The sequence below is a fragment of the Paenibacillus sp. FSL R7-0302 genome (genome assembly GCF_038006885.1).
Lineage (GTDB): Bacteria > Bacillota > Bacilli > Paenibacillales > Paenibacillaceae > Paenibacillus_AQ.
This window is the reverse complement of the sequence record NZ_JBBOWB010000001.1, coordinates 1,441,023-1,556,365: the sequence shown is the minus strand read 5'-3', so window position 1 is coordinate 1,556,365 and position 115,343 is coordinate 1,441,023. Positions and strand designations below refer to the sequence as shown.

Genomic DNA, 115,343 nt, shown 5'->3' with positions numbered 1-115,343 from the left:
GTGCTGGTCGTGAATGTCAATTCGGATCAGCTCAGCAGCATCCTGAAGCAGGAGAGCTTCGAGACCTTTATCGTCGATGAGAACGATAATATTGTCGCCTCCAACCGTGCAGGCACCCTCGGCAAGTCGCTGCACGAAATCAACCTGAAGCCGCTGTCCACCCTTGCCGGGCACGGGCCTGCAGATATCACGATTGACGGGCAGTCCTTCAAAATGCTGATCGACGACTGGCATCCCCAGGGCAGCCTGAACAGTCTGCGGATTATCTCTATTTTCTCCGTTGAGAGCATTGTAAGTGAACCTAACCGGATTATTTCCCTGGCTTCTTCCGTCATTATCTCCTCCCTATTTCTTGCAATCATCCTAATCTACTACTTCTCACGCCTGCTAACCGGACGAATGCTCCATCTCAGCAAGCATATCTCCAAGGTCGCTTCCGGGAATCTGGAAGCCCGGCTCGTGATCGACGGCAAAGATGAGATCGGCCAGCTGGCCCGGCAGTTCAACCACATGGTCCGCAATATCAATGACCTGATGAGCGAGGTGCAGGAGTCCAACCAGCAGAAGAATGCCATCCTGCTGAAGCAGAATGAGATCAAATTCAAAATGATGGCCAGCCAGATCAATCCCCATTTCCTGTTTAATGCCCTGGAGTCGATCCGGATGAAGGCCCACACCCGGGGCCAGACCGATATTGCGCAGGTAGTCCGGCTGCTGGGCAAGATGATGCGCAAGAACTTAGAGGTCGGCGGAGGCAGAATCACCCTGCAAAGTGAGCTGGAGACCGTGAACTGCTACCTGGTCATCCAGAAATTCCGCTACAATGACCGGCTGGCCTACGAGCTGTATGTAGATCCGGCAGCGAATACGCTAAGGATTCCGCCGCTTATTATTCAGCCGCTGGTGGAGAATTGTGTCATTCACGGCCTGGAGGACCGGATGGACGGCGGAATGGTCCGGGTAGATATCCGGGTGGAGGAGGCCATACTTAAGGTTCAGGTCTCCGATAACGGAACCGGAATCTCGCCGGCCCGGCTCGCAGAGCTGCGGCAGATGCTGGACAACAACGATGACTATGAGACCCACAGTATCGGAATGCGTAACATCCATCTGCGGCTGAAGCTGACCTATGGCCCGGAATGCGGCCTGGTTCTGGCCAGCCAGAGCGGATACGGAACACAAATCAGCTTCGCCATCCCTTTAAGGAGTGATTCCTATGTATAGTGTGTTAATTGTTGATGATGAATTGTCGATCCGCGAAGGACTTGTCACTCTGCTGGACTGGGAGAGCCTCGGCTACCGGGTGGTAGATACAGCGGCCAATGCGATTGAAGCCAGGCATAAGGCTAAGCTGTATTCCCCGGATCTGATGATTGTGGATATCCGTATGCCCGGGAAGGATGGACTGGAGCTGATCGGTGAGCTGCGGGAGGATCATGAGGAGCTGCATATTCTCATTCTGAGCGGCTATGCCGACTTCAGCTATGCTAAGCGCGCGCTATCTTACAATATCGATAACTATCTGCTTAAGCCGGTCGATGAGGAGGAATTGCAGCTGTATCTTACCGGACTGTCCACCGTGCTGAACGCACGGCTGGCACACCGCAAGAATCATGAAGCCGTTAAGGTCTGGAGCCGGGAGATGCTGGTTCAATCCCTGCTGATGGAGAGCAGTCTGCATCCCGCTCCGGCACTGATGGAGTCGGCGCTGGAAGCGGGGCTGCTATGGGATTCCTACCAGATCGTGCTGATCCGGCTGCTGCTCCAGGATCATGCGGACAACGGACCCTCTAGTAGCGTCAAGTCCCGGCTGACGTCAAGCTTCGAGGACAACCGCTGGGGCATCGTTTTCGCGCTCGATTCTTATCTCGGGGTGCTGCTGCAGCCCTCTTACCAGAAGGAGCTGGTAAGCAAACGGATGGCCCTGCTGATCCGTGAGGCTGCCGCCGCAGAAGGACTGGAGTGCATCATCACTGCCGGGGATATGGTGGACAGTCTGACGGAGCTGCCGGTCTCGCATCAGTCGGCGCTGGCGCGGATGAAGGATCATTTCTTCTATGATGAGCCGGGGATGATCGGACCGGATTCGCTCAAGCTGAAGCAGGGGCTGCCTGCGAACCCCCAGGATACGGAGAGCAGGCTCGCTCCCGTGATGGACCGGCTGTATTTCGCCCTGGATACCGGCAATCTCAGCGTAATCTCTGCCCTGATCCAGGAAGCAGGGGACCTTATGGCTGCTGCGGGCTTATCCGAGATGGCGGTGAAATCCTATTATGTCCGGGCTGTCACCTCCATGTCTGGCAAGCTCTCCGTTCATTATAAGGAGCTTAGCGCTGCGCAGAGCCGGATGGAGGAGCAGATTCAGCAGATCTACAGGCATACCTCCCTCCCCCAGCTCCAGCGCTATATCACAGGTCTGCTGGAGGAATATGCTGGCGGGATTATCCGCGACGATATGGATGTCCTGATGAAGCGGATGGTCGATCTGATCCACCGGCACTATGACGAGAATCTGAAGCTGGAGACGCTGGCCGATGTGTTCACCTATAGCAGTGCCTATCTGGGTAAGCTGTTCAAGAACACCATGGGCTGCTCCTTCAACACTTATCTGGATACGATCCGCATTGAGAAGGCCAAGGAGCTGCTGGACCAGGGCTGCAAAATCCATCAGGCAGCCAGCAGCGTCGGCTTCAGCGATGTCGATTATTTCCGTGAGAAGTTCAAAAAAATCACAGGCACCTCCCCCTCCGCTTACCGGAGAAAGGAGCCGGAGAATGTTTTTTCAGAAAGCGCTTACGAAAAAGACTGATTTCCCCCTGTTTTTACACTTAAATCTTCGGGTGTTTCCCGTCCTGGCGGCAGATTATGATAAAGCTATATCGAAGGAGGGACATAAATGAAAGCGATTACCACCGCGATGAAGTCGGAGCCGAAGAAATCCTCCTCCAGCTTCTGGGGGAAATTCCGGCAGCAGAAATACCTCTATATGATGGCTGTTCCTTTTGTCCTCTGGGCCTTTGTCTTCAGCTATCTTCCGTTATGGGGGTGGATGATGGCCTTCCAGAAGTATAAGCCGGGCAAATCCTTTTTCGAGCAAAAATGGGTCGGCCTCCAGTACTTCCGGGAGCTCTTCCAGGATGAGCAATTCTTCAACGCCCTGCGCAATACGCTGGCCATGAGTATTATGGGACTGCTGGCAGGCTTTATCATTCCGATTATCTTCGCTATTCTGCTGAATGAGGTCCGGCTGCAGGTGCTGAAGCGCTTCGTTCAGACGGTGTCGTATCTGCCGCACTTTGTGTCCTGGGTGGTTGCCGCCGGGATCATTACCAAGATGCTCTCCACGGACAACGGCGCAGTCAATGACCTGCTGATGGGTCTTCATATCATCAGTGAGCCGATCCAGTTCATGGCGAAGGGCAATCTGTTCTGGGGCATTGTCACCGCCTCGGATGTCTGGAAGGAGACGGGCTGGAATACCATTATCTATCTCGCCGCCATCTCGGGCATCGGGCCGGAGCTGTACGAAGCAGCCAGGGTGGACGGAGCCAGCCGGCTCCAGCAGGTGCGTCATATTACTTTTCCGGGCATCCGGGGTACCATCGTGATCCTGCTGATTATGTCCATCGGCCATCTGATCAGCATCGGGTTCGAGAAGCAGTTCCTGCTCGGCAACAATCTGGTGCGTGACTACTCGCAGACCCTTGACCTGTATGCCCTGAATTACGGGCTGGGGATGGGACGGTTCTCCTTCGGAACGGCGATTAATATTTTCAACTCTGTGGTGAGTGTGATCCTGCTCTTTACCGCCAACGGCATCTTCAAAAAAATAACCAAGGAAAGCATCATATAGGAGGCCCTGCTCATGATTAAAAAACTGGCTGCGGCATCCTGGTCGGACCGCATCTTCGATTTGGTTGTCTATCTCGCGATTACGGTGGTTACCGTCGCTACGCTGTATCCTTTTCTGAACGTGCTGGCGATCTCCTTCAATGACTCGACGGACAGCATCAAGGGCGGGATTACGATCTACCCCCGGATGTTCACCTTCAAGAATTATGAGACGATCTTCGCCTTCTCCGGACTGATTACCGGGTTCAAAATTTCGGTGCTGCGGACGATTATCGGGACCCTGCTCGGACTGGTCAGTGCCTCCATGCTGGCCTTCACCTTAAGCCGGGTGGACTTCCAGGCCCGCAAGTTCGTCTCTACCTTCCTGGCGCTGACGATGTACGTATCGGGAGGGCTGATCCCCTTTTACATTCTGATCAAAGATTTGCATATGATGGGCACCTTCGGCGTGTATGTTCTGCCCGGTCTGGTGAGCGCCTTCAATGTGTTCGTGATCCGCTCCTTCATCGACGGTCTGCCGTACGCTCTTCAGGAATCTGCCAAGCTGGACGGAGCCAATGACTTCACCATCTACTGGCGTGTCATTCTGCCGCTGACCAAGCCTGCGCTGGCAACCATCGCCCTGTTCCTGGCTGTCGGCCAGTGGAATGCCTGGATTGATACCTATCTGTATAACGGCTCGAAGGACTCGCTGACCACCCTGCAGTTCGAGCTGATGAAGGTCATTCAGAGCACTACGACCAATGCGGATAATTTCCGCGGTCGCAACATGACTGAGGTGATGGCCCAGATCTCCCCGGAATCGGTCAAAATGGCGATCACCATTGTCGTCACCGTACCCATTCTGGTGGTCTATCCGTTCCTGCAGCGCTATTTCGTTAAAGGCATGACGCTGGGTTCGGTCAAAAGCTAAGCTGCTTAAGCGGTATCTTCAGGCTGCGGCCTGTGAATACAATATGATTCTACCAGACAAAGGGAGGGTTTCAATTCATGACAAGAAAGACGGCGAAACCGGTTGTGGCGCTGATGGTGCTGACCTTGCTGCTCAGTGTGCTGGCAGGCTGCGGCGGGGGCAATAATAACGGCAACAAGAATACGGCTGAGAATACCGGGGCCAAGGCCACGAACAGCGGCAATGCCACGGCAACAGCTGAGGCTACGGCGGCGGCTGAGGACCTAAGTCCCCTGACACTCTCCTTCTTCGCGGAAGATCCCAATCCGAACTGGAACAATATGAAGGATGAGGTCAGTACCGTCATTACACAAAAGACAGGCGTCACCCTCGATGCCGAATTCGCTGTCGGTGATCCGCAGCAGAAGATTGCCCTCATTGCAGCGGGCGGGGATTATCCCGACATTATCTCTGCTAAAGGCGACATCGGGAAGCTGGTGGATGCCGGCGCGGTCCTGGATCTCACCGATCTGATCGATAAGCATGCCCCTAACATTAAGCGCGTGCTCGGCGATAATCTGGCCCGGGCCAAGTACACGAATGAAGACCAGTCGATCTACGCTATCCCAACCTGGGCAGCCGTGGATGAGAAGAAATTCGTAGCGGGCGGCGGCTTCGAGCTGCAGCACCGGGTCGTGAAGGAAGCCGGTTACCCGGAGATCCGCACGGTGAAGGATTATGAGAACGTAATTAAAGCCTATCTGGAGAAGCATCCGACCGATGAGAACGGCAACAAAAACATCGGCGTCTCCCTGAATGCAGATGACTGGCATATGTATATTTCCGTAACCAACCCTGCGGTTGCGACAACCGGCGGCTCCGATGACGGTGAATATTTCATCGATCAGGAGACTCATGAAGCAATCTATCATTTCCGCCGGCCTGAAGAGAAGGAATACTTCCGCTGGCTGAACCACATGAACGATATCGGCCTGCTTGATAAGGAGAGCTTCGTTCAGAAATACGACCAGTACAAAGCCAAAGTAGCGACTGGACGCGTGCTTGGCCTGATTGACCAGGACTGGGATTACAACGACGCGCAGCAAGCGCTCAAAGCCGCTGGCAAATTCGATCAGACTTACGGACACTATCCGGTCACCTTGACAGAAGAATACAAGGAAACCAGCTTCTGGCCTACCGGCTTCATGGGCGGCTACGGCATCTCCATCTCCACCACCAACCCCGATCCTGTGCGGACGATCAAGTTCCTGGATTACCTGGCCTCCGATGAAGGTCAGATCCTGAACAACTGGGGTGTTGAAGGCAAGCACTATAAAGTGGAGAACGGCAAACGCGTAGTTCCTGCCGAGGTTCAAGACCGCATTAATAACGACAACACCGCCTTCACGAAGGAAACGGGCATTGGCTTCTACTGGAACATGATGGTTCACTATGGTGACGGTGCCAAGGATTCTACGGGCAACTACTACACCAAGAACTTCCCTGAGCAGCTGGTGCTGGGCTATAGCGATGTTGAGAAAGAGACGCTGGCAGCCTACAAAGCTACGACCTGGAAGGATCTGTTCCCGAAAGAGGAAGAATTCAAGGAGAAAGCCTACGGCGCAGCCTGGAACATTTCAATTCCCGGTGAGGATGAAGTCTCCATTCTGGGCAATAAAATGAAGGATATTACGTGGAAGCGCATCCCGCAAGCGATTCTGGCCAAACCGGCTGAATTCGATAAAATCTGGGATGATTACATGGCCGATCTGGAAAAAGCCGGCGTGAAGAAAATGGAAGCTGGCTATACCAAGTATGTGCAGGACCGTGTGGAGCTGTGGACTAGCAAATAAGATTCCATAAACCTTGATCAAAAAATCTTAGTAATAGGGTAGTCGCTACTGCGGAGATTTTGGACTTCCGGTCGCTGTTGTCTCCAGATTTCCTGATTTAGACCGCTGGTTGCGGTAGAAATCCGGAGACAAAGGCGGACGCTAACGCTCCTACAGTTCCAAAATCTCCTCCGTCGCTCCTTCCTATTGACTAAAGTTTGTAGTTCAACCTATATTCCATTGCAGAAGGGCACCCGTGCAGAATAGCACGGGTGTTGTTTGCTGTGCTAGGATGCTGTAGTCGCTGGAACGATCGCAACTGCATTTTATACAACAGAATGCTGGAAGAAGGGCTTCGAAATACAATCTAGCTATGCAGCTCGTGATAAGTTTTGTTAATCATATCGGTGTATATGGAAGGTGAGTAATCCCTGACCTGATCATAGGCGAATTGGGACAGGCGTAGTGCTTCCTCCTTCATCCCCCGGCGCATACAGATCTGTGCGCGGTAAGCATAAGCTGTCAACAGGTTGGCGCGGTCAAGCGGGTGGTAGACCTGATCCCCCGGCTCGGCCTTGGACAGGCTGATCAGCGCTTCATCGTCCTGGCCGAGATGAACCCGGGCGATGCCGCACATGAGCTGGACGCTGGATGCATACGGTTCATCCTCCAGCGGATACTGCTCCGCCAGCGAGAGAACCTTACTGTATTCTCCCTTAGCTACCGCGAGTCTGATCTCTCCGATCTCCACCAGCTTCAGTGAATCTTGTGATTCAGTGAATTCTGCGAATGCCCGGGCCTTCTTCATGGCTTCCTCTGCCGCCAAGGTCTCTCCTTCGGTCAGCGCCAGAATCCCAAGCACCCGGTACAGATGATCCGTCATATAGTAGATTCCCTCTTCCCGCGACACCTGAAGCGCCGACAGCGCCGCCGCACGGCTTCCCGCATAGTCCCCCAGGGCAGACAAGCTAATGCTCTCTGCATAATGAAGATCGATTTCAAAGATAAAATCATTCCCCACCTTATTATCCTCGTACTCCTTACGGACCCGGCGGATCAGCTCCAGCCCTTCCGCGTATCTGCTCTGTGCGAAATTCAGGGCATAGGAAATATACTGCACCTTCGCCCGTTCCACGAATAAGCCGAAGCGTTCATAGATCAGCGCTGCCCGCGCAAGCTCCGCTTCCCCGCCTCCGGCGCCTGTATAGAAAAGGGAGCTTACATAGAACTCCAGCAGACGCGCAGCGTCAATCGTCATCGGAAGCGTACGCTCCGTTAGCGGCTGGAGCCGCTGGATGACCTCTCTGTAATTCTTCGCCTTAAACTCCGCCTCCATCTCCCGGACAAGCGGAGCCAGCTCCGCCTCCTCCTCGCCTTCAAGGAAGTAGCCCGGATCAACGCCCAGCCGGCCGGCCAGAACCTGCAAGCTGTTCATTGAGGGCAAGGCCCGGCCATTCTCGATTTGACTCAGCATGCTCTTGGTCATATGGTCTCCGGCGAGGTCCGTCTGCGTAAGCCCCTTAGCCTTGCGCAGTTGCTTGACTTTCTCTCCGATGGTTTGTTTGGTGGTCATCTGCTTGCCAACTTTCCAGGTAGCTTTTCTTTTCAGTATAGCTTACCTATACCCTAAGAGAAAGCTGGAAATACCTTAAAGTTAAATTATATTAAACTTTTTGTTGCATTTCTGAACTTTCACTCATACAATAAGTTTAATTAAATTTAACTTTTGACCAAGGGAGTGCTAGTATGTCTCAAATAACATCCGAAACCCATGATAAGACAGCGACTAACCGTAACATATTCCTCTTCTTCGGCAGCAAACTGGTCTCTGTTCTCGGCTCCAGTATGTACACCTTCGTAGCCGGTCTGTACATTCTGAACGAGACCGGTTCCGGGAGCAGCTTCGCTGTTACACTGCTGTGCGGTCTTCTGCCCGGCATCCTGATGTCCCCCTTCGCCGGTGTGCTCGCCGACAGAGTCAGCCGCCGCAGGCTGCTGATCGGCTCGGATCTGGCGAGTGCCCTGATTATGTCCCTGGCCTTCCTGTTTGCCGCGCTGGAAGGAATGTCCGTATGGCCTATCTATCTGTCACTCATTCTATTATCTATCTGCTCTATCTTCTATAGTATCTCTGTCTCCTCCTCGATGATGATGCTTGTAGACAGCGGCTCCGTCCAGCGGGCCGGATCACTGAATCAGATTGCCGGATCGGCTGGCCACCTGCTGGCTCCGATTCTCGCCGGCCTGTTGTATGCCTTTCTCCCGCTACAGGATTTCATGCTGTTGAATGCGGCAGGCTTCACCGTTTCGACTGTGATGGGCTGCATGCTGAAGTACAAGCCGATTCCGCGGCTTCAAGCTGCCAGTGAACCCGCCGAAGCCGCAGGTCCCCGGCCGCTCTTCGAACGTCTGGGCACTGCTGTTAACGGGGTCCGCACGAATCTGCAGGAAGGCTTCGCTTATGTGATCCGCCGTCCGGTCCTCCGTTCCCTGATGGGGATTGTGTTCTGGATTAATTTCTTCGTTGTCGCCCTGAATGTTGTGCTGCCCTATGTTGCAGTACAGACGCTGGGACTCTCCTCAAGGCAATATGGGGTCCTCGAAGCGATGCTGGCAGCAGGCGTACTATTGATGTCGCTGCTGCTTGCTATACTTCCCCAGAGCAAGAGTCCGGTGAAGCCGATCCTCGGAGGCTTAAGCGCGCTGGGAGTGTTATTCCTCGCACTGGCGGTTCCGCTGCTGCTGCATTTCACCCCGAATGCCACCTTCCTTCTCTTCCTGCCGCTGCTGGTCCTTATCGGCATCATGATTATGTTCATTAACATTCCGATTCAGGTCTATCTGCAGCAGACCACCGAGGAAGAGTACCGTGGACGCGTATTCGGGCTGGTGGAGGGCATCGCCGGTTCCATCGCTCCGCTCGGAATGCTGCTCTATGGAGTCCTCCTCGACCGGATTCCCGGCTCGTTCATTCTGCTCGGCTCCGGTGCAGCTATTCTGGCGGTCACGCTGGCCGGACGGAGAGGCCTCATCCGCAGCGGTGCCGCTGATCAACAGGTTGCCCAGGGGAAGACAGAGCAGGCGGGAGCCTGAATGTCTGAATTGACCATAGCTGGCAAGCTGTCCAATTGATACGCTTAACGCAGCAGAATCTACTCAAGGAGGCGGAACGTTATATGCACGCGCACCACAGACAGACGCTGGAGAAGCTGGCGGAGAAGCTGGAGCAAGACCCTTCTTGTCTGGCGGCAATCACCAGCGGATCTGTAGCCAAGGGGACCGCCAGCGAGACCTCGGATGTGGATGTACATCTGGTCTTCACCGATGAAGCCTATGCGGAATATGAGCGGAACAACAGGCTCTCCTACGTGGACCGGGAAGTCAGCACCTATGAAGGCGGATATGCCGATATCAAGGTGATCAACCGACGGTTTCTGGAGCTTGCCGCCCGGCGGGGCAATGAGCCAACGAGGTATGCTTTTACCGGTGCAGAGGTGCTATTCTCCAGAATTCCGGAGCTGGGTGAGCTGGTGGCCCGGATTCCCGTCTACCCCGAGGAGAACCGCGAGCGTAATTTGCGGGAATTCTGCGCTCAGATCTACCTGTACGGGCTGTATTTCGCCAAGGAAGCGGGCCAAAAAAATGACGCCTACCTGCTCGCTCATACGGCGGGCCAACTGGTGTTTTTTAGCGGACGGATGATTCTGGCGTATAACCGCCTGCTTTTTCCAAGCCACAAAGGGCTGCTGGATGCTGTCGATGCTGCCGAAGCCCAGCCGAAGAATTTCCGTACGCTGGCAACAGAGCTGCTGCAATCGCCCAGTGCACATAAGAGTGTGCGCTTCGCCGCGAAGATGCTGACTTTCTATAATCATGGCTTGTCCTTCGAGCAGGCGCTCGGGATCTATGTGCTGAACAACGAGCGTGCCTGGATGGACCAGTCCCTTTCCTTACAGGACCGCTAGTGCAGCGTCAGAATTAATTTATGGATTGGATCAGTAAAGCGGAACTATATAGTGGAACAGCAAATAGCGCCCCCCACAAAGGGAGTCGCTATTTGCTGTTGCTGGAAATTGCTGCTGTCAATGGTCTCACTCTGCTGGCGCTATTACTATAGTGGAAGCATCTCAGAGACCCGGCGCCGCTGCGCTTCGGCCATGATCAGGGACTGCAGCTGCACCCGTTCCCAGGTAGCGTCAAGGTCCTCGGCCTGTTGACCGCCCATGATTGCTGCAAAAGCCTCCAGCTGGCCCACATAATAGTTCAGCGGGGCGAATTCGCATAGGGTGGTGCGGTTGTCCGGCAGATCATGCCGGATTTTGAGCTTGTAGAACCCCTTGACCGGCCGGAAGAAATCCGGGACCGTCAGCACGGTATGGTCGAAATACAGGGTATGCGAGGCCCGGAATGGCAACTCGAAGGAAGTGAGACACTCAGCCCTCAGCCCGTTCTTGAATTGCAGCGCCGCCTGAAAGGTCCAATCGCAGCCATCCGGCCCGTCAAAGGCCGACTGCGCCAATATCTCCTCCGGCTGAAGACCGGCAAGGGTCTGCACGAACTGCAGCCAGTAGCAGCCCAGATCGGCAAAAGCACCTCCGCCCTTCCCCCTGACACTCCGGTAATTGCCGGCATGCCCGTTCTTGGCAGGAACGGAGATTCGGGTACTGATTCTGCGCAGCGCACCGAATTCGCCCGAATCGACGATGCCCTTCAGCGCCTGCTGCCAGGGGTGACAGGCAATCATCAGACCCTCGGCCAGCTTCGGGGCAGCAGGGTTATTCTTCGCCAGCCTTAACTGCTCCGCTTCTTCAGGATGCAGACAAATCGGCTTTTCCACCAAGACATGCTTGCCCGCGTTCAAGGCCCGGATCGCCCACTGCGCATGAAGCTCATTGCTGAGCGCAATATACACCCCGTCCAGCTCATCAAGCTCCAGCAGCTCATCCAGACTACCCGCCACATTGGGAATCTGGTACGCTTCCGCCATGGCCTCCGCTTTCGCCAAGGTACGGTTGGCAATCGCCGTGATCTTCACCTTGTCCACGACCCGAGCCGGCTCCAGCATCGCTGGAACAGCAATATTCGAGGCGCCCAGAATGCCGAGCTTATAGCTTGGCTCCTCTACCACACTGCTCATATCTGCGCCAGCGCAGCATAGGTGTTGAGGTATAGCACATTACATTTGGAGCAGGCCGGGGACAAGCCTTCGTCCATAATCCGCCGCAGCCGGTCATATCGCGCAGAATTCCATATGTCTGTCAGCGTCAGATCCTTCACATTGCCAATAGCCAGCTCCCCAAAAAATTTACAGGCGCTCACCATGCCATTCGGGGCAATATCCACCCGGGTACTGAGCGCCAGACATTTCGACGTACTGCGGGATTTCATCGGCTTCCCGGCTACGAAGTCATCAATCTCATCAAAGTCCAGCCCCGGCTGATAGCGGATTCGGGTATTGTGCCAGGTGTTACTGTTAATCCGCCGCAGGTCATCGGTCAGTCTGGTGATATTCTCCGGCTGGATATGGTATTTGAACGCGTGCCAGCTGCTCCGGTGATCCGGTGGAAGCTCGGCCAGCCACTGGAAGTGTTCATCGTAGAAGCGGTCCATCGCAAGACTGGTGTCTTCCGAGATATACCAGGGGAAGCAGAGCAGAACCAGATCCACACCCTTTTGTTCAAAAAACTCCACCAGCTCATATAATCTCCCGATCATATTGTCGTTGATCACATTATGCACCGAGATCCGGCCGCGGAAGCGGCCCTGCTCGCGCAGCTCCAGCAAACGGTCAACGGCGTCGATGACCTTCTGGAACGAATTCTTGCCGCGCAGGAAATCATGCTCCTCCTGGAACCCCTCGATCGGGATCAGCAGCTCCAGATTGTCCGAGATGGCACACAGCTCCTCTTCGAACTTAGGGATCATATAGGCATTGGTGCAGATGGTCGTGTCCCGGGGATGCTCCTTCAGCAGCTCCAGAATCTCCTTGGCCTGCCGGTGAAACAGCGGCTCCCCTCCCCATAAATACAGGCGGGACTGCGCTTCATCCGTCTCCTCCAGCAGCCTCTGGATCATTCCCAGATCCATATCCAGATTCTGCTCAGCGGTATCCATATCATGATGGTAGCCGTCTTCATTCCATTGATAGCAATGCTTGCAGCGCAGATTACAGCGGTTGGTCAGCTTGAGGGACATAATCTCGGGCATCACCGTCTTGAAGCCGGGATCATGCTTGCGTTCCCGGTGCGGAACCACCACATTCTTGATTGTACGTTTCAATGCCTCAAAGGACTGCTCGTCCAGGCTCACTCTACTGGTAGGTTGCATTAGCTTCTCCCTCCTGCTGTGGATAATTGTCCGGCATAGCTTGCCGCATAGTCCGGGTATTGACCTCTGGCGGCTCTGAGGTTATCCGCCCGCTTGCGAAGTTCATCATAATCATATCCTGACGCGGCCCACTCCCCGTAAGTGATGCCGTAACCAAGCCCCACCCACAGATCACTGTTGATCTTCTCGTGCGGGCCGAAAGGGTCGAGCAGCACCAGCGGTGTACCCGAAGCCAGGGAATCAATCAAAGCGCCGCCGCCCGGCTTGCTAATGACTGCGGAAGCCTGCCGGATGACTCCGTACATCCCCTCCCCGTAGCTCTCGCAGGGCGGAAAATGCCCGGTCCGGTTACCCGTTACCTCTGCAAACGGCGGGAAGGTATATTGCCCGCTGCCGTCCTTCGTCCAGGTGCGCCACTGCGGATCATTCATATAATAACGTCTGCCGCGGACAGCCCCGCCAATCTCCTGAATGCTGTAAGCGGCGATATCCAACTCGTACCCCGCCGTCTCCAGCGCATCAAACTTCTCGCGGAAGGTTCCGATTCCCCAGCCGCCCCCATGAACGACCAGCCGTCCGTTCCGGGCCGCAGCAGGCAGTGCTTCCGCAGGTCCGGCATCGATGCTGCACAGAATCTCCTGCTTCCCGGGATCATACAGGCTTACTTCATGGTAGCCTTCCGCGTAACCCGGATTCAGTTTGCGGAGATTCTTCCACGATGGCGACAGGTCAGCGTCGATATACAGCAAATCGGCATATACAGTCATACCTGCCATCTCACGGTACCTGTCCATGACATGTACCCAGTGCCCGGACAAGACGATGAAGCGCTGCCGTTCCTCTTGCTTCCATTGCTCCAGCAATTGTTCAACGGCTGCAGGGTCAAGGCTGCTTCTTATATCGGACGGTATTTTCTGTGAGGTCAGGGCGACAGCAAAGCTCTGCTGGTATGCCCTGCGGCTGTTGTCTGTCTGCTCCTTTTTGTGGTCAGGCATTAAGGCCTCAAACACCTCAACCTCTGCCTGAAGGCCCATCGCTGTGAACTTCCGTTCCAGCAGCAGACCAGGGACATAGAAGCCCAAGCCAAAGCCTGAGCATAGAATCGTCACGGTGTTATTCATTGGAGGATTCCTTTCTTTATCGCAGGATAGTATAGCCTGTGCGCATGAGAGACTCGTCCAGCGTACGGATGAGGCTCTGCTTGCTGTCTTCACTCCGGTAAGTCAGGGCCGCATACAGCTTGCCCTTCGTGGAACCGGCAGCACGGGCGGGGTCCAGCGGCTGGAGCGCGCTTGAGGTCAAGGGCATCACACCTTCACCTGCCTCCAGCGAGAATAAAATCCCCGTCTCCTCCATCCGCTCCAGCAGCTCCTCATAATGAACTTTGCCCATAGCCGCCAGCGGCACCTGTATCAGACAAGTGTGCATGCCCTCCTGCTTGAACCGGCGGTCCACATGATGCTTAATCAGACTCATCGACTTGCGGGCATTGATCTCGACGAGAGGCGCCAGGCTTCCGTCACGCAGCTGCATCGAATCGACACATACTTCACCGTAATATCCGTCAGAGTACAGCTCCCGGCCTATGCTGTGCATGGTCTCCCAGTAGCCTTCCTTGTCCAGCTTGTCCAGCAGAGACGGATGCGGGGAGTGGGATTCGCCGAAGGCGAAGCCCTGGTTCACCAGCTGCTGAACCGACAGCAGATTGATCCGGCCTTCCGGATCAATCTGAAACTGGCAGGAGAAGTCTGTCTCCCGGTCCAGCAGAGGCTCAAGGACAAACCGGATTCTTTTGCCCTGATTGCGGCTCGACTCCAGATACCCGGCCATCCGGCGCAGCATACGCTCGGAATCCACCAGCTGATTTCCTTTACCGGATACCCCATACTCGTCCTTGATCAGGAAGGCCCCCTTCTCCAGCAGCGCTTGTCCCGCTTGCAGCAGCTCCTCCAGACTGTGGACCACTACCGCAATATTCGGCAGCCCGAGCCGGTCCCGCATGGCTGTAGAATAGCTCTTGGTATTCACTGCCCGTACAATCGCTTCATCAGGCAACGTGGGCAAAAGCTTGTACCGGCTAACCGCCTCCTGTGTCCCGGGAAGCACAGCGAAGGGCTCCAGCAGCGCTCCTTCCGGGATTAAGCGGTCCGGCTCCTGCCCGGCGTCCATCCGGCCCAGCAGTTCAAATACATTCAGCGCCGCCTGTGCGGGAGCAGACTCCTCTGCCTCCAGACCGAGCTTATCCATATTAGTGCTGAATGCATATCCGAGCGATTGCAGATAGTCATATTGTGCCCGGTTCATCCCCTGGCGGGTTAAGAGAACATCGCCGCTCCCGCAGAAGACAAACAGCATTTCATCCATCGCCTGTACGATAGCCAGCGCCTTCGCATCAGGAATGGCCGGCAAGGAGGCCAGATCCTCCTCCCGCCAGTACCGCTCCGACTCCAGGCTGCCGCAGTGCACAGCGTTCCTCATTGTACGGCAAGCCCGGCGACATAAGCGGAGAACCGGTCCACTGATTTCAGGTGCTCCAGATCAAAGGTGTCGAAATCTACCTCTATATTGAATTCATCCTCGACTCTCAGAATAAAATTAATGATCTGCAGGGAGTCAAGTGCGGCGTCCAGAGTCAGGTCAGAAGCTCCGCTGAGCGTCTGAAGCAAGCCTGGTTCCTCCTTGATTTCGGCGATAATCTCAATGACTTTCTGCTGCATGTGTCTACCCCTTTCAGGTTGCATAATTGGAATGAATAGGATGAATATACCAAATTTTAAGTTGTTAATATATGGTTGAATGCGCCAAAATATTGAGATATACTAGGGTGGATTCCAGTCATCCAACATAAGGAAGCAGGAAACGGAGGTTTGTTTATGGAAGCTTTTCCGCTATTTACGGGGGACTATTTATTCGACTCCTGTTCGCCCGTACAAATGCTCCTGACTCAAAAAACGGTCACTTCCGTACGTCATCAGCACGACTTCGTAGAGCTGGCCTACGTGGTTCAAGGGACAGGCATTCATCTGGCTGGCGAAGATAAAATGCAGGTAATGCAGGGGGATGTGCTCGTGATTCCGCCGGGGGTGTCCCATGTCTTTCATCCTCAGGATCTGAGCGGCGCGGAGCCGCTGCTGATCCTGAGTTGTATGCTAAGGCCCGGGCTTGGCAGGATGCTCAGCGAGCTGCCGGGGCCCTTGTCCGAAGAGGTCCGCAGGCCGCTGCTGAAGCTTCTGGAGGTGCGGCAATGGTTCGGATACAGGGAGAAGAACAAGGAAATTCTCTTCCTGCTCGGGCGGCTGCAGGGGATGCTGAATTCTGGCCTGCTCATGGATGAGCAGCGGCTATACCCGCCGCTGCTGGAGCTGGCGAAGCTGATTATGCCCGCAGCAGACGTCCCCTTCACCAGGCGCCCGGAGCCTCAGTATGACCCGCTGCATGATGTCATCCTATATATGATCAGCAACTATAGTGAGCGGATCACGCTGAATGAGATGAGCGGGCAGCTGGCGATGAGCTCCCGCCAGTTCCAGCGGCTGCTCAAGAATAAGACCGGCAGATCCTACATCCAGATCTTCCAGGAGATACGGATGAAATACAGCTGCATCCTGCTCCTGTTCACGAAGCTTGGCGTGCAGTCCGTGGCCCTTAAGGTCGGCATTTACGACATGAAATATTTCTACCGGCTCTTCCGCGAATTCAGCGGCATGACTCCCGCTTCTTATCGCAACCGGCTGCACAGCCACTCCAGCTCGGCGAAGGAGATGATAAGCAGTGTTGAACATTGCTCCTGTTAAGAGTACCCCATACCCTAAGCTGCGCAGCTGCATTGATGATTGCATCCAGTCTGTAGCGCAGTGGCAGGGCCTGGACAGCAAAGGCATGTACGGCGATGCCTGGCAGATGTTCCTGGATGAGCCGCAAGCCCCGGATCAGCCGCTGATTGAGCGGATCCGTCTGCCCCGGATCAATACCGGCTATTTGTCCGCGTACCATGGCCTTACCTTCAGTTATATAGAACGCACTGAACCGGCAATGGATAGAAGCCACATGCTTGACCTGCTGGAGAATCAGCTGTCCTCCGGCATGCCGGTTCTGGTCGGCTTCGATTCCTATGACTGTCCCTGGTGTGTAGTATACCGCAGGCTGCATACGAACCACGCCTGTCTTGCCGTGGGTCTGGACCGGGAGAAGAGCCTGATCTATCTGACGGATGCCTACTATGGCAGGGATCTTGAAGCGATAGATTTCGGCATCCTTGAAGGGGCCTGTCATTTCTATGCTTTATTCGGGCGGTGTGAAGTCTCCCGTTCCTGCTCCGACTGGCAGACCATCCTTCAGGAGGTACTTACCAGCCAAGCCCCGCTGGTTCGTCCGGATCAGGTGGGCGTCCAGCTCAGAGCGTATGCCCAGGCCTATCTGGAGACCGGGATTAAGGCTGATAACTCAGCCGAAGCCAGTTCAGCCTTCAAAATCTATGCCAACGCCCTGCCGATCAGCCGGATCCGGTTCAGCCAATTCCTGCAGCTGCTGGAGCGCGAAGGCCCGGCGCCTGCTCTCTCCCGGGCAGCTGAAGGCTACCGTCAGGCAGGCGAGAAGTGGGATCTGATCAATCAGTTCATGATTAAGGGGATGTACTCGGGCAACAAGCCCGCCGCGCGGGTGAAGCTTCACAGGAATATGTGTGAGATCATCCGCTTAGAGGAGCAGCTTCTGGAGGAGCTGGTAGATTTGACGATGACGACGCAGCCTAGCAGATAGATTATCGTGTGAACCCTTGGTGTGTGATTGGTTATACAAAGAAGCAGCGGCCCCCAACCGGGAGCCGCTGCTCTACTTGTGTCACACTATCCTGTTATTCTGCTACTTGCGTACCGAGAGGACGAACCGCTCCAGCGCGCTTATATCCGTAATGCTCTGATTGCAGCCCTGATTATCCATACATACGTACTGGCCCACGGAAGCAAAATTATCTGCCGCCGCCAGCTCCGGCTTGGTCTTGACGGTCAGGAAGGCAAGCTCCTGCTGCCGGTTGCAGAACAGGCAGTAGCCCTTCTTATGCACAGGCAGCATCCGGCCTTCCACACCAATGAACTGCCCTTCATGCGGATAGACGATGAACAGCTTGTTTGTGGCGATGTCCACCCAGGCCAGATACGTGACATAGCGGAAATCAAATGACTGCAGGTCAGGCAGCTTCATCTTTTTACTCTTGGGAAACAGCTTCTGAATCTGCTTCAGTGTAATCGGCGGAAACGGCTCCAGATAAGGCTCCAGCCCGCTGGTATACTGCTGGAAGTCCTCGGCCTTCTCGAAGGTGGAGATTGCCCGCAGCATCTGCTCCTGCCCCTCGGTCAGTGAGGCGAAAGCCCCCGTCACGTTGAGCTCGGCGCTGTATCTTACGGTCTCCAGGACACGGCGGTCCGCTACCGAACGCAGTGTTTTCAGCACAAAATCCGCTTGTTTCTTAATATAATTATATTGATGGTTTCTAATAAATGTTGGTTTCACAGCTCTTCAGCCCCTTATTATGATTGATTACAGCAATAAGGTGCAGAGCCTGCGATTAGAAACGATAATATCTGTTTGGGCGATCAAGATTGTCCTGCCGCACCCCACGCAAAGTATCGCCCCGGATCAGGCTCTGCATGAGGACTCCCTAGCTAATGAGCAATTCGTTGCCATCCGTGTAACCCCCTATCAACTAACCTGACAAAAGTATAGCAGGAAATTACGGACGGAACAATTCCAACAGTGTACACAGCAGAGTGCCTGAAGGGATGGCGGCGGCATGGCGTAGCTATTTTATAGCAGGAGTGTATTAAAAGATTCCGCATCCAGATCCAGCTTGTAATGCGTGCCGTCATTCGAGAGGGTAACCGTCCGCGATTCCTTGAACGGATTGGCAATGACGAGAACCCGTCTGCCCTCCGGCGTCTCGAAGGCGACTGCATTTCCGGTCCATTTGCCCTTGAGTCCGATTCTGCTGGAGCCGGGACCCACGAAATGGGCGAAATGCTTCATGACATAGAATTCGGGATTATGCACTGCCTGAACGCCGCCCGGGTCTACAGTAATCATAGAGTTCTGTTCCCATCCCCACGTACTGCGCCCCTTAGGCAGCAACACCATATTCCAGTAGATATACGCGTTCACGCCGTTAGTGAAATAATGCTGATACAGGTTGAATACATATTTGGCATAGAACCAGGTATTCTCCCCGTCCCCGCACTCATTCTCCGTCTGCATATAACGCAGTTCAGGATAGGACTGTACCGTACGCTGGATGCCGTATTTACCTGCCCACTGGTATCCGACTCCATTCACATACTTATAAGCTTCAGGATCACTTAATACCGTATGGGCATAGGCATCGAAGCTGCTGTCCTTCTTCTTCATCCACTCGTCCCAAGGCTCCGGCGCGTTGATTGTACCCAGCCAGATCTCCGTACCCAGTCCATGCTGTTCAAAAGCCGGCCCCAGATAATCACGGATGAATTCACGGAGTTGTTCGCCCGTCCACACGCAGGAAGGGAATTTCTGATCGGCCACCACCTCGTTCTGCACATGCACCTGATGAATAGTAATTCCCTCTTCGGCATACGCCTGGACGAACTTCACGAAGTAGAGCGCATAAGCCTCCAGAATATCCTTCTCCCAGCGCAAGGTGCCGTAATTGTAGGCGCGCGGGAATTTCATCCACGTGGGCGGACTCCAGGGGGAGGCGAATAATTTCAGCTCCGGGTTCAGCTTGAGGGCTTCGCGGATATAGGGGATCAGAAGCCTCCGGTCCCGCTCTATGGAGAAATGCTCCATGGCGTAATCGCCGTCGGTCTCATTCAGGCTGTACCATTCCAGGGCATAGTCGCTGGCCCCGATTGGCAGGCGGCAAATGCTGAACCGCTGATCCCCTTCCGGGTGAAACAGCGAATGCAGTACAGCGCTTCTGTCTTCATCCGCGAGGAGGTTCAGCGCCTCGAACCCCAGCTCATTGAAGCATCCGCCGAACCCTTCGATATTCTGATGCAATTGTCCGGTGAACGCCAGATCCACTGCTTCTGCAGTGGTGGCTTCCAGGGGATGGGATACCCAAGGCTCATTTTCTGTACTCGATATCCATACTTGTCCTGTAACGTCCACGCTTCTGCCTCCTAATGCTATTAGTTAACTAATAATCATAACGCCCCAAGCATCAAGCGTCAGTTCTTCATCCTGCGCCACCGCATTGCCGGACAACAGCTCCTGACCCGCCTCATGCGGATAATGGAAGCTGAGCGGCTGGGCTGAGTAGTTATAGTAGTAGCGGATGGTGCTTCCCTGGCGGTTCACACCGGACTTCACGATGAGCGGGAACGACAGCTGCTGGTCCGCTCCCCATAATCCGGCCGTTTGGAGCGTATCGCGCAGGATCTCCGCAAGTGCGGCAGGTCCGGTCATGCAGCCGATGTAGGTGGCTGTTCCTTCGCCGAAGGTATTTCTGGTGACCGCCGCATATTCGCCCCACTGGGGATGATCGTAGCTGGCCAGCACCTCCGCTGAACCGGGAACAATCATCTCCATCCAGGTGCGGACGGTGTGAACGCCTGCTTCGGCTCCCTCAGGGAACAGCTTGCCGGTAAGTCCCGTAACCGCATTCGGTGTGGCAAAATGACTGTAAGCAATCCCGCAGGCCTCATGAATGATCCCGGGTTGTGCGGTATGACGAACCTTCACCTGTTCATCGGTGAACCCGCTCTTGAAGGAATAGACTACATGGCCGCCGCTGCGGACGTAGTCATTCAACTGCTGCAGCGCTTCATCGGAGACGGCGTATAACGCAGGAACCACGACCAGCTCATACTCGCTTAGGCGCGGGCTGCCCGGCTGGATGAAATCGCAGGCGATGTTCATTTTATATAATTCATCGTACATCCAGCGGACCACATCGTTGTAGTTGAGACCGCCGGGAAGCTTGAACCAGTCGATCGCCGACAGCGCCTCATTGCTGACCATAACAGCCACCTTACTGGTCTTCTTCAGTCCGATCAGCTGGTCGCTTAACCGCTTGAAGTCCGCGCCGATAGTCATAGCTTCCTTATATACCGGGTTAGGCAGGAAGTCATGGCTGAGCAGCCCCTTCCAGTAGGTCTCGAAGGAGTTATGAATCGAATGCCAATGCCAGTAAGCGACCATCGAAGCCCCTGAGCCCAGATGGCTGAATGCCAGCTGCCGCAGCTGGCCGGGATACGGCGTCCACTCCGGGAACGCCTGTGCCTGCGTCTCCAGCACGAAGTAATTATCCTGCTTCAGCGAGCGGATCAGATCTCCCCCGAAGGCAATCTCGGCACCGGTCAGCTAGTCCTGGGAGGGATGATAAATATCTGTACCGGCAATGTCAAAAGGCTGCGAAGCCGCAAAATGATCTACCGAAGGCTGAACACCGAAGGAATAGCCCCGCCACTCGAAATCGAAGTTATGCGTGGTGAACTGCCCCGGCTGCTTATACTCATTCACAATTCCGACCTGCCACGCCAGGAACTCATTCACCAGCCCCCGCTGGAACCGGGCGAATTCCGCCCCCAGACTGCCGTTGATCGTCCCAACCATGGACGGGAAGTCCTCCCAGCTGTCGATCCGGTTACTCCAGTAATCCAGACCGAACTGGTGGTTGATGGCTTCGAGCGTTCCATAAGTCTCCCTCATGTATTTGACGAATCTAAGCTGGACGTTCGTCCCGGCCGTCTCATAATGCTTGGTCTCATTATCGATCTGGTAGCCGATCACCGCCGGATGCTTATGTACCACAGCCATCAGCTTGCGGATGATCCGCTCCGAGTAGAACAGATACGCCGGACTGGTGATATCCATAATCTGTCTGGCACCATATTTGCCTTCCCCGTTCACGGTGACCGCCAGCACCTCCGGGTGCTCCTTGACCATCCAGGCCGGAACCGCATAGGTAGGTGTTCCTACAATGACATGAATTCCGGCCTCATGCATCGCATCCAGCACTCTACGTACAGAGGAGAAGTCGAATACCCCGTTCTGCGGCTCATGTGTGCTCCAGGTGGATTCGGCAATCCGGACGGTATTAATGCCCGCATCCTTCATCATTTGGATGTCCTGCGCAAGACGGTCATAAGGCATGTATTCATCATAATAAGCAACGCCGTATAACAAGTGATCCATTATAGTCCTCCTGAAAGTTTTGATAGCATTTTACACGATAAGTTTAGCCTTTTACCGCGCCCGCTGTCACGCCCTTGGTAATCTGTTCGTTGAAGATGGCATAGATAACAATGGCCGGGATCGATGTCAGCACCATGACCGCAAATTGTGAGCCGTAGTCTGAGGAATACTGGCCGGCGAAGTTCATGACGGAGAAGGGCAGCGTCTTCAGCGCATCCTTGCTGAGGAAGGTCGATGCCATAATGAATTCATTCCAGCAGTTCAGGAACGTTGTAACGATAACCGTCACCAGCGCAGGCGCGGTAAGCGGCGCGATGATCTGGAAGACAATCCGGTAAATGTTCGCGCCGTCTACTACCGCGGACTCTTCCATTGCTTTTGGAATGCTCCGCATGAAGCCGGTCAGGATGAAGGTCCCCAGCGGCACAGACACTGCGGTGTATGGCAGAATCAGCCCCAGATAGGAATTCGTCAAGCCCAGCGCCTTGAAGATGGCGAAGTTAGGCAGCAGGGTCGCATGAATCGGAATCATAATCCCCAGCAGGATAATGGTGAAGAAGACAGGGCGCAGCTTCCACTGCATACGGGTGAAGGCATAGCCGAGGGTAAGGGACAGAATCACCGTTAACAGAATAGTTACTGAGGTCACGAAGGCACTGTTAATGAAGTAGCGCAGGAATTTGCCGTCCACCCAGGCATTGATATAGTTCTGCCACTGGGGATCACTCGGCCATTTCAGGACGCTGGAGGAGTAGAATTCATTGCTGCTGAGGAATGAGAAATCTACCAGCCAGATGAGCGGGAACAGCTGAACCAGGGCGACGATCAGGAAGAACACCCATAGTATGGTTTTTGTGCTTTTTGTCATGGTGAGTCCTCCTTAGAATTCCGTCGCATCACTGCGGGTCAGTTTGTTGCTGAGATAGGTGGCAAGCAGGCAGACAATGATGAACAGAATCGAGATGGCGTTGGCATAACCATATTGGCTTGCCGAGAACGCCTTGTTATAGAGATACACGGCCAGGAATTGGGTGGAATCGCCGGGACCGCCGTTAGTGGTCAGGAACACCGTTTCCATCTGTTTCAAGGCGGTAATCATAGCCAAAGTAATCTGCACCGTAATAACCGGTGACAGCAGCGGAACGGTAATCCGCCAGTGCAATCGGAAGCCGGAGGCTCCGTCCAGTGAAGCGGCTTCATACATATCATCGGGAATGCCTTTGAGTCCTGCATAATAGAACAGCAATCCCCAGCCGAAGCCGGCCCAGATCAGGATGAACAGCATGGAGATCAGCGCGGTGCTGCTATCCCCCAGCCAAGCGTGCTTAAGGAAGCCGAGTCCCAGAGAATCCAGCATTTTGTTGAAGGCCCCGAAGGTCGGGTCCAGCAGGGACAGCCACATTTTCGAGATGACGACTACAGATATTACGCATGGGATGAAGAAAATCGTTCTAAACCACTTCTCTGCCTTCCCGCCCAGACGGTCCAGCATAATGGCAAAAAAGATGGCAATCGGATGTTGGATCAGGATAAAGCCCAAACCGAGCAACACGGCATTTCTAAGCGCCAGCCAGAACCGCGAATCGTGAAACAGCAGCTCTGTATAGTTGGCGAATCCGATGAATGCCGAGGGCGTTCCCGGAGACAAAGTGTCTCTGAACGAGTAATAGGCGCTGAGTACAATCGGTACAAGAAAGGTTAGGGCGAACAGGAGAATCCCCGGAAAGACGAACAGAAAGATTGCCATTTTGTTGTTGAATACTTTTTGCATGGAACTCCAACTCCATCCTTAAGATTAGAGAGGGGCAAGAATGCTTCCCGCCCCGTCTCCTTTCACTCTCTATAGTGGTGATCTGTTATTGTGTTTCCGCAGCCTTCTGAAGATCGGCCAGCAGCTGCTGCGGCGTTGATCCGCCGGCAAAGAATTTGCCAAAGGCATTCTGTGCATCATCCTTGAACTTAGGCGTTCCGGAGTCAAGAGCAATGGAGCCCGCTGTGCTGGTTGCACCGGTCAGAACCTCGGTCAGCTGCTTCTGCAGCTCGCTCTCTTTACCGGACAGCTCATACTTCTGCGCCGGTACAGCTGCTCCGGTATCCCATACAATCTTGGCCCATTGATCGGCGGACATCATATAGTCAAAGAACTTCTTGGCTTCTTCAGGATGCTTCGAGCTGCTGACCAGTGAATATCCTCCGCCGTTCCAGGCCAAAAGATCGGTGTCCTTACCTTTGCCCCCTTCAACAACCGGGAATTTCAGCACATTCACATTGTTGCGGAAATCTTCAGGCAGCTTGTCATTGGTAGCCATTCCCGCTTCCCAGGAGCCCATGTACCACATGGCTGCACGGCCCTGAGTGAACAGGTTCTGCGATGCGCCGTAATCTGCTGTCATGAACGATTCCTGGAACAGCTTGGTGTCTCTGGCCTGGGCCAGCAGCTCAGCAGCCTTCGTGAAGTTCTCATCGCCAGTGAAATTCTTCTTCTTCGCTACCGCATCCAGCATCAGGTTCTGATCGCCGGTGAGGCGTACGACAAGATCCTGGAAGAAGGCCGCGAAGCTCCACAGGTCCTTACCGTTCATCGACATCGGCTCAATGCCTTTGGCGCGGAACTGCTTGCCCGCTTCCAGCAGCTCGGCATAGGTGGAAGGAATCTTGATACCGTTGTCATCGAACAGCTTTTTGTTATAATAGATCACTTCATAGTCACTGTTGCGGGGCAAGCCGTAGAGCTTGTCGTTAAAGGTGAATGATTTGTACACGCCCGGCAGGAATTTGTAAGTATCTCCTTCGTATTCCGCAGGGTTCAGCTCTTTCACATAGCCGGCTTGTACCAGCGTATTCAGCTCTGCTCCGCCGTGAACCATGGTCACATCCAGCGCTTCGTTGGAGGCCATGTACGCCTTCAGCTTGTTTTTGAACGGCTCCTCGGCAAGGGTTTCGATATCGATCTTGACATTGGGGTTCGCTTTGATATAGTTGTCGATTACCATTTGCTCTGCCAGACCCTGGCCCGATTTACGGTCGGGAAGGTTCGAGAACAGACGCAGCGTTACTTCCTTGTCCGCAGAGCCGGCTGTGCCGCCGTTCGTGCCGCTGCCTGCATTATTGTTCTTGTCATTGCCGCCTCCGCATGCGCTGAGCACCGAGACTGCCGCAAGGGCCGTAACCAGCAGTATATTACGTGTGGATTTTGAATTCATAGCCATGTCATTTCCCCCTAATTGTTATGGATCGTGGGTTGCCTTCTTTGTTTCTGAACACATCGTACCAGAGCACCAGAGCCAGGGTCAGTAGAGAAAAAGAGAGTAAAGTTGAAAATTGTCGACTTCAATCGTCAGCTCCCTTGTGTATACCCGGCATTACGCATAAGATAAAAAACAAAAAGGTTAGTGATCCTGTGCTGCGCTACTACTTGAATATGAACCTGCGATACAAGATAACCATACTGATCTTCCTGCTGATTACAGGGGTGGCCTGCACGCTGGGCGCTTACTCCTATAAGATCTCCAAGCAGCAGATTATCAATAAGGTGAGCAATTCCAACCAGAGTGTGCTCAAGCAGATTGACAGTAATCTCGCCCGTATGCAAAAGACGTTAGCCGACTGGGTCACCGTATTCAGCCTCGCTCCAGTCGTCCAGGACACTCTGAGGAGCAATACCCCGGATTCGGCGAAGATCGAGAACCAGCTCTATAACGGACCCACCGCGTCGATCATGAACCAGATGCTGGTGACCGGAAGCTTCGACTATCTGGCTCTGTATGGCAGCTTGTCCGAGCCGCTGTTTCAGGTCGCTACCGATGACAGCAGCGGTGCGTATAGTTTGAGCAAAATTACCTCAAATGATACTTATAAACAGACCGTTGCCTTAAACGGTGCCTCCTACTGGTTCCCGCTGACGGAAGAGAATAATGTATTCATTCAGAGCAACCGCAATGACAAGCTCGGCATGACCCGGATTATCCGCGATATTGTGAACGGGAACCGGATCGGCTTTGTATTCGTCGGCATTAATCTGGAGACCATCCGCCGAACCTATCTGACGAATCTGTATGACAAGGATCACGGCATCCTCATTCTGAGTGAACAGGGCGCACAGCTGCTGTCGGCAGGCAAAGAGACCTACAGCCCCGAAGCCGTAGACTTCGTGATGAAGCAAGCCAAGGCCGGCATTCTGTCCGGCAACACCATCGTCAGCCTGGAGGGCAAGGATACGCTGCTGAATTACAACATCAACGAGGATGGCTGGATCACTCTGTACAGTGTTCCACTGCGTTCGCTGACCCAAGAGCTTAATTCCATCAAATCGGCAGTGCTTGTGATGGTATTAGCCAGCCTGGTGCTGAGCATTCCTCTGCTGATGTTCTTCTCCTCCTTCCTGACCGCGCCGATCAAGACGCTGCTGCTGTCCATGCGGCGCTTCCAGAACGGGCAGTTCGAGGAGAAGGTGGAGATCAAATATTGGGATGAGATCGGCCAGCTGAGCCGGGGCTACAATAATATGGTCGGCAACATCAAAGCGCTTGTGGACGATGCCTATCTGCTGAAGCTGAAGGAGCAGGAGGCAGAGCTGAAGGCACTGCAATCGCAGATCAACCCCCATTTTCTCTACAACATGCTCGACACGATCTTCTGGGAAGCGGAGGCGGCAGGACAGGACAAAATCAGCGAGATGGTGATCAACCTCTCCCGGCTCTTCCGGTTAAGTCTGAATCAGGGCAAGAGCTTCACCAGCGTAGCCAAGGAAAAAGAGCTGATCGAGCTGTATCTGTCGCTCCAGAAGATGCGGTTCCAGGAATCTCTGGAGTATGTGATCGACATTCCTGAGGAGCTGTACGTCTATGTCATCCTGAAGCTCAGCCTGCAGCCGTTCATTGAGAACGCGCTGATCCACGGCATTGAACGCAAGCGCGGCGGCGGACGGGTAAGCATCAGCGGACAGCGGACCGGAGATCAGCTGAGGTTCGTGATTGAGGATAACGGGGGCGGAATGAGCAGCGAGACGCTGCAAAAGATTCTTGCCATGCCTGACGAGACAGATGTGTATACTGCCCGGGATGTCGGCGGCTATGCGGTGCAGAATGTACAGGCACGGCTGAAGCATTTTTATAAAGGTGACTATGCCTTGAACTATACCAGTGTCCCCGGAGAGGGAACTCGCGTGGAGATCGTAGTTCCGGTGATCGTAAATGACATGCAAGAATAAAAGAAGCCGGGGCGAATAAACAATACGAATACAGATCGGAGGGGATGTCCCTTGTATAATATGATTATTGTGGACGATGAGGAGCGGGCGCGGGTAGGCATAAGGACTCTGATTGACTGGCATTCGCACGGCATCCATATTGCAGGCGAAGCCAGAGACGGCCTGGAGGCACTTGAACTCCTGGATACTTATTCCGTCGATATCATGCTAACGGATATCCGGATGCCGCAAATGGACGGCCTGGAGTTAATCAAGGTTGTCTCGGAGAAATACCCCCGCGTCAAATCGGTCATTATGAGCGGATATGATGATTTCGCCTATGCCCAGCAAGCGATAAGATCCGGGGTCAGCAACTATCTGCTGAAGCCGAGCCGCCGTCAGGAGATTCTGAGTACGGTTCTGGCCATCACGGAGCAGATTCAATCCGAGAAGCTGGAGATTACCACGCTTGAGCATCTGCGGCAAGGCTTCCGGGAGAGTCTGCCCCTGCTGAAGGAGAAGACGTTAAGCCAGCTCATTCTCACTGAGAGCCCCGCGTATTCCCGGCTGCTGGCTAATCTGAAGATGAACCAGCTGGTTTTTCCCTATTTGCTGTACGGCATCATTCTGCTGCGGATCGACAATTTCCAGCTGCTGCATGAGAAGTATATGCATGAGGATACGGAGCTGCTGAAGTACGGGCTGAAGAATATTTGCGAGGAGTCGCTGCCGGAGGCTGTGCTATGCGTTGCCTTCGAGCATCAGGACGATATTGTGCTAATCCTTAATATGGACGAGCTGCCGGATCAGGAGGAATTAAGCGGTTATATCCGGATTATTCAGGAGAATATCGCCAGCTTCCTGAAATTCACCGTGTCCGCCGGGATCGGAAGTATCGACAAGAATATCGGGCATCTGCGCCATTCGTTCGTGGAGGCCTGCCAGGCCTTGAATACAACCAACTACACCGGCATCGCTAAAATCGTGGAGTACAGCGGAGAATTCGATGCCGAGTCCTCTCAATCCTCCTACCCCCTGCATGAGGAGCAGGAGGTGCTGAAGGCGGTACGCGGCGGTTCCCCCGCAGACATCGCCGATAAGCTGACGCTGTTCAACGTAGCCCTGCAGCCCGAGACGGTGTCCAGGGACCAGGTGATCAAATCGAGCTTCGCCCTGTTCTTCGCCCTGTATAAATTATGTATCGAGAACAATGTCAATGTAAATAAAGTCTTTGGGCAGAATCTGACCGAGCTGATCCATGTCCTGTCCCGCTCCAGTCTGGATAATCTGTTCCAGTCTCTGCTGGAGACGGCCCAGCGGGTGAGTGAGCATCTGACGTCCAAGAAGAACAGCAACAAGCTGCTCGAAGCGGCCAAGAGCTATATCGGCGAGCACTTCATGAAGGATATCAACCGCGAGATCGTCGCCAGGGAGATCTATATTACCCCGGGATATTTAAGCCTGCTGTTCAAGCAGCAGCTTAAGATCAGCTTCATCGATTATCTGCATAAGGTCCGCATCGAGCATGCCTGCCAGCTATTCAAAGATCCCGGAATGCGGATCGAGGATATCGCTCTGCAGTCCGGGTACAACGACACGAAATACTTCTACCAGGTATTCAAAAAGTATAAAGGGCTCACGCCCAATCAGTTCCGCAGCAATACGGAATAATGGATATTGTTCATACTGCCCGCCCTGCTCCCTGCACCGGATGCTTCATATGCGTGCAGGGGCTTGTGGCCGCACCCGGTCCAATTGTGTTCGGTTTTTAACATACATTTTGGTCCACGCGCCGCATCCAGGCCAATTGTAATCGGTTTTTCAATTACATTTGGTCCACGCGCCGCATCCAGGCCAATTGTAATCGGTTTTTCGATTACATTCGGTCCACTCGCCGCATCCAGGGCAATTGTAATCGGTTTTCCGATTACATTTGGTCCACGCGCCGCATCCAGGCCAATTGTGATCCGTTTTTCGATTACATTTGGTCCACGCGCCGCACCCGGTCCAATTGTGATCGGTTTTTAACATACATTTTGGTCCACGAGCCTCGAAAGGCCAGCAGCCTCTCCAAAGGAGAAGCTGCTGGCCTGCTTGTGTAGGTGGCACTAAAGAGCCGATGTTGAGTTATTGACCGAAATTGCTGTACTATGACCAAAATGCTGTGTTTTCGCACCATATTTCTGCTCATTGCACCGGAATGCTGAGCTCTGTCCCGCCGGAGGTGAGTACAATAATACGCTCTCCATCAAGTTTAACATTGAGCCGATCTTCAGGAGTCTGTTCCAGCATCAGGCCGAGTTCCTTTGCCCCGTCTGTCAGCGGCGCAGATGAAGGGTCGCCGTACACAGCAGAAGCCAGCCAATGAACTCCAGGCTCCAGCGATGCCGACAGGGTAGGCAGCACAGTCCGTGGATGAAGCAGGTTCGTGTTGGCATTCGGCGAGATAAGCTGAGCCTTGGTATAACCCATCAGCCCCTTGATGGCGCTTGTGCCCCATGGGGTCGCTGCCGCCGCCTCCAGTTCGTCCAGCTGCTGAGCAGGCTCCGCCTCCTGACCCAGCGCGAATCCGCCCTCGGCGGCATCCAGGGCCCGGCCCGTCTCGATCCGGTGAATCCGGATATGCCACGGCAGACCGGCTACCACCCATGTGCGTACCTCAACATCAGCCCAAGGCTTCCAGACGGACCGCAGGACGTTGTCCGTAATCTCTGATTCCAGATTCCGCCGCCGAACGCGGTACAGATTGTCCCCGCCTTCGCTGAGCGCCAACATGGAATCATAGGCTCCCTGTGCTAATCCCCATTCCGCACGCGGCACACTGAAGCCGAAGCCGGTGGAATAGACGAATTTCTCGTATTTGGCCGAGGTATGGGTATGCTCATTGGTGGACAGATGCCCGCTGTTGAAGGTGGCCACATGACCGGAAGCCGGTTCGCGGACCAGAACCAGATGCGGCGGATGCTGCACCGTCACAGCCGGAAGCTCCGGCAGCGGCAGCTCCGGTTCTCTCCAGAACGGATGCTCCGCGCCGAGGGCAAGCGGCAGGAAGGTCTTCAGCGCCCAGTAGGGCGAGCCGGGAGCATTATAATTCTCCGCCATGACCAGATTCGGATACGTGTATCCGATGGTCAGCACACCGGCTGCATCGAAGATAGGCTGGCGGAACCACCAGCGCAGGTTGCGCAGGACGATGCCTTTGACCACACCGGCAGGGAAGCCTTCCACCTCTGCATACGCCAAGGCGCTCCAGAAAGCAGACTGGGCGAACCGGTACGCCAGACTGCGGCCATAGGGAAGCGCAGCGCCGTCCGGGGCGAACCAGCCTATGAATTCAGCGGCGAACAGCCGGGCGCGTTCCTTGAACAGACGGGAACGCTCCGGGTCCTCCCGCTCCATCAGCTTGGCATACAGCAGCGAATAGTAATGGATGGCGAAGGGCCCATAATAATCGCAGTGTCCGCCAACACCGTCACTGTACCAGCCTTCACCCAGATAAAAGGCATCCATCCGCTCCAGATTCCGCTCTAGTTGAACCGCATCATAGGGGCGTCCTATCGTACGGAACCCGACATTCACCAGCACGTTGAAGAACAGCCAGTTGCAGTCATAGCAGGGACGGGAATTGATCTGGTTCAGCCAGTTGTATAGATGCTCCTGCTCCTGCTTGTCAAGCGGCAACCAGATATGCTCCGGCACTGCCGCCAGCGCGAAGCCGAAGGCGGCCATCTCGACCAGACGCTGGTCATAGTCCCTTACATCACCCCAATACTCCTCATGGGCCGGATCGGTGCCGTGCCGGATGCCTTCCAGCACAGTGGCCCATAGTTCACTGTTCCCGCCTCCGGCGAGCAGCGGAATTAGTCCCCAGAGCACCCGGGAGAAGCCCTCCATTCCGGCGGTGGCTGACGGATAGCTCGCTCCCGTAATCCCGATCTCAAGTCTTGCGCTGCCTCTGCTATAGAGCGGCTGAAGCGGCTCTGTCAGCTGCTCAAGGGCAGCCAGCAGGTCGTCCCGGGTCTTCAGCGGATTGCTCTGAATCCCCAGCTTGCCCGTCGCCGGATCGCCTGTCCCCAGATTTCCAATTCCCCGAGTCATCTTGTTGTTCGTCATTATCGTACTCCTCCTACTCCCAATAGAACGGGCCTGCTCCCTTAATCCGGGCCAGTGCCTCGACATAGAAGAAATCCCCGTAGATCAGCGGCACATCGATGTTCCGGTCCTCAGGAAAGTTACTGGTGCCGTGAAGCAGCAGGCCCTGTTCGGCGGGATTGTCCCAAGTTCCGTAATTGCGGTAGAGAGATTCCGTGATTCTCAGCGCCCCGTTCCGGTAGACAGGAGCCTCTGATTCTTCCACCAGCCCGGCCAGCAGCAGCAGACCGCTTGCCGCACAGGAACCGGCCGAAGAATCGCGAATCTCGCCAACATCGCCGGGAGCGCGGAAATCCCAATGCGGCACCTGATCCTCCGGCAGCCGGGTCAGGAAGAAATGCGCAACCTGCTTGGACGCATGCAGGTAGCTAGGCTTGCCCGTATGGTGATAGGCCAGCGCAAGCCCGTATAGTGCCCAAGCCGCGCCGCGCGACCAGGCCGATTCCGGCGCATAGCCCTGTCCGCCCAGCTTCTCTGCCACTTCGCCCGTCTCCGGGTTGAAGTTGACAATATGATAGACGGAGCCGTCCGGCCGGATGAAATGCTCCAGCACCGTATCCATATGTGCCTCCGCGATATGCCGGTAACGCGGGTCTCCAGTAACTTCGGAGGCCCAGAACAGCAGGCTGGTGTTCATGCTGCAGTCAATGATGGCGACCCCGCTGTTGTCCTCGCCTTCTCTCCAGGGATTCCAGGCCCGGATGTAGCGGCCCTTCAGGTTGAAGCGGGCGGCCAGATAGTTGGCGGCCTTCAGCCCGCGGACCCGTGATTCTTCACTGCCCGTCAGCTTGTAATTGGCAACGCTGGTCAGCAGCCACATGAAGCCCAGGTCATGGTCCAGCTTCACATAGCCATCCAGTACCTCATCCAGCCGCTCCTCGCAGCGCTCGGCTACCGCTTTCAGGCTCTCATCGCCGCTCCCTGCGTAGAGCTGCCAGAGCATGCCCGGCCAGAAGCCGGCAGTCCACCAGCTCGGCACTTCCAGGACATACTTACCGCCTTGGCTGGCATGCGGGAACTCCGCCCCGATGCTGATACTGTTCGTTCTCGTCTTCTCCAGCGCCTTACTCCAAGCCTCATCTACCCATGTCTGATCTATGGTTCTGCTCATCTGAATCCCGCCTTTATCTGAATGGTATACGCCTGCCGTCATCTACAGAAATTCAAAAGTAAACAACAATACGCCTTCCGCCCCGGGCTGGAGAACCTGAAAGTCCAGACTATGCCACACCTTGTCCTGGCCATAGTGATCCTGGTACACATGTGCGGTAATCTCCGGCCGGACGATCTGCGGATTATAGGTTACCTCAACGCCGTTCCCCTCAGCAGCTCCCGGCAGCCTTACGCTCCCCGGTTCCCGCACCTCCGGTCTGCGCCACGTTACGAACCGTTCCGTCCAGCTTGCCGGAGCTCCGTCATAGCGGTAAGTGTCCGTCAGCTCCAGACGGGGCAGCTCCAGACGGGGCAGCTCCTCCTTATGCCAGACCAGCGAACGGACCAGGGATTGCAGTCCGGCTACCGGGTATGCCCGGGCCAGCTCCAGCATCAGCTCATCCTTCGCCTCCGCTGCCGATGCATACAGCACCGTTGCCTGGAACTCCCGTCCTGCCCCCTGGTACTGGCCGTCAATAATCGGCACACTGTGGCCCTGCGACCCGTTACAGTCATAGCCGTAACGGCCGGCACCGAAATAGTCCGCCGTGTACTCACCGCTGCCCAGATCGGCCGCGAAGATCTCCCCCCGGCCGCTCAGAATGAATTGGCCCAGGTCATTATGATTATGCGGCTCGTCGTTATGGCCGCCCTTGGCCGCGAAGCCGAAGGCGCCGGCAGCGGAGATATGCCGTGCTACCAGCCAGGCTGCATCGGGCAGATAGCTGCTGCCTGCCTCCCACGACTCCTTCTCCTCTCCGGCTCTTGTCCAGATCAGATTGCGCAGAGCCGGTGCGAAGCGGCTGCAATGATCCTCTGTGAACGGGGCGCGGAGCGCAGAAGGCGGGCGCAGGACATCCGGATAGACGTCCGCCAGATAATGGGAGAGTCCCATATGCACCCGCACCCGGGGCACGGAATCGGAGAAATTAGCGACATTGCTGCCGTCTATGAAGCATTGCTGCTGGAAGCGGGCGATCTGTGCCACCTTCTCCTGCTTGAACCAGTCCAGCGTGCCTCCGCTTCTTGCACGGAGCAGATCGCTGTAATAAGTGAAATAGCCGAACCCGTAATTCCAGTAGCCCAGCCCTTCCTGGCAGGCCCCGTCTGCCCCGAAGCCCTGCAAATAATAATTCATGCTGCTCTCTGTCTTCAGCAGGATCTCCGCCAGCATGTCCTTGTCCTTCACAAGCAGCAGTGCAGCCGCCCCGACAGAGCCTGCGCAGACCGCCGCCCAATTGTGAGTCGAGGTCTCCCAGAAATAAGGGCCATGTGCAAGGAACGGCCGGAAGATTCGATTCTCCACCTCACTGCGTATCCGGGAGCGGAGCAGCAGCGGGAGTCGCTCTCCGAGCAGCAGCAGACATTCGCTTAAGGTAAAGCCTGTCTCGGAGGAGAACAGATCGATATGGCGGTTGATCTCAGCAGCCTCATGCTTCTCAGGAAGATGGGCGGGAACACACCATGTGTACTCATCGCAGATCGCCCATAGAATATCTGTAAGCTGCTCCAGAGCTGCTGCGTTCTCCGGCTCCAGCAGACTAAGGAACACATACGTATTCAGTCTTCTTCTCCGTTCAAAATAAGGCCGCTCATACTCCAGTCTCGACCCCGTCTGCCGGAAAAGGGTAAACAAACTATATGTCAGCAGCGGTATAGGCTGCCCTTCCAGCCTCCGTGCCTCTGCACGAATCTCACTGAGACTGGCTTGTAAGACTTCAGAAGATCCCGCCTCACTCCAAAAAGCGGCCGCATCCCCTTGCGGATAATATAAGCTGAGATCTGCCGGCTTCATGTTCTCTACGATTGCCTTAAGTTCCTGTATGTTCATGCCCAAGCTCCCTCTCCTGTTCGCTGTGTCTGTATCCCTTATTCCAAAGCATGGTCCCGCATCACATTCTCGCCGTCCGCGATTCTCCGGGCCGTCCATTTCATGTCTTCTCCCGACCAGAAGGGGTCAGCCGGAGGCAGCCCCAGCGGCAGGAAAACAGCAGCGCACAGATACAGACTGCCCGTATTAATGTAGCTCTCGGCCAGCTCCGGCTGATAGCCGTAGATCCCCGGCTGCAGCCAGCCGTTCTCATCCAGCGTGCCCGGGTATTGCATAATCCGGCTAATGACAGCGGTCAAAGCGCAGCGCACCTGGGCCGGGGGCAGCGAATCTTCCAGGAGATGCTGGAGCGCCGCCTGCGACAGCAGCTGAAATGCCCCGAACCGGTAAACGATCGAACGCCCAAGGAACGGATACGTTCCGTCCGGGGCGATGCTGCGCTCCAGCACGGAGGCATATCTCTGCGCCCGCTGCTGGACCAAGGGTCTAAGCCGGGCATACTCCTCATTCTCCTGTTCGAAAAGGGTAACCACATCCAACAGCATCGGCTGAATGACAAAGCTGTTGTAATAATCCCAGTGAAAATCCTTTCCGTCCCCGTAGACCCCGTCACCCTTGTACCAGTTCATGAACATGTGGACCGCATAACCCACCCGCATCCGGTCATACTCCGGGTCGCCGAGCAGGTATAGGGCTGCTTCCACCATCGCACTGAACAGCAGCCAGTTGCTGCCGCTGGGGGCGGTCCGCCGCGTCTGCTTGAGCGCCGCAATCAGATTGCTTTTGACCCGTGTGTCCAGCCGGGCTGTAACCGCTTTCGGTGCCCGCACCAGAGCATGGGCCAGAAATGCCGCATCGACCAGCGGCTGGCCCTCGGTCTTGAATTCCATATAGTCAGGCGACTGCGGATCGACCGCCGCAGCAATTGCTTCCAGCATCAGCCCGGCATAACGGGCCCTCAGCTGCTCTTCTTCACCCTCAAGCCCCTGAAGCTCCAGCCAGGGAGCCATTCCGCAAGCCAGCCTTGCAAAAGCTTCCAGATGCGCAAACTGGCTGCGCCCGCTATGAAACTCCGCAGGTAACTGTTCTTTCAGTTTCCGCGCGGAGAGCGCCTCCAGGACCGGCGTTCCAATCCGCAGCATCGTATCCAGCCAGTATTTACGCTGTTCTATCCCACTCATCCCTAGTTCCACCCTCTCAGGTATTCTTCTTCTCTAGTGTATTGTGGTATTATTGCAATGTCTTTGCGAATAGTGATGAAATATTGCGTAAATTGTGATCAACATGAAAGGGGCAGTGACAATGAAGCATGCCCGGTATTATGAAACGTTCGACGGCGATATTCTGGCCGGTATCGGCAATTCTCCGATCTCTCCGACGAGGGATTTCCATATCCATGACCACTATGAAATCTTCCTGTTCCTCGGCGGCAGCGTGAACGGCTTCGTGGACCAGTACAGCTATCCGCTGGAGCGCGGCGACGTCCTGTTATTCAATAATCATGAGATTCATAAAATCATCAACCGGTCCCCAGAGCCTTATAAACGGCTGACCATTCATTTCAAAGCCCCGCTGGTCTACCCGTTCTGTACGGCGACCACGAATCTGCTGGCCTGCTTCCAGAACCGCCAGCCCGGGGAGAATAACCTGGCGCGGATGGAGGAGCCGCTGCTCTCAGAGTATACCGACCTCTCCTCCCGGCTGATTGCAGCTCTGGAGCGCAAGCAGTACGGCAGCGAGGTGCTGGCCCTGACGTATCTGATTCAGCTTCTGGTGCTGGTCAACGAGCTGTACAGCCGCTCCCGTGCTGCCGTGCCCAGCACCATCTCTTCCCATATTCAATCTGCCATGAGCTATATCGACAACCACCTGCACATGAATCTATCGCTGGATCACATCGCCGGGGAGCTGGGCCTGGATAAATACTATCTCAGCCATCTGTTCAAGCAGCAGACCGGAGGCACCATCTACCGTTATGTCCTGCTCAAAAAGATCGCGTTATCCAAGCAGCTTCTGTCCGCCGGCAACTCCGTGTCCGATACCTGCTACCTGTCCGGCTTCAATGATTATGCCAATTTCATCCGCACCTTCAAGAACATTACGGGCATCCCGCCGGGAAAATACGGCAAATAAAGACGGCAGCGCCTATCCGCAGCGCTGCCGTAAAATGAACGATATAACTCGAAGCTTCGTCGTCACTGCGGTGAACATTTGGACTTCCGGCCGCTGCCCAATTTAGATTCCTTGATTAGAACCGCTCTTCGCGGTAGAAATCCAAATACAAAGGCGGTCGCTAGCGCTCCTTCAGTTCCAAATTTCCCCTCCGCTTCTTTTTGCTTTTTGTTAGTAACCCCGTTCCCCTCCCCTATACTCCGTAGGACTTACGCCCGTATAGTCCTTGAACACCTTGGAGAAATAATGCTGGTCGCCGAAGGACAGCAGCTCCGACAGCTCCTTCACCTTCAGCTCTGGCCTCAGCGCAATCAGCCGACAGGCTTCGGCTATCTTCAGCCGCATGCTGTAATGCACGAAGGTCTGGTGCGAATAGCGCTTGAAGATCCGGCTGACATAGGAAGGGCTCACATGGAACTTAAGCGCGGCCTCGGTAATGGAGAGCGGAGCGTAGAGCTGCTCCTGTACATATTGCTCCAGCTGCTTAAACAGCTCTTCGCTGCTCTTAGGCCGCTGCTGCCCGGCAGAGATCGCTCCCTCCGGCAAACCTATTCTGCTGCCCTCCTGCTCCTGCAGATGGGCGACCAGCCGCTGCATCACTTCGGCCAGCTGCTGCCGCTCCACCGGCTTCAGCAGATAATCGAATACCTGCAGATTCAGCGCTTTGCGCGTATACTCGAAGTCGCTGTAGCCGCTGATCAGCACCGCCTTGAGCGCCGGATTCACCTGCCTGCACTGCCCGATCAGCGCAAGCCCGTCCAGCTTGGGCATGCGGATATCGGTCAGCAGGATATCCACCGGGTTAGTCTTGATGTATTCCATGGCATCCAGCCCGTTCGAGGCGGTGGCGGATATACGGACAGGCAGCTCCATAGACTGCAAAAGAGCCTCGATATTCCGCAGAATCGGCTTGCTGTCCTCTGCAATGATAGCGGTATACATAGCGGTCCCTCCCGGTTCTAGTAGAAGTCTTTACTCATAGATGCGATAATCTGGACCGTGGCACCCTTTTCCCCGCCCAAGTGGTTGTAGATGTTGAAGAACAGCCGGTTCCTGTACATCAGCTTCAGCCGGTTCACCGTATTCACAATCCCCATATTCCCAATTCCTGAGGTATCATGCCGAAGCTCGCTAACCCCGGAATCCGAGTCCTCAATATTGTCCAGAATCTCCCTGATCCTGCCCGGCGCGAAGCCTTCTCCGTTATCCCGGATTTCGATGGCCCACAGGCCGTTATATACCTTCACCCGCACCTCAATCCTCCAAGGAGGGTCCGTATTCTTAAAAGCATGCTCGATACAATTCTCCACGAACGGCTGAATCACCAGCCGGGGCAGCTCAATCCGCTCAAGGCCCCCGTCCCCGTCAATCTCCCACTCCAGGTCGTCCTCGAAATTATGCTGAATCAGGGACAAATAATGCCGGGTATGCTTCAGCTCCTCCGTCAATGTCACATGCTGATAAGGGGAGGACACAATATACCGCAGGCTGTCCGACAGATGCTTGCACATTTCAGTCACCACGCTATTCTTCCCTTCCTGAGCGGCAATACTGATCAGATACAGCACATTATGAATAAAATGCGGGGCGATCTGGGCCTGCAAGGCGGAATTCCGCGACTTCACTTCTTCGTGGAGCGCAAGCTTTTCCCGTTCGATGGATTCCTGCAGCCGCTCCAGCAGCTCCTGAAAAGCGCTATTCAGTTGAATCAGCTCATTGTTGTGGGTACGGGGGCCTGTCTTCATATTCAGGTTGCTGTAGTTCATCCGCAGAATCTGGCTGCGCAGCTTGCGGATCGGAAGCAGCAGGTTCCGGGTCGAGAAGTAAATGAAAATGAACGAGAACAGTATCAGCGCGGTGATCAGCAGAATGGAGAGGTATTTCACCGAATTGACCGGGCCCAGCACCACATTCTTGGGGTTCACCACGTAGGTAGTCCAGCCCGTCTCAGCAGAGCGGTGGTAAGCCACATAGTTCTGGCCGCTGCTCAGATAGATTCCGTTAGCTGTTGCAGATTCAGAGGGAGACGCTGCGAATTCGGGGACCTTCTCCTCTTCCCGCAGTGCCGGAGAGCTGGAGACCAGCCGCTGGTCCTGATCCATAATATAGACTTTGCCGCCCGCCAGGCCCGCAGCAGATCTGTTCAAATACCGCTGGTCGAGCTGCACCGCCAGATAGCCGAACACCTGACCATTCTGGTTCCTGATCGCCCGCACAAAAGAGATGGCATCCGCCCCCTGCCGGTACAGCGCGTAACCGCTTGCATTCCAGGTCGGCAGGTTGCTGCTCTCTTCCAGAAACGGCCTGAGCGAAGCCGGGCTATCCGCATATCCGATATAGGATGCCACCCGCTCCCCTGTCAGATCATAGATCATCATATCCTCAATGTTCAGACTCGGCCCCAGCGCCTGGAACATGATGTCTTTCAGCCGGCGGCTCCGGGTCAGCCCTTCGAGGGTGAGCTGCGAATAATCACCTGCGGACAGCAGCGTGAACACCTCTTTGTTCGACAGAATCCGCTGGGAGAGCTGGTTCTGGTTACTGATATACAGGTTCAGCTGGTCGCTGACCTGGACAGCCGCCCGCTTCATTTCGTTCTCCGTCTTGTCCTTGAGCGGCTGGATCACCATATAATTCACGTAGACCAGGAAGCAGCCCAGCACAATCAGCAGCAGCAGCATGAAGGTGAAGAAGAACTTTGTTTGCAGACTGGCCTGAACCCTGCCTCCGCGTAATTTCTGTACAATAGTCGCCAAGCCCGAGCCCTCCCTGAACCTTAGGATGCTGCCTACTTTACAACCAATCGGGCGAAATGACAAGCCATCCCCGGAGTTCAGAATATTACACAGAAAGTGTCAAGTACAAACATGTACCTTGCGCCGTCCTCATTCTATAATGGGCAATGTAAACGGATTCAGTTCACAGAAAATACACTACGGGGGCGATCACATGAGTAAGCAAATGAAGAAAATCGCGACAGGCCTGCTCGCAGGAATCATGACCTTAACGCTGGCGGCATGCGGCTCTGACAATTCAGGTAAGGGCAATGCTGCGGCAACGGACAGCGGAGGCGGTAACAGCGGAGGCAGCAGCAGCGGCAAAAAGGTAACCATCGAGCTGGCCATCTCCAAAAGCTCGCAGGATTCAGCGTTCGTGGCCCAGGATGTGCTGGATGAATTCGAGCAGAAAACCAACATCAAAGTCAATCTCCAGTTACTTCCAGCAGAGCAGACTGCCACGGTACTCCAGACCAAGCTGGCTGTTGACGAGGTGCCTGATCTGATTCAATATAATCTCGCCAGTGCGACCACGGACCTGAATCTAGAGCGTAATTTCGAGATTCTCGATAATGAGCCTTGGGTGAGCCGGCTGCTGAATAAGGATGTGCTCTCCGCTTACGATCATGTCTACAGCTTCCATTACAGCCAGGATACAGGGATGCAGGGAGTCGTCTATAACAAGGATATCTTCAAGGACTTGGGGTTGAGCATTCCGAAGAACTACGAGGAATTCCTGGCCGTGTGCGAGAAAATCAAGGCCAGCGGCATTACGCCGGTGTTCATGCCGTTCAAGGATAACTGGGCGGCGAATATCTGGCCGGCAGCCGCTTTTGCTGACTGGGCAGCCAAGAATGAGCCATCCCTGTTCGAGGACATTAATGCCGGCCGCAAAAAGTGGTCCGATGTCCCTGAATTCGCCACCTTCCTGGACCAGCAGTATGAGGTCTACAAGAAGGGCTACACCAATACAGACATTCTCAGCGACAGCTACGATATGGCCGTGGGCAAATTCCTGAATAAGGAAACGGCGATGATGTTCATGGGCGACTGGCTGATCGTGAACGTGGCCGAGAAGGACCCGAATGTGCATCTGGGCCTGTTCGCCATCCCTTCCTCTGAAGATGCCAATCTCGGTGCAAGCCCGCTGGGCGGCCAGCTGTTCATTCCGAAGAAAGCCAAGCATATGGATGAAGCGAAGAAATTCCTGGAGTTCCTCGCCACCAAAGAGGTTGCCCAGAAAATGGTCGACAGCCAAGGCTCCGTCTCCAACTTCAGTGATGTCACAACACCGACGCTTCCCGAATACAAGCAGGAAATTGTCGATCAATATATCACGCCTAAGAAGACTACGCTTACTACCGATGCTTATATGATCGTGGACCGCAGCGAGCTGTACCGCCTGCTTCAGGATGAATTCGCCGGCGGTCTGGACGCCAAGGGCGTACTTAAGGCCTGGGATGAGAAATTCAGCCAGCTGATGAAGGACAAAGGCGCAGAAGGCTTTTAAATCAAGTATCTAATCTGATTAAGCATACAGCAGGCAGAATAGAGTCCGGCCAGGGCTTTATTCTGTCCTGGGCTATATAGGAGTGTGAAGAGATGAACGTATCCAAGAAGCTATACTCATATTATCTAATCTGGCCTGCGCTGCTGATCTATTCAATTTTTTTCGTGCTGCCCGCGCTGATCGGACTCTTCTATTCCTTCACCGACTGGCGGCTGGACAGAGAAGCGGTTAAGTTCATCGGCTGGGACAATTTCGAACGGATTTTCACAGATCGAACGCTATTGCTTGCGATGAAAAACACAGCGATCTTCGCCATCGTTACCGTACTCGGCAAAAATCTGCTCGGCATCGCGCTTGCGGTCGCTCTGAACATGAAGCTGAAATCCAAGAACCTGCTGCGGGCGATTTTCTACTCCCCGTCGATTCTTAGTGTTCTCGTAATCAGCATTGTGTTCACGCCCATGCTGCGCTCCGACGGGACGATTAACCGCATCTTCGAGGCGGTGGGTCTGCCTTCACTGAGCCAGGCCTGGCTGACCAATCCGGCTCTTGTCATCTGGACAGTTGCCTTCGTGTCCATCTGGCAGCATACCGGCTTCCAGATGGCGATCTATCTGGCCGGGCTCCAGTCGATCTCAAAGGAATATTATGAAGCCGCCACCATTGACGGCGCCGGCTCCTGGCGCAGCTTCCGCAGCATCACGATTCCGCTGCTGCTCCCTGCGATCAACATCAATCTGATGCTGACCCTGATCGGCGGCCTCAAGGTATTCTCCGAGGTATTCGTGCTCACCGGCGGGGGACCCGGCAATGCCTCCCAGGTGGTCGGTACCATCATCCTCCGCTCGTTCGGGGAAGGCAGCTGGGGGCTGGGCACAGCCGTCAATACCCTGCTGTTCGCTGCTGTAACTGTCATCGCCATTCCCCTGCTGATCTTCATGCGGCGTAAGGAGGTATCGGAGTAATGAGCTTTTCCCGTAAAATGGCCTGGCGTAACTATCTGGTGGAGGGGTTCCTGATCCTGGCCTCGCTCCTGATTATCCTGCCGCTCCTGATTATGCTGTTCGGCAGCTTCATGACCAGCTCCGAGGTACTGAAGTTCTCCCTGCGGCTCCCCGAGGAGTGGAAGTTCTCCAACTATACAACCGTCTTCAAGGAAGGCGGTCTGGGACGGGCATTCCTGAACGGGATGCTGATTACCGGCGTCTCTTCCATCCTGAACATCTTCACCTCCTCGGCGGCCTCCTTCATTCTGGTACGCCGGGAGACCAAGTGGTCGAATTTCCTGTACATGTTCTTCTTCATGGGCCTGATTGCCCCAATGTCCACGATCACCACGATCCGTGTCGTGCAGTGGATGGGCTTCTACGGCAGCATCACCAGCGTTATTCTGATCTACGCTTCGCTCAACACGGCGTTCAGTGTGTTCCTGTACAGCGGATTCATCCGTTCCATTCCGAAGGCGCTGGATGAGGTAGCTTTTCTGGAGGGGGCGAATACATTCTCTGTGTTCTTCAGAATCGTCACCCCGCTGATCGTCCCGGTCAACGCCACTGTAGCGATTATGGTCTTTATGTCCGTCTGGAACGACATCACCATTCCGCTCTACTTCCTGACCGACAGCTCGGACTGGACGATGCCGCTCTCGGTGTATAATTTCTACGGCAAATACAGCCGGGACTGGAACCTGATTTTCGCAGACCTTGTACTAACCTCCCTCCCCGTACTGATCCTGTATATATTCTGCCAAAAGTACATTGTTAGCGGACTTACGGCTGGAGCAGTAAAGGGGTAACCTCAGCCCTTTTTGTGGCTTTCTTGGACAAATGGATTATTCGGGCCGGAGCATCCGGACATACCCTACAGCAGACAACCTGATGCGGCATCCGGGAGAATCCGGCGCGCCTGCCCATCCGGTTGTCTGTCCGCCGGGCCCGGCGAGTCCATGAGCCAGAAGACATGAAAGGGGTTTTCATTCGTGAATACGGAAATAGCAAACCACAGAAGAAATCTAGCATCAAATTTTAATCCTTACGTGTTTGCGAGTTATGAACTTTCCTATTATTTTGGCTACGTCGCTGTCATTGATCCTGTATACAATAAGGTCACCAAACGGATTCCGGTAGGCCTTAACCCTGGTCCTATGTGCTTGAATCCAAGTGAGGATAAGCTCTATGTAGTAAATACGGGCAATGATTCGGTCACTATCATTGATGCATATAACTTTAACGTTATCAAAACCCTTCACATTGGCTCTTCGTCCACCTCTAGCGCTCCTGTTGCTATCTTCGCTGCTGCTAACGTGAACAAAGTCTATGTAGCCCATTCGGGTAACAGGGCCGTTACAATTATTGACTCCGTCACAGATACGGTTATTAAGCAAGTGGATTTGCCTAGCGGAAGCGGCTACCCTTTTGCCTTTGCCGGTAAGGTGAACAGTCTCTTTGTCTTTGTTGCATGTAAGTCTAAAGATAATGATAAAGGTAATGTTGTCGCCATTTCCGTTGACGATGATACCGCCCATCCAGTTGGGGATGATACTCCGCTTGAATTTGACGGGACCCACAACCCCTTGACCGTATACCCAGGCGGAGTGGAACTGGTCACACTTGGGCCGACTGGCATGTTGACTCATTTTGAACAACTTACAATGGGTCCCTCCAAAACTTCAAGTATGCTGGACAATACGGTATCCGGGATCTATCTGGATAACAAAATGTTATTTTGCACCTCGCGGGAAGATAGAGCCTATCTGAAAAAATTCAACAACCTGTTCATGGACCAGCAAGGAAACATCACCCATGATCAATTCACAGAAATCCCTAGCTACAAAGGCCAGGATAAAATCCGTGTTTCAAGTGATCAAAGTACTATTTGCATCACCATTCAACCCACCACTTTCCCGACAGGTGGTCTGCAAATTTACGATGTAAACGCTGCTAGCTCAAAGTTTGTTCCGCTCCCTTATGTCGGTGATTTAGCACTTTACGATGACATCATTGCCTATGTAGGACAACTGACTTCGATTCAACCGATTGCTTTGGGAAATCCAAGTAATCCCATTCCTGCTATTCCGATTGGCACAAGTCTCTCAGACCGCGTCAACGTGAAGAACATTATTTCCGGTTATAGCAATCAATCCTTGTAATGCACATTTAGTATAATAATCGAGCTGTCTCTTCAAGTCGAAATGGACTTAAGGACAGCTCTTTTTTTGCCAGAAATGCATTGTTAGCAGACTTATGGCGCGGGCGGTGAAGGGGTATCCTCTGCCCTTTTTGCGGCTTTGTTGGACAAATGGACTATTCGGGCCGGAGCATTCAGACATAACATATAGCAGACAACCTGATGAGGCATCCGGGAGAATCCGGCGCGCCTGCCCATCCGGTTGTCTGTCCGCCGGGCCCGGCGAGTCCATTATCCAGCAGCACATGAAAGGGGTTTTTATTCGTGAATACGAATATGGCAAAGCGTCGCAGAAATTTATCATCAGGTACTAATCCTTACGTGTTTGTGAGTTATGAACATTCCCTTTACTTTGGCTATATTGCTGTCGTTGATCCTGCACAAAATAAGATCATTGAACGGATTATGGTGGGCCCAAAGCCCGTATCTATGTGCTTGAATAACCAGGAGGATAAGCTTTATGTAGTGAGTAATGTCCAGGATTCGGTCACTATCATTGATGCGTATTCCTTTAAAGTTATCAAAACCCTTCCCATTAGCAGTTCGTCCGCTCAAATCGCTCCTGTTGCTATCTTCGCTGCTCCTCGCGTGAACAAAGTCTATGTAGCCCATTCTGGTGACAAGGCCGTTACAATTATTGACGCTGACAAGGACGAGGTTATTGCACAAGTGGAATTGCCTGACGGAAGTGGCTACCCGTTCGCCTTTGCCGGTAACATGAATAACGACTTTGTCTTTGTTGCCTGCAAGTCTAAAGATAATGATAAAGGTAATGTTGTCGGTATTGATGTTGAATATAACACCGCTCAACCTGTTGGGGATGATATTGAGCTTGAATTTGACGGGATCCACAACCCCTTGACCTTTTATCCAAACGGAGCGGGGCTGGTCACATTTGGACCGACTGGCATGGTGGTTGTTTCTTCATTTCATGCAATTTTAGAGTCCAAAGCTACAAGTCTGCTGGACAATACAGTATCTGGAGTATACCTGGACAACAATTTGTTATTTTGCACATCGCAAGAAGATAGAGCTTATCTGAAAAAATTTAAAAACCTATTTTTTAACGGGCAAGGAAACATTACCTATGATGAATTTACAGAACCCGCCAGCTTCAAGGGCCAAGATAAAATTCGTGCTACACGTAGTCAAAATTATATTGGCATCACCATAAAGCCCACCACTTCCCCGACAGGTGGTCTGCAACTCTACGATGTAAACACTTCTAGTTCAAAGTTTGTTCCGCTCCCCTATGTAGGTGATCTAGCGTTTGCCGGTGACAGCATGGCTTATGTAGGAGAGGTGAACTCGATTGTTCCGATTGATGTGGGAACGGCAACAGCGCTGCCCGCTCTTCTGATTGGCTACAATTCCACTGATCGCATCACCGTCAATAATATAATCTGCGGTTATAGCAATCAATCCTTGAATGTAGATTTAGTATAAAAAATTGAGCTGTCGCTTCAAGTCTAACTGGACTTGGCGGGCAGCTTTTTTTCTATCTTACTGGACATTAGGACTATTCGGGCCGGAGCATTCAGACATAACATATAGCAGACAACCTGATGAGGCATCCGGGAGAATCCGGCGCGCCTGCCCATCCGGTTGTCCGTCTGCCGGGCCCGGCGAGTCCATGAGCTAGAAGCACATGAAAGGGGTTTTTATTCGTGAATACGAATATGGCAAACTGCAGAAGGAATCTATCAGCAGCTCATCCTTATGTCTATGTAAGTTATGAAATAAATTCCAATTATGGATATATCGCTGTCATTGATCCTGTACAAGATACGATAGTCAAAAGGATTAGAGTGGGCAGCCGGCCTGGACCCATGTGCATGGACCCCGCAGAGGAAAAGCTTTTCGTGGTTAATACTGATAGTGATTCAGTTACCATCATCGATACGAATACCTTGAAGGTTCTGAATAGTGTTCATATTGGCAATTCGCTCTACAGGAGCTATCCTAATGCTATCTTCGCTGCTCCTAAAGGCGATAAAATCTACGTAGGCCATTCAGGTGATTCGAGCGTTACAATTATTGACTCCGTCACCAATGAGGTTATTAAACAAGTGGAAATGGTCCCACCCGGAATTGGCATCCCTTTCGCCTTTGCGGGCAATAAGAATAGCTCCTATGTCTATGTTGCACGCACGTTTGCTGATTTGGCACGAGATAGAGTGGTCGCTATTGGCATTGACGATGATATCGCTCATCCGTATGGTGAAGATATTGAGCTAAACTTTGAACCAACCAGCAACCCCTTGGCCGTTCATCCGGACGGGCACACCCAAGTCACGTTAGGATATAACGGCATGCTCACCTATTTTGACGGTGATGCAATTGGGGAATCCAGTACGTCAAGTTTGCTCGCCAACACGGTTTCCGGGGTCTACACGGACGACAAAAGACTATTCTGTACTATGCGCGAAGACAGAAATTATCTGAAAGGAATTAAAAATCTGTCCATAGATAAGTTTGGAATCATCACCTATGAGAGTTTTGTGGATTTCCCCAGTTACAAAGGGCAGGATAAAATTCGTCTTTCACGTAAGCAACTCTACATGGGCGTTACCATTCAACCCACTGATTTCCATACAGGTGGAGTGCAAATCGTTGACTTAAACGAAGGCTATCGCGATTTAGTTACACTTCCTGTTGTCGGTGATCTGGCGTTTTATTCAGATACCAAGGCTTATGTGGGAGAACTGAACACGGTTCGTCCGATTGATGTGGCAACTTTCACAGCTCTACCCGCTATCCAGATTGGGCGAGAGAACATCACTGTCAAGAATTTAATTTCTGGTTATAGCACTCAATCCTAGCAGTAATCAATTATATAGGCCATTAACCGTTAAGGCGGAGCTGTCTCTTAAGGTCGAATTTGACTTGTAGGCAGCTCTTTTTTCATCCTCATGAGTCTCTTATCTTCTTCGTTACCCCTGCCCGTTGTGTGGACGAAACTGGACGTTATAGTTGTTCTGACTTGAGAATCCATACATACCCTATAACAGACATCCAATCGCAGTTTTTTGACAATATATTACATATTTTCCCTGGTTGTCGGTTCGCCGGGTCCATCCGATTCATACACAAGAAAGGGTATTTCAACCTTATATGGTCATGTCGCTGTAATTGATCCGATACAAGACTGGTTGATCAAACGAATTCCGGTAGAAGCCAATGCTGGCCCTATGGCTATGGATCCGACAGAAAAGAGATTATACGTTGTGAATACCGGCGCAGATACTGTCACCGTCATTGGCCACAAAGCCTATGTAGCCAATTTCAATGACAGAGCCGTAACGATTATTAATACCCAAACGAATAAGGTTATAACAAAAAAGGATATGGGCCCCGGTAAGCCTTTCGCCTTTGCGAGCAATGAGAAAAGCTCCTTTGTCTATGTCGCCTGCAGGGTTGCCGATGGACGCGATTACATTGTCGCCTTTTCCATTGAGGATAACATTGGCTATCAGTATGGCAACGAATTTAATCTTACCTTTGATGAGACCCGCAACCCCTTGACTGTTTCCCCGGATGGAAACACCCAAATCACGTTGGGAACTAACGGTATCCTTTGTTTTTTTGATGATGATGTGAAAGGCCAGCCTACCACATTAAGTTTACTGGACAATACGGTATCCGCAGTCTACCTGGATAACAAATTGTTATTTTGTACCTCGCAAGAAGGAAAGAGCTATCTGAAACGAATTATTGACCTCACTGTTAGTCCGAACGGACAAATAAGCTATGATGATTTTAAAGATATTAACAGCTTCAAAGGGCAGGATAAAATTCGTTTTTCCCGCAATCAAAAGTATATAGGCATTACCGTACAGCCAACTAATTTCCCGAGGGGTGGTCTGCAAATCTACAATATAACCGCTATCCAGTCCCGGTACGTCTCGCTTGATTCAGTCGGCGATCTGGCATTCTTCTCAGACACCAAGGCCTATGTGGGAGAATTTCAAGGGATTCGTCCGATCGATCTGGATACTGCAACGGCCCTCCCCGCTATCACACTTGGTTCCTATGACACCACTCCAGTTCAAGTCAAGAATATTATCTCCGGTTATCGCAACCAATCCTAGCAACGCCCTTGAAAGGAGATGTAAACATGACCACAGACATGACCAAAACAAAGACAGCAGCCTCTGGTAGTTCTTACCTCTATGTTGACTATGTAAATTATAATGTTTCCGGGTATCTTGCCTTTATAGATCCTGAGAGCGATGAGGTGATCCGCACTATTATAGTGGGCTTCGATCCTGGCCCAATGTGCATTGATGTTGATGAAAGGATGCTTTATGTGCTGAGCAGCTTGGGCAGCTCCGTTACTGTCGTTGATACAAAAACAATGAAGGTTACGACTAGCTTTCACGTTGGCCAAGGAAATGCTTCCGACCCTGTTGCAATCTTCGCTTCTCCAGTAGGCGGAAAACTCTATATAGCCGATTCCGGTGAAAAAACAGTTGTGATTATTAATACCCTCACGAATGCTATTATAAAGGATGTGGATGTGGGCCCAGGCAAGCCCTTTGCCTTTGCGAGCAATAAGAATAGCAATTTTGTCTATGTTGCCTGTAAGGTTGCCGATGGTGAAGATTACGTTGTCGCTATTTCTCTCAAGGATGACAGCGCTTATGCGTATGGCAAGGAAATGGGGCTTACCTTTGACGGAACTCACAACCCCTTAGTGGTCCACCCGGATGGGCATACCCAAATTACGCTGGGAACTACTGGTATGCTTGTTCACACAGATGATAAAATTGGCAAGCCGGTTACGTCAAGTTTGCTGGACGATACGGTTTCCGGCGTCTACCTGGACAACAAAATGTTGCTTTGTACCATGGACGCAGGAAAAAAATATCTGAAACGATTTACAGATCTGGCTGTTGATAAAGAAGGGCACATAACTTACGATGATTTTATAGATGTCCCCAGCTTTGAAAGTCAGGATGTAATTCGTTATTCGCGTATGCAAGGCTTTATTTGCATCACCATACAGCCCACAACTACACCCTTGGCTGCAGTGCAAATCTACACTTCAACCGGTATTAATTTCCCGCTAGCAAGATTTCCTCATGTCGGCGATCTGGCGTTTTCCTCGGATACCAAGGCCTATGTGGCATTAATTAATAGTATTTGTCCGATTGATCTGAACACCGCAAGGGTCCTGCCCGAAATCCCGATGAGTCCTATAAACAAGGATACTAACCAAGTCAGAAGTATTGTTTGCGGTTATCGCAATCAATCCTAGCAATGCTCTTTTTACAAGCCAGCAGGATGTTGCCTTTGAGGCAATGAGAATAGCGATTTTGTCATCCACACATGGCTCATCGTTTTCTGAGTAAAGACAAAAATACAGCAGATCTCCAATTATTGGAGATCCGCTGCTTTGTTAGACTTTAATGTTCTGGAGCATGGACAGCGTTAATTCATTAGCAACCCGTCCAATCCGCCTGCTTACATATGCCCCAGCAGATTGGAGATGACTTGCGCGCTCTCGGCGCGGGTCATGGTCTCCTGAGGCGCGAATTGCTGGTTGCCGCGTCCGCTGATCAGCCCCGCCTGTTCAGCAGTAACAGCAGCGTTCTTCGCCCAATCCTGAATCCGGGAATAATCATTGAACGAGCTGGCTGCCGATTCACTGCTGCTCTTGCTTCCCTTCAAGTGTTCATAAGCACGGACGATCATGACCGCGATTTCCTCGCGGGTAATGCGTTCATTAGGAGCGAAGGCATCCTCACTGCGTCCGAGCACGATGCCCGCTTCATTCACAGCCGCCACGGCTTCGGCGTACCAGGACTTGGCATCCACATCCGTGAAGGCCGATGTGGACGGGCTTGCCGGCTTAAGTCCAAGCGCACGTGTAATCATCGCGGCGAATTGCGCCCTTGTAACTTCCCCTTGCGGCTGGAACTCGCTGCTGGAAATCCCTTCAATAATATGCTTCGCAGCCATGGACTTAATGACAGAGCTTGCCCAGTGGCCGCTGCTGACATCGGTGAAGCTCTTATCGTACTCCAGTACGGCGTAATGGCTGAAATGCTGCACATCAGCAGTAAACTTTCGATTACTATCTACCAGCTTACCGCCCACATATTCCACTGCTCCGCTGGCAGCGATATGGTAGACGCCAAGCAAATCGCGGTTCGCCTTAGAATCTACTGCGAAGGTCACCGTCAGCGGCTTGGCAAAAGCCGTCACCGGTACGGTGCTTCCGTCCGCAGTAACAACCTCCAGGCTGAAGCTGATGACCTCGCTCGCCGCTGTTAACCGGACAGACCCGTTGACTGCCGGATTATTCATCCGCTGTTGTAGGCTGTCAGCGTCTGTCTTCACCGCAGATAGCCTGATGGCAACTCCATCGGCTTGACCTCCACCTGCAACAACAGTATTCAGGATACTCTTCAAAGCTTCCGGGCCCAGATCAACAGCAATTGTATTCCAGGCAAGACGCAGGGTGTTCGCGCCTGTCATGCTTGTGACTCCTGCCGGAAGCAGCACGGATTCCGTAGCGTCCGTAAGCTGAATGGTTACGATTCCGTCTGCCGGAGCCGTGAAATCATCCTGATGAAGCACCTTCTCCGTCTGTGGAGACGGGGACGGGGAAGGCGTTACAGCCGGTTTCGGTGTTGGTGTTGCAGTCGGTGCCGGTATCCATACCGGCTCATTCGTTGGAGCCGATGTGGCTGACGGTTCAGGAGCTGGTGTTGGCGTCGGGGTTGGCTGCTCCACCGGCGGCAGCTCCTCTTCGCTTACCGTCACCGTTCTTGTCACTTCTACGGCTGCGTTGCCGGCTGTATCGCTGACATTATAATGGAAGATATATTCCCCTGCTTGCGCCGTATCCAGTTCGGTCAAGCTGTAGACATCACTGGTTACGGTGGTCTCAATGCGTTCTGTGATATCTCCGTCCTGATCGTCATAAGCGGTAGCTCCCGCATCGGTGTATTCCGCTCCGACCGGCAGATTGACTGTCGCCTCGCCTGTCAGGGTAATAACCGGCGGTACCGTATCCGGTTCCGGTAGCGTGATCGTTCCACTGGCCGAGCTGTCTGCTCTCGCTTCCCCCTTGCTCAGCGTTACTGTGAAGGTGAAGCTGCCGTCAGTATCCTCCGTGGCTTCCTGGAATGCAGACAAGGTAATGTCACCCATTGTAACCCCGGTGTCGCTTAAGCCCGGCAACCCGCTAATGGTCTGCGCCAGCCAGTTCCGTACAGCTTCTTCACTATTCGCTTGCGCCTTCTTGACGCTGTAAGCCGCGCCTTCAATTATACTCTTCGCTTCAAGGACAGCCTGTTCATTGGCCGCGCTGGCCAAATCCTTCGCCACAGCCAGATAGCTGATCAGCGAAGCCTGGCTGAACGTATTGTTCACCGAATATTTCACCGTACCGCTGACCGGCAGCGTGAAATCATGTTGAACCTTCACTCCGCCCAGACCAGCAACCAGTCCGGTCTTTACCGTCTCGGTCACAATCTCTCCCTCGGCATCAGGATAGCTGATTGTAATATCCATCGTCCGGTTCAGGTTGTTCCACCAGTCGAGATGGTAGGAAGTAACCGTATATTTACCTGCACTCAGAGGCAGGTTGTAGACCAGCGGCGTATTCTTCGTATTCGAGCTATACACTCCGGTCTGGGCTTTATTGGTGGTAACTACATCACCGCCCAGCCCTTTGACACTGTAGTTACCGCCCGTATTCGTATGTCCCCATACTGAATCCCCTGTGGACAGTTGGTCCGCCTTCTGATTCAGCAGACTGTCGCCTGCAAGACCCTTGACCGCTGAATAAGGCGGAGTGTCGCCATCCCCGGCAACACCCATGTCCAGGAAGTACACCAGCCCCTCAGGAACCACTTCCACATAGGTAATAGTCTTCAGGCTTCCATAGGTGCCAGTGACCGCTACCCGTTCATATGGAGTATTGAAGTTAAGCGTATCGAGATTCCACTTCACAGCTACCTGTATGGTCGTGCCGTCTGCGAGCGTGGCCTCAACTTTGGCTGGAAGCTCCGGCAGTTGCCCTGCATAGGTGGCCCTGTCTGGAATGGACGCCAGCTCTCTCACATCTCCGAGCAGCAGCAGATTCAGAGAGGAAGACAGACGTTCCGCAAGCTGCATTGCCCCTTCCTGGTCCAGCCGGTAGAGAACCGGATCATTCAGTGCTGCCTGGGCTGTATCCAGGGCATTCATGAATAACTCCCAATCCTTCTCTGGATAGCCGTCTTCCCTGCTGACCACAAGCGCAGTATCCACCGCCTGCTTAAGCTCCGCTGTATCCGCGCTGCCTGCGCCTTCCCCGCCAATGACTGCCACGGAATCCACGGCCAGGGTTCCGCTCAGCACCTTGATCTGAACGGTATGCTTACCATATTTCAGCCCGCGGAGCGTGAAGGTCTGGTATAGCTCCTTCGCAACGCCCGCAGCGCCCGAGACTACCAGAGTCTCGCCGTCTACCACAGCTTCCAGCTTGGCAGAGCCGTCATTCGGCCCCAGAATATCAAGGCCCGTACCGGTAAAAGTATACTTCAGCACCGCACCGGCCCCTTGGCTGGTAGAGAGGGAACGCTGATAGACATACATGCCTTTGCCATTCTCATGGGCCCAGCCGCCTTCATAGACCAGCTTGGTCCCTGGGACCTCAGCCAGATCCGTCATCTCCAGATTATCCAGCTGCTCGGCATAGTAAGGGGTATAACCATCTACTCTCTCAACCTTCAGATTATCGAAGCGCACATGATAGAAGCCGCTGGCGAGCTGCACGCGCCCGGAGAGCTTCGGATTCGTATCGGTGTAGGAGGCAAGCTCAACCTGATCCAAATAAGCAGTCACCGTATCACCGGCCACCTGAATGGCAAGGTTATGCCACGTGTCATGTGCCGTGTTGAAACCCGAAATCTTCACACCGCCGGAGCCGGTAGCTGCGTTGCCGCTGGCCACAACGGTCCCGCTGGACAGCAGCTGCCAGCCGCCATCGAACCAGAACTTGAGCGCATAAGGGGTGCCGTTAATCGTCTGCGGCCCGCCTTGGTATCTGGCTCCAACCGCTGCGTAATTGTTCCCTCCATACGTGCTATTCTGTTCAAAAGATACATCGGCACTCGCCTTGTAATTGGTCCAGCGGTAATCCCCGATTGCAGTAACCGGGTCGCCGCCATTCCAGGCGCCGCCTACCCCGGTGGTCGTCTGGTCCAGCTGCTGCCGCAGGACATAGTTATCCGTGCCATCGACCAGATAGCCCTCGAACGCTCCGTTGAGGTCCTGCGTATAACGCGGCATGACACTATACGGGCCGCCGCGCGAGCTGACATAGCTCTGCATGCCAGTAATCTGCCCGCCCTCTCCGATCACGGGAACACTCCGGTCGCCATAATTGAAGTCATCGGCGTACAGCGTCTGATCCTCTGTATTCTGCACGGACCCGGTAGCATCTGTATCAAGCACGGTGCGGTCGCCCTCCACCGGAAGCGGTGTGCTGAATCCTTCCTTATTGCGGTTATCCAGCGTGGTAACCGTGACAATGGAGAACGGCTTCACACGGATGGTATACACACCGCTGCCGTCTGCATGCACATCCCCAAGATCTTTCATATAATTGCTGTTAAAAGCCTGACCTGTCTCCGCCGCACGCGTCTCCCACATTTCCAGGGATGGATTGCCGGTATAGGCCATGTTGATAGCCTGAAGCTTGTAGATCTTCTCAGCCTCGCTGTCATTGATAATCACCGTCGAGAAATCCTGCTTGTCAGGTGAAGCCAGTGTCATATAGCTCGGAGTTCCGTTGCGCCCGCTTACCGGGTTCGTGCCGGTTGCTCCGGTGTAGCTCGCCTGGGGAACAGCTCGCCAGATTCCTGCCGTATTGTCTTCGTTCTCCCAGCCGGTCTTGGCGAACCCATTAAAATGCTTCAGAACCAGCAGTCCCGCATCATAATGAATGAAGCCCGACCACGGGTCACGGGCGCTGAGCAGCTCCTTGAACGAATACTGCCCGCCTTCATAGAAGGAACCAATTGCCGGCTGATAGATGAAATGCGTCCGGCGTGAATTCACAAAGCCCTTAATAATGGTATTGCCCATCTCCAGCGGTCCGCCGGTGCCGCCGATCCCCGTGCCGGGCTTAGATGGGTCCTTCATATTATTGTGGGGACGGAAGGCCGAGTTACTGAACGTGGCCTGTGCTTCACTATTCCAGATCTCCTTGTCGAATTCATCCGCCAGCCGCTTGAAATTTCCTTTGCTGTCGTCATCGGTGTTGTAATGATACCCGGCAGCGGCTACAGCTTCGCGCAGGGACAAGTCATTCACCAGCGCATCGCCGAAGGAGCCGATGCCGACTTCATCGGAAATGACCAGCTTAATACTGTGGTACAGCTCCTTTTCCTGCTCGCCTTCAAACCCGGTAGTATCCGCTTTGACCCTCTCGCCATACTGCTTCGTCCAGGCCAAATCCGGCGCATGTTCATTAATATGAGGATTCACATAATCCACCATATACCCGTATTCACGGTATGCGGCCAGAATGGTGTTTTTGTACCAGGTATAGATTTTATCATTGCTGTTCGCCCAGGCCGGAGCATTCCAGCGCAGGAAGCTGACCTTCACTGCCGGATTAATGGCCTTAGCATCAGCCGCAAGCTGGAAGCCGGGGTGCCGGGCTACATTGGCTGCTTCATCCTCCGTGCGCATCGTCGCAGGGTCGGGACCGGTAGAGTTGTTGCGGTCATTGCCCATCTCGATCTTGACATGGTCGATCAGCGGGCGGTCGCCGCCGAACAGGAGCTTCAGCATTTGCGCATACGCCTCCGGCTGCTCGGACTTATAGTCCATCAGCAGGGCGCTGGTACTGTTGCCGCTCAGTACGCCGAAGCCTTTGAAGGTCAGCCCGTTCACATTGCCGTCCTTGATGTCCTTGCCGTCCAGCTGGACTCTGATCGCAGAAGCATCAGTCTCGCTGGCAGAAGCTACAGGCAACCCTAGTGCAGGGAACATCCCAGCCACGAGTGTAGCGGACATCAGCACGGAGAATAGCCTTTTCTTCACGCGGTTCTTTCTGTTCATTCATTAATCCTCCTCTTTCTCCCTTAAGTAAGCGCATTCAACATGTCGTTAGAAGATTGATTGACTTGGACAGACCTTCGTCTAAATTCACAATGGGGATATACAAATACCTGGCAGACTGCGACAAGCTGCAACTGCCAGGCGGATACTCTACTCACCTCAACCCTCGATTGGGACTGGATAGGATATTTTTATTACCTGCAAGTGGTTTACACTGCATAAGAAGCACTAAAGAAATTAACAAAAAGCAAAAGAAGCGGAGGGGAAATTTGGAACTGTAGGAGCGGTAGCGACCGCCTGAAAGCTTTCCGCAGGAAAGCTCGCTTCGGAAGCATCAGCAGTCACCGGATTTCACCCGCGAACAGCGGTTTAAATCAAGAAATCTGGTGACAACAGCGGCCGGAAGTCCAAATGTTCACCGCAGCGACGATGCAGCTTCAAGTTCAAAACTTAAGTGCGTCTTATATAGTTAAAATCTGACTCCACTACCCCTTAATCCCCGAAGCAGCAACGCCTTGCACAAAATACTTCTGAAGAGCCAGGAATACAATCACTACCGGAATGATCGAAACCACACTCGCCGCCATAATCAGGCCATACTCCGCAGAGTACTGTGAGATGAACATCCGCAGACCGATCTGAATGGTCTTGAGCTTCGTGTCCGTCAGATAGATCATTGGCCCGAGGAAGTCATTCCAGGTGGCGACGAAGGTGAAGATGGTCAGCGTAGAGAGCGCGGGCTTGGACAGCGGAAGCATGATTCTTGCCCAAATGCCGTATTCGCTGAGTCCGTCAATCCGGGCCGCTTCACATAATTCATCCGGCACCCCCTGATAGAACTGGCGCATCATGAACACACCGAAGGCCGAGAAGGCTTGCAGCAAAATGATTGCCAGGTGGGTATTGTTCAGTCCCATATAGCGCATCAGAATGAACTGCGGCACCATATAGGCCTGCCAAGGAATCGCGATTGTCGCGATGTACCCCAGGAAGATCACATTTTTGCCTCTGAAATGCAGCTTGGAGAAGGCATATGCCGCAAAGCTGGAAGTCAGCAGCTGCAGGATCGTAACGATAATGGATAATTTCGCTGTATTGTAGATGAAGCGTCCGAGTGGAATCCGGGTCCATATATCCTGGAAATTCTCCCAGCGCGGATTCGCCGGAATCCACTGCATCGGGAAGGAGAAGACATCTTTGTTCAGCTTGAGCGATGACGACAGCATCCAGATATACGGCACCAGCATTGCCAGCACGGTCAGAATTAACAGGGCATATACAAGCACCATTAAGCTGATTTTAAGTCCTTTACTTTTACCAACCATATCTTATAGATCCCCCTATTGTCCGTATTTCTTCTCGCCGCGGAACTGGACGATGGTGATGCCGAGTACCAGCAGGAACAGTACAATCGCCATGGCACTGGCATATCCGTAATCCAGCGAGCGGAACGCCGTGTTGTAGATCTGATAGACCATGACCCGTGTAGCATTGTTGAGCTGGTTATCCGCGCCCGCGAACAGGTTGATGAAGATATCGTAGACCTTGAACGAGTTGATGACCAGAATCATCAGGACAAAGAAGGTGGTTGGTGCCAGCTGCGGCACAGTCACGTTGCGGAATCTTCTCCACGGACCTGCGCCGTCCAGCTCAGCCGCTTCATACAGCTCCGGGTTAATCCCCTGGAGACCGGCCAGATAGATGACCATGTAATAGCCCATATTTTTCCATACTGTGAAAAGCACTACCGTAAACATCGCCCACTGCTTATCCGCCGCCCAGCGGGGCAGCTCCTCCAGCGGAATGCCGGTAATCAAGTGCAGGATGTTGTTCACCGGACCCATGGTCGGGCTGAAGATGAAGTTCCATACCGCCGCAACCGCTACCAGCGAAGCCACGTAAGGGAAGAAGAAGACCGTTCTCATGAAATTACGGCCCATAATCTTCTGATTGAGCAGAATCGCCAGGGCCAGCGCTACGATCATGGTCAGCGGCACGACGCCGACGGTGTAGACAATCGTGTTCCACAAGGCTTTGTGGAAGGTAGTATCCGAGATCAGCCGGGAAAAGTTGTCCAGCCCGATGAACTTCATCGGATTGGCCCCGTCCCATTTCACAAAGGCCAGAATAAAGGCAAAAATCATCGGTACCAGGGTGAACAGGGCAAATCCGATAAAGTTCGGCGCAATAAAGCTGTACGCGACCAGGTTATCCCGGAGTCCGCGCGACAACCGGCTTTTTGGGCTCTTATTTGTACGCAATATGGTTTCGTTCTGCATTCGTTCTCCTCCAAACCTTATATAACATCCCCGTAAAGTGGGAATTACTCCGAAGCCTAATCAGCTTCTCTGCTGTCCTATATCTGTATCTGGAAGGCGGGTCTTCGCCCGCCCTTCCTTCAGGACACTAACATTACATGTTCACCTTAATTGTTCAAAAGCTGGCCTACACGGTCATTCATATCCTTCAAGCCTTCGTCAATCGTAGCGTTCTTGGTCATGATGTTGTCATGCGCTTCATTCAGAATCACCTCAATGTCCGCACTCTTCTCATGAATCGGCATTTCCAGGTAGGTCTGAACGGTATTCAGTGCAGCCTTGCTGTTCTCATCCGCCGGGAAGCCGTCGATGGAGGTGATGGAATTGATAACTTCATCATTCTTGATCGCAGGAATCGTACCGGTGGAAGCAATAACCTTGGCGCCTTCCGCACCAGTTACGAAGTTCATGAAATCAAGGGCAGCTTCCTTATGCTTCGACTTCTGGTTCACGGCCAGGGAAGTAATCGTTCCGAGTGTCGTTCCGGCTTCAACGCCTTCAGGATGAGGATACTTCACGATGCCCCACTCTGTAGACTGGGATTCCCCGCTCTTCACCTTCTCGATCTGGGTGGCAATGAACCAGCTGCCCATGTTCATCATCGCTACAGAGTTGTTATAGAATACGCCGGAGTAATGCGTACTGGAAGTCTTCAGTGTAGCGTAATCCATAACAATACCGTCTTCCTGCTCTTTCAGAATCCGCTCATAGGTAGGCTTCAGGAAGTCATAGTTGCCGCCGACCACGGTGTTCTTGCCGTCCAGAATACCGAACAGTTGCACTGCGCTGCGCCAAGTATGGTAATGGGCGCCGTATACTTTTTCCGAGCCGCTGCCGGAGGTCATCTTGCGGGCCAGCTCATCATATTGGTCGAAGGTCATATCATTGGTCGGATAATCCACGCCTGCTTTGTCGAACAAGGCTTTGTTGTAGTAGATCAGCCAGAAGTCACTGCGGAACGGAAGCGCATACACCTCGCCGTTCACTTCAATCTGCTCAACCGTACCGCCGTATACCGAAGGATCGATGGACTTGTCACCCATGTAGGTCTTCAGCGGCTCCAGGTGATTCTGCTTCACCAGGTTCGAGTAGCCCGGAATGTCCTTGATCGTCAGAACATCCAGATCCGCCCCGCCCGAGAGCTGTGTGCTCAGCATGGTCATATAGTCGGTGGAGCCCAGATCCACGTATTCAATGGTTACGTTCGGATGTGCAGCCTTGTAGGCATCGATCAGCGGTTTGTAGTAGGCAGTCGCTTCCCAGTCCCACAGCGCCCATTTCAGTGTTACCGGCTCCTGGCTCGGTTCAGAGGAAGCGGTTGCAGCGTTGCTTGAAGCAGGTGCGTTCGTGGCAGCAGCCTCTTTATTGTTGTTATTGCCGGAGCATCCGGCCAGCATGCTCACGGAGAGCGCGGTGGCAAGGGTCATGCCGTAGAATCTTTTCAAGTTCATGTAAGTATCCCCTTTATCTTCTTATGATGGTGCAGCGGCCGGCACCTGTTGATCCGGCCTTAGTTCAAATTGTAAGCCTTTTCAGACCCGATGGGGATGCAAAATCAAACACAGTTCCTTCACTATTCTGTGCTCTTCTCCGCACGGCCTGCCCGAACCTGTAATTTCTTATCCGAAACCTGTAAAATTCTCCGCTTCTCCCCCTAGCTCTATAATGAAACGCAGGAATATGCTATGGTAGTTGAAAACGCTTTAAATAGGTCCAGTTATAGATGAAGGAGTGTTCACCACGGTACGTAAATCTACTATTAAAAGCCGCATTATTCTGCTCATGACCGCCTTTGCGCTGCTGATTGCCTCGCTGCTGTCCTGGTTCAGCTACGAACTGATTACGTATTACCAGCGCAAAACGACGATCCAGGCGACGGAATTCAACCTCCAGCTCGTCTCCCATATTATCGAACAGGATCTGATTAATCTAACTACGCTGGCGATGACCAGCAGCACCAACTCGTCCACGAACACCCTGCTTACCGAATATTTCGGTTCGGCGGAGGCCAGCCCCAAGCAGGCGCTGAATGTCTTCAATGCGATGCAGGACGATGTGCGTATTAACCGTTCCTACAGCTATGTACGCCGCCTGATTGCCACAGATAACAGCGGAAAGTTCCTGCAGGTGGAGAATTTCGGCACCTCCATTCCGCTTACGATCCATAATATTGGTCAAGTGACCGGTCTGGCGAATGATGCCGAAGAGCAATGGAACCGGGTCATTAAGGACCCGCTCTCCAATTCCTACGGAATTCCCTTCGTGTTCCCGATCTATGGCCGGGGGGCTACCCGGGTGGGCACCGTCTACCTGCTCGCGAATACCTCCGTCATTACGGACAAGCTGAAGGGCTATGCCCTGCCGGAGCACTCCCGGCTGCTGCTTACGCTCGGCGATCATCATTATCAGCTTAACGGAGATCAGGTCAGAGCCATTGAAGAGCCGTACGAGCCGGTAGCCTATACCAGTGACAAGCCTGTCGGCCCCGATACCGAGCTGTCCATGGTGAAAATGCAGGATGATGGGGAAAGCCATATCGTGGTATCGTATCCGGTACGCAGCGGTGTCATGCTCTCGCAGACCTTATCCAGCGACCAGTTCGCGCCCCGGAGCAATATATGGATTCTCGTCCTGCTCGGCGTCTGTCTGCTCGTGCTTGTCTTAAGCGCGATCATTACGCTGTATTTGACCCGCACGATCAGCCTGCCGGTCGAGAAGCTGAAGAAGCGCATGGATAAGATCGCCCAGGGCAACTTCCTGCTCGACCGTAATATTGAATGGAACAGCGAGCTGGGCGATGTCGGCCGGGGCATTAACCGCCTGTCCCAGGATATCTTAGCCCTCATGGACAGCCGGCTCGCGGACGAGAAGCAGAAGCAGGAGCTGGAATACCGGATGCTCCAGAATCAGATTAATCCGCACTTCCTCTACAATACCCTGAATTCGATCAAATGGATGGCTACGATCCAGAACGCCACCGGCATTGCGGAGATGACGACCTCCCTGTCCCGGCTGCTCCGCAGCATTGCCAAGGACAACCGGCGGCTGATGCCGCTGAAGGATGAGCTGAGCCTGCTGGAGGATTATTTCCTGATTCAGAAATACCGCTATGGCAGCACGGTTACCATGGTCACAGAGATTGAAGAGGAAGCGCTGCTTGGCGGGCTTATCCCGCGCTTCACACTCCAGCCCCTGGTGGAGAATGCGATTTTCCACGGCATCGAGCCCAAGGGCCGGGGCGACATTGTTGTCCGGGTCACGAAGAGCGGATTCACGGATCTGCTCATCACGATCGAGGACAACGGGGTCGGGATGACGGCGGAGCAGATTGCCACTATTCTAACCGTTCCCGGGGACGAGGCCAAGGGCATGCTGGAGAATATCGGGCTGCGCAGTGTGAACGAACGGCTGCAGCTCGCTTTTGGCAGAGAGTACGGCTTGTCCATTGAGAGCGAGCCCGGCCGCTATACCTTAATGAAGCTGCTGCTCCCCTTCCGGCAGAGAGAATAGCTAAGAATCCCCCACAAAGTGAGGCCTTAGCTTCGATGAGTACTCAGGTACTTTGCGGGGACCCCAAAACAATAGCATACCGAGCAAGGATGTGATGAGCTTGATCAAATTATTAATCGCAGATGATGAAGCCCTGGTCTGCATCGGACTTCAGTCCATGCTGAAATGGGAGCAATATAACATTGAGATTGTCGGCATCGCCCATAACGGCGCACAGGAGGAGGAGATGATTGACACCCTCCGCCCGGACATTGTAATCAGTGATATCAAAATGCCGATCAAAAGCGGCCTGGAGGTCGCCGGCTCGGTCCGCCGCAAGTACGGGCGGCTTCCGCTGTTCATCATGCTGACCAGCTATGAGGAATTCCAGTATGCGCGCGGAGCGATCGAGGTCCAGGCTACCGACTACCTGGTGAAGCTGGAGCTGACCCCGGAGGCGCTGGCGGAATCGATCCGCAGAGCGATTTCCACACTCGAAGCCTATCAGACGATGGAGAGCTATCCGAAGCTGGTCCACCGTGGCAATCTCCAGGCCCAGCGGGATAAATTCTTCATCCGGCTGTTCAACAAACTGTTCGAGAACAAGAACCAGTATCTGCTGCAAAAGGAGGACCTGGAGGTGGGCCTCTCCGCGCCGGCTTATCTGGTATGTACCTGCCGCATTCTCGGACCGGACACCATCCCGCCGCGCGGGGATAAGCTGGTGGCCTTATGCTCAAGCACCGTGCAGATGGCAAAGGATACGCTGGCCTCCAGAAGCGCCTGCTACGTCACCAGCCTGGATCTGCGCAACTTCGCGCTGACCCTGCCTGTACCGGGTCCCGACCCGCAGCTCTGGATGCCAGACATCCAGATTTTGCTGGCAGATATGGCTTCCGTGCTGCATAATTACTTCAATGTGACCATTATCGGGGCGATTGGCTTCGCAGCGGAAGATCCTTATCTGCTGCAGGGGAGCTATCTCGCTGCCCGGAAGGCGCTGCCCGCCGCTGTGAAGGAGCGCTCCTTCGTCTTCTTCACGGAGGGCGAAGCCCCGCTGCAGGAGCAGCTGCTGTTTGATTTCTCGGAGTCGCGGCTTGAGATCCGCAGAGCTTTTGAAGAGATGGATACCCGCGCCTTGCACAGCATTATCTCCCGGATGATCGAGACCTTCGACGGACGGGATGACCTGCTCGTTCCCGCCACCGATGCCGCCTGCAACATTCTGTACATGGCGACCTCCCTGCTCGCGGACGGGGAGAACATGGTGGAGCAGATCTTCGAGCAGGAGCCGGAGGGCTACCGGGCGATCTACCAGATGCATACCATTGAAGAGATTACCGGCTGGCTCGTCCAGTTCCGTGACGGCTGTGTCCGGATGCTCGCCACCCGCAGACAGAGCTATAAGGAGCAGGTGGTGAAGAATGTCCAGGAGTATATCAAAAGAAATCTCGGCACCAAGCTCTCGCTCCATCAGGTGGCGGATGTGTTCAACTTCAGCCCCAACTATCTGAGCCACCTGTTCTCCAAGGTCGCCGGGGTGAACTATGTTGAGTATATCACAGAGACTAAAATCACCGCCGCCAAGGAAATGATGGTCCGCGGCGAAGGCCGGATCTACGAAATCTCCCAGAAGCTCGGCTATGAGAGCGCCTTCTATTTCAGCAAGGTGTTCAAGAAGGTCACCGGGCTCTCTCCCCGGGATTATATGCAGCAAATTGAAGGGAATGCGGGAGGGAATTAAACGAAGGACGAAAGGAAGAAAAGTCAAATGAACAAAGGACAAATCGTATTTCTAAACGGAGTGACCAGCTCCGGCAAAACCTCAATAGTCGATGCGATACAATCGAGATCGCCGGAGTTTTTTTATGTGGTAGCCAATGATCTGTTCGAAGAAACGATCGGGGAACGTTACCTGCGTGAAGATTACTGGAAGTATCTTAGTGAAGCGATTATCATGATGTACCATACCGCCAAATTATTCTCGGATCATGGCAAGCATGTGCTGATTGACGGCATCCTGGTGGAGCGGCCGGGCCTCACGCCTCATTACGAGAAGGTGAAGGATATCTTCCCCGGATACCCGCTATCCATTGTGGAAGTATTTTGCCCCCTGGACATTTGCCGCCAGCGCAATCTGGCCCGGGAGCACCGGAGCGAAGACCAGTCCGAAGAGCAGCACAGGCTGATGGCCCGTGACATCGGATATAGCTTCAAGGTGAATACGCATGAGAACACCTCTGAAGCGTGTGCGGATCTGATTGTGGGACATTTGTTCGGTAAGCGTACCGGAGAATGATAGGGATGAGATGACGTTATTTGCTTAAAAAAAATGGACGAGGCTGAGGCTGCCGATATAGGTAGCCTTTTTTTGCTGCGTACAAACTGGATGATGGGCTGCGGCAACCTTTCCCGAAGGAGCAAGAGCTGGGCAACCAAGCAAAGCCTGCTATGCGCGTAAGGATTCCACCCAATCGGTGGCGATTAACCTTGGTTAAAGCTCCTCTTTGGGTTGTTTTGCATTTGGCGGACTCAGAGGACGCTATTGTGTGAAAAAACGGACTTTTGCGAGTTTCGCGGACTCAGGGGCGCTTATGTTGTCTTGTAACGCTGGAAACGAGGGGAATGTGGTTCATTAGCGGCCACTGAGTCCGCTTAGCCCGGTAGGATCGCGGTATGCATACAAATAACGGCCTGTCAGTCCGCACAGTCCTCGGGGAAGCGCGATGTTGATGCGATGGCAGGCTTGGTGATGCGGTAGCAGGCTTGATGATGTGGCGGCAAGCTTGATGATGCGGCGGTAGGCTTGAACTATGCTGCAGCAGGCTTGAACAATGTGGCGGACTTGAAATGATGCAGCGGATTCCTTGTGTGTACGAAACCAATGGAACCATGCTGCCCTTCAACCCCCTTCTAAATGTAAGCGCTCAAAAAATACTCTTGAAAGAACCTTCGGCGGATGATAGGATTAAGGCGAATGTTTAGTAAATTTATTAACTAAAAAGGCGTGATCAGCTTGGCAACGATTAAAGACATCGCCCGGGAGGCAGGCGTATCAGCCGCAACCGTATCCAGAGTGCTAAATAACGACCTGTCCCTGGCTGTCAGTGAGGAGACACGCAGCCGCGTATTCGCTGTGGCCGGGCAGCTGGGCTACAAGCCCTCACGGGTGCGGCAGCTGAAGCGGGAGAATGAGCTGGGCAGCAAGACCGTCTCGCTTCTGCTCTGGTGTTCCCCCGAAGAGGAACGGGACGACCCTTATTACGGCTCCATCCGGCGCGGCGTGGAGCTGCGCTGTGAAGAGCTGGGCATCCGGCTGGGCCAGACGCTGCGCGGACACAGCACGCCAGTCCCGCTCCGGCCTGCGGGTGACGGGCTTATCGTAGTCGGCGGAAGCTTCCAGCCGGGAGAGCTTGCGAAGCTGCACCCGGACCGGGGCACCACGGTGCTTGTCGACCATTACTCGGAGCGCACGGAATATGACTCCGTGCGGACACATTTCCGGCAGGCTGTCGATCAGGCGCTGGGCCATCTGCTGGAGCTGGGCCACCGCGATATCGCCTTCATCGGAGGCGGCAGCGGGGAGGAGCGCCGCAGGCATCATTACACCCGGATTATGCAGAGCCAGGGCTGCTATGATCCGGCGCTGATCCGCACCGGAAGCTGGACCAGCGCTGACGGCTACCGGATGATGAGCGAGCTGCTGGCAGGCGTAAGGCGGCCTACGGCCTGCTTCGCCGCCAGTGATCCGCTGGCGGTCGGCGCTCTGCGCGCCCTGCATGATCACGGGATACAGGTGCCTGCCGGGATGGCTGTCGTCGGCTTCGATGATATCGAGATGGCAGCCTATGTTCAGCCTCCGCTGACAACGGTCCGCGCCTATCCCGAGCAGATGGGCAAAGCTGCGGTTCAGCTGCTCGCCGAGCGGTTCGAAGGACGCGAAGCCCCTTCGCATTCGATGATCGGCACGAAGCTGATTGTCCGCGAGACCAGCGGCGGGACCAGAGATTAGCCGTAGTAAGGTAGCACACAGCAAGTAATGATTGCTCTATTCCAATACCCAAGGAGTGTTATGATCATGAACATTTTTGCAGACGAATCGCAGGGGCTATTTCACCTTCAGTCCAAAGACACCAGCTACATCATCCAACTGGTAGAGGGTTACCCTGCCCATATCTACTGGGGCGCACGGCTCCGTCATGATAAAAGTCTGGCGGGGATACTTGAGCTGCGCGAACGCGCCTCTTTCTCACCCACCCCGCTGCCGCAGAAGCCCTCCCTCTCGCTGGATGCCCTGCCCCAGGAGTATCCGCAGTATGGTACGAGTGATTTCCGGCGGCCCGCTTATCAGGTTCAGCTTGCCGATGGCACGCGGATCTCAGAGCTGCAATATGCAAGCTATGTAATCACACCGGGCAAACCGGCACTGGATGGACTGCCTGCGGTCTATGCAGAGAGTGAGGCAGAAGCGCTCACGCTTGAACTTACCCTGAAAGATGACTACGCTGGTCTAACGGTTAGACTGCTCTACACCGTATTCGCCGATCATAACGCGATTACCCGTTCCGTCCGCTTTGAGCATAACGGTGAAGCCCCGCTCCGGCTGGAGCAGGCGCTTAGCGCATCGGTGGATTTTGCCGATTCTGCGTATGATACCCTGCATCTGAGCGGCGCATGGGCCAGAGAGCGCCATGTTCAGCGCCACCCGCTTAACCCCGGAGCCGCGCTGTCCCTGGAGAGCCGCCGCGGATCAAGCAGCCACCAGGTCAATCCCTTCCTCGCGCTTCTGCGCCCGGGTGCAGATGAAGATCAGGGTGACGTCTATGGCTTCAGCCTCGTCTACAGCGGCAGCTTCAGCGCTACTGCCGAGGTGGAGCAGTTCGGTCAGACCCGTGTAAGCATCGGAATTAACCCGTTCGACTTCTCCTGGCTGCTGGAGCCGGGCCAATCCTTCCAGACCCCCGAGGCCGTGCTCGTCTATTCCAGCGAAGGCATCGGCGGCATGTCGCGCACCTATCACCGGCTGTACCGGACCCGGCTCTGCCGCGGTGTTCACCGTGATCAGGCCCGGCCGATTCTGGTCAACAACTGGGAGGCGACTTACTTCGACTTCAATGCGGACAAAATCGCAACCATCGCCAAAGCAGCAGGCCCGCTCGGCATTGAGCTATTCGTCCTGGACGACGGCTGGTTCGGCAGACGCGACAAGGATAACAGCTCACTAGGCGACTGGTTCGAGGACCGCCGCAAGCTGCCTGAAGGTCTGGCCGATCTGGCCGGCCGGGTCAACAAGGAAGGCGTACAGTTCGGTCTATGGGTGGAGCCGGAGATGGTCTCGCCGGACAGTGAGCTGTACCGCAAGCACCCGGACTGGTGCCTGCATGCCGCAGGACGCCGCCGTACAGAAGGCCGCAACCAGCTGATCCTGGATCTCTCCCGCCCGGAGGTATGCGACTATCTGTACGAGACGTTAAGCACAGTCTTCGCAAGTGCCCCGATCCGCTATATCAAGTGGGACATGAACCGCAATATGACCGAGATTGCATCGGCGAAGGCTGCCCCAGAACGGCAAAAAGAAACCGCCCACCGCTATATGCTCGGCCTGTATAATCTGCTGGAACGCCTGACCTCGCGCTTCCCGGACATTCTGTTCGAGAGCTGCTCCGGCGGCGGCGGCCGGTTCGATCCGGGCATGCTGTTCTATATGCCGCAGACCTGGACCAGCGACAACACCGATGCGGTGGAACGCCTGGCGATTCAGTACGGCACAAGCATCGTCTACCCGGCCAGCAGCATGGGCGCACATGTATCTGACGTTCCGAACCATCAGGTAGACCGCATTACCTCCCTCGCTATGCGCGGCGATGTAGCGATGAGCGGTAACTTCGGCTATGAGCTGGACCTCACGAAATTCACCGAAGCCGAGAAGGATCTGGCCGCCCGCCAGATTACCCAGTACAAGGAGATCCGCACGCTGGTGCAGCAAGGGGACATGTACCGTCTGCTGAGTCCGTTCGAGGGCAGCGGTGAGACCGCCTGGATGTTCGTCAGCGAGGACAAGACCGAAGCCTTCGTCGCTTACTTCCGCGTACTCGCGAGACCTAATCCGCCAATCTCGCGCCTTACGCTCAAGGGACTGAACCCGGAGCTGGATTACGTGCTTGAGACGGGGGCAAAAGGCAGCAACGAGCATCTGCACGGTGGCGCAGAAGTACATGAGGCAGCAGCGGGCGACAGCTCCGCTCCGTTCCGGACCGCCTTCGGCGGGACACCGCTCGGCGGCGACCGCATGATGCGCATGGGTCTCGTAGTCTCCGACCTGCGCGGAGATTATGCAAGCTGCACTTACCGCCTGAGAGCGGTGCAGCGCTGATCTGCTGTAGCTTCGTTCTGCGGGCGGTGCAGCATTGATCCGCAGCTTCCTTTTCACTATAAGACTTATGCACGATTTAGCTTCAGGCATACCACAGGCGTCAGCCTCCTTTAGGAGATTGACGCCTGTTTTTTTGTGGAAAGATGCAGTCAGGAAGGCGGCTTGCTGGCGGTTTATTAACGACTAATGCCTACTCCTGTTCCTGCCCCTGTTCCCGGCCAAGCAGTCCGCTGAGCGCTTCTTTTACGTTCATGCCGGTAAGTGTCTTGGTCAGCTCAGGCACCTGGGCCATGATTTTGGCGATATCGCCGGTGATTTTGTTCACGCCTGAGGAAGCCCCGTCCTGGGAGATGACGGTGATCTTGTCTACCTTGGCCAGCGGGGAGGCGATTTTGTCAGCCAGCTCCGGCAGGATTTTCAGGAATTCCACGGTTAAGGCGGCTTGGGTGAACTGTTTGTACGCTTCGGCCTTCTTCTGCAGCGCTCCCGCTTCCGCCGATCCGGCCAGCTGGACGATCTCCGCATTCGCCTTGCCTTTTGCCAGCTCCGCCTCGGCTGTTGCCAGCCCGCGCTTAGTCGTCGTAGCGGCTTCGGCTTCCGCCTCCAGAATCTGCCGCTGCTTGGCAGCTTCCGCCCGCATAACCGTAGCCTGATTCTCCGCCTGGGCAGGCTTGATCACCGTTGCCTCCAGCTCCCGCTGTCTCAGCTCAACCTCGATCTCCCGGACTGTGCGGTTGGCTTCGGCCTCCATCTGTGTGATCTTGACCTGTTCCGTAACCAGTGACTGCTTGATCTTATTCTGCTGCAATTCGTACGCCAGATCCGCCTGCGCCTTCTTCACCTCGGTCTCCAGCTTGAAATCAGCCTGCTTAATATTCAACTCCTTTTCGAACAGGGATTCCTTCGCACGGGCGGCGGTTCCCGCTTCTATGGTCGCCTGATGGGCATTGGCTTTGGCAATGGAGGATTCCTTCTCCGCTTCGGCTTGCTTGATCTGAATGTCGCGTTCGGCCTCAGCCTTGGCAATACTGGCATCGCGGCGGATACGCTCAATCTCGGGCACCCCCATATTGTCGATGTACCCTTTGTCGTCGGTAATCTTCTTGATGGTGAAGCTGACCACCTCCAGCCCCATCTTGTCGAGGTCCTCCGAGCAGGTCTCCCGCATCTTGCTGTTGATCTCGTCAGGGGTCTTCAGGATAGATTCTACGGTGAGCTGGCCGATCAGGCCGCGCAGATGACCCTCCACCGAATGCAGAATAATTGTCTCTCGGTCTTCTTCCGGCCGGTCAATGAACTGCTCGCTGGCTGTGAGAATAGCGGTTGGATCGCTTTTAATCTTAATCTGGGCGACCGCCTCCAGGTTCAGCTTGATGCCCTGGCGGGAAAACATGGCCTGCGCCGGGATCACATCGAAGCTCATCAGCATCATGGAGATGGTTTTATTGTTCTGGAAGCCGGGGATGACGAATGTCCCGCCGCCCTGGACCACTCTTTTGCCGCCGAGACCGTATACGATCATGGCCTGATTGGGCGGAACCTTTTTATACGCAGTCACAATACTGGTTAACGCCAGCAGAATTACAACAACAATAGCTCCGGTTACATATAAAATTAACATTTGCTCCGACACTCCCCGTTAGTTTTGTTCCATTTCCCTCTCGAACAAAGTGACCGCTGCGATCCCCTTATCCGTCCTCACAATAATCACCCGATCGCCCCGCAATAGCGACTGGCCGGATTCGGCACGCACGCCGATGGAGCGCATGGTCCCGTGCAGCACATACTTCATCTCTCCCACGGCCCCATCCGCTGCGGCGATGCTGATATAGCCGAGCTGGCCTGCCGGATCATAATCGAGTTCACTCATACTGCTGTCATACCGGGTCATCACCCGGGCCAGCACCGTGTAGAGCAGGATGCCCGGCAGCAGGGCGATCAAGGTACAGACCAGTACCACGGCGAACAGCTGCATCCCGCTGAACTGGACAAGCAGATACCCCGTGCCGCCCCAGACGGTGACAAACACCATCAGCGGAAGAATCGGCAGAAAACCAGGCCCCCCGGCATCGCCTCCCCCGACATGCAGGTGGCCTGCCAGGCCGTGCCCATGAATACTGCCACTGAGAATAAGCAGAAGTCCAACCCAGAAGCAGACGATAAATACAGTAGCGATGGTAACCCCCTCCTTTCAATGGATTGGTGATACGGTAACTGACTAGTGTGACGATGAATAAACCGACTAATTATTGTTGTTATACGTCTTTTTTTCACTTGCACTTGTCGCTATTGCACATAATTTCCACTTTGGGCTGCCTGGTTAGGTGGGGGCAGAGGCACAACTTGGTTGAAGTGCACTTGTGCTCCTCATTTGCTCGTTTAGCCAACATTCCTGGGATTCAGGTGCACTTGTGCTCTTCATTTGCTCGTTTAGCCAACTTTTCTGGAATTCTGGAGCACTAGTGCTCTTCATTTCCACCTCCAGCCCACTTCCAGCGCAATCAGTAGGATTTATCCCTCTCATTTCCGCATCCAGCCCACTTACAGCGCAATCAGTGGGATTTATCCCTCTCATTTCCGCATCCAGCCCATTTCCAGCACAATCAGTGGGATTTATCCCTCTCATTTCCGCATCCAGCCCACTTTCGGCAGCATCTGAGGGATTTATCCCTCACCTGCACAGCAAAAAGACCACAGCAGCAGCAGGGCTCTCCGTGGTCGGTTAATCGATCATGGCGCTCATCCTCTCTCTTCGAGGCTTACGGGGTTAGCTGACGGATTCGGGCAGCGAGATTGCCCTACCTCACCAGAGCCATAGTAGCACGCTGGCAAGGATTCACCCCGGGTACTCAGCAGCCCATCCTTAAGCCGCCTGCACCAGTTGGTTCCCCCGTTCCCGTTACGGAATTCAGCCATTTCAAGAACAGTGTCATTTCATTCGGTTGTTGATTGAATCTTACGCCTGTAGCCATTTAATGTAAAACCTCACGGATGACAAAAGAAGTCAAAAATGCTGTCCCTTCGGGAATGAAGGCGCATTCTTCAGTTCGGCTCTTAACCGCCCGGCGATTTGCTCCTGCTATCGTCTGTTTACACCAACGTTACTCTTCCTCTCACTTACTTCTCTTCCTACGCCCACTCCCCTGCTCATCTGCTCACTCTACTCACTCTCTCTGCTACTCACTCTCTCTTCTACTTACTCTCTCTTCTACTTACTCTCTCTTCTACTTACTCTCTCTTCTACTCCTATACTCACTAACTTCTCACTTACTCACCTACTCACTTACTCACCTACTCACCTACTCACCTACTCACCTACTCTTCTACTCCCACTCACATCCTTCTCACTTTCCTCTATCCTACTTCTCATAAACCTTAACCCCCCACCTTTCCTCCCCATCCCACTACTCAAAATTTGAAATATTCACGTTTCCGTCACTTGATGCTCATTGTGCAATCTTTCCCTTTGAGCAATAATAGAACCTATAGATTCTATAGAGCTTATAGATCCCAGGGAAAGGAGGACCATTGAAATTTGAATTCCAAACTGAATTTGCGTGACAAAAAAAAGGAAGCCACCTTCTACGCCCTAGCCGTAGCGGCCTTCGAGCTTGCGCTTGAGCATGGCATGGACGGCTTCATTGTTGACGATGTTGTTCAGAAGGCCGGGTATTCCCGGCGGACTTTTGCCAATTACTTCTCCTGCAAGGAAGAAGCGGTGGCCGCCTATTTCATTGGCAATATTGCTGCCAAAGAGAAAGAAGAAGCGAATAACACGCTGGCCGGTCAACCGCCGGATGCTACACCGCTTGATGTCCTGTACAACCTGCTGAAGCTGCAATTCACCTCGGAGTTCCTGCATAAGCTGCGGCAGTTCGTCTCCCTGGCAAATCAATATCCGTCCCTGGAGCCTTACATTCTTAATGTCTTCCGGCATTTGCAGATCACCGCCCAGGAGACGCTGGAGCAGTTCACCCGTGGACGGTATGCCAATGGATATACCCACCTGCTGGTAGGTGCCGTCTATGGGGCCTTCGTGCCTATCTTGGACGGACGGCTGAATGTCATGCTGCCGGGCGAACAGCTGAGTGAAGGCTCCGATGCCATGCCGTTTGAACAATACCTGAATTCCATGTTTGCTTATTTACGTAACGGCTTCTAAATTCACAGATAAAGAGGAGAAACCACTACATGTCTACCTTTCTATACCGCTTAGGTAAATCGGCTTATGCCAAGCCTTGGGCCTTCATTGCAGTCTGGATCATTGTACTCGGAGTTGTAGGCACCCTGATTGGAGTCAATGGCATTCAATCCAGCTCCGAGATGAAAATTGAAGGCACAGAGTCGCAAAAAGTGCTGGATAAGCTGACAAAAGAGCTGCCCGCTGCAGCCGGAGGCCAGGCTAGTATCGCCTTCACTGCACCGGATGGCGAACGTCTGGATACGCCCGAGCGTTCAGCACTGCTGCTGAAGGCCATTAATGATGTATACAACATGGAATATGTCATCAACCCTGTAGAGCTCGCAGCACAAGCAGCGGCCGCCGCTGGTCAAGGCGCCGCCGATCCTTCCGCCGCTGGTCAATCCGCCGCCGATCCTTCCGCCGCCGCTGGTCAAACCGCTGCTGATCCTTCCGCCGCTGGTCAAGCCGCTGCTGATCCTTCCGCCGCTGCGGGCCAAGCCGCTGCTGATCCTTCCGCCGCCGCTGGCCAAGCCGCTGCCGATCCTTCCGCCGCCGCTGGTCAAGCTGCTGCTGCGCAGGCGATGCCGTTCGGTCCGCTGATTGCCGAAGGCGCTCCGGTTCCCGGCGTGATGCTGTCGGCTGACGGCAGTATTGCCCTGTTCCAGTTCCAGTTCACGGTTCAGCAGACCTCTCTGCCATCGGAGGTGCCGGATAAGATCATCGATACCGTAACCGAGGTGGAACAGTCCGGTTCAGGCATTACCGCGATTCCAAGCGACTCGCTCAAAAGCATGCCAGCCATCGGCTCCACGGAAGCTATCGGCGTAGCCGTTGCTGCCGTCGTCTTGTTCCTGACGCTGGGCTCTGTTGTCGCTGCAGGCTTGCCGCTGTTGACCGCGCTTCTCGGAGTCGGCATCAGCGTCGGAGGTGCCTTTGCCCTCGGCAGCCTGATCCAGATGAACGATATTACACCGGTTCTTGCCGTGATGATCGGTCTCGCGGTAGGGATCGACTACTCGCTGTTCATTGTGAACCGGCAGCGCCGTCTGATCCTGGATGAGAAATTAAGCGCAGCCGAAGCAGCCAGCCGGGCACTGGGCACCGCAGGCAGTGCCGTATTCTTCGCCGGTCTGACCGTTATTATCGCCTTGTGCGGCATGCTCGTCATTGGCATCGGCTTCTTATCGACAATGGCACTTGTGGCTGCGGCCAGTGTTCTGATTAACGTCCTGCTGGCCTTGTCCCTACTGCCTGCGCTGCTCGGACTGGTCGGTGAACGGATCGTAACCGCCAAAGCCCGGACGAAGAACACCACTGCCGCCGCCAAAGCGCAGCACAGCTTCTCGCACCGCTGGGCAAATGCCACGGTGAAATACCGTTGGGCCATCATTGTGCTGGTGGTGCTGGTGCTTGGCACAGCTGCCATTCCAGTGACCAAGATGGAGCTGGGTATTCCATCCGGCGCCTCGGCGAACCTGGATACTCCGGCCCGCCAGAGCTATGATGTCATCTCCAAAGGGTTCGGCGAAGGCTTCAACGGCCCGCTGTTGCTGGTCGCTGAGACGAAGAATCCGTCTGAGAAGATCTCCATGCCAATTCTGGGCAAGCTGGTTCAGGAGCTGCAAATGCACGATAATGTGACTCTGGTCTCTCCGCTCGGTGTCAGTCCCACCGGCGATCTCGCCATCATAAGCCTGATTCCGAAGACAGGGCCCACAGATACCGCAACCAGAGACCTTGTACAGGAGCTGCGCGATCCGGCGTCCAGCCTGACCACCGGCAACAATATTAATCTTGGCGTGACCGGCTTCACCGCCATCAATATTGATATGTCCTCGAAGCTGTCCGATGCCTTCCCTGTATACATCGGGATCATCGTGATCCTGTCGCTGATCATTCTGCTCCTGGTGTTCCGGTCCATTATCGTGCCAATCAAAGCGACCGTCGGCTTCGTGCTAAGTATTCTTGCCACCTTCGGCGTGACCACCGCCGTCTATCAGTGGGGCTGGCTGCATTCGCTGTTCGGCTTCGATACCGGCGGACCACTGCTCAGCTTCATGCCAATCCTGGTTACTGGTATTCTGTACGGACTTGCCATGGATTACCAGGTCTTCCTGGTCAGCTCCATGCGTGAAGCCTATGTCCACGGCCGCCATGGCAAGGACAGTGTCGTTCACGGCTACGATCTGGCCAGCCGGGTCGTACTGGCCGCAGGCGTGATCATGGTGTCCGTCTTCGCCGGCTTCATCTTCGCCCCGGATGCGATGATTAAGCAGATCGGCTTCGCACTGGCCTTCGGCATCCTGATCGATGCCTTCATTGTCCGGATGACGCTGGTTCCGGCCGTCATGGCCGTCTTCGGCGACAAAGCCTGGTGGCTGCCGAAATGGCTGGACCGCCTGCTGCCGAATCTCGATGTCGAAGGCGATAAGCTGATCGCCAAGCTGAATGCAGAGAGCGGACAGAAGCACTAAATCTCCCCCCATAAAGCAGAGACTTGGCTTCGATGATTACCAGGTACTTTGCGGGACCCCAAGACATGTATATCTCCCCGGAATAACGGATGGCACTCCCGCCGTCCTCCCGGTACAAATAGAGCCTGCGGCATCGTCCGCAGGCTCTATTTTGATATAATGGCTATAATTGAATTCAAATCCTAAGGAGGAGTACCCGTGAACATCATAGAACTGGACCTTGCTCAGAACCAGCAGGAAATCTCCAGGCTGCTGGAGGACCACAGCCGCCGCATGGACAGCAGCATTCCGCCTTATCAGCGTGAGGTAATCTCCCTGGCGGCTTACGAGAACGGCGTCTTCGTTGGCGGCATCACCGGGGATATCGTCTGGAATATCCTGAACGTGCACTTACTGGCCGTTGACCCCACGTACAGAGGCAATGGACTCGGCAAGGCCCTGCTGGAAGAGATGGAACATAGGGCCTCATTTCGCGGTTGTAAGGTTAGCGAATTGACCACAATGAGCTGGCAGGCGCCGCATTTTTATCAGAAGCAGGGGTATGAGATCTTCGGTGAAATCAAGGATTGTCCGCATGAAGGGCAGAGCAAATATTATCTCCAGAAAAACCTGAAGCCCGGTTCCCCCTCCTAAGGGGTCCCGGCGCTTCATACCATCCCGTTCAAGCCACACTGAAAATCACATGCTTCCCGGCCGCCAGTGCCTTCCCGTAGAAGTCCAGCAGGCCTGCAAATTCACTCTTCACTGCCTCGCTAAGCTGCTCTGTCACATTGCCCGGCTCCAGCTTCTCCAAGTCTACCTGCTGCATCGCCGCAATAATGTCTTCTAGTTCATCCTGCTCCGTGCAGGCGAAGAACCCGTCCTCCTCCTCCACCTCAAATACATGCACCCCGACAACAGCCTCACTTAACGGGTCCCCCTCTATAGGTTCACTGGCCGAGACACCGGTTAGCGCCACATGCAGCTCCTCCCACAGCTTGTCGATATCGTAGTATTCACTTCCGCCTTCAATGAGCTTCTCCAGCGTATCCATCAGCTCTGAACCGTCCATCTCCATCATGCGCTCCAGCGTATCCTCATCCACCATGACATATTGGCCCAGCATCCCCATTTGTCATTCCTCCCTCAATAAAATACAGCTGCCCACGCTCCACTCTCCTTACAGAATAGGCGACAGCAGCCGGGAAATCCCCTCTTTCAGCTTGATCACAAGCGAGCGCTGCGCATACCGTTCAACCGTAAGCTCCGAGCACAGTCTGACATCATTCAGGAAAATATCCTGGAGCTGTTCGGCAATCGCCCGGTCATACACAATGGCATTGACCTCGAAGTTCAGCCGGAAGCTGCGGGAATCGATGTTCATTGTTCCAACAGAGGCAACCTCCCCGTCTGCGACAATCGTTTTGGCGTGCAGGAAGCCGTTTTCGTAGAGCAGGATTTTGGCCCCGTAATTCAGCAGATCTCCGGCATACGCCCAGGTAGCCCAATACACGAACGGATGGTCAGGCTTGTTAGGGATCATGATCTGCAGATCGACTCCGGAGAGCAGGGCGATTTTGCAGGCATCCATGAAGCTGGTGTCCGGTATGAAATACGGGGTCTGGATATACACACTTTCCTTGGCTGACAAAATCAGCTTAATATACATGTTCTTCAGATGCTCGGTTGACGAGTTGGGGCCGCTCGTAATGATCTGGACCGGGCTTGTCCCTGTATGCTGCTCCATGTTGAAGACGAATTCCCCGTAATCTCCGCGCTCATGCTTCCCGGCCTGATGCCAGTCGAGGATGAATCTGCCCTGGATATGGCTGACGGCATTTCCGGTGATCCGAAGATGAGTGTCCCGCCAGTAGCCGAACCTCGGATCCTGCCCCAGATATTCATCCCCCACATTGAATCCGCCGATATAGGCGATGCTTCCGTCAATAATGCATAGCTTGCGGTGATTCCGGTTGTTGATCCTGAAGTTCAGCGGCTTGATCAGGGACGGGAAGAACACTTCAACCTCCCCACCTGCTGCACGCAATTCCCTGAAAAAATGCCGCGAAATCCGCTTGGAGCCGACTTCATCATATAACAGCCGCACCTTCACGCCTTCACGCGCCTTCAGAATCAGCTCTGCACGCAGCTTCATGCCCAGCTGGTCCGGCTGAATGATGTAGTACTGAATATTGATCTCTGCGCGGGCAGAGCGGATATCCTCGAACAATGCGGCGAACTTCTGATGGCCGTCACTGTAAATAACAATCTCATTATCGTTAGATAACAAGCCGTGCGACGAGCGGATATTCATGTTGATGAGCTGGGCATAGTTCTGCAGCAGCTGCGACCGGTCATCCGCCCCTTCTGCGAAGGCTGCCAGCTGCTTGTCCGCTTCAGCCTGGACATATTCCTGCTCTTCGATGAAGAGCTTGTAGAAATTCCTTTTTTTGAGATTGCGCCCGAAGAAGATATACAAGACAAATCCCAGAATCGGGATGAAAAACAGCACCATCAACCAGGCCCAGGTGTACCCCGCCTCCCTGCGCTCAATGAACAGAAAGCCCAGGGCCAAAATGATGTTAATGAGGGTGACGACTGTGGTTAGACTTGCAAACTCCATGCTCTTTCCCCTTTCCTCTCTGTCTCGCTCTGCTGCCTAAAAGTCCTCCAGCACCTTGGACCTGTCGCCATGAATCCTGTCCAGATGCTCCTCTCCCCAGTAGCATAACAGGTCCAGCGCGGGCTTCAGCCCCCAGCCGTAGGCCGTCAGCTCATACTCTACTCTGGGCGGAATCTCCTGGTAGATGGTCCGCGAGATTATTTCATCGTTCTCCAGGCCTCTTAATTGGGCGGTCAACACTTTCTGGGTGATGCCGGGGATGAGCCGCAGCAGCTCGGAGGTACGCTTGGGTCCGGTCATCAGATGGTAGATAATCAGCGGCTTCCACTTACCGCCCATCACTTCCAGCGCCGCCTCTACTCCGACTCTATACTTCTTAGGAACGCTATCGTCACTCTGTTCAGTCATTGCTTCTGCCTCCATTATGTAGGGAACCTCAACGTTCCTATGGAACATACACCTTCCTATAGAACAGCAAAGTGCGTACTTCCAGATTATTCGATTCCTGTTTATAATAGCATCAGCCAAGGAACAAGGCTACAAACCTGCTATTAAGAAAGGTAGTGAAGATACAATCATGAGCGTATTAATCGTCGTATCGCATCCGAGACAAGATTCCCTGACCTTCCAGGTGGCCCGCCGTTTCGCAGAGGGATTGAGCCAGGCAGGCCATGATTATGAGATATTGGATTTGCATGGGATAGGATTTGACCCTGTTCTACAAGGGCGGGAGGAACTCCATATGACCGCAGGTGAACAGGAATACCCCTATTCTCCTGAATTAGAGCGGGAAATGGAGCGGTTGAGGCAGCATGACGGCCTGGCCTTTGTTTTTCCGCTGTGGTGGTGGCATCTTCCTGCCATGCTGAAGGGATATATCGACCGGGTGCTGAACAACAGGGTCGCCTACGGCACAAGTAATCTGCATGATTATCGTGCGCTGTGGCTGGCTCTGGCAGGCGTAACAGAGGAGCAGATGAAGAAGCGCAGCTATGATGAGGCCACCACGCGTCTGCTGAACGTAGGGATTGCCGATTATTGCGGAATCACAGACTCCAGAGTAGAATTCCTCTACGATACTGCGAGTTCCGCACCCGGACACCGTGAGGCGTTGCTGGAACAGGCCTATCAGACGGGACTACATTATGGCAAGGGGGAAAACTGACAAATCGCAGGAATAAGGGAGATCACAGCATCACATCAAATTCACCCACATAAACTGCGTTTCCAGTCACTTCTATAGTGTTGCCGTTATCCGACACAGATACCCGTACTCTACCATCCTTGCCGATTTCATGTCCCTGTTCGATTACAAGCTCTAGCGCAGTGGTCTGTCTGCTGATGTACCTGGAGTAATAAGCTCCCATCACCCCAGAGGCGGTGCCAGTAACCGGATCCTCGGTGGTCCCTGAGAACGGGGAGGAGAAATGGCGGGCGTGCATACGGGCATCAGGATCATACGTCTGCTGGCAGAACGGGTGAATGGATGAGCGGGGCATCTCCTTCAGCACCTCAGGGAACCGCTGGTTGTCAGGCTGCATCCGGGTGAAGGCGGACAGGCTTTTGACGGGGACGATTAAGGTCCATGTGCCTGTACTGCCGTACATTACGGGCAGCGTCTCATCCAGATCGCCGGGTTCGAGGCCGATCGAGCGGGCCAGGTCTTCAAGCGATCCGTTAAAGGGTTGAAACTGCGGGCTGGCCTGTCTCATGGTCATATAGAGGCTGTCGTGATCTTCTGTGAAACGGACCGGGAGAATCCCTGCCTTAGTCTCGATGTTCAACTCACTGGCGTCTCCCAGCAGCCCCTTCGTCTTCATGACATACAACAACGCCATGGTCCCGTGGCCGCAGAGATTAATCTCATGCCCCGGGGTAAAATAGCGGATTCTGAGATCCGCCCGGTCAGATTTTATTGGAAACGCCGTCTCATTAAAACCAACCTTCGCTGCAATGTCCTGCATTTGCTCCTCCGAGAGTGCTCCGCCGTCCAGGACAACCCCTGCCGGGTTCCCTTTGTTTGGAATGCTGCTGAACGCATCGTAATGATAGACTTTGATGTTCTGCACACCTGCACCGCCTGTCTTTTTTGAGTAATATGATAGCATAAATGAATACAATGTGAATTTAAGATATTTAGGCATTATGATATGTTCGGTTTTTCGATTACATTTGGACCAAGCGCCCCCGCCACGCCCAATGTGGTCGGTTTTTCGATTACATTTGGACCACGCGCCTCCGCCACGCCCAATGTGGTCGGTTTTTCGATTACATTTGGACCACGCGCCTCCGTCATGCCCAATATAGTCGGTTTTTCGATTACATTTGGATCACATGCCTCCGCCACGCCTAATGTAGTCGGTTTTTCGATTACATTTGGACCACACGCCTCCGCCACGCCCAATGTAGTCGGTTTTTCGATTACATTTGGACCACATGCCTCCGCCACGCCTAATGTGGTCGGTTTTTTGATTACATACAAAAAACAGCAACGGACTCGCCCTAAAGCGGACGGTATCCGTTGCTGCAATCATAAAGAATATACAATTTGTCTACTCTGCTGTCTATTCAGCCATCTATTCAGCCGTATCCCGCTTCCCCAGCCAAGCCAGCTCCGCCATCGCCCGCAGCGGTCCGCGAAGGCCTGCGGCTACTTCTGCTTCGCTCTGCGCTTCCGGCTTATCGCTCCAGATGGAGAAGGTGGTGCCGATCAGTTCGTGCGGATAAGCTTCGCTGTATTCCTGCTTAGCTTCCCCGGTACGGTTCGGGAACAGGCCGGGATGCCAGGAGGCGCGGATTTTCTCTGCTGTCGGATACGTGTAGCCTGCATGTTCACCCAGCACATAATACAAGTAGCCATCGTTGTAGTTGATCACCTGATGACCCTTGGCGAGAATGTCTTCCACCGGGGCCATCATCGGGTGCCACTTCGTCCAATACGTGATTTGAATGGACGGCTTGGGCGCGACCCGCTGGATCTGATCCGCACGATAAAGGCCATCATTCCAGGCACGGACGGTCCAGCCCTTCGACTCCAGATGTTCAGCAACCTCGTTAAGGTAATCAATATAAGTATCCACGCCCGTGCCTCCGCTGATGTTCAGCACATTCCGGGCATACTCCGCAAGCTGCGGGTACTTATCGAACTCCGCGAAGTTGATGAATTCATCCCCGCCAATATGAAAATAACGGCTGCCCGCAAATAACTCCGCGTATTCGTCAATCAAATCCAGCACGAACCGGCGGGCTGCCGGATTCGTAATATCCAGCGCCCCCGGAGCCGGAGTTCCCGCTGCATCCTTAAGCAGCCACTCGGGATGAGTGCGGAGCGCCTGTCCCAGATGCCCCGGTGAATCCAGTAATGGGATAATATCCACATGATATCTCTGTGCCGTAAGGATAATCGCCTTCATCTCCTGCTTGGTTAAAGCTTGCTCCGACACTACCTCAGGATGGCTCTCGCTCATCAGCCGGAAGCCTTCGTTCTCGGAGAAATGCAGCTGCAGCGTATTCAGCCGCAGCCGGGACATCTCTCTAATCCGCTCCAGGAGCCAGTCTTGGCTGTAGAATTTGCGGCCAATGTCGATATGCAGCGCCCGCTCTCCAATGACAGGGTAATCGGTGATGGTGCCGCAAGGCACGGAGCCGTCATCTGCCAGCCGCTGCAGCAGCGTCCACAGACCATACATCACGGCCCGTTCACTTGACGCGGTGATCTTCGCATAAGTCCCGATGTCAATGACGTAAGCTTCCTGGCTGTCCAGGTCTCCCGCTGCTTCATGATCCGTCAGCTCAATGACGATATCGCCTGAAGCGGGAGGCTCCGCGCCCCCGTGAACAAGAGTCATGATGTAGTCAGCGGGGGTCAAAATGCCCGAGAATTGGCCCAGAACCATAAAGACTGTTTCGTTCAGAACACTGTTATTATCCGATCTCGCATTGTCCACAATTCGCGCTTTGAACCCGGCAGACAAGCGCCATTGTCCCCCGGATACCGCCGCAATCTGCTGCTGTACACCGGTAAGCGGGCCGTTATTGGAGGCTTGCCGATCTAATGGTTCATCCATATCCATCCCCATACTTTTCTCACCTCTTCCTTCTTCGCCTGGATCAGCTCAGCCGGATACCAACCGTTGTAATCTCATGTCCGCCAAGCGGAAGCTTCAGCGAAGCGGCTCCTTCTAGCTGAAGCTCTTCACCTTCTGTTTCCAGTACATTTGAAGCATAGATGGCGGCAGCCGGAAGCGCTGGTTCCAGCTCCAGTATACAGGACTCGCCCGTCATCTTGAACCAGCGGAGCAGCACATCGCCGCGTTCCTTGTTCAGCTTCATAGAAGAGAACGCAGCGGTCGCGCCGCTCCAGCGGACGGCCGAATACACGGCAGGAATCGTTCCCGTGTGAACCTCTGCCTGCGCACAGGTCCAAGGAATCTGGAACTGGTATGCTGCAGCAGCGGCACCGGAGGTTACGGCATCCCCGCTATGCGGCAGGAGCAGCAGGTCTGCGGTCTGTTCGCCCAGGCACTGGGCTTCCGGTGTAGGGAACCAGCCCCAGTCGCCCATCTCGCCGACACTGCGGAGCAGCGTCACGGCAATCGTATTGCGGCCATCGCGTAGAATCTCGTATTCGTGTAATCCGAGGTTAGCGACCGTCAAGCCTGCGTTCTCCCCGGCAACATCCACGAAGCACTGCTGATGCTGCGCATTACTCGGGTTCTGCCATTCCGGCGCCGGCTCGTTCGGACGCTCCGCCAGCTCGAACATCGAATCTACCCGATGTGACGCTGCGGCCAGATCCGCAGGGAAAAGCATCCGCAGACGGTGGTCCTTAGCCGTATTATTGATATAACTCTTCACTTCCAGACCTTTGCCGCTACGTTCCAGTCTTAAGACAGTCCGCAGCTTCAAGGTTACCGTGGCGGCAGCGCGCTGCGCCAGCCGCTCCGGGTAATAGACCAGCGCCCGCTGCTCTTCTTCCAGCAGGGCATCGGCCGAGGCCGGAATCTCCCATTCATGGGTGATTTCGATGGAAGCCCGGTATGGCGTATCTTCAATAACAGCAATATCCGCGTTAAGGCCGAGAGTCGTCATCGGCACTTCACCCGCAGGCGCTCTGTACATATATTCATTCCCTATGTCCCCGGTATTCTCATACACACCAAGGTCACGGTAGATCTTGCCGCTCGGCTTATGCTCCAGTGTGAAGGAGCCGTCAGCCATAACCTCTACCCGCAGCGTATCGTTCTCCAGCACGTGCGCGCCTTGAACCAGCGAAGCTGGGACGGAAGCCATAGCTTCCAGGTTCGCCGCCGGAGCGCTTCCGGCAACATCAGCAGCGTTCGCTCCAAGCGGGCGAACCCAGGCATAGGTGCGCAGCCCCAGGGCAGGCACATCCGCCGCCTCGAAGGTCAGCCGCACCTTACGGCAGCTATACGGCTGGCGGAACCGGTCATCCGGCAGGTCATAGCCGAAGGACAGGCCGAGATCCTCCACCGTACAAGGAACCGGCTGGCCTTGTTCATCGACCAAGACCCGTCCGGCCAGGTCCACGGCTTTCATCAACCGGGCATTCTCTTCAAGCGGCAGGCCATCGCGCAGATACTGGCGGGCCGCATCCAGCTCTACGGTCACCGTGCCGGTGCGGCTCCAGCCGCTGGTATTGGTTACCACGAGCGGAAGGGCCTCTTCGCCGTAAGCGGCGAAGCCGGAGGTATCGACCGCTGCGGTGATCGCCTGCATACTATCCGCTACAATGCCCTCGGCCATGTGATAGCTCTTGTCGAAGCGGGTAACCATCTCACGGTGCACCTCATCCACGCTGCAGCCGCAGATGGAATCATGCGGATGGTTCTGCAGCAGCGTCTTCCACGCATAATCCAGCAGATGCTGCGGATACTCTCCGCCATGCAGCTTCGCGATCACGGCCAGCGGCTCGGCGACCTTCTCCAGCATCGCCTGCCCCCGTTGGTTCAGTTGCTTCAGGTATACCCGGGCTGACGCTGTATTAACCAGCGTTCCCCAGCCGTCGGTGCGCTGGCTGCGCAGCTCGCCCTTCACAGTGGACAGACTGCGGCCGGCCAGTGAGTCTTCTACTGCCTTAATATAGTCCGGGAAGTTCGAATGAACGAAGGAGACCTCCGGGTGCAGCTTCTCTGCTGTGCGGATCGCCTCCGGCAGATCGGTCTGCAGCGGCTGGTGATCGCAGCCGTTCATGAACAGCAGCTGATCGGTCGCCGCATACTGCCGGGCATCGCCCAGCTTGCGCTCCCAGAAGTGCCGGGCCTCTTCTAACTCCACCGGAACCTCATTCCCGTTGGAATACCAGTTGGCGAACAGAATGCCCAGCACCTGCGAGCCGTCCGGCCCTTCCCACACCAGCTCTGAGAACGAGGATTCATAGCCGTCATCCGAGACCATATTGTTGAAGCCTGTCGGCTTCACTCCGCGCCCGAAGAAGGCATTGGTTATGCCCGCCTGCTGCATAAGCTGCGGAATCTGTCCGGTCAGACCGAACGTATCCGGGAAATAGCCGATTTTGGACACTTCCCCATAGACTGCCGCATCCTGATGACCCAGCTGTAAGTTACGCACATTAGCTTCCGGGCTGGTCAGGAATGCATCCTGCAGAATATACCAAGGCCCGATGTAAATCCGTCCCTCCCGGATATGCTGCACCAGCCGCTCCCGGTTCTCCGGGCGGACCTGCAGATAATCCTCGATGATAATCGTCTGGCCGTCGAAGAAAAAGCTGCGGAAATCCGGGTTCTGCTCCAGCGTATCCAGCAAAGTATCCACCAGTTGAATCAGCCGGATGTGATGGCGCTCATAAGGCAGATACCATTCCCGGTCCCAGTGCGTATGCGAGATAATATGTGCCGTCTGTTTTGTGGTCATAATCGGTTACCCCTCAATCTCCAGCGGATATTCCTCCATATAGCTGATCAGCTCATCCACCGTCGTGAACGCCAGTCCAGTCACTGTATCTGCACAGCCGTAATAGATGGCAATTCGTCCGGTAGCCGCATCAGTCAATGCCGCGCAAGGGAAGGTTACATTCGGCACATCGCCTACACATTCATACAGCTCTTCCGGGCCGAGAATATAGTTGCGCGAACGGGCTTTCACCTTCCAAGGCTGATCAAGATCCAGCAGCGCGACACCCATGCGGTAGACGAATCCGTTACAGGTGTTGATAACACCATGATAGATCAGCAGCCAGCCCTTGTCAGTTTCAATCGGAATCGGACCCGGGCCAATTTTCTTGGACTGCCACGCGGAAGCGTCACCGTCAACCGTACCCATCACATAGCGGTGCTTGCCCCAGAAGGTCAGATCAGGACTCTCACTGTAAAAAATATCACCAAACGGCGTATGCCCCGTATCACTCGGACGGCTGAGCATCGCATAATTGCCGCCAATCTTACGCGGAAGCAGCACACCATTGCGGTTATACGGCAGGAAGGCATTTTCCAGCTGGTGGAAGGTTTTGAAATCGAATGTATACGCCAAGCCGATTGTTGGGCCGTGATACCCGTTGCACCAGGACACATAATAACGGTCGTCAATCTTGCAGACACGCGGATCATAGCGGTACTCGCGCTTAGTGATCTCTTCATCGCCCTCGAAGACGATAGGCTCATGGTTGATCTTCCAGTTCACGCCGTCTTCACTGAAGCCCGCGAAGATATCCATACTGACCGACCTCGAATCACAGCGGAACACCCCTGCGAAGCCGCCCTCAAACGGGATAACTGCCGAGTTGAATACACTGTTCGAGTTCGGAATGGCGTTGCGCGGAATGATCGGGTTGGCGGAATATCTCCATACCGGGGAATTCGTGCCCTCAGGCTTCTCCTGCCAAGGGATGTTCGGTAGTGCTTCTCCAATAATTGTGCTCATGATCAGGTCTCCTTTATCTGTAAAAAAATATGTTTGTCTTAGAGAATGTCTTCCTTCAGCGCCCGCAGGATCAGCTGGGAGAACAAGCTGTTCGACCAGGCGAACCATTTGCGCGTAAACACAGCCGGATCGTCGGAGTGGAAGCCTTCATGCATATAGCCGGTATCGGCGTCAGTAGCTTCCAGCATGGCGATCACTGCCAGCCGCTCTTCCTTGCTGTCTGCCGTGATGCCCTGCATCGACAGCGCCATATGCCAGATGTAGCCCGGAGGGGTATGCGGACTGCCAATTCCCTTGGCGGCCTTGCCCTCGAAGTAGAACGGATTCTCCTTGCTCAGCGCGAACCGTCTCGTATTCTGATAGACAGGATCGTCATTGTTCAGATAGCCCAGGTACGGAATGGACATCAGGCCCGGTGTTCCGGCGTCGTCCATCAGGCTGTAATTGCCGTATCCATCAGTCTCGTAGGCGTAGATCGGCCCGAATTCCGGGTGGCGGTAGGTGCCGTACAGCTTGATGCCGTGATCGACCTCCTGCTCCAGTTCCTTCAGCTCGGCCAGGAAATCCAGGTCCCTGAAGACCCACTCGGCGAAATCCTGCATCTGCCGCAGCGCCACCACGGCGAACATGTTCCCCGGAATGTTGTAGTGGAAATCGCAGGCATCGTCGCTGGAGCGGAAGCCGGACCAGATCATCCCGGTGTAATTGACGGGCATCCCCAGACCGCCGTTACGGATGGAATCCTCCATAATCCCGTTGTTCCGCGTGAAGCGGTACGGGGACTGCTCGGCATGATGCTGCTCGCGCTTGAACAGGTCGGTGATGACGCGCAGCATTTTTTTGAAATCAGAGGTGAAGAAATCGGTCTGCTTCGTCTCTTCCCAGTAAGCATGGGCCAGCCGGATCACGAAGCACAGCGAGTCGATCTCGAATTTGCGCTCCCACACCCAGGGCGACATCTCGGTCACATCGGCGGCATTCCAGTGCCAGTCATTGGCCGATTCATTGAACGCGTTGGCGTAAGGATCGATCAGCACATACTCTGTATGGCGCTTGATCAGCCCGCCGATAATCCGCTGCAGGTCAGCATCTTCTGCGGCAAAAGGCACATAATGAATGACCTGCTCCACTGAATCGCGCAGCCAGCAGGCCGGGATGTCCCCCGTAATCACAAAGGTGGTTCCGTCATCAAGCAGCTTGGTAGTCGTCTCCAGTGTATTCGGGAAGCAGTTGCGGAACAGCCGCTGGAGCTTGGGCCGGTGAGCCAGCTTCGCTTCGGCGTCGGCCAGCACGGCCTGAATGGATGACGGCAGCGTTAGCTCCGGCATCTCGATGCGGGGAAGTCTGAATTGTTCCAAGGTAATAGTCTCCTTATCGCTAATCTATAATTTTAGAAGCTGAATTTAAAATCGAACTTAAAGCTCACTCGTCACTGCGGTGAATGTTTGGACTTCCAGCAGCTGCCCATCCCCAGATTTCTTGATGAGAGCGGGAGTTGCGATAGGTTTAATTGCAAATTGTACAACTAAAGCAACTGATTTATAGCCGACAAACCGTTTAGTTGCATTTCATACATTTAAAAATCGATAAGCTGTTAATTCTCACCCTTTTGGGCATTTTTAGTTGTACAGACTACACTTATACAATAAAAGAATGCATTTCCGCTGTTTTTAATTGTACGTTCTGCAACTATCCGAGTACCTTACACTCAGCCCCTCATGTGCTTCTATTCAGCATGAATAATCTTAATCGTCTTGATCTCGAACGGATGGAAGTCTAGCGTCAACACACCGTCTTCATCCGGCAGCAGCCCGGTCTCTTCCTCCAGCGCATTAGACAGGTAGATCGCCGAGTGCGGCAGCGGCCAGCTGATCCGCACGGTCTCGCGTCCACCGGCTGATTCATACAGCCGCAGGATGCTGCCCTTTCCGTCTTCCGCCAGCTTGACGGTATCCAGCACCACCTGCTTCCCTTCGTAGGGAAGGAAGGAGCCAGTGGACGGATGCTGTCCCGCACTTGCCTCGCAGGCTACAGCATACGAAGCATGATTCAGCTCGGCGGCCTTGCGCTGAGTATGCGCCGTACGCCAGTCTCCGGTATGCGGGTAGAGCGAATAAGTGAATTCATGCTCTCCCTGATCCGCCGAATGATCCGGCCAGCGCGGGGCGCGCAGCAGGGACAGACGGATGGTGCTACCCTGCGTGTCATAGCCGTATTTGCAGTCGTTCAGCAGGCTGACGCCGTAATCATGCTCTGACACATCGGCATAACGGTGCCCGCAGACCTCATACTGCGCCTGCTCCCAGCTGGTGTTGCGGTGCGTGGTCCGCTCCAATGCGCCGAACGGAATCTCATACGTGGCCTTGCTGGTCACTACATCAATCGGGAAGCCAACCTTCAGCAGCTTGTGTGCTTCGTGCCACTGGACCTTCGTCTTGAAGTCGATCCGCTTGTCGGTGTGGTACAGGATCAGCTCCTGCTGTATTTCCGACTCTCCGAGACTCCAGCGGAAGCTCAGCACATCGCAGACCGGTCCTGTGGAGAGCAGCCGCTTCTCCAATAGTACCGCTGCTCCGGCAGGCTGCTCCTCATACCGGCTGTCAATATCCCAGGCATCCCATAGAATCGGCCGGTCATGGAAGAAATGGAGCCGGTTCAAGGCTTCCCCGGACTTCACAATCTCACGCCCGGCTTCCTTGTCATGCAGGCTGATGATCTCGCCCAGCTCATTGAACTGGAGCCGGTAATAGCCGGTCTCCCAGCGATCTTCGAATGTAGCGGAGTTCGCCGCAGAGATTGAGTTGTTGCCTGCATCCGATGTATCCGCCCCCTGCTGCTCCGCTTCCCGCAGCCACACGGTTGCATAACCGAATGCCGGAACCTCCGGCACCCGGACGCGCAGAACTGTCCGCTTTCCTGCTGTAGTCAGCTCTGCCGGAAGCCGTGTTCCGTTCCCGTCATAGACGGCGACAGCGGCAGGCTCCACTTCAGAGGCAACCGCAAGCTGGGCCACCATATCCCGGGTCCAGCCCAGTCCGTTCAGAATGACATATGGCTGTCCTTCGCCACGGGTATCAATATCCGATACAGCAGCTTCCATGACGGACTTCAGGGTGCTCTCTCCAAGGACGAAGATGTTCTTGTATTCCTTGTCCGAAGTCTCATAGACCTCGGGAATCGACGAGCCGGGGATTATATCATGGAACTGGTTCAGCAGAATCAGCTTCCAGCCTTCATGCAGGGCCTGACCTACCTCTTCCCGCCGCTGCGGCGTCAGGCGGTGTCCGCCCAGAGTCTGCCATAGCTCCGCTTCCCGGTACAGAATCTCGGCCTTGCGGTTATTGCGCTTGTTGCGAGCATGAGTTGTATAGGTTCCCCGGTGCAGCTCCAGATAGAGATCGCCCTGCCAGACCGGCAGCTCCGGCGCTGCCTGCTCGATACCTGCGAAGAAATCTGCCGCCGTGCTATAGCTAGAGGCAGGTTGACCTACCATAAGCTCTGAGCGCGACAGGTATTCCAGCATCTCCCGCGTCACGCCGCCACCGCCGTCGCCGTGTCCGTAGAGCAGCATTTGCTCGCTGTGAACGGCTTTTTGGCGGTAGGACTGCCAGTGCTCATGGATATCCTTCGGCAGCGTACTCTCATTCACGCCATGGTTCATATAGGATAATAGCGCTGTCCCGTCGATTCCAACCCAGTGGAACAGATCATACGGGAACAGGTTCGTGTCATTCCATCCAAGCTTCGTTGTCATGAAGTAACGGACCTTGCCGTGCTTCAGGATCTGCGGCAGAGAGGCGCAATAGCCGAAGGTGTCCGGCAGCCATTCAATCTCGGACTGCTGTCCGAACTCCTCCTGGTAGAAGCGCTGTCCATACAGCATCTGCCGCATCAGCGATTCCCCGCTCGGAATATTCAGATCCGGCTCGACCCACATACCGCCGACCAGCTCCCAGCGGCCTTCCTGAATCCGCGCCTTCACCTTCGCGTACAGCTCAGGATCATTGTCCTTCAGATAAGCGAACAGCTGCGGCTGGCTCTGGGCATAGCGGTATTCCGGGTACTCCTCCATCAGGGCATGTACCGTCGAGAAGGTCCGGCTGGTCTTGCGCACCGTCTCCCGGGTAGGCCATAACCAGGCGATGTCGATATGCGACTGCCCGATCATATGAATGAAGCCCTCGCTGTTGCCGCCGATGGCCTGCACCTTCGCGGCCAGCTCCTGCTCAATCTTCTCTATCTCCTTGCCAGCCTGCGAAACGTCAGGCCCCAAATTCACATATGCATCCATCGCCTGATGCAGCGCCTCCAGCATACGGACGCGCCGGAAGTCCTGCTCCGGCAGCAGCAGCATCGAATCCCGGATGACGGTCACTGTGTACATCAGCGACTGCACCGGCAGGTTCACTCTGACAAGCGCTGCAGTGATCGACCGGACCGGCGGCTGAATAACCGCCTGCTTATTGAGCGGGTCATCCGGCTCAGGGATCGGATCATAGAGCTCAATCTCAATCTCCGGGTGTCTGCCGCCCGTTTCCGGGTTCAGGGAAGCATAGGTATGATTGCGGTCCATTCCCTGCCGCGAGGCTCCGTTCACACGCAGCAGCCCTTCGCCGCCGGAGTGGAAGATCAGCCCGGTGTCCGCATCGGTCCAGTCCGCCGGGATATCCAGAGTAGTGCGGAAGTAATAGGTGGTGCCTTGCACACTCGGAAACAATCCGAACGATTCACTGCCCGAATAAGGCTGCGATTCGTCATAGTGGCCCGGCTGCCGGTAGACGGTGGAGAAGACCTTCCAGTCGTCGAGCACCCGGTATTCCAGCCATTGCTGCTGCGAGCATTCACGGATGAACCGGTTAATCCGTTCGATGTTGATCTGCTCCATCTCTAATCCTCCATGACCGTAAGATCTATATTCAGCGTGTCGTTCACATTCCTGCCGACCCCGATGCGGAAGCTTCCCGGCTCGACCACCAGCTTATAATCCGGCCCGATATAGTTCAGATGCTCTGCACTCAGCGTGAAGCTCACCTTCTGCTTCTCTCCCGGCTCCAGTGCGATCTTGTGGAATCCCTTAAGCTCCTTGGCCGGTCTCGTCACCTTACTGACCAGATCGGAAATATATAATTGCACGACCTCCGCACCACTGCGGGAGCCTGTATTCTCTACTTCCACTGTAACTTCAGCCGTTCCGTCTGCTGTGATCACTGCCGGCTCTACCTGTAGCCCGCTATAGCTGAATTCGGTATAGCTGAGTCCGAAGCCGAACGGATAACGCGGCTGCGAATTTCCTTCCAGATAGCGTACTCCCCGGGAACGCTTGCCTAAGTAATATACTGGCAGCTGTCCTACATCCTCAGGGAGGGAGAGAGTCAGCCTGCCGGACGGATTTACATCACCGAACAGAATGTCGGCAATGGCGTGGCCGCCTTCCTGCCCCGGATACCAGGCTTCCAGAATGGCATCCGCCTGCTCGTCAATCCAAGGCTCGGCAATGGGACGCCCGTTGATATACACGACGACGACCGGCTTGCCAAGCGCCTTCAGCTCTTTCATCAGCTCCAGCTGAACACCGGACAGATGAAGCGACATCCGGTCGATGCCTTCGCCGCAGTCCATATCGCTAAGCGCATTCTCTGTGACCTTGGAGGCTCCGGTCCGCAGATCGATGCTGCCTTCGCCGAAGTCACGGGCACTTGACCCGCCCAGAGCGAGCACAATGATATCCGCTTCCGCTGCTACCTTACGCGCAAGCTCGAAGCCCTCGGTGGAGCTGTCTTTGATCCGGCAGCCCGGCGCATAAGCTACACGCTCCGGCTGCGCGGCAAGCTTGGCCCGTATCCCGGCCAGCACCGTTGTCACCCGGTCACGCGGCTGCGGCGAGGTGTAATCGCCGAGCTGATTGTAGCCGATGTCTGCGTTCGGCCCGATTACTGCAATCTTACTCTTGTCCTTAGCCAGCGGAAGAATGCCGTTATTCTTCAGCAGCACAATTCCTTCTGCCGCAACGCTCCGCGCCAGCTCTGCATGCTCTGCACTGCCGATTACCTGCTCTGCTGCATCGGGATCGGCATATGGCTGCTCAAACAGGCCCAGCCGGAACTTCAGCTCCAGCACCCGTGCCGCTGCCTGGTCCACCAGCTTCTCCTCCAGCCGACCGGAACGAAGCGCCTCCAGCAGATATCCGCCGAACATGACGCCGGACATCTCCATATCAATCCCGGCGGTGAGTGCCTGCACTGCTGCATCCTCTCCGCTGTCCGCTGTATCATGGCCCGAGGCCAGCATATCGATCGCGCCGCAATCGGTAATGACCATGCCCTGGAAGCCCCATTCGCCGCGCAGAATCTCTTCCAGCAGCTCCCGGTTCGTGGTGCAAGGCACGCCGTCAATCTCGTTATAGGCCGGCATGATGGAGACCGCACCGGCTTCCACCGCTTTGCGGAACGGGTACATATCGACTTCCAGCAGCTCCCGCTTGCCGATATGCGCCGGCCCGGCATTGCGGCCACCCTCTGAGCTGCCATAGGCTACGAAGTGCTTGAGGGTTGCCCCCACACTGGACGCGCTGTCAAGCCGGTCGCCCTGTAGTCCTTCCACAGACGCTACGGCATATTCGCCGATGAGATACGGATCTTCCCCGAAACATTCCTCGGTCCGGCCCCAGCGCGGATCACGCACCACATCCAGCACAGGGGAATACGTCACGGCTCCGCCTTGAGCACGGGTCTCCCGCGCGACTGCCCGGGACATCTCCCGGTAGAGGTCTACATTCCAGGTGCTGCCGATCAGCAGCGGAACCGGAAATACCGTGGCCCCGATGGCCATATGCCCGTGCGAGCATTCCTCGCCGATCAGCAGCGGAATCCCCAGCCTGGAATGCTCCAGCGCATAACGCTGAATCGCATTGACGGCCTCCGCTCCGGCCCGTGCATCGAGCCCGCTCTCCAGCGTAACCCCTGTCCAGGGATCGGCACGCAGGGTTCCGTATAATGCGCCGACACCGCCTTCGCGGATCTGGCGCTTGAAGTCTTCTGTCAATTCAATGGTTCCATCTGTATGATTATAGGTCTGCCATCCGAACAGCTGCACCAGCTGGCCGACCTTCTCTTCCGGCGTCATCAGCCCAAGCAGATGCTTCGTCCGCTCCTTGACGGGCTGTGTACGGTCTCTATATAACATCCTGGCTCCACCCTCTCTCCTTTGATCTTAATCTATAGCTCTACTCCTTAACCGCTCCAACCGTAAGACCCTGAATGAAGTAACGCTGGAAGAACGGATACGCGAAGATAATCGGTCCGGTCGCCAGTACCACCATCGCCATACGCGAGGTATCCTGAGGCATGTTGCGGAGGGCCTCCAGGCTTAATGAACTGTTCTGTGAGTTCTGCAGAATGAACTGCATGCTTGTCTCAATCCGCATCAGCATGGACTGCAGCGGCACCAGATTCGGATTGTCAATATAGAGCAGCGCGTTGAACCAGTCATTCCAGTACCCCAAGGTGCTGAACAGACCGATCGTAGCAAGACCCGGTAGGGACAGCGGCAGCACGATTCCGAGGAAGGTGCGGAACTCTCCGGCGCCGTCGATTTTGGCCGACTCGATCAGGGCATCCGGTACGCTGGTGATGTAGAAGGTACGCAGAATCATAATGTAAAAAGCATTCACCGCCAGCGGCAGCACCAGCGCCCAAATGCTGTCCTTCAGGCCCAGCATCTGTGTCACGACAATATAGGTCGGAACCAGCCCGCCGTTAAACAGCATGGTGAAGAAGGAAAAAAACGCGAAGAAATTGCGGTATTTGAAGCTTTTACGTGAAATGGCATACGCATAAAGTGAAATAATAAGCAGGCTGACAATCGTACCAATGACCGTTACCGCAATGGTCACTCCGTAAGAGCGGAGCAGCGTGTCCCCTGAGCTAAATACATATTTGTAGGCTTCCAGACTCCATTTGGCCGGGATTAACCGGTAGCCGTCCCGCGCCAGCGCCCCTTCGTCCGTGAACGAGATGAGGACAACGAACAGGAACGGGAAGATACACAGGATGGCAAAGCCTCCGGCGATACAGTTAAAGATGGTATTCAGCACCGGCGACAGCCGGTGGAAATCGCGCGATTTCGCAGAATTAGCAGACATTTGGATGACCTCACTTTCCTTCATTTTCCCTAGAATAATGCACTGTCCTTATCGAATTTGCGCACGATGTAATTAGAGGTAAGAACCAGCACGAACCCGACCACTGATTGATATAAGCCCGCAGCCGTACTCATTCCGATCTCGCCGGTAGTCTTAAGTCCACGGTATACATAAGTATCGATTACGTTGGTCACACTGTAGAGCGTCCCCGAATCTCTCGGCACCTGATAGAACAGCCCGAAGTCGGCATAGAAAATCTTCCCGATCGCAAGCAGCGTCATAATGATAATGATCGGCTTCAGCATCGGCAGTGTGATACTGCGGATCTGCTGGAGCTTGCTGGCTCCGTCGATCATCGCGGCTTCGTACAGGGACTTGTCGATGCCCATAATTGCGGCGAGATAGACCACGCTGTTATAGCCGACGGCCTTCCATAGAAAGACGAATATAATAATGAACGGCCAGTATTTCGATTCCGAGTACCAGGAGATATTGCTGCCGAACATGGCATTAAGCAGCCCCCGCTCCGAGCTCAGGAAGCTGAACGCGAAGTATCCTACAACGACCCAGGACAGAAAGTACGGCAGGAACATGCCTGTCTGATAGAACTTGGCTAGCTTTTTATTGGCAATCTCGGACAGCACCACCGCCATCAGCACGGACAGAATCAGGCCCAGGCCAATGAAGGCTATGTTATACAAAAGAGTATTGCGTGTGATCAGATAGGCATCATTGGTGCTGAACAGGAACTTGAAATTATCCCAGCCGACCCACTTACTGTTGATGATGCTGGCCCAGAAGCCATCCCGGCTGAAGCGGTACTCCTTAAACGCAATGACCGTACCCACCATCGGCAGGTAAGAGAAGAATAAAAACCACAGTGTGCCCGGCAGAACCATAAACAGCAGCACTTTGTTTCTCAATATATCCTTGGCGGACTTTCCTATTTTCCCCATACTTCTAGTTCCTCCTATGCCGGAAAATTCTTCCGTTAGTACAAAAAGATCGGGCAAAGTCTAATCACCCGCCCGATCCTCTAATAGAATGCTACTTATTATTCGCTGCTTTCCAGGCGTCGATCTGAGTTTGAGCTTCGGCAATAATTTTATCCAGACCGGCAGCTTTCAGTTTCTCGTTAGCCTTGGTCAGGTACTCTTCCGAATCTACAGATCCGGTCATCAGCGGTGCCCAGAATTCTTCCTTCACGTTCTGGACGGCGGCGATTTCATTCGTCACCTTGGACGTATCGAAGTTGAAGCCGAGCAGCGGTGCGTTGATACCGGCATCATTGAACTTCTTGAATTCTTCCCATTTGTTCTCAGGGTCGCCTTCATTCAGATAGTTGATCATGATGTTACCCAGGGAGAATGTCGGCATGTCGTAGTTCTTCGCATCCGGCAGGTTCTTGATCATGTTGTCGCTGATCTTCTCGTAATGTACACCCTCGATCCCGGAGTCAATCATGTTGCGCAGCTTAGGATCTGTGTTGAGCAGGTTCAGGAATTCCATCGCTTTCTCAGGGTACTCGGAGTTGGCCGAGATCGCCTGCATGGAGCCCATTACGGACCAGTTGTAGATATAAGGCTGGCTGGCTGGTGTTGATACGACCGGATACCCGTAGCTTGCGGACCACAGATTGTCGGCCATCGGCTGGGTGGATGCACGGTCAGTGAACCATTTGCCGGCTTTGTACAAATCATCTACCGATGAGGTAGTCGCTACTTCAGGGGAGATGTAACCCGCCTGATAGAATTTGCGAACCGTCTTAAGTGCTTCCTTGATCTCAGGTGTTTCCAGGATGTTAACTACTTTGTAGTCCTTGGTGTCCATATAGACAGCCATTGGCATCTTCTCGATCACGTAGTCAAAAGGCATAATCGGCATGAAGTCCTTGACCATCGCGTAAGGAGTGACTCCAGGCTCGTTTTCCTTGATCGTTTTGAGCAGCGGCTCCAGATCCGCCATCGTCTTCACGCTGGTTATATCCAGCTTGTGTTTGTCGAGCAGCTCCTTGTTGAAGCGGAAGACCTCTTGGGCCGGAAGCTCTTTGTTGGCCGGAATCGCATAGTTGTGGCCGTCTACCTTGGAGCCTTCCAGGAAGGCCGGATCAATGGTATCCACAATGCCCTTGCCCTGATTCTTCAGCAGATCATCGAGCTGCAGGAAGGCGCCCTTACGTGCATTCTGTACATAATCGAAGGCCCAGGACGAGGTGAACAGAATATCCATCGGCTCACCGGAAGCCGCCATAACCTGCATTTTTTGCGTATAGTCCCCGAAGTCGAGCATTTTGATATCGAGTGTGGCGTTGATTTTCTCAAGTGTGTATTTATTGACTTCCGTGAGGACCTTGTCCATATCCTTCTGCGGCGGCCCGATCGTGTACCAGATCAGTTCCACTGGCTTTTCGGTAGTCTCCGAGGCTTTGTTGCCGCCTGAAGCTGCTTCCCCGCCTGCATTGTTCTTACTGTTCCCCCCGCACGCCGTCAGCGCCAGTGAAACGGTTAAAAGCGTTGTCAACAACAAGGAGAAGTGTTTCTTTTTCTTACTCATTTGCCGTACCCCCTTTTAATTAGCTGTCCGGAAAATTCAGGCCTGCCGGGCATTTCCGGCTGCTGGTTTCCTTGGGCTATACCTTAACTTTATAAGATGAAAGCAGTTTCAAATAGAAGAGAAACTATAGTTTTTCAGGTATGAAATAAAGAAAAATAACTCCGTACCTAACATATAATTTCTTTTCTTTTCAAAAAGAGCTGCCTTCAAAGGAGCCCCTTGAACTCTGTCGGGGAGATCCCGACATATTTCTTGAACTGCTTGTAGAAGTATCCCATTTCCCAGTATCCCACGGCTCTTGCAATTTCATGCACCTTCAGGTTTGTCGTGCGAAGCTGTTCCTTGGCCTTATCGATCCGGTAGCGGTTCATATATTCCGCAAAGGATTCGCCGGTCGTCTTGTGAAACAGCTGTCCCAGATACACCGGATGAATGTTGAACATGAAGCCCAGCTTCTTCAGAGACAGGTCCTCACTGTACGATTTCGCGATATAATTCAGCACCTGATTCACCACCGGGCTCTTCAGCTCCCGGTCCAGCATCCCGATGATGCCTGCCGAGGTCTGCCGGAGCGCAGCGGACAGTGCGGGCAGCGAATTCGCCCGGCGGATCGCCGTCAAGCCCTCGGCAATACACTCCCGCTCCGTTTCACTGCGGATATCCTTGATCAGCACCCGGAAGAACAGAATCCATTCCAGCGAGATCTCCTCCAGCATCGCTGGCGTTAACCCTTCCATTGCAGGAGACGAGAAATAGAGCTCCAGCTGCTCCGACAGCCCCGCCGCATTCTTGGACATAATGAGCTTGGCGTAATCGCTCCAGTCCTCCGGCAGAACCGCCCCCAGATCCTCCTTCCGGTCCCTCAGCTGCTCATAATAGATGATGCTGCGCTCCGGGTGAATCTCCAGGAACTCCTGTGCCTGCTTCGCCTGCTCGTAGCTTGCGGGAGCGGCGTCCACCCCATACACAGGCGGGCCTACGGCTGCGCGCAGCTTCTCACCGCCGGTGCATAAGCCGGTAATCTCCTCCAGCATGAATGCCATCTTTGCTGCTCCGGCGGAGGCTTCTTCATAGTTATGTATCAGCACCAGATCATTGTCCGAATCCCAGAACATGAAGAACGAAGCCTCTGCCTCTGCCAGATCGGATACCCTCTTCCTGAAGGTATCCGTTGCCGGCTCTACCTGTAGCAGGGCAACCTGCACATAACGGCTGGTGAGCGGCAGGCCGATCAGATTCAGCCGTTCGGAGCGCTCCTGCGGATCAATCTGCCCCCGCAGCCAGCGCAGCAGCACATTATCCTTCAGCACGGAATTCGTATATTCCCACCACTGCATATCCAGCCTGGAGACGTTCAGCTTCTCCACAATCGTCTCCAGCGTCTGCTGGAATTCCTCCAGATTAATCGGCTTCAGCAGATAATTCTCGATCCCGAGCGCCAAGCCTTCCTTCACATACATGAATTCATCGAAGCCGCTTAGCACCACCACCTTCAGATCCGGGCGGAATTCCCGGACAGCGCGGATCAGCTCAAGGCCGGTCATCACCGGCATGGAGATATCGGTAATCAGAATATCAGCGGGAATCTCCCGCAGCTGCTCCAGCGCTTCCTGCCCGTTCTCCGCCTGCCCCGCAATCGTGAGGCCTAGCTCCTCCCAGTCCAATATATCCTGCAGGCCGCTAAGAATGAACGGCTCATCATCCACAATAAACACCTTATACATCTGCGTTCTCCTCCTTCGGCGGGTATGGAAAAGTAATCGTAACCACTGTTCCGCTGCCCTCCTCACTCTCCAGCTCTAAGCCGTAAGGCTTGCCGTACATCAGTCTCAGCCGCTCATGAATGCTGCGCAGCCCGAACGACTCGGACCCGGACAATTCGCCGTGATCCTCCAGCACCCCGCGGAGCCGGGCCAGCCGCTCCTCCGCGATCCCTTTGCCGTTATCCGTAACCACCGCGCGGATACTCTCCGGCTCCGCTGTGATCACAATACGGATCACATTATCAGTCTGCCCTGTCCGCATGCCGTGCAGAACATAGTTCTCAATGACCGGCTGCAGCGACATTTTGAGTACAGGAAGCTCTTCCAGCTCTGGGCTGCATTCGATGGTATACGAGAACCGGTCCTTGTACCGGATACGGAATAATTCCAGATACAGACGGCAGGCCTCCAGCTCATCCTTGAACGTATATTTCAGCTTCGGACGGACGTACGACTTGAACAGCATGGACAGGCTGTAGATCATCTCACCTACATCCTTCGCCCCGCTGGAAATCGCCCGCATCCGGATGACTTCCAATGTATTATACAGAAAATGCGGATTCACCCTGGCCTCCAGTGTAGCGATCTCCGTATGCTTCTGTTTGATTTCCGCCTTATAGACCTGGTCAATATACTGATTGAGTTCATCCAGCATGCTGTTGAAGCTTTTGGCAATCTGGCCTAATTCATCTTCCTTGCCGTCCACAATCCGGGTGTTCAGATCCCCGTTCTTGACTTTGCGGGTGAAGCGGATAATACGGTGGGTCCGTTTGGCAAAATTAGAAATGAACATCGCCGGCAGCAGCACGGCAAACAGAATACAGACGAGTGCGATGGACACAATGGTGCTCCGCGCACTGCTATAGGTCTCAGCCAGCTCCTTTTTGGAGATCAGACTGACTACTGTATACCCGGCCTGGCTCTGCGTCTGGCTTGTAACGACCATCCCCTCTATCGTAAACTCCTCGCCGGCGTTAATCCCTTGCAGCTTCGGCAGCTTCCGGCCATACCCCTTACCCGAGGAATCGAAAATGACTTCATTCTGGGCGGAGAGCACGAGGATGTCGCCTTTGAAATCCTGCTTATAGTTATTCATGGCCTGCCAGATCGCCTCAGAGTCGAAGTAGACCAGCAGCTGGCCGATATTGAGCAGCGAGGACTTATTGTTGATGGGTATTTTCACCGAGAACATTGGGGCTGTCGGCATCCCTATACTTTTCAGCACCCAAATATTTGGAACAGAGACAACACTCTCCTCACCCAGCACCATCGAATCGGGGACAAAAGAATGCGCCGCATTGGTCGAGATCCGCTCGAACTGCCTGCGGTTGTCGTAATAATACATGACCTGCTGGTTGGCGCTGTACAGGATCAGGCCGCGGATATCGGGATCATCGTCAATCTTGTTCTGGAAATACTGGATGGCGTTCGAGGTAGACTGTTCCCCCAGCAGAAAGCGGTCCAGCCGGTGCTCGATATAATCGCTTAAGGGATTCTCCAGCAGGAAGGTCGTATTACTGGCCAGACTCGCGTCCCTGTACACATCACGGAGCATATCCTGAACGGATTGATATTTGTTCTCCACATAATTGCTGATGCTCTCCATACTCTTGCGCTGGATATCCATCTGGCGCTGCACCGCCGAATCCGAGATTAACAGCAGCACCAGATAAGAGAAGGCGATAATGGTGGCTATGAAGATACAGGACACGATCAGCGTGAAGCGCAGAAACATATTGTCTTTAAAATACTTGCGGTACAGCGAAAGGCTTCGCATGATTCACCTCCTTCCTATGGATTAGCCTTGCGGGCACGGCTAGCCGGGATACACAAGAAGCGCTCCCCCCTGCTAAATGTGCCAGAGGGTGAGCGCTTTGTGTATGTTGTGCAGAATGGGCGGTACCTATTCCCGGTTACTTCACATTAATGGCCTCTAAGATATACAGGCTGCGACTTGTTGCCGCTGTAATCCTCCATGACCACTGTAACTACTGCTGCAGTAGAAGTGAAGCTCAGCGCAGCCTTCGTCGTGCGGCCGCGGATAATCATCGGCTTCATGCCCGCAGCACCGGAGATATAAGTGACCGGGAACGACCGGTTCTGGCCGTCTTCGTTAATGTACATATACCGCCAGTCACGCGTGCTTGGCATCGGCAGGTTCAGCGTATTTCCGTTCCAGGACCAGTTCTCTGCATAAGGCTCGGACACCTTGTCGGTGAACGTTCCGTTATAGGTTATTTTATCGGTATTTCCGGCTTGAACGGTAACCGTATACTCATCACCGTTCACCGGCATATTTTGGAACAAGGCTGAGGTTGCCCCCTGCGGCACGGTCAATTCCTTCGATACCGGCTGCGGCGTGGTAGTCCAGTTCACCGACTTCACTGTAACCTTGACACTGCCCTGGGCTGCGGCGGGATTCGTCCACTTCACCAAGAAGTCTCCATTCGCAGCGGACTCGGCAGTCACATAGGATACCGCAGCATTCAGGTTGAAGGACAGCGTGGCCGGATCGCCCTCCAGCCCGTCTGCACCTACAGCCGCTACCTTCAGCACGCCGGATTTGGCCGGAAGCTTCTTGATATAGAAGGTCTCATCATACTTCCCGCCCACATAGATATCATTCACATATACATTGTATTGCTTCACCTTGGAATAATCGGTGTCCATGACCCACTTCACGATCAGCTCATCCGTGCCCGGCAGCGCCTGCGCTATGGAGAGACCGGCTGGAGCCGATGGCTTGACCGCTGAGCCGTCATGAATCCGCAGCTGGCCGATGTTCATCTGATAATTGGCTGCTTGTGTGGCTCCAGGGGTGAACACCAGACCGAAGGCAGCGATCTCCCGGCCGGCATAAGCACCAAGATTAAGCTCGGCTGTGGTCCAGCCCGTGGTATGCTTCCCGCTATTTGCAACAGGAACCTTCACCACTTGATTCGGGTTGTCGCGGAAGATGAGTCCTGCGCTCAGCACTGAGGTGTCGTTTGCCGACGGCTTGTTGTAAACGATGGACAGCTTAGAACCAGCTTTTACGGCAAGATTGCTCTTATAAAGACGCAGGAAGTTCTCGCTGTTCAGATTCCCGCTCACCGCCAGCGAGCTTCCGCCGTTGTAACCGCCAAGCTGCTGGTAATTCATACGCGAATTGGCGGTCTGGTCATAACCCGGACCATAATCGAAATCCACGTTCAGGCGGTTGCCTGTGGTATCCTGCCACCATTGCCAGGTGACCGGAACATCCTGAAGGCTCATGTTCGACCACTCCGCCCCGCTGGATACCGATCCGTTCTTGTAATAAGCAAGGCCGTGGCCTGTATTAAAGCTGGTATAGAAGTTGGCATCCTTCACTACCGAGCGCTCGGCAATGACCGAAGCGATCCCAGGCCAGTAGCGGTTATCGGCATATACATCGGCTACCGTATTATTGGAAGACACCGCTGTATTCTTTGGATTCACCTGCGGCCCTGACCACCATAGCTGCTCGCGCAGGTTCGTCATCCATTGGTATTTGTTATCCGTACGGTTCGAGACAGGCCAGGACTGATTCATGTCCTCATCCAGACCGGCATGGACAAAATCCGCGCCGAGTGTCGCCAGGCTGGTCCGTGGAATTCCCCCGGACAGCTTGCTGCTCAACGCTGAGCCTTGCACGCTCTTGAAGCGGTCGCGCCCGGCTTCAAGTCCCGCGAAGCCGGTCTCAAAGAGATTATAGCTCGTCCCCTCGGCCGCGTTGAAGGTATTCAAGTAATTCGCCGCCGAGGTAATCTGCGAGCTGCCCATACCGTAATCGAAGAAAAACGAATTCGAAACCTGTTTGTTGGCCGCTTTATCATAGAGCATAGAGATATTGTTGTTATTAAAGGTTCTGGCGAAGACATTGGCTCCTGTGGCAGTATTCAGAGAATCATACCATTGAACATACAGCCCGCCTTCCTGTAGCGCTTTCATGAAAGCAATATAATCAGGAATATCCGCTGTCGCCACATTCGGGTTCTGCTCCTCCTGATTCAGGAAGTACCCGTCATACCCGAAGTATTCGGCCATTTCAATCATTTTCTCAGCTACCGGGAACTTCCCGTTCGCATCCTTCACAATCATCTGCTTATACGTCTGCTGTCCCCGGTCATTGTTCGAGAAGAACACCCCGGCCAGTGACATTACCCCATTCTTATGTGCGGCATCGGTATATGCCGGATTCGGAATGTTCAGCATGCCGAACTCGAACCATTTCTGCTGCCAGTCGGACTGGGCCAGATCGTCGTAATATTCCGGCGGTGTATACGCTGTCGCTGTTCCGTGCCAGTAGGAATAATAGTCAATATACTGCCAGAAGTTGAAGTGGTACTGGGCGAACTTGTTGGTGTACGGGGCATTCTCGATAAAAGCATTACCATAATCGCCCGCAACATTCATCATCTGCACCGCCGGATTCAGCGCCGGATTGGCCTGAGTCTGCTGGAAAGGTGCAATCCGCTGCTGCAACGGCACCCTGGAGCGCAGTAGCGCTGCGTCCTGATCTCTCTGCGGACTCCAGTCCGCTATGTGCTGGCTGGTATAGCCATGTACGCTGGGCTGATTCGCACCGTGTGCGCTTTCACCTTTGAACGGCCAGGTGTCTCCGGCCATGGCTGTCTGCGGCAGCAGGGTAACCAGCAGCGCTGTACCTAATACCGCTGAAGTCAGCTTACGAATTCTGTGTGTCCGGGATGTAGCTACCATTGTTCACTCTCCTCATTCTTCAGTTTGATGAGAACGCATTCATAATAACTGGATGAATCTTCCTTCTGGATGATAGTGATCAAGGTTACTATATAGCAGTTCATGCGGGGACTAATAGAAGCGAAATTAAAGATTCTCTGGTCAAATTAAAGAAAAGTGCAGGGTGGAGGGCAGGGGCGGCCGCCCTGCGGAGTGTATTACTTGTAATTTTGCAGTATGGGATCGCCGTGACTCCAGAGAAGTTTTGGGCTTCCGGCCGCTGTTGTCCCCAAATTTCTTAATTTAAACCGCTGTTCGCGGATGAAATCCGGTGACAAAGGCGGACGCTACCGCTCCTACAGCTCCAAAATTCCCCTCCATCACTTTTCCCTGTCTGTGTTTTTTCAAGTTCAATTTATATAGTTACTTTATTGGCTGCTTGCTGCTGTGTTCGCTTTTCCGCATACATTTCGCCCACGCACCTCCGCTGCCGCCATTGTGTTCGATTTCCGCATACATTTCGCCCACGCGCCTCCGCCCTGCCCAATGTGATCGGTTTTCCGATTACATTCGGCCTACGCGGCGCGTCCGGTCCAATTGTGATCGGTTTTCCGATTACATTTGGCCGACGTAGCGCCCCCGGTTCAATTGTGATCGGTTTTCCGATTACATTTGGCCTACGCGGCGCGTCCGGTCCATTGTGATCGGTTTTCCGATTACATTTGGCCGACGAGGGGCGTCCGGTCCAATTGTGATCGGTTTTCCGCATACATTTCGCCCACGCGCCTCCGCCCTGCCCAATGTGATCGGTTTTTCGATTACATTCGGCCGACGTAGCGCCCCCGGTCCAATTGTGATCGGTTTTTCGATTACATTTGGCCTACGCAGCGCCCCCGGTCCAATTGTGATCGGTTTTCCGATTACATTCGGCCTACGCGGCGCGTCCGGTCCAATTGTGATCGGTTTTCCGATTACATTTGGCCTACGCGGCGCGTCCGGTCCAATTGTGATCGGTTTTCCGATTACATGCCCCACCCGCACCCTTGCCACGCCAAGAAGCAGCCCCGCAAGGAGCTGCCTCATGTTTGTCTCATATGTTACTTACCTTCATTACATAAATCCGCCAGCTTACTCCGCCTCCGGATAAGGATTGATACTCTGGATCGTGCCGTCTTCGTTGTATTTCAGCTCGGTGTACTTCACGCAGCGCTTGTGGTTGACGCCTTCAGACAGGGAGCTGTCGTGATAGAACAGATACCATTTGTCTTCCACTTGCACAATGGAGTGGTGAGTCGTCCAGCCGATGACCGGAGACAGAATCTCACCCTTGAACGTGAACGGTCCCATCGGATTCTTGCCGATTGCATACACGAGCTTATGCGTGGTTCCAGTTGAGTAGGACAGGTAGTAATCGCCGTTATATTTGTGCATCCATGGGCCTTCAAAATATCTGTGCTCTTCATCCCCGGCCAGAATCGGATTCCCGTCTTCATCGACAATCGAGATCTCGGCAGGCTTGCCCTGGAAGGACAGCATATCGTCGCTAAGCAGCGCAACTTGCGGTCCAAGCGCCGGCTGGTCGGCAGCCGGTCCTTCCGCATCCGGCACGAAGCTGCCGGTCTGCCACTTCTCCAGCTGGCCGCCCCATAGTCCGCCGAAGTAGATATACGCCTGGTTGTCGTCATCTACCAGCACGGCCGGGTCAATACTGAAGCTGCCTTCCATATAATTCGGCTGCGGGGAGAACGGGCCTGCGGGAGACTCCGACGTTGCCACACCAAGGCGGAAGATGCCGTCATGGTCGCGGGCCGGGAAGAACAGATAGTAGGTGTTGTTCTTATATGCGGCATCTGGAGCCCAGAGCTGCTTGGAGGCCCATGGAATATCTCTCACATGCAGCGCTTCGCCGTGATCGACCACCGGAGAATCGAAGCTGTCCATCGAGAGAACATGATAGTCTTCCATTTTATACTGGTCGCCGTTATCATTGCTCGGCTCGTCATGATCCAGATCGTGGGAAGGATAGATATAGATTTTGCCTTCATAGACATGGGCGGACGGGTCCGCTGTATAGATGTGAGTTACGATCGGTTGATTAGACTTAGGTGGTTGCTGCTGATTCATAAGGCATCTCCTTTGATATTGGAATAATAGAATCCTTCATAGTAAGCAGGGCTGGCATTCTCTGTACCGTTGCCCGAGGCATGTACGCCGAGGCAGACACCGGTGAAGCCGCCGTTGACCTCCGGGGACAGGACCGATACATGAACCGTCTCCGGGACTTCATGCCAGGACACGCCATCTGCCGAATACGAGCAGTGGTAGTGATAGCCGTCGCAGCGGAGGCGAAGCTGAACGGCACCTTGACCGCTTACCTCATACTGGTGAACCTGCCGCTCCTCGCCGTTCTTCACGACAAGCTCCATCACCCGGCGGCCGCTGCGGCAAGTAAGTCCCCAGAAAAGATATCCACGGTTGTTTAGCCGCGCAGCCAGTCCGGCATGCTCGCCTTCGGTCACCGGTGTGAAGTCAAGGCTTGCGCCCATCTCCATCCGGTGTTGCTGCTGGCGGAGACACGCGAACACTGCAGGTGCCTCATCGTCCAGCGTGTAAGCATTCCCGCGCACGGTGAGGCTGTCTTCCCGCTCGGTCCAGGAATAGCGCTCCGCCTCATAGGCGCGGAGGAACGCCCACTCCGGTCCGAAGCCGCTCTCCGGCGTAAAGCGCAGCACAAGGCTGTCCAGGCTGGATTCACCCTCTGCAATGACGGTGCCTTCATTATTGTCAATCATCGGCCAGCCGTCCTCCGTCCAGGTGACCGGAGCCAGGAAGGTCTCCCGGCCCAGCGGGGAATACCGGCCTTCCACCGGGCGCATACCCAGGAAGACGGCCCACCACTGCCCGGACGTATCCTCCACCAGATCGGCATGTCCAAGGCATTGTACCGGATGGTCCTTCAGTCCCCGGTGGGTCAGGATCGGCTCCGGCTTGTCCTCGAACGGGCCGTAAGGACTGCTGCTGCGGGCAATAATCTCCCGGTGATCACCCGCCGTGCCGCCGGAGGCGGTCATCAGGTAGTAGACGCCCTTGATCTTGTACAGATGCGGGCCTTCGACCCACGGACCGTCATCGCCGCTCCAGATGTTAACCGGCTCCGACAGCACTTCCCCGGACAGCGGATCAATCTCATACTGGATAATGTGCGACTCATAGCCTGCACCGTTCTGCACCGTAACATAGGTGCGCCCGTCATCATCGAAGAACAGAGACGGATCAATGCCCCCGTGCGGCAGCAGAATCGGATCAGACCAGGGCCCCTCAGGCTTGTCCGCAGTCACATAGAAATTGCCGATGCCTCTGACATCTGTAGTAATCATGTAGAATCGCCCGTCATGATAACGGATGGTGGCGGCGTAGATGCCGGATGAGCTCTTGGTCGCCCGCAGATCCAGCTGGGACTGGCGGGTCAGCACATGCCCTATCGGGGTCCAGTCGATCAGGTCCCTGCTGTGGAAGACAGGCACACCCGGAAAATATTCAAAGGTGCTGTTAATCAGATAGAAATCTTCATTCACACGGACCACACTGGGGTCCGGATAATACCCGGCAATAACGGGATTCCGCACATTCATGGATTGCATCATACCCTCCTCTGGAATGAAAGCAAGCGTTTACAATCGCTAGTGTTATTGTACAAGCCCGGATTAAGCTTTCCTATGCGCAGACTAAAGAATTTCCCCCGAAAAAATGTACAATTTCCGCCTACAACCGATTGTACTGGAAATAAGCACCGTTTGCTCGTCATTTTGCTTGAGGAAATGGTCATTTTTTGCGGAGTTTACCGGCTACCTGCAGTGGTCTCAAAAATCAACAAAAAGCCGTCCCCCAACCATAATCTGGCTTGGGGGACGACCCTGATCTTGCTTATACAATCGTTATGTGATGCCTATACTTACGGATTAATCAGATTCGATTGAATCAGCAATCTGCGGATAGCCGCCGACGCTTCGGCGCGGGTAATATTCTCGTTCGGCGCAAGACGCTGCTCGTCTCTGCCCTGAATAATGCCGGCCGACAGATTCAGCTTCACATTGGCAACCGCCCAGCCCGCTACCGATGCGGAATCGGCAAAGGACTTCAGCAGCTGCTGAACCTGCTCTTCGCTGCGGGAAGACTTCAGCTCTGTAATGCTCATCGCTCTGCTGACAATGGCCATGGCTTCCTGTCTGGAAATATTGTTATCCGGTCTGAAGGTTCCGTCCGGATAACCGGTGATCAGGCCGTTCTCGATAGCAACCTGAAGCTCCAGCCCGTACCACCCGCCTGCGGAGACATCGCTGAATGTAACCGGCTGATCCCCATGCGTGACTATCCCGAGTGCTCGGGCCAGCATAGCTGTGAATTCAGCCCGCGTGATCGCCCGCTGCGGTTCAAAGACCGCTTCCTTCGTGCCGCTTACCACCAGTCTTGAGCCCATGTCATTGACATCGGGCTTGCTCCAGTGCTTCGCCACATCCGGGAATTCCAGCGGATTCCAGATCAGGCCGAAATCGCCGTTCTCCAGACTGTTAATTGTCGCATAATAACGTCCGTCTTTGATTGTTACATAAGTCGGCTGATGATAGATTTTACCATCCCGGTATAATACGCCAGTGGTAATCTTCATATTTGCCGGTACCGGCAGCGTGTATTTCACCCAGCCGTGGCTGGTTACAAGTACGGTCTGTCCCTGATACTTGGCCTTGACTGAGAAGTTCGCAAGTGTACCGCCTGTTTGCGCCTTCCGCATCCCGGCGGCAAGCTTGAATCCTTCAACGCTGGCCGGAGCAGACTCCGTCAGCTCGGCAGTAATAACAATGTCGTTCACATTCACATTGCCTTGACCGAACTGCTTGCTGAGCTCTGTCAGATTGATATCTGCAGCATTCAGTCTGGCCGTACCCAGATCAGACTCGACTACGATCTCGCCGCCTTTATTCTGCAAGTCCTTCAGGCTGCTCGCAGTAAGCTCTACACTGCCAGCCGGAATGCCGGTAGTGGTTCCTTGCGGAGCAGGTGTAGCCGTTGGCGCAGGCTTCGTTACTGGATAAGACTCAGGACTCTTATCTGTAATCCGCACAATCTGGAAGGTGCTGAATTTGTTAATCTGAATCTCCAGCGCTACAGGCTCGCCGCTGGAATTATACACAATCGCTGGAGTATAGACGGCAACCTCGCCGTCGCTGTGTTCAACATATACCCGCAAGCTGTCCAGGAAGGCATCACGCGCCCCGGAGCTTTGCAGCGGAATGCCGCCAGCGATTTCAGTGAGCGGAAGCAGAATCTTGGTGTTGATCTTGCTGTAGTTGGCTTCAATCTCCCTTGGAGCTCCAAGGGTCTGGAGCGTCTTGTCACTGGTCAGAGCCAGCTTGGAAACGCCGTTCAGAACGGCATTGCTCTGAACCCTGAGCTGTTCCAGGGTATTCTCCACCGGTACAACCCGGAAGTACAGGTCTGTAGCGGTTGCTTCGAGCTGCTCCAGGCTGGCTGCATCCAGACGGATGGAACCCAGTGCTGTGACAATATCAAGTGAAACCTTGCGTCCGGCCAGAACCGATACCGCGCCGGAAGGAATCTCCACCGCAATCTCATCCGCCGGTGCAGCAGAATCATCCACATGGGTGATGCTTACCTTCCGGTTCGCTGCATCCGGGTCATTCGGATTCACGCCTTCAATCAGGTTATACATTTCATTCTCATCAATCACAATCGTGTCAATCTTGGTTCCGTTCGACAGGTTCGTTCTCAGAATCGTTACGCCCTGCTGTAGCGGACTGCCGTCATTAGGGGTAGACATTCCTGCCTGCCTGGAGGTTGCCTGACGGACGGCACCGTCCTTGGTCACGCCTTTTGCCTTAACGATCAGCAGATAATGCTTAACTGCACTCTTCCCGCCCCGGGTGAAGGTTGCGGTCAGAATGACATTCGTATCCTTGGGCGGAAGGGTTACATTGCCCTTGGCCTGTTCGGCATTCTGCTGGACAGCGATTACCGATGCTTCATTCGAAGACCAGGTAATCTTCGTATCATATTTGCCGGTCTGCAGCAGTACGAAGGCTTCGGTGACACTCTCCCACGTATCCCCAGGCGCGAAAGTGGCCGCCGTGTTGATTCCGGTGCTTCTTGCCGCATCCTCTGCGGCTTCCTGGTCGCTGAGCTTTTTGACAACAATTGTAAAGGTCTTGACCAGCGTCTCGCCCGGACGGTCAGGGTCTGCCAGCTTCACAGTAAGCTCTACCGTCACATCCTCTTCATCCGGTCCAGGTCTCTTGACCCGTCCGGTATTCGTGAGAACATCAGGGTTACTGGAGGTCCAGGTCAGCACAGATCCGGTCTCGCCTGTCTTCGGCAGGAATAGATTCCGGGTCACCGACTCCTCTGAATCTCCCGGAGCATAGGTTACTTGAATATTCAGCTCATCCTGGGGAAGGTTGACCGGGCTGGTTCCTTTGACTTTAATATAGAAATCCTTCTCCCGGAAAAAGCCTTCCTTGGCAACACGCGCCGTCAATCTAACCACCGTATCCTTCAGCGGACGCTGAACTTCACCGGTGTTGCTGACAATATCGCTGCGGTGGCTCGTCCATACTACATCAGAATCATAATTGCCTTTCGAGATCAGTGTGATGGCTTGCGTTACACTCTTCGCCGTATCCTGCCCCTGATACCCGATAGCCAGGAGTTCAGCAGCTTCATCAAGCTGAGCATCAAGCCCCTCCCGCTTCGCCTTAACTGTTACAACGAACTCCTTGATGACGGTGACATTGCCTTTGGTAATTGTTGCGGTAAGGGTCACCTCCCGGTCCCCTTCATTAGCACCGGGACGGTTCACTGTACCCTCTGGACCCAGTATGGAAGGCTCCGTGGAGGTCCAGGTAATCTTACTGCCATAGTTGCCCTCTGTGATCAGGTCCAGCTTCGTTTTCACCTGCTCCTGGAGCTCATTGCCTGCCCGGATCTTCTCCCAGGTCAGAGCTTCCAGGCTCTCCTTCACGGACTCTTCGTCCGTCAGCGGATGCTTGACCACGGTGAGTACGAATTCTTTCGTCTCGGTTACATCCCCCTTGGTGATGACCGCCGTTAAGGTAACAGTACGATCGCCATCCAGGTAGGAAGGAGCCTGAAGTTTGCCATCCGGCGTAATGACCCCCTCATCTGAAGAAGTCCATTTGATGCTGCTACCATTCTCACCGGCTGCCGGTAAATAGACATCTGAGGTCACCGAATCCTGGCTGACATTCTCTTTGCGGATGGTATTCCAGGTCAGCAGGTCTGTATCCTCGGCTACCGATTGGTTGTCGGTTCCGGCCTGTTTTTTGACTGTGAGCACGAAGGTCTTGGTCTGTTCCGAATCCCCGTTCTTCAGTACAGCGGTCAGCGTAACCTCCTGATCTCCCTCCGCAAAGACAGGGCGTGTTACAGTCCCGTCCGGCCCGATAACAGCCTCGTTGCTGGAGGTCCAGGTAATCGTGCTGCCGAAAGCGCCTGTCTCGGGTAAAAGCAGCCCTGACACAACAGACTTCTGCACCAGATTCTCCTGCCGGATCGTATCCCAGGTAACGGCTGCCGCGTCACGGTTCACCAGTGACACCGTGCCCGGAAGCTGGATATCGAAGTTGTTTGACGTCACCGGCTTAACGCCGTCTACAATTATGGACGGATCGACAGTCACCGATGCGAAAGCCGAAGCCTCAAGCTTGCCGGTTGCTTCTCCGGTGATCTGGATCTCCAGCACGGTGTCGCTGATCCGCACTACCGTGTAGTCCAGACCTTCCGGCAGATTGTTGAGGTGAACCCCTCCGCTAATCCCTTCGGTGAATACGCCGTTGCGCAGGGTAACCGTCAGCTTCTCTGCCGCTGTCCCGTCGCCTGCATCGTGAATCACTTCAGGAGACACTGCAATCGCTGCCGGAGGAGAGCGGAACAGAATAGCGAAGGTTCCCGAAGGAATGCCTGCAACCATAACTCCCGCCCGGTCCACGCTATCAGCGGACTTGTGGCTGGCCGCCTGTCCGGCCAAGGCTACCGTAATCTGAGTTGGACTGTCCACGGTAACTGTACCCGGTGTCAGGCCCGGCGGCCAGTTCACCGCTTCAATCGCCTCGATCACCGACTCATCGAAAGAACCGTTCTTCAGCTCCAGTACAAGCGCTCCCTCAATGGTGCCGTCATTCATCTCAGACTCATAGAGCAGCGGTGACTTGACCACCAGATAAGGCTCTTTGTCCATGAAGTCGAATTTGAAGGTATTCGTGCTCAGGTCCGCCGCTGCTCCTGTCAGCTTGCCGGAGGCCACGGTTACATAAGCTCCGTAGACATCGCTGGTTACCGTAGCTGCACCGGTGAATTTGATTTCCAGCTCCGTGTCGGAGATTCTTGTTACTGTTGTGCCGAGGCCCGCTGGAAGGCCATGCACCTGCACATCGCCCGCATTGACCGGTGCGGCGAATTTCCCGCCAGTAAGCGTCACACCGAGCGTCTCAGTAATTTCTCCAGAGCCGTAGACGGCTTCGGATACAATCCCTTTATTCAAGCTGAGCACCGCAGGGTCTCTGAACGTTACACTGAAGGTCTTGGTTGTCAGGCCGGAGGCGTTCCCGATCAGATTCTCCTTATCGACCGTCACGGACAGATTGTTCGTGGTCGCATCCTTGCCATGGTTAACGGCAGCACCCTTCAGCGTGAAATTAAGCTCAGTATCACTGAGCCGGGTCACGTCAAAGTCAAGGCCTTCCGGCAGATTATTGATACGGATATGGCTTGGATCAATAGAATCAGTAAGAGTCGCACCGACTATATTCACCTTCTGGTTGCCGGTAACCGTTCCATCATTCGCCTTAGCTTCCACCAGTTCGGTGCTAGCGCCTTCATCCAGCTCGATGTCAGAGATGACTTCACTGAAATCCCTCTCATCGAGACTAGTGTAATAGGTGAACTTCTTGCTCTCAAGCGGAGCCAGCGCACCTGAATCCCAGGTGATGGTGATTCCTGTGTCATCTATTACTTCCAAGTTCTTGGCAGTCGGCTTGTCATAAGCAGCTTCTTCATAAGGATCTTTATTAGTGAATCCGAAGATAGAAGCCTTTGCCCGCGGATTGCTTGAGTAGAAGAAGATAGGTGCTCTTGAATTAAAGGCCTTGTACAGCGGATCATCGTCATCAATAGTACTCGCCTTCACGACTGCAGCGCGATCTTCTTCAATGGTGTGGGTCACAATATTAGAGGTGACATAATCCCCTCCCTGATCCACCGTATTATCTGGGTCCATTGAGCGCATATACCGCGCCCCGTCCCAATTCTTCTCTGTTAGATTGGTAATAGTCACATCATTGCGGTAGAATTTCTGGTTCTCCCCAAAGCTGATCACCTGCTTAATCTCCATAGTGTCAGTCCATGTGGATACCGTAGTCGCACTCAGAATTCCTTTATCCGTCTGCGAGGTATTTACAACGGTGGTCGGCATATCCATTGAGCGCATCTGCGCTGAATTGGACTTTGCATATGTATGGTCGCCGATCTGGTAGCCTACCGCGAACCGTTCTTCAGGGGCACCCGGCAAATAATAATCGACTGGCAGATCTTTGCCTGTTCCATATCCGTCATGATCCGCACTCATTCCCAGATAAGGTCTGGAGTTCGTGCCACGGAAGTTAGCGGGCTTACTGCCCATCGTACCGAAATTCCCCCAGTTGCTTACTCCCAGTTCAATGAATTTGCCCCCCAGGAAAAGCTCTGTTCCGCCTTCTCCTCCATAGGCAGCCCTCGCTCCCCAATCTGCTGAATCTGCATGTACAGCCAGGGGTTCAGGAAACATAGACAGGATCATTGCGGGCACCATTAGCAGTGCGAGCAGCTTCTTACGCTTCATTGTCTCACTCCATTCTTAATAATTGAAATGCAAGCTTATACATATAAAAGCAAATCACTCTCACAAAATTCTCACAAATGATCGAAAAATGTCGTTAATTTGCACAAAAAGCAAAAAAGAAGCAGAGCACACGATACACGTGAACGCCCTGCCTTATGTTGATTCATATAAACTGCGGTTAGGAATGCTCTTCCCTAAGCCGGGAGTACATCTGCTGCATACGCCGGTTCTGATCTTCGGCCGGAAAAAGCTGCAGCAGCTGGCGGTAAAACTCCTCATTCTGCGGATCGGCCAGCAGACAGGCGTAGAACCGGTCCTCCGCTGCCTGAAGTGCACCTCCCGATATGCTCTCGCTGATCAGCCGAAGACTGAGCTTCTCATAGATCAGACGATACTTCTCTTCCAGGGAAATCTTCCATACATACGGCTTCCCTTGTAGTAACGGCCCCCGGTACAGGCTAAAGAGCGTCTCCAGCTGCTCTGCATCCAGACTTTGACCCGTCAGCACTTGTCCCGCCTGGTGATATTGCATAACGTCATAGTTGAATGCCCCGGTATCCAGCGTATATCCCTCAGAAGTCTTTTTGATCCTCATGGGGATGCCACCTGCCTCCATGACTCTTTTCACGCGATAGATGGCCGTGTGCAGATTGCGTAGCACCCGTTCTCCATCCATATCCGGCCAGAGCAGCTCGGACAGCTTCCATTTATCCACCTCACGGTTAGGATGACAGAGCAGGTAGGCGAAGAGTTCCTCCGAGATCCGCGTAGGGAATCGGAGCAGCTGCTGCTCTTCGTTACGCACCTCCAGCCGGCCAAAGCCCGTGACGGTTGGTGCCGGAGCCGGCAGAACAGAAGCGGTGGCCGGCCGCTCCGGCGTTCTCCGGTAAGGCTGCTGTCTGGCAAGCCGCTCGTATACCCGTTCAATTGCTTTAGGGGTAACGGGTTTTACAATGTAATCCAGGGCCTGTACATCGAAGGCTTTCAATGCATAATGCGTATGACCTGTTGTAAAAACAATGTGGGCATGCTCTGAAACCTCACGGATTTGCCGAGCCAGCTCCAGTCCGTTCATCTGCGGCATCTCTACATCCAGAAAAATAATATCCGGCTGCAGCTCGGGCAACTGTTCTAGCGCCTCCGCAGGATTGGTGAACGTACCCGATATTGTGAAGCTCTCATGACGGCTGACCAGCACCTCCAGCAAATCCAGCGCTGGAATCTCGTCTTCCAAAATTACGGCAGTGTACACCTAAGCCACTCCTATGATTGAGTTTGTTTTAACGCCTAACCCTTCTGGCAAAATCCACAAACTGAAATTTGTCCAGCCGGTGCCGGGACTCGGTATATTGGAACAGCACGGTATTCTCCAGATACACATAGTTGCGCACTACGACAATATGCGTGTATTGCTTCAGGTCCAGCAGGCGCTGATCCTCCCCGGTGGAGGGCTCAACAGAAATCAGCTTTTTGGCATAACTGATCTTAAGACCCAGCTCAGACTCAAGGTATTCAAAAATAGAGCCTGCTGCGATCTCCTTGCTGAGGAATGGGACGATATCTGAGCGGAAATAGTCCTTGTCCAGAATAATGCGCTCGGCTTCAATCTCTCTGGCGCGGATCACCTTCCACACCGGCGTCTCTTCAGTGATGTGCAGTTGCCGGGCCAGCAGGGAGCCTGCCGGCTCCAGGACCGTCTCCTCTACCAGTGTCCGCGAGGGAACCCCGAGCGTCCCTGTCAGCTCCTGGAATGAGATCAGCCCGGTTACGGGGAAATCCAGCCGGGTCATATCCAGCACAAACGAGCCTTTGCCTTTGATCTTGTTAATATAGCCCTCACGGAACAAGAGATTCAGCGCCTTGCGCACCGTCTCCCGCGAAGTCTGGTAAGCCTCCGCCAGCTCACTCTCGGAGGGCAGCTTGGTTCCGGGCGCAAGCTGGCCGGAATGAATACGGTTGCTATATTCCGTATAAATTTGCAAAAATATATTCTCTCTCATCAATCATCACCGCCCTATATTGTAACACGCCCTCACTTCATCCGTGTATGAACAAAACTGCCCTAGCAGGCGAATTCAGGTCACTTGTGCAACTCTTGTGCCCGTTCTATTTTCCTGTATATTTATATAAAAACAGCCCCGCAGGGCTGTCTGACTATCCTTATAAGTCTTGCTTAGTCCTGCCTGATCCGCTCAGCTCAACCCTTCAGGTGAACGGTCAGAATACTTGTCTGCTTCGCGGTAGCCGGTCCGGTCCGCTCCTCAATCCGCTCCACCATCTCCTGCCCGGCAGGGATAATGATCGGAGTAATGAGCGGGTAACCGGCGGCGCGGATGGCCTCCATATCGAATTCCAGCAGAAGCTCGCCAGCCTGCACCTTGTCGCCGATTTCCTTGCGCGCCGTGAACCCGCTGCCCTTGAGCGACACGGTGTTGATCCCGACATGGATCAGCACCTGGACTCCGCTGGCATGCTCCAGAATCAGCGCATGCTTGCTCTTAATCACATGGGCCACTGTAGCATCGAAGGGAGCGTAGACCTTGCCTTCGGAAGGTTCAATGGCAATCCCTTCCCCCATCTGCTTCTCGGCAAAAGCAGGATCAGGAACCTGCTCCAGCGGCACCGCCGTTCCGTTGAGCGGCGAGGCCAGCTCCAGAATATTCACCGGCTCCTGCGAGCCTTGGACGGAGCTGCGGCTGCTTAGCTCTTTGCTTGTGTCTGATGGACTGGATACTGCCACGCTTGCTCCAGCAGCTTCCGATTTGTTCGCCGCCCGCTGCACGACTGCCCGGCCATACAGCACCGTCGCAACAAACGGCACAATCAGTACAATCGCCATCCCGACGAAGAATACGCCCCACTGGTTGGGGAAGATCGACAGGAAGCCGGGTACTCCCCCTACGCCAATGGAAGTGGCGCGGACTTGATTAACGGTCAGCAGCACTCCGGCCATCGCGGAGCCTATCATCCCGAAGATGAACGGGTAACGGTAGCGGATATTTACCCCGAAGATCGCCGGCTCGGTGACTCCGAGGAACGCCGAGACAGAAGAGGTGACGGCCAGACCTTTGGCCTTCTGCTCTTTGACCACGAATATCATGGCAAGAGCTGCGGCACCCTGGGCAATGTTGGAGAGGGCCAGCATCGGCCACAGGAATGTGCCTCCTTCGCTGCCGATCAGCTGAACGTCCACGGCCAGGAAGGTGTGATGCATTCCCGTAATAACCAGCAGCGAATAGAATCCGCCGTAGATCAAGCCGCCAAGGATGGCGAAATGATCGAAAACATAGATCAGCCCGGAGGTAATGGCATTCGCAATGCCGAACGTAACCGGTCCGATGATGGTGAAGGCCAGGAACCCTGTAATCAGCAGTGTCACTGGTGCGACCACGAGCAATTTGATCGAATCATGGACCCGCTTATCCAGGAATTTCTCAATACTGGCCAGAATATAGGCCGATACCAGGACCGGCAGGACCTGCCCCTGATAACCGATCCGCTCCAGATGCCAGCCGAACAGGTTCCAGGTTGGAACCGTCCCTTCCGTAGAAGCGTTAGCATAGCTGTAAGCACTTAATAAGTCTGGATGAACCAGAATCAGCCCTAATACAATCCCGAGCAGCGGACTGCCCCCGAAGCGGGTCACTGCAGCCCAGCCGATCAGAGCCGGCAAGAAGGTAAACGCCGTGCTGGCAATCGTATTAATAATGGCAGCAATATCCTTCCACTGCGGATAGACATCCACCAGTGACTGGCTGAAGAAGATCCCCGGGCCGGTCAGCAGGTTATTGATCCCCAGCAGCAGACCCGCAGTGACGATAGCCGGAAGAATAGGGAT

The 115,343-nt window shown here is 54.2% G+C and carries 76 protein-coding genes, 1 pseudogene and 1 riboswitch (2 of these 78 cut by a window edge); of the genes and pseudogenes, 29 read left to right on the top strand and 48 right to left on the bottom strand.

What is annotated here, in order from left to right:
• The 5 genes from MKY96_RS06520 to MKY96_RS06500 form a co-directional block, all read left to right on the top strand.
• A protein-coding gene (locus MKY96_RS06520; protein WP_340939316.1) for a sensor histidine kinase crosses the window boundary here: on the top strand, positions 1-1,224 show its 3' portion. The gene continues 567 nt to the left of window position 1, outside the view; 1,224 of the gene's 1,791 nt are visible here — the last part of the coding sequence; its start codon lies beyond the left edge, outside the window; it ends in the stop codon at positions 1,222-1,224.
• Positions 1,217-2,809 (top strand): response regulator transcription factor, encoded by a 1,593-nt coding sequence (locus tag MKY96_RS06515; RefSeq protein WP_340939315.1) that lies wholly within the window; start codon positions 1,217-1,219, stop codon positions 2,807-2,809. Before MKY96_RS06520 ends, MKY96_RS06515 begins: the two co-directional genes overlap by 8 nt.
• 87 nt (positions 2,810-2,896) lie before the next feature.
• On the top strand, positions 2,897-3,853 hold the full coding sequence (locus tag MKY96_RS06510) for an ABC transporter permease (RefSeq protein ID WP_340939314.1): 957 nt from the start codon (positions 2,897-2,899) through the stop codon (positions 3,851-3,853).
• A gap of 12 nt (positions 3,854-3,865) precedes the next feature.
• Positions 3,866-4,765, top strand: a complete 900-nt coding sequence (locus tag MKY96_RS06505; protein ID WP_340939312.1) for a carbohydrate ABC transporter permease — start codon at positions 3,866-3,868, stop codon at positions 4,763-4,765.
• A 77-nt stretch (positions 4,766-4,842) separates the two neighbouring features.
• Positions 4,843-6,597 (top strand): ABC transporter substrate-binding protein, encoded by a 1,755-nt coding sequence (locus tag MKY96_RS06500; protein WP_340939311.1) that lies wholly within the window; start codon positions 4,843-4,845, stop codon positions 6,595-6,597.
• 346 nt (positions 6,598-6,943) lie between these two features.
• Here MKY96_RS06500 and MKY96_RS06495 read toward each other — a convergent pair whose 3' ends face one another.
• A complete protein-coding gene (locus MKY96_RS06495; protein WP_340939310.1) occupies positions 6,944-8,149 on the bottom strand; it encodes a helix-turn-helix domain-containing protein in 1,206 nt (401 codons plus the stop codon).
• A 173-nt stretch (positions 8,150-8,322) separates the two neighbouring features.
• Here MKY96_RS06495 and MKY96_RS06490 point away from each other — a divergent pair, with 173 nt between their 5' ends.
• Positions 8,323-9,669 carry an MFS transporter gene (locus MKY96_RS06490; protein ID WP_340939309.1) on the top strand — a complete coding sequence of 449 codons (1,347 nt, stop codon included), beginning with the start codon at positions 8,323-8,325 and terminating at the stop codon, positions 9,667-9,669.
• 83 nt (positions 9,670-9,752) lie between these two features.
• Positions 9,753-10,541: a nucleotidyltransferase domain-containing protein gene (locus tag MKY96_RS06485; protein WP_340939307.1), complete on the top strand. Its 789-nt coding sequence runs from the start codon at positions 9,753-9,755 to the stop codon at positions 10,539-10,541.
• Positions 10,542-10,687: 146 nt separating this feature from the next.
• On the opposite strand, the gene MKY96_RS06480 is transcribed toward MKY96_RS06485, so the two are convergent.
• From MKY96_RS06480 to MKY96_RS06460, 5 genes are read right to left on the bottom strand one after another with little or no spacing between them, the layout of a single operon-like run.
• Positions 10,688-11,713 (bottom strand): Gfo/Idh/MocA family protein, encoded by a 1,026-nt coding sequence (locus MKY96_RS06480; RefSeq protein WP_340939305.1) that lies wholly within the window; start codon positions 11,711-11,713, stop codon positions 10,688-10,690.
• The gene (locus MKY96_RS06475) at positions 11,710-12,903 is read right to left on the bottom strand and encodes a radical SAM protein (RefSeq protein WP_340939303.1); all 1,194 of its coding nucleotides are present in this window, start codon (positions 12,901-12,903) and stop codon (positions 11,710-11,712) included. Before MKY96_RS06475 ends, MKY96_RS06480 begins: the two co-directional genes overlap by 4 nt.
• Positions 12,903-14,024, bottom strand: coding sequence for a UDP-glucuronosyltransferase (locus tag MKY96_RS06470; protein ID WP_340939300.1), 1,122 nt, complete (start codon positions 14,022-14,024; stop codon positions 12,903-12,905). Before MKY96_RS06470 ends, MKY96_RS06475 begins: the two co-directional genes overlap by 1 nt.
• A 16-nt stretch (positions 14,025-14,040) precedes the next feature.
• Complete coding sequence (locus MKY96_RS06465; RefSeq protein ID WP_340939297.1) at positions 14,041-15,381, bottom strand: hypothetical protein; 1,341 nt, start codon at positions 15,379-15,381, stop codon at positions 14,041-14,043.
• Positions 15,378-15,620, bottom strand: coding sequence for an acyl carrier protein (locus tag MKY96_RS06460; protein WP_340752608.1), 243 nt, complete (start codon positions 15,618-15,620; stop codon positions 15,378-15,380). The genes MKY96_RS06465 and MKY96_RS06460 overlap by 4 nt, the downstream gene beginning before the upstream one ends.
• A gap of 156 nt (positions 15,621-15,776) precedes the next feature.
• On the opposite strand from MKY96_RS06460, the gene MKY96_RS06455 reads away from it, so the two are divergent.
• Both MKY96_RS06455 and MKY96_RS06450 read left to right on the top strand, forming a co-directional pair.
• On the top strand, positions 15,777-16,697 hold the full coding sequence (locus MKY96_RS06455; RefSeq protein WP_340939295.1) for an AraC family transcriptional regulator: 921 nt from the start codon (positions 15,777-15,779) through the stop codon (positions 16,695-16,697).
• Positions 16,675-17,661: a hypothetical protein gene (locus MKY96_RS06450; RefSeq protein WP_340939293.1), complete on the top strand. Its 987-nt coding sequence runs from the start codon at positions 16,675-16,677 to the stop codon at positions 17,659-17,661. Before MKY96_RS06455 ends, MKY96_RS06450 begins: the two co-directional genes overlap by 23 nt.
• A gap of 102 nt (positions 17,662-17,763) precedes the next feature.
• Here MKY96_RS06450 and MKY96_RS06445 read toward each other — a convergent pair whose 3' ends face one another.
• The 6 genes and pseudogenes from MKY96_RS06445 to MKY96_RS06420 form a co-directional block, all read right to left on the bottom strand.
• The gene (locus MKY96_RS06445; RefSeq protein ID WP_340939291.1) at positions 17,764-18,411 is read right to left on the bottom strand and encodes a FusB/FusC family EF-G-binding protein; all 648 of its coding nucleotides are present in this window, start codon (positions 18,409-18,411) and stop codon (positions 17,764-17,766) included.
• A gap of 294 nt (positions 18,412-18,705) precedes the next feature.
• Positions 18,706-19,977: a glycoside hydrolase family 30 protein gene (locus MKY96_RS06440; protein WP_340944471.1), complete on the bottom strand. Its 1,272-nt coding sequence runs from the start codon at positions 19,975-19,977 to the stop codon at positions 18,706-18,708.
• Positions 19,978-20,064: 87 nt separating this feature from the next.
• A pseudogene (locus MKY96_RS06435) lies at positions 20,065-22,068 on the bottom strand (beta-galactosidase).
• A gap of 43 nt (positions 22,069-22,111) precedes the next feature.
• Positions 22,112-22,936, bottom strand: a complete 825-nt coding sequence (locus MKY96_RS06430) for a carbohydrate ABC transporter permease (RefSeq protein ID WP_340939289.1) — start codon at positions 22,934-22,936, stop codon at positions 22,112-22,114.
• 12 nt (positions 22,937-22,948) lie between these two features.
• Positions 22,949-23,839 carry a carbohydrate ABC transporter permease gene (locus MKY96_RS06425; protein WP_340939286.1) on the bottom strand — a complete coding sequence of 297 codons (891 nt, stop codon included), beginning with the start codon at positions 23,837-23,839 and terminating at the stop codon, positions 22,949-22,951.
• A gap of 85 nt (positions 23,840-23,924) precedes the next feature.
• Positions 23,925-25,277 carry an ABC transporter substrate-binding protein gene (locus MKY96_RS06420; protein WP_340939284.1) on the bottom strand — a complete coding sequence of 451 codons (1,353 nt, stop codon included), beginning with the start codon at positions 25,275-25,277 and terminating at the stop codon, positions 23,925-23,927.
• A 212-nt stretch (positions 25,278-25,489) separates the two neighbouring features.
• On the opposite strand from MKY96_RS06420, the gene MKY96_RS06415 reads away from it, so the two are divergent.
• A complete protein-coding gene (locus tag MKY96_RS06415; protein ID WP_340939283.1) occupies positions 25,490-27,277 on the top strand; it encodes a sensor histidine kinase in 1,788 nt (595 codons plus the stop codon).
• A gap of 60 nt (positions 27,278-27,337) precedes the next feature.
• Positions 27,338-28,927, top strand: a complete 1,590-nt coding sequence (locus tag MKY96_RS06410) for a response regulator (protein ID WP_340944469.1) — start codon at positions 27,338-27,340, stop codon at positions 28,925-28,927.
• 516 nt (positions 28,928-29,443) lie between these two features.
• Here the strand turns inward: MKY96_RS06410 and MKY96_RS06405 are convergent.
• From MKY96_RS06405 to MKY96_RS06390, 4 genes are read right to left on the bottom strand one after another with little or no spacing between them, the layout of a single operon-like run.
• Positions 29,444-31,354: a DUF2264 domain-containing protein gene (locus MKY96_RS06405; protein ID WP_340944467.1), complete on the bottom strand. Its 1,911-nt coding sequence runs from the start codon at positions 31,352-31,354 to the stop codon at positions 29,444-29,446.
• Between the two features lie 28 nt (positions 31,355-31,382).
• On the bottom strand, positions 31,383-32,519 hold the full coding sequence (locus MKY96_RS06400; RefSeq protein ID WP_340939281.1) for a glycoside hydrolase family 88 protein: 1,137 nt from the start codon (positions 32,517-32,519) through the stop codon (positions 31,383-31,385).
• A 42-nt stretch (positions 32,520-32,561) separates the two neighbouring features.
• Positions 32,562-34,391 (bottom strand): hypothetical protein, encoded by a 1,830-nt coding sequence (locus MKY96_RS06395; RefSeq protein WP_340939280.1) that lies wholly within the window; start codon positions 34,389-34,391, stop codon positions 32,562-32,564.
• Between the two features lie 38 nt (positions 34,392-34,429).
• The gene (locus MKY96_RS06390; protein ID WP_340939279.1) at positions 34,430-35,572 is read right to left on the bottom strand and encodes a DUF2264 domain-containing protein; all 1,143 of its coding nucleotides are present in this window, start codon (positions 35,570-35,572) and stop codon (positions 34,430-34,432) included.
• A 121-nt stretch (positions 35,573-35,693) separates the two neighbouring features.
• Here MKY96_RS06390 and MKY96_RS06385 point away from each other — a divergent pair, with 121 nt between their 5' ends.
• Positions 35,694-36,524 (top strand): helix-turn-helix domain-containing protein, encoded by an 831-nt coding sequence (locus MKY96_RS06385; protein ID WP_340939278.1) that lies wholly within the window; start codon positions 35,694-35,696, stop codon positions 36,522-36,524.
• Positions 36,525-36,734: 210 nt separating this feature from the next.
• Here the strand turns inward: MKY96_RS06385 and MKY96_RS06380 are convergent, their stop codons facing one another.
• Both MKY96_RS06380 and MKY96_RS06375 read right to left on the bottom strand, forming a co-directional pair.
• A complete protein-coding gene (locus tag MKY96_RS06380; RefSeq protein ID WP_340939277.1) occupies positions 36,735-37,505 on the bottom strand; it encodes a response regulator transcription factor in 771 nt (256 codons plus the stop codon).
• 17 nt (positions 37,506-37,522) lie between these two features.
• The gene (locus tag MKY96_RS06375; protein WP_340939276.1) at positions 37,523-39,319 is read right to left on the bottom strand and encodes a sensor histidine kinase; all 1,797 of its coding nucleotides are present in this window, start codon (positions 39,317-39,319) and stop codon (positions 37,523-37,525) included.
• Positions 39,320-39,512: 193 nt separating this feature from the next.
• Between MKY96_RS06375 and MKY96_RS06370 the strand changes: the two genes are divergently transcribed.
• From MKY96_RS06370 to MKY96_RS06335, 8 genes are all read left to right on the top strand, one after another.
• Complete coding sequence (locus tag MKY96_RS06370) at positions 39,513-40,850, top strand: ABC transporter substrate-binding protein (protein ID WP_340939274.1); 1,338 nt, start codon at positions 39,513-39,515, stop codon at positions 40,848-40,850.
• Between the two features lie 92 nt (positions 40,851-40,942).
• A complete protein-coding gene (locus MKY96_RS06365) occupies positions 40,943-41,815 on the top strand; it encodes a carbohydrate ABC transporter permease (protein WP_340939272.1) in 873 nt (290 codons plus the stop codon).
• The gene (locus tag MKY96_RS06360) at positions 41,815-42,645 is read left to right on the top strand and encodes a carbohydrate ABC transporter permease (protein WP_339310624.1); all 831 of its coding nucleotides are present in this window, start codon (positions 41,815-41,817) and stop codon (positions 42,643-42,645) included. Before MKY96_RS06365 ends, MKY96_RS06360 begins: the two co-directional genes overlap by 1 nt.
• Before the next feature lie 183 nt (positions 42,646-42,828).
• Positions 42,829-43,998, top strand: coding sequence for a YncE family protein (locus MKY96_RS06355; protein ID WP_340939271.1), 1,170 nt, complete (start codon positions 42,829-42,831; stop codon positions 43,996-43,998).
• 314 nt (positions 43,999-44,312) lie between these two features.
• On the top strand, positions 44,313-45,482 hold the full coding sequence (locus MKY96_RS06350; protein WP_340939270.1) for a YncE family protein: 1,170 nt from the start codon (positions 44,313-44,315) through the stop codon (positions 45,480-45,482).
• A 233-nt stretch (positions 45,483-45,715) separates the two neighbouring features.
• Positions 45,716-46,858: a YncE family protein gene (locus MKY96_RS06345; RefSeq protein ID WP_340939268.1), complete on the top strand. Its 1,143-nt coding sequence runs from the start codon at positions 45,716-45,718 to the stop codon at positions 46,856-46,858.
• A gap of 330 nt (positions 46,859-47,188) precedes the next feature.
• Entirely contained in the window at positions 47,189-48,127 is a 939-nt protein-coding gene (locus MKY96_RS06340; RefSeq protein ID WP_340939266.1) for a YncE family protein, read from the top strand.
• 26 nt (positions 48,128-48,153) lie between these two features.
• Entirely contained in the window at positions 48,154-49,296 is a 1,143-nt protein-coding gene (locus tag MKY96_RS06335) for a YncE family protein (protein WP_340939264.1), read from the top strand.
• Positions 49,297-49,502: 206 nt separating this feature from the next.
• Here the strand turns inward: MKY96_RS06335 and MKY96_RS06330 are convergent, their stop codons facing one another.
• The 4 genes from MKY96_RS06330 to MKY96_RS06315 form a co-directional block, all read right to left on the bottom strand.
• Complete coding sequence (locus MKY96_RS06330; RefSeq protein WP_340939262.1) at positions 49,503-55,103, bottom strand: S-layer homology domain-containing protein; 5,601 nt, start codon at positions 55,101-55,103, stop codon at positions 49,503-49,505.
• Positions 55,104-55,588: 485 nt separating this feature from the next.
• Positions 55,589-56,428 carry a carbohydrate ABC transporter permease gene (locus tag MKY96_RS06325; protein WP_051493958.1) on the bottom strand — a complete coding sequence of 280 codons (840 nt, stop codon included), beginning with the start codon at positions 56,426-56,428 and terminating at the stop codon, positions 55,589-55,591.
• 15 nt (positions 56,429-56,443) lie between these two features.
• Positions 56,444-57,382 carry a carbohydrate ABC transporter permease gene (locus tag MKY96_RS06320; protein WP_340939259.1) on the bottom strand — a complete coding sequence of 313 codons (939 nt, stop codon included), beginning with the start codon at positions 57,380-57,382 and terminating at the stop codon, positions 56,444-56,446.
• 146 nt (positions 57,383-57,528) lie between these two features.
• Positions 57,529-58,872, bottom strand: coding sequence for an ABC transporter substrate-binding protein (locus tag MKY96_RS06315; protein WP_340939257.1), 1,344 nt, complete (start codon positions 58,870-58,872; stop codon positions 57,529-57,531).
• A gap of 280 nt (positions 58,873-59,152) precedes the next feature.
• On the opposite strand from MKY96_RS06315, the gene MKY96_RS06310 reads away from it, so the two are divergent.
• From MKY96_RS06310 to MKY96_RS06290, 5 genes are all read left to right on the top strand, one after another.
• Positions 59,153-60,931, top strand: coding sequence for a sensor histidine kinase (locus MKY96_RS06310; RefSeq protein WP_340939255.1), 1,779 nt, complete (start codon positions 59,153-59,155; stop codon positions 60,929-60,931).
• Positions 60,932-61,031: 100 nt separating this feature from the next.
• The gene (locus tag MKY96_RS06305) at positions 61,032-62,654 is read left to right on the top strand and encodes a response regulator transcription factor (protein ID WP_340939252.1); all 1,623 of its coding nucleotides are present in this window, start codon (positions 61,032-61,034) and stop codon (positions 62,652-62,654) included.
• Between the two features lie 27 nt (positions 62,655-62,681).
• Positions 62,682-63,209 carry a phosphotransferase-like protein gene (locus tag MKY96_RS06300; protein WP_340939250.1) on the top strand — a complete coding sequence of 176 codons (528 nt, stop codon included), beginning with the start codon at positions 62,682-62,684 and terminating at the stop codon, positions 63,207-63,209.
• 717 nt (positions 63,210-63,926) lie between these two features.
• Positions 63,927-64,922, top strand: coding sequence for a LacI family DNA-binding transcriptional regulator (locus tag MKY96_RS06295; RefSeq protein ID WP_340939248.1), 996 nt, complete (start codon positions 63,927-63,929; stop codon positions 64,920-64,922).
• 66 nt (positions 64,923-64,988) lie between these two features.
• Positions 64,989-67,283, top strand: coding sequence for an alpha-galactosidase (locus tag MKY96_RS06290; RefSeq protein ID WP_340939246.1), 2,295 nt, complete (start codon positions 64,989-64,991; stop codon positions 67,281-67,283).
• Positions 67,284-67,473: 190 nt separating this feature from the next.
• On the opposite strand, the gene MKY96_RS06285 is transcribed toward MKY96_RS06290, so the two are convergent.
• Positions 67,474-68,904: a flotillin family protein gene (locus MKY96_RS06285; protein WP_340939245.1), complete on the bottom strand. Its 1,431-nt coding sequence runs from the start codon at positions 68,902-68,904 to the stop codon at positions 67,474-67,476.
• 18 nt (positions 68,905-68,922) lie between these two features.
• Positions 68,923-69,315 carry a hypothetical protein gene (locus tag MKY96_RS06280; RefSeq protein WP_340939243.1) on the bottom strand — a complete coding sequence of 131 codons (393 nt, stop codon included), beginning with the start codon at positions 69,313-69,315 and terminating at the stop codon, positions 68,923-68,925.
• 709 nt (positions 69,316-70,024) lie between these two features.
• Positions 70,025-70,207: riboswitch (cyclic di-AMP (ydaO/yuaA leader) on the bottom strand.
• 611 nt (positions 70,208-70,818) lie between these two features.
• Between MKY96_RS06280 and MKY96_RS06275 the strand changes: the two genes are divergently transcribed.
• The 3 genes from MKY96_RS06275 to MKY96_RS06265 all read left to right on the top strand — a co-directional run bounded on the left by MKY96_RS06275 (position 70,819) and on the right by MKY96_RS06265 (position 74,573).
• Entirely contained in the window at positions 70,819-71,445 is a 627-nt protein-coding gene (locus tag MKY96_RS06275) for a TetR/AcrR family transcriptional regulator (RefSeq protein ID WP_340939241.1), read from the top strand.
• Positions 71,446-71,474: 29 nt separating this feature from the next.
• Positions 71,475-73,940 (top strand): MMPL family transporter, encoded by a 2,466-nt coding sequence (locus tag MKY96_RS06270; RefSeq protein WP_340939239.1) that lies wholly within the window; start codon positions 71,475-71,477, stop codon positions 73,938-73,940.
• A 198-nt stretch (positions 73,941-74,138) separates the two neighbouring features.
• On the top strand, positions 74,139-74,573 hold the full coding sequence (locus MKY96_RS06265) for a GNAT family N-acetyltransferase (RefSeq protein ID WP_340939236.1): 435 nt from the start codon (positions 74,139-74,141) through the stop codon (positions 74,571-74,573).
• Positions 74,574-74,601: 28 nt separating this feature from the next.
• On the opposite strand, the gene MKY96_RS06260 is transcribed toward MKY96_RS06265, so the two are convergent.
• From MKY96_RS06260 to MKY96_RS06250, 3 genes are read right to left on the bottom strand one after another with little or no spacing between them, the layout of a single operon-like run.
• Positions 74,602-75,051, bottom strand: a complete 450-nt coding sequence (locus MKY96_RS06260; protein ID WP_340939234.1) for a DUF1877 family protein — start codon at positions 75,049-75,051, stop codon at positions 74,602-74,604.
• Positions 75,052-75,099: 48 nt separating this feature from the next.
• Positions 75,100-76,542, bottom strand: coding sequence for a cardiolipin synthase (gene cls / locus MKY96_RS06255; protein WP_340939232.1), 1,443 nt, complete (start codon positions 76,540-76,542; stop codon positions 75,100-75,102).
• Positions 76,543-76,578: 36 nt separating this feature from the next.
• Positions 76,579-76,950 (bottom strand): winged helix-turn-helix transcriptional regulator, encoded by a 372-nt coding sequence (locus tag MKY96_RS06250; protein ID WP_340939230.1) that lies wholly within the window; start codon positions 76,948-76,950, stop codon positions 76,579-76,581.
• 169 nt (positions 76,951-77,119) lie between these two features.
• Between MKY96_RS06250 and MKY96_RS06245 the strand changes: the two genes are divergently transcribed.
• Positions 77,120-77,707, top strand: coding sequence for an NAD(P)H oxidoreductase (locus MKY96_RS06245; protein ID WP_340939227.1), 588 nt, complete (start codon positions 77,120-77,122; stop codon positions 77,705-77,707).
• A 22-nt stretch (positions 77,708-77,729) separates the two neighbouring features.
• On the opposite strand, the gene MKY96_RS06240 is transcribed toward MKY96_RS06245, so the two are convergent.
• From MKY96_RS06240 to treP, 21 genes are all read right to left on the bottom strand, one after another.
• Positions 77,730-78,611 carry a PhzF family phenazine biosynthesis protein gene (locus MKY96_RS06240; RefSeq protein WP_340939225.1) on the bottom strand — a complete coding sequence of 294 codons (882 nt, stop codon included), beginning with the start codon at positions 78,609-78,611 and terminating at the stop codon, positions 77,730-77,732.
• Between the two features lie 74 nt (positions 78,612-78,685).
• Positions 78,686-79,024, bottom strand: coding sequence for a hypothetical protein (locus MKY96_RS06235; RefSeq protein WP_340939223.1), 339 nt, complete (start codon positions 79,022-79,024; stop codon positions 78,686-78,688).
• Between the two features lie 94 nt (positions 79,025-79,118).
• The gene (locus MKY96_RS06230; RefSeq protein WP_340939221.1) at positions 79,119-80,609 is read right to left on the bottom strand and encodes a beta-N-acetylhexosaminidase; all 1,491 of its coding nucleotides are present in this window, start codon (positions 80,607-80,609) and stop codon (positions 79,119-79,121) included.
• Between the two features lie 43 nt (positions 80,610-80,652).
• Complete coding sequence (locus MKY96_RS06225; RefSeq protein WP_340939219.1) at positions 80,653-83,436, bottom strand: alpha-mannosidase; 2,784 nt, start codon at positions 83,434-83,436, stop codon at positions 80,653-80,655.
• Positions 83,437-83,442: 6 nt separating this feature from the next.
• Positions 83,443-84,441 (bottom strand): glycoside hydrolase family 130 protein, encoded by a 999-nt coding sequence (locus MKY96_RS06220; protein WP_076084405.1) that lies wholly within the window; start codon positions 84,439-84,441, stop codon positions 83,443-83,445.
• A gap of 38 nt (positions 84,442-84,479) precedes the next feature.
• Complete coding sequence (locus MKY96_RS06215; RefSeq protein ID WP_340939217.1) at positions 84,480-85,799, bottom strand: glycoside hydrolase family 125 protein; 1,320 nt, start codon at positions 85,797-85,799, stop codon at positions 84,480-84,482.
• A 368-nt stretch (positions 85,800-86,167) separates the two neighbouring features.
• The gene (locus MKY96_RS06210) at positions 86,168-89,311 is read right to left on the bottom strand and encodes an alpha-mannosidase (RefSeq protein ID WP_340944466.1); all 3,144 of its coding nucleotides are present in this window, start codon (positions 89,309-89,311) and stop codon (positions 86,168-86,170) included.
• A gap of 17 nt (positions 89,312-89,328) precedes the next feature.
• Positions 89,329-91,623: a glycoside hydrolase family 3 N-terminal domain-containing protein gene (locus MKY96_RS06205; protein WP_340939216.1), complete on the bottom strand. Its 2,295-nt coding sequence runs from the start codon at positions 91,621-91,623 to the stop codon at positions 89,329-89,331.
• Positions 91,624-91,663: 40 nt separating this feature from the next.
• The gene (locus MKY96_RS06200) at positions 91,664-92,581 is read right to left on the bottom strand and encodes a carbohydrate ABC transporter permease (protein ID WP_340939214.1); all 918 of its coding nucleotides are present in this window, start codon (positions 92,579-92,581) and stop codon (positions 91,664-91,666) included.
• A gap of 29 nt (positions 92,582-92,610) precedes the next feature.
• The gene (locus tag MKY96_RS06195) at positions 92,611-93,537 is read right to left on the bottom strand and encodes an ABC transporter permease (protein ID WP_076084393.1); all 927 of its coding nucleotides are present in this window, start codon (positions 93,535-93,537) and stop codon (positions 92,611-92,613) included.
• Between the two features lie 91 nt (positions 93,538-93,628).
• The gene (locus MKY96_RS06190) at positions 93,629-95,134 is read right to left on the bottom strand and encodes an ABC transporter substrate-binding protein (protein WP_340939211.1); all 1,506 of its coding nucleotides are present in this window, start codon (positions 95,132-95,134) and stop codon (positions 93,629-93,631) included.
• 206 nt (positions 95,135-95,340) lie between these two features.
• A complete protein-coding gene (locus MKY96_RS06185; RefSeq protein WP_340939209.1) occupies positions 95,341-96,858 on the bottom strand; it encodes a response regulator transcription factor in 1,518 nt (505 codons plus the stop codon).
• The gene (locus MKY96_RS06180) at positions 96,851-98,674 is read right to left on the bottom strand and encodes a cache domain-containing sensor histidine kinase (protein WP_340939206.1); all 1,824 of its coding nucleotides are present in this window, start codon (positions 98,672-98,674) and stop codon (positions 96,851-96,853) included. Before MKY96_RS06180 ends, MKY96_RS06185 begins: the two co-directional genes overlap by 8 nt.
• 146 nt (positions 98,675-98,820) lie before the next feature.
• Positions 98,821-101,619 (bottom strand): endo-beta-N-acetylglucosaminidase, encoded by a 2,799-nt coding sequence (locus tag MKY96_RS06175; protein WP_340939204.1) that lies wholly within the window; start codon positions 101,617-101,619, stop codon positions 98,821-98,823.
• Between the two features lie 645 nt (positions 101,620-102,264).
• Entirely contained in the window at positions 102,265-102,681 is a 417-nt protein-coding gene (locus tag MKY96_RS06170; protein ID WP_340939202.1) for a hypothetical protein, read from the bottom strand.
• A 45-nt stretch (positions 102,682-102,726) separates the two neighbouring features.
• Entirely contained in the window at positions 102,727-103,722 is a 996-nt protein-coding gene (locus tag MKY96_RS06165; protein ID WP_340939201.1) for a glycoside hydrolase family 43 protein, read from the bottom strand.
• Entirely contained in the window at positions 103,719-105,239 is a 1,521-nt protein-coding gene (locus MKY96_RS06160; RefSeq protein ID WP_340939200.1) for a glycoside hydrolase family 43 protein, read from the bottom strand. Before MKY96_RS06160 ends, MKY96_RS06165 begins: the two co-directional genes overlap by 4 nt.
• A gap of 311 nt (positions 105,240-105,550) precedes the next feature.
• Positions 105,551-111,505 carry an S-layer homology domain-containing protein gene (locus tag MKY96_RS06155; protein WP_340939199.1) on the bottom strand — a complete coding sequence of 1,985 codons (5,955 nt, stop codon included), beginning with the start codon at positions 111,503-111,505 and terminating at the stop codon, positions 105,551-105,553.
• A 178-nt stretch (positions 111,506-111,683) separates the two neighbouring features.
• Positions 111,684-112,757, bottom strand: a complete 1,074-nt coding sequence (locus MKY96_RS06150; RefSeq protein WP_340939198.1) for a response regulator — start codon at positions 112,755-112,757, stop codon at positions 111,684-111,686.
• A gap of 28 nt (positions 112,758-112,785) precedes the next feature.
• Complete coding sequence (gene treR, locus MKY96_RS06145) at positions 112,786-113,505, bottom strand: trehalose operon repressor (RefSeq protein WP_340939196.1); 720 nt, start codon at positions 113,503-113,505, stop codon at positions 112,786-112,788.
• A gap of 197 nt (positions 113,506-113,702) precedes the next feature.
• Positions 113,703-115,343, bottom strand: partial view of a PTS system trehalose-specific EIIBC component gene (gene treP / locus MKY96_RS06140; protein ID WP_340939195.1) — the 3' portion only. The gene runs 342 nt beyond the window's last position; only the last 1,641 of its 1,983 coding nucleotides appear in the window; the start codon falls outside the window, past its right edge; its stop codon occupies positions 113,703-113,705.

Bases quoted from the DNA above. Each gene is read 5' to 3' on its own strand.
- cls (WP_340939232.1), bottom strand. From the start codon at position 76,542: ATGGAGTTTGCAAGTCTAACCACAGTCGTCACCCTCATTAACATCATT.
- MKY96_RS06490 (WP_340939309.1), top strand. From the start codon at position 8,323: ATGTCTCAAATAACATCCGAAACCCATGATAAGACAGCGACTAACCGT.
- MKY96_RS06205 (WP_340939216.1), bottom strand. From the start codon at position 91,623: ATGTTATATAGAGACCGTACACAGCCCGTCAAGGAGCGGACGAAGCAT.
- MKY96_RS06485 (WP_340939307.1), top strand. From the start codon at position 9,753: ATGCACGCGCACCACAGACAGACGCTGGAGAAGCTGGCGGAGAAGCTG.
- MKY96_RS06465 (WP_340939297.1), bottom strand. From the start codon at position 15,381: ATGAGGAACGCTGTGCACTGCGGCAGCCTGGAGTCGGAGCGGTACTGG.
- MKY96_RS06500 (WP_340939311.1), top strand. From the start codon at position 4,843: ATGACAAGAAAGACGGCGAAACCGGTTGTGGCGCTGATGGTGCTGACC.
- MKY96_RS06345 (WP_340939268.1), top strand. From the start codon at position 45,716: ATGGCAAACTGCAGAAGGAATCTATCAGCAGCTCATCCTTATGTCTAT.
- MKY96_RS06505 (WP_340939312.1), top strand. From the start codon at position 3,866: ATGATTAAAAAACTGGCTGCGGCATCCTGGTCGGACCGCATCTTCGAT.
- MKY96_RS06455 (WP_340939295.1), top strand. From the start codon at position 15,777: ATGGAAGCTTTTCCGCTATTTACGGGGGACTATTTATTCGACTCCTGT.
- MKY96_RS06480 (WP_340939305.1), bottom strand. From the start codon at position 11,713: ATGAGCAGTGTGGTAGAGGAGCCAAGCTATAAGCTCGGCATTCTGGGC.
- MKY96_RS06290 (WP_340939246.1), top strand. From the start codon at position 64,989: ATGAACATTTTTGCAGACGAATCGCAGGGGCTATTTCACCTTCAGTCC.
- MKY96_RS06190 (WP_340939211.1), bottom strand. From the start codon at position 95,134: ATGAGTAAGAAAAAGAAACACTTCTCCTTGTTGTTGACAACGCTTTTA.
- MKY96_RS06155 (WP_340939199.1), bottom strand. From the start codon at position 111,505: ATGAAGCGTAAGAAGCTGCTCGCACTGCTAATGGTGCCCGCAATGATC.
- MKY96_RS06230 (WP_340939221.1), bottom strand. From the start codon at position 80,609: ATGGATGAACCATTAGATCGGCAAGCCTCCAATAACGGCCCGCTTACC.
- MKY96_RS06510 (WP_340939314.1), top strand. From the start codon at position 2,897: ATGAAAGCGATTACCACCGCGATGAAGTCGGAGCCGAAGAAATCCTCC.
- MKY96_RS06330 (WP_340939262.1), bottom strand. From the start codon at position 55,103: ATGAACAGAAAGAACCGCGTGAAGAAAAGGCTATTCTCCGTGCTGATG.
- MKY96_RS06245 (WP_340939227.1), top strand. From the start codon at position 77,120: ATGAGCGTATTAATCGTCGTATCGCATCCGAGACAAGATTCCCTGACC.
- MKY96_RS06410 (WP_340944469.1), top strand. From the start codon at position 27,338: ATGATTATTGTGGACGATGAGGAGCGGGCGCGGGTAGGCATAAGGACT.
- MKY96_RS06170 (WP_340939202.1), bottom strand. From the start codon at position 102,681: ATGAGGCAGCTCCTTGCGGGGCTGCTTCTTGGCGTGGCAAGGGTGCGG.
- MKY96_RS06405 (WP_340944467.1), bottom strand. From the start codon at position 31,354: ATGACTCGGGGAATTGGAAATCTGGGGACAGGCGATCCGGCGACGGGC.
- MKY96_RS06320 (WP_340939259.1), bottom strand. From the start codon at position 57,382: ATGCAGAACGAAACCATATTGCGTACAAATAAGAGCCCAAAAAGCCGG.
- MKY96_RS06350 (WP_340939270.1), top strand. From the start codon at position 44,313: ATGGCAAAGCGTCGCAGAAATTTATCATCAGGTACTAATCCTTACGTG.
- MKY96_RS06470 (WP_340939300.1), bottom strand. From the start codon at position 14,024: ATGAATAACACCGTGACGATTCTATGCTCAGGCTTTGGCTTGGGCTTC.
- MKY96_RS06365 (WP_340939272.1), top strand. From the start codon at position 40,943: ATGAACGTATCCAAGAAGCTATACTCATATTATCTAATCTGGCCTGCG.
- MKY96_RS06195 (WP_076084393.1), bottom strand. From the start codon at position 93,537: ATGGGGAAAATAGGAAAGTCCGCCAAGGATATATTGAGAAACAAAGTG.
- MKY96_RS06390 (WP_340939279.1), bottom strand. From the start codon at position 35,572: ATGAGTGGGATAGAACAGCGTAAATACTGGCTGGATACGATGCTGCGG.
- MKY96_RS06225 (WP_340939219.1), bottom strand. From the start codon at position 83,436: ATGACCACAAAACAGACGGCACATATTATCTCGCATACGCACTGGGAC.
- MKY96_RS06420 (WP_340939284.1), bottom strand. From the start codon at position 25,277: ATGGCTATGAATTCAAAATCCACACGTAATATACTGCTGGTTACGGCC.
- MKY96_RS06270 (WP_340939239.1), top strand. From the start codon at position 71,475: ATGTCTACCTTTCTATACCGCTTAGGTAAATCGGCTTATGCCAAGCCT.
- MKY96_RS06165 (WP_340939201.1), bottom strand. From the start codon at position 103,722: ATGAATCAGCAGCAACCACCTAAGTCTAATCAACCGATCGTAACTCAC.
- MKY96_RS06180 (WP_340939206.1), bottom strand. From the start codon at position 98,674: ATGCGAAGCCTTTCGCTGTACCGCAAGTATTTTAAAGACAATATGTTT.
- MKY96_RS06185 (WP_340939209.1), bottom strand. From the start codon at position 96,858: ATGTATAAGGTGTTTATTGTGGATGATGAGCCGTTCATTCTTAGCGGC.
- MKY96_RS06460 (WP_340752608.1), bottom strand. From the start codon at position 15,620: ATGCAGCAGAAAGTCATTGAGATTATCGCCGAAATCAAGGAGGAACCA.
- MKY96_RS06300 (WP_340939250.1), top strand. From the start codon at position 62,682: ATGAACAAAGGACAAATCGTATTTCTAAACGGAGTGACCAGCTCCGGC.
- MKY96_RS06250 (WP_340939230.1), bottom strand. From the start codon at position 76,950: ATGACTGAACAGAGTGACGATAGCGTTCCTAAGAAGTATAGAGTCGGA.
- MKY96_RS06200 (WP_340939214.1), bottom strand. From the start codon at position 92,581: ATGTCTGCTAATTCTGCGAAATCGCGCGATTTCCACCGGCTGTCGCCG.
- MKY96_RS06285 (WP_340939245.1), bottom strand. From the start codon at position 68,904: ATGTTAATTTTATATGTAACCGGAGCTATTGTTGTTGTAATTCTGCTG.
- MKY96_RS06515 (WP_340939315.1), top strand. From the start codon at position 1,217: ATGTATAGTGTGTTAATTGTTGATGATGAATTGTCGATCCGCGAAGGA.
- MKY96_RS06315 (WP_340939257.1), bottom strand. From the start codon at position 58,872: ATGAACTTGAAAAGATTCTACGGCATGACCCTTGCCACCGCGCTCTCC.
- MKY96_RS06280 (WP_340939243.1), bottom strand. From the start codon at position 69,315: ATGGTGTTTGTCACCGTCTGGGGCGGCACGGGGTATCTGCTTGTCCAG.
- MKY96_RS06475 (WP_340939303.1), bottom strand. From the start codon at position 12,903: ATGCAACCTACCAGTAGAGTGAGCCTGGACGAGCAGTCCTTTGAGGCA.
- MKY96_RS06335 (WP_340939264.1), top strand. From the start codon at position 48,154: ATGACCACAGACATGACCAAAACAAAGACAGCAGCCTCTGGTAGTTCT.
- MKY96_RS06160 (WP_340939200.1), bottom strand. From the start codon at position 105,239: ATGCAATCCATGAATGTGCGGAATCCCGTTATTGCCGGGTATTATCCG.
- MKY96_RS06430 (WP_340939289.1), bottom strand. From the start codon at position 22,936: ATGACAAAAAGCACAAAAACCATACTATGGGTGTTCTTCCTGATCGTC.
- MKY96_RS06400 (WP_340939281.1), bottom strand. From the start codon at position 32,519: ATGAGCAGAACCATAGATCAGACATGGGTAGATGAGGCTTGGAGTAAG.
- MKY96_RS06360 (WP_339310624.1), top strand. From the start codon at position 41,815: ATGAGCTTTTCCCGTAAAATGGCCTGGCGTAACTATCTGGTGGAGGGG.
- MKY96_RS06260 (WP_340939234.1), bottom strand. From the start codon at position 75,051: ATGGGGATGCTGGGCCAATATGTCATGGTGGATGAGGATACGCTGGAG.
- MKY96_RS06395 (WP_340939280.1), bottom strand. From the start codon at position 34,391: ATGAACATACAGGAACTTAAGGCAATCGTAGAGAACATGAAGCCGGCA.
- MKY96_RS06370 (WP_340939274.1), top strand. From the start codon at position 39,513: ATGAGTAAGCAAATGAAGAAAATCGCGACAGGCCTGCTCGCAGGAATC.
- MKY96_RS06415 (WP_340939283.1), top strand. From the start codon at position 25,490: ATGAACCTGCGATACAAGATAACCATACTGATCTTCCTGCTGATTACA.
- MKY96_RS06380 (WP_340939277.1), bottom strand. From the start codon at position 37,505: ATGTATACCGCTATCATTGCAGAGGACAGCAAGCCGATTCTGCGGAAT.
- MKY96_RS06175 (WP_340939204.1), bottom strand. From the start codon at position 101,619: ATGGTAGCTACATCCCGGACACACAGAATTCGTAAGCTGACTTCAGCG.
- treR (WP_340939196.1), bottom strand. From the start codon at position 113,505: ATGAGAGAGAATATATTTTTGCAAATTTATACGGAATATAGCAACCGT.
- MKY96_RS06385 (WP_340939278.1), top strand. From the start codon at position 35,694: ATGAAGCATGCCCGGTATTATGAAACGTTCGACGGCGATATTCTGGCC.
- MKY96_RS06220 (WP_076084405.1), bottom strand. From the start codon at position 84,441: ATGAGCACAATTATTGGAGAAGCACTACCGAACATCCCTTGGCAGGAG.
- MKY96_RS06495 (WP_340939310.1), bottom strand. From the start codon at position 8,149: ATGACCACCAAACAAACCATCGGAGAGAAAGTCAAGCAACTGCGCAAG.
- MKY96_RS06325 (WP_051493958.1), bottom strand. From the start codon at position 56,428: ATGGTTGGTAAAAGTAAAGGACTTAAAATCAGCTTAATGGTGCTTGTA.
- MKY96_RS06425 (WP_340939286.1), bottom strand. From the start codon at position 23,839: ATGCAAAAAGTATTCAACAACAAAATGGCAATCTTTCTGTTCGTCTTT.